The organism is Amycolatopsis sp. NPDC005003, assembly GCF_053600695.1.
Window position 1 is genome coordinate 1 of the sequence record NZ_JBSGAI010000021.1, and the last position, 114877, is coordinate 114877.

General features: G+C 71.4%; 96 protein-coding genes and 2 pseudogenes (1 of these 98 cut by a window edge). 51 read left to right on the top strand and 47 right to left on the bottom strand.

Going from position 1 to position 114877, the window contains the following annotated elements; genetic code table 11:
• Positions 1-60: 60 nt before the first annotated feature.
• The 3 genes from ACWED2_RS23865 to ACWED2_RS23875 all read right to left on the bottom strand — a co-directional run bounded on the left by ACWED2_RS23865 (position 61) and on the right by ACWED2_RS23875 (position 2812).
• Positions 61-1398, bottom strand: a complete 1338-nt coding sequence (locus ACWED2_RS23865) for an MFS transporter (RefSeq protein WP_449692706.1) — start codon at positions 1396-1398, stop codon at positions 61-63.
• A gap of 156 nt (positions 1399-1554) precedes the next feature.
• Entirely contained in the window at positions 1555-1911 is a 357-nt protein-coding gene (locus tag ACWED2_RS23870; RefSeq protein WP_449692707.1) for a darcynin family protein, read from the bottom strand.
• Positions 1901-2812, bottom strand: a complete 912-nt coding sequence (locus ACWED2_RS23875; protein WP_449692708.1) for an NAD(P)H-binding protein — start codon at positions 2810-2812, stop codon at positions 1901-1903. Before ACWED2_RS23875 ends, ACWED2_RS23870 begins: the two co-directional genes overlap by 11 nt.
• 115 nt (positions 2813-2927) lie before the next feature.
• On the opposite strand from ACWED2_RS23875, the gene ACWED2_RS23880 reads away from it, so the two are divergent.
• From ACWED2_RS23880 to ACWED2_RS23910, 7 genes are all read left to right on the top strand, one after another.
• Positions 2928-3872 carry a LysR substrate-binding domain-containing protein gene (locus ACWED2_RS23880; protein ID WP_449692709.1) on the top strand — a complete coding sequence of 315 codons (945 nt, stop codon included), beginning with the start codon at positions 2928-2930 and terminating at the stop codon, positions 3870-3872.
• 40 nt (positions 3873-3912) lie between these two features.
• The gene (locus ACWED2_RS23885) at positions 3913-4536 is read left to right on the top strand and encodes an acyl-CoA-like ligand-binding transcription factor (RefSeq protein WP_449692710.1); all 624 of its coding nucleotides are present in this window, start codon (positions 3913-3915) and stop codon (positions 4534-4536) included.
• A gap of 69 nt (positions 4537-4605) precedes the next feature.
• Positions 4606-6129 (top strand): FAD-dependent monooxygenase, encoded by a 1524-nt coding sequence (locus tag ACWED2_RS23890; RefSeq protein WP_449692711.1) that lies wholly within the window; start codon positions 4606-4608, stop codon positions 6127-6129.
• Between the two features lie 26 nt (positions 6130-6155).
• Complete coding sequence (locus ACWED2_RS23895; RefSeq protein ID WP_449692712.1) at positions 6156-6542, top strand: VOC family protein; 387 nt, start codon at positions 6156-6158, stop codon at positions 6540-6542.
• Positions 6542-6862, top strand: coding sequence for an ArsR/SmtB family transcription factor (locus ACWED2_RS23900; protein ID WP_449692713.1), 321 nt, complete (start codon positions 6542-6544; stop codon positions 6860-6862). Before ACWED2_RS23895 ends, ACWED2_RS23900 begins: the two co-directional genes overlap by 1 nt.
• The gene (locus ACWED2_RS23905) at positions 6859-7335 is read left to right on the top strand and encodes an SRPBCC family protein (protein WP_449692714.1); all 477 of its coding nucleotides are present in this window, start codon (positions 6859-6861) and stop codon (positions 7333-7335) included. Before ACWED2_RS23900 ends, ACWED2_RS23905 begins: the two co-directional genes overlap by 4 nt.
• Positions 7313-7924, top strand: coding sequence for a TetR/AcrR family transcriptional regulator (locus ACWED2_RS23910; protein ID WP_449692715.1), 612 nt, complete (start codon positions 7313-7315; stop codon positions 7922-7924). Before ACWED2_RS23905 ends, ACWED2_RS23910 begins: the two co-directional genes overlap by 23 nt.
• Here the strand turns inward: ACWED2_RS23910 and ACWED2_RS23915 are convergent.
• Positions 7904-8680 carry an SGNH/GDSL hydrolase family protein gene (locus ACWED2_RS23915; protein WP_449692716.1) on the bottom strand — a complete coding sequence of 259 codons (777 nt, stop codon included), beginning with the start codon at positions 8678-8680 and terminating at the stop codon, positions 7904-7906. The genes ACWED2_RS23910 and ACWED2_RS23915 overlap by 21 nt on opposite strands.
• A 109-nt stretch (positions 8681-8789) precedes the next feature.
• Between ACWED2_RS23915 and ACWED2_RS23920 the strand changes: the two genes are divergently transcribed.
• The 3 genes from ACWED2_RS23920 to ACWED2_RS23930 all read left to right on the top strand — a co-directional run bounded on the left by ACWED2_RS23920 (position 8790) and on the right by ACWED2_RS23930 (position 12138).
• Positions 8790-9365 carry a dihydrofolate reductase family protein gene (locus ACWED2_RS23920; protein WP_449692717.1) on the top strand — a complete coding sequence of 192 codons (576 nt, stop codon included), beginning with the start codon at positions 8790-8792 and terminating at the stop codon, positions 9363-9365.
• A gap of 61 nt (positions 9366-9426) precedes the next feature.
• Positions 9427-10101 carry a class I SAM-dependent DNA methyltransferase gene (locus ACWED2_RS23925; protein WP_449692718.1) on the top strand — a complete coding sequence of 225 codons (675 nt, stop codon included), beginning with the start codon at positions 9427-9429 and terminating at the stop codon, positions 10099-10101.
• 30 nt (positions 10102-10131) lie between these two features.
• Positions 10132-12138: a DUF1707 domain-containing protein gene (locus ACWED2_RS23930; RefSeq protein ID WP_449692719.1), complete on the top strand. Its 2007-nt coding sequence runs from the start codon at positions 10132-10134 to the stop codon at positions 12136-12138.
• Here ACWED2_RS23930 and ACWED2_RS23935 read toward each other — a convergent pair.
• On the bottom strand, positions 12135-12644 hold the full coding sequence (locus ACWED2_RS23935) for a CGNR zinc finger domain-containing protein (protein WP_449692720.1): 510 nt from the start codon (positions 12642-12644) through the stop codon (positions 12135-12137). The genes ACWED2_RS23930 and ACWED2_RS23935 overlap by 4 nt on opposite strands.
• Positions 12645-12669: 25 nt before the next feature.
• On the opposite strand from ACWED2_RS23935, the gene ACWED2_RS23940 reads away from it, so the two are divergent.
• Positions 12670-12834 carry a hypothetical protein gene (locus ACWED2_RS23940; RefSeq protein ID WP_206794992.1) on the top strand — a complete coding sequence of 55 codons (165 nt, stop codon included), beginning with the start codon at positions 12670-12672 and terminating at the stop codon, positions 12832-12834.
• A 4-nt stretch (positions 12835-12838) separates the two neighbouring features.
• On the opposite strand, the gene ACWED2_RS23945 is transcribed toward ACWED2_RS23940, so the two are convergent.
• Positions 12839-13873 (bottom strand): site-specific integrase, encoded by a 1035-nt coding sequence (locus ACWED2_RS23945; protein ID WP_449692721.1) that lies wholly within the window; start codon positions 13871-13873, stop codon positions 12839-12841.
• A 95-nt stretch (positions 13874-13968) separates the two neighbouring features.
• Here ACWED2_RS23945 and ACWED2_RS23950 point away from each other — a divergent pair, with 95 nt between their 5' ends.
• The 5 genes from ACWED2_RS23950 to ACWED2_RS23970 all read left to right on the top strand — a co-directional run bounded on the left by ACWED2_RS23950 (position 13969) and on the right by ACWED2_RS23970 (position 17550).
• Entirely contained in the window at positions 13969-14313 is a 345-nt protein-coding gene (locus ACWED2_RS23950) for a YciI family protein (RefSeq protein ID WP_449692722.1), read from the top strand.
• Positions 14310-15512 carry an RNA polymerase sigma factor gene (locus tag ACWED2_RS23955; RefSeq protein WP_449692723.1) on the top strand — a complete coding sequence of 401 codons (1203 nt, stop codon included), beginning with the start codon at positions 14310-14312 and terminating at the stop codon, positions 15510-15512. The genes ACWED2_RS23950 and ACWED2_RS23955 overlap by 4 nt, the downstream gene beginning before the upstream one ends.
• A 179-nt stretch (positions 15513-15691) precedes the next feature.
• Positions 15692-16765, top strand: coding sequence for a hypothetical protein (locus ACWED2_RS23960; RefSeq protein ID WP_449692724.1), 1074 nt, complete (start codon positions 15692-15694; stop codon positions 16763-16765).
• 9 nt (positions 16766-16774) lie between these two features.
• Positions 16775-17122, top strand: coding sequence for an ArsR/SmtB family transcription factor (locus ACWED2_RS23965; RefSeq protein ID WP_449692725.1), 348 nt, complete (start codon positions 16775-16777; stop codon positions 17120-17122).
• Complete coding sequence (locus tag ACWED2_RS23970) at positions 17119-17550, top strand: SRPBCC family protein (RefSeq protein ID WP_449692726.1); 432 nt, start codon at positions 17119-17121, stop codon at positions 17548-17550. The genes ACWED2_RS23965 and ACWED2_RS23970 overlap by 4 nt, the downstream gene beginning before the upstream one ends.
• Positions 17551-17557: 7 nt before the next feature.
• On the opposite strand, the gene ACWED2_RS23975 is transcribed toward ACWED2_RS23970, so the two are convergent.
• Both ACWED2_RS23975 and ACWED2_RS23980 read right to left on the bottom strand, forming a co-directional pair.
• Positions 17558-18754 (bottom strand): hypothetical protein, encoded by a 1197-nt coding sequence (locus ACWED2_RS23975; protein WP_449692727.1) that lies wholly within the window; start codon positions 18752-18754, stop codon positions 17558-17560.
• Between the two features lie 106 nt (positions 18755-18860).
• Positions 18861-19799 carry an AraC family transcriptional regulator gene (locus tag ACWED2_RS23980; protein WP_449692728.1) on the bottom strand — a complete coding sequence of 313 codons (939 nt, stop codon included), beginning with the start codon at positions 19797-19799 and terminating at the stop codon, positions 18861-18863.
• Positions 19800-19880: 81 nt separating this feature from the next.
• On the opposite strand from ACWED2_RS23980, the gene ACWED2_RS23985 reads away from it, so the two are divergent.
• The gene (locus ACWED2_RS23985; RefSeq protein ID WP_449692729.1) at positions 19881-20324 is read left to right on the top strand and encodes a hypothetical protein; all 444 of its coding nucleotides are present in this window, start codon (positions 19881-19883) and stop codon (positions 20322-20324) included.
• Between the two features lie 17 nt (positions 20325-20341).
• A complete protein-coding gene (locus tag ACWED2_RS23990; RefSeq protein WP_449692730.1) occupies positions 20342-20800 on the top strand; it encodes an anthrone oxygenase family protein in 459 nt (152 codons plus the stop codon).
• Here the strand turns inward: ACWED2_RS23990 and ACWED2_RS23995 are convergent.
• From ACWED2_RS23995 to ACWED2_RS24015, 5 genes are read right to left on the bottom strand one after another with little or no spacing between them, the layout of a single operon-like run.
• Positions 20797-21282 carry a GyrI-like domain-containing protein gene (locus ACWED2_RS23995; protein ID WP_449692731.1) on the bottom strand — a complete coding sequence of 162 codons (486 nt, stop codon included), beginning with the start codon at positions 21280-21282 and terminating at the stop codon, positions 20797-20799. The two genes, ACWED2_RS23990 and ACWED2_RS23995, sit on opposite strands and share 4 nt — an antisense overlap.
• Complete coding sequence (locus tag ACWED2_RS24000; protein ID WP_449692732.1) at positions 21282-21617, bottom strand: YciI family protein; 336 nt, start codon at positions 21615-21617, stop codon at positions 21282-21284. The genes ACWED2_RS23995 and ACWED2_RS24000 overlap by 1 nt, the downstream gene beginning before the upstream one ends.
• A 1-nt stretch (position 21618) precedes the next feature.
• On the bottom strand, positions 21619-22377 hold the full coding sequence (locus ACWED2_RS24005; protein ID WP_449692733.1) for an alpha/beta fold hydrolase: 759 nt from the start codon (positions 22375-22377) through the stop codon (positions 21619-21621).
• Positions 22374-23648 (bottom strand): RNA polymerase sigma factor, encoded by a 1275-nt coding sequence (locus ACWED2_RS24010; RefSeq protein ID WP_449692734.1) that lies wholly within the window; start codon positions 23646-23648, stop codon positions 22374-22376. Before ACWED2_RS24010 ends, ACWED2_RS24005 begins: the two co-directional genes overlap by 4 nt.
• A gap of 22 nt (positions 23649-23670) precedes the next feature.
• Entirely contained in the window at positions 23671-24741 is a 1071-nt protein-coding gene (locus tag ACWED2_RS24015) for a TetR/AcrR family transcriptional regulator (protein WP_449692735.1), read from the bottom strand.
• Positions 24742-24827: 86 nt separating this feature from the next.
• Here ACWED2_RS24015 and ACWED2_RS24020 point away from each other — a divergent pair, with 86 nt between their 5' ends.
• Positions 24828-26003 (top strand): cytochrome P450 family protein, encoded by a 1176-nt coding sequence (locus ACWED2_RS24020; RefSeq protein ID WP_449692736.1) that lies wholly within the window; start codon positions 24828-24830, stop codon positions 26001-26003.
• On the opposite strand, the gene ACWED2_RS24025 is transcribed toward ACWED2_RS24020, so the two are convergent.
• Positions 25986-26762, bottom strand: coding sequence for a TetR/AcrR family transcriptional regulator (locus tag ACWED2_RS24025; RefSeq protein WP_449692737.1), 777 nt, complete (start codon positions 26760-26762; stop codon positions 25986-25988). The two genes, ACWED2_RS24020 and ACWED2_RS24025, sit on opposite strands and share 18 nt — an antisense overlap.
• Before the next feature lie 80 nt (positions 26763-26842).
• Between ACWED2_RS24025 and ACWED2_RS24030 the strand changes: the two genes are divergently transcribed.
• From ACWED2_RS24030 to ACWED2_RS24045, 4 genes are read left to right on the top strand one after another with little or no spacing between them, the layout of a single operon-like run.
• Positions 26843-27769, top strand: coding sequence for an ATP-binding cassette domain-containing protein (locus ACWED2_RS24030; protein ID WP_449692738.1), 927 nt, complete (start codon positions 26843-26845; stop codon positions 27767-27769).
• Entirely contained in the window at positions 27766-28548 is a 783-nt protein-coding gene (locus tag ACWED2_RS24035; protein WP_449692739.1) for an ABC transporter permease, read from the top strand. Before ACWED2_RS24030 ends, ACWED2_RS24035 begins: the two co-directional genes overlap by 4 nt.
• 44 nt (positions 28549-28592) lie before the next feature.
• Positions 28593-31094: a DEAD/DEAH box helicase gene (locus tag ACWED2_RS24040; RefSeq protein ID WP_449692813.1), complete on the top strand. Its 2502-nt coding sequence runs from the start codon at positions 28593-28595 to the stop codon at positions 31092-31094.
• Positions 31091-32164: an SWIM zinc finger family protein gene (locus tag ACWED2_RS24045; RefSeq protein ID WP_449692740.1), complete on the top strand. Its 1074-nt coding sequence runs from the start codon at positions 31091-31093 to the stop codon at positions 32162-32164. The genes ACWED2_RS24040 and ACWED2_RS24045 overlap by 4 nt, the downstream gene beginning before the upstream one ends.
• A gap of 230 nt (positions 32165-32394) precedes the next feature.
• On the opposite strand, the gene ACWED2_RS24050 is transcribed toward ACWED2_RS24045, so the two are convergent.
• The gene (locus ACWED2_RS24050) at positions 32395-33606 is read right to left on the bottom strand and encodes an FAD-dependent monooxygenase (RefSeq protein ID WP_449692741.1); all 1212 of its coding nucleotides are present in this window, start codon (positions 33604-33606) and stop codon (positions 32395-32397) included.
• A 77-nt stretch (positions 33607-33683) separates the two neighbouring features.
• On the opposite strand from ACWED2_RS24050, the gene ACWED2_RS24055 reads away from it, so the two are divergent.
• Complete coding sequence (locus ACWED2_RS24055) at positions 33684-34217, top strand: TetR/AcrR family transcriptional regulator (protein ID WP_449692742.1); 534 nt, start codon at positions 33684-33686, stop codon at positions 34215-34217.
• Between the two features lie 97 nt (positions 34218-34314).
• Positions 34315-34809: a pyridoxamine 5'-phosphate oxidase family protein gene (locus ACWED2_RS24060; protein ID WP_449692743.1), complete on the top strand. Its 495-nt coding sequence runs from the start codon at positions 34315-34317 to the stop codon at positions 34807-34809.
• Here the strand turns inward: ACWED2_RS24060 and ACWED2_RS24065 are convergent.
• The 3 genes from ACWED2_RS24065 to ACWED2_RS24075 all read right to left on the bottom strand — a co-directional run bounded on the left by ACWED2_RS24065 (position 34806) and on the right by ACWED2_RS24075 (position 37861).
• On the bottom strand, positions 34806-36428 hold the full coding sequence (locus tag ACWED2_RS24065) for an isovaleryl-CoA dehydrogenase (RefSeq protein ID WP_449692744.1): 1623 nt from the start codon (positions 36426-36428) through the stop codon (positions 34806-34808). The two genes, ACWED2_RS24060 and ACWED2_RS24065, sit on opposite strands and share 4 nt — an antisense overlap.
• A complete protein-coding gene (locus tag ACWED2_RS24070) occupies positions 36412-37017 on the bottom strand; it encodes a TetR/AcrR family transcriptional regulator (RefSeq protein ID WP_449692745.1) in 606 nt (201 codons plus the stop codon). Before ACWED2_RS24070 ends, ACWED2_RS24065 begins: the two co-directional genes overlap by 17 nt.
• Positions 37018-37297: 280 nt before the next feature.
• Positions 37298-37861, bottom strand: a complete 564-nt coding sequence (locus ACWED2_RS24075) for a helix-turn-helix domain-containing protein (protein WP_449692746.1) — start codon at positions 37859-37861, stop codon at positions 37298-37300.
• Between the two features lie 43 nt (positions 37862-37904).
• Here ACWED2_RS24075 and ACWED2_RS24080 point away from each other — a divergent pair, with 43 nt between their 5' ends.
• From ACWED2_RS24080 to ACWED2_RS24100, 5 genes are all read left to right on the top strand, one after another.
• Entirely contained in the window at positions 37905-38420 is a 516-nt protein-coding gene (locus tag ACWED2_RS24080) for an N-acetyltransferase family protein (RefSeq protein ID WP_449692747.1), read from the top strand.
• 32 nt (positions 38421-38452) lie between these two features.
• Positions 38453-38899, top strand: a complete 447-nt coding sequence (locus ACWED2_RS24085; protein ID WP_449692748.1) for an SRPBCC domain-containing protein — start codon at positions 38453-38455, stop codon at positions 38897-38899.
• Positions 38896-39240 (top strand): ArsR/SmtB family transcription factor, encoded by a 345-nt coding sequence (locus ACWED2_RS24090; protein WP_449692749.1) that lies wholly within the window; start codon positions 38896-38898, stop codon positions 39238-39240. The genes ACWED2_RS24085 and ACWED2_RS24090 overlap by 4 nt, the downstream gene beginning before the upstream one ends.
• A 3-nt stretch (positions 39241-39243) precedes the next feature.
• Positions 39244-39684 carry an SRPBCC family protein gene (locus ACWED2_RS24095; protein WP_449692750.1) on the top strand — a complete coding sequence of 147 codons (441 nt, stop codon included), beginning with the start codon at positions 39244-39246 and terminating at the stop codon, positions 39682-39684.
• Positions 39685-40231: 547 nt separating this feature from the next.
• Complete coding sequence (locus ACWED2_RS24100; RefSeq protein WP_449692751.1) at positions 40232-41212, top strand: tyrosine-type recombinase/integrase; 981 nt, start codon at positions 40232-40234, stop codon at positions 41210-41212.
• A gap of 22 nt (positions 41213-41234) precedes the next feature.
• Here the strand turns inward: ACWED2_RS24100 and ACWED2_RS24105 are convergent, their stop codons facing one another.
• Positions 41235-41615 carry a hypothetical protein gene (locus ACWED2_RS24105; protein ID WP_449692752.1) on the bottom strand — a complete coding sequence of 127 codons (381 nt, stop codon included), beginning with the start codon at positions 41613-41615 and terminating at the stop codon, positions 41235-41237.
• 66 nt (positions 41616-41681) lie between these two features.
• Here ACWED2_RS24105 and ACWED2_RS24110 point away from each other — a divergent pair, with 66 nt between their 5' ends.
• Positions 41682-42473: a glycerophosphodiester phosphodiesterase gene (locus ACWED2_RS24110; protein ID WP_449692753.1), complete on the top strand. Its 792-nt coding sequence runs from the start codon at positions 41682-41684 to the stop codon at positions 42471-42473.
• A 3-nt stretch (positions 42474-42476) separates the two neighbouring features.
• On the opposite strand, the gene ACWED2_RS24115 is transcribed toward ACWED2_RS24110, so the two are convergent.
• Entirely contained in the window at positions 42477-43145 is a 669-nt protein-coding gene (locus tag ACWED2_RS24115) for a transglycosylase family protein (protein ID WP_449692754.1), read from the bottom strand.
• A gap of 244 nt (positions 43146-43389) precedes the next feature.
• Here ACWED2_RS24115 and ACWED2_RS24120 point away from each other — a divergent pair, with 244 nt between their 5' ends.
• From ACWED2_RS24120 to ACWED2_RS24130, 3 genes are all read left to right on the top strand, one after another.
• Complete coding sequence (locus ACWED2_RS24120; protein WP_449692755.1) at positions 43390-44790, top strand: MFS transporter; 1401 nt, start codon at positions 43390-43392, stop codon at positions 44788-44790.
• 27 nt (positions 44791-44817) lie between these two features.
• Complete coding sequence (locus ACWED2_RS24125; protein WP_449692814.1) at positions 44818-45573, top strand: thymidine kinase; 756 nt, start codon at positions 44818-44820, stop codon at positions 45571-45573.
• Between the two features lie 227 nt (positions 45574-45800).
• Positions 45801-46148, top strand: a complete 348-nt coding sequence (locus tag ACWED2_RS24130) for an RNA polymerase-binding protein RbpA (protein ID WP_003081521.1) — start codon at positions 45801-45803, stop codon at positions 46146-46148.
• A 275-nt stretch (positions 46149-46423) separates the two neighbouring features.
• Here ACWED2_RS24130 and ACWED2_RS24135 read toward each other — a convergent pair whose 3' ends face one another.
• A complete protein-coding gene (locus ACWED2_RS24135; RefSeq protein WP_449692756.1) occupies positions 46424-47032 on the bottom strand; it encodes an NUDIX domain-containing protein in 609 nt (202 codons plus the stop codon).
• 48 nt (positions 47033-47080) lie between these two features.
• Between ACWED2_RS24135 and ACWED2_RS24140 the strand changes: the two genes are divergently transcribed.
• Positions 47081-47830, top strand: a complete 750-nt coding sequence (locus ACWED2_RS24140; RefSeq protein WP_449692757.1) for a DeoR/GlpR family DNA-binding transcription regulator — start codon at positions 47081-47083, stop codon at positions 47828-47830.
• Here the strand turns inward: ACWED2_RS24140 and ACWED2_RS24145 are convergent.
• Genes ACWED2_RS24145 through ACWED2_RS24160 form a run of 4 tightly spaced genes read right to left on the bottom strand, consistent with a single transcriptional unit; the run spans position 47763 to position 52607 of the window.
• Positions 47763-48566 (bottom strand): PIG-L deacetylase family protein, encoded by an 804-nt coding sequence (locus ACWED2_RS24145; RefSeq protein WP_449692815.1) that lies wholly within the window; start codon positions 48564-48566, stop codon positions 47763-47765. The genes ACWED2_RS24140 and ACWED2_RS24145 overlap by 68 nt on opposite strands.
• A 26-nt stretch (positions 48567-48592) precedes the next feature.
• Positions 48593-49360, bottom strand: a complete 768-nt coding sequence (locus ACWED2_RS24150) for a polyprenol monophosphomannose synthase (RefSeq protein WP_449692758.1) — start codon at positions 49358-49360, stop codon at positions 48593-48595.
• 26 nt (positions 49361-49386) lie between these two features.
• Complete coding sequence (gene lnt, locus ACWED2_RS24155; RefSeq protein ID WP_449692759.1) at positions 49387-51000, bottom strand: apolipoprotein N-acyltransferase; 1614 nt, start codon at positions 50998-51000, stop codon at positions 49387-49389.
• An 11-nt stretch (positions 51001-51011) separates the two neighbouring features.
• Entirely contained in the window at positions 51012-52607 is a 1596-nt protein-coding gene (locus ACWED2_RS24160; RefSeq protein WP_449692760.1) for an amidohydrolase, read from the bottom strand.
• 120 nt (positions 52608-52727) lie between these two features.
• Here ACWED2_RS24160 and ACWED2_RS24165 point away from each other — a divergent pair, with 120 nt between their 5' ends.
• Positions 52728-54128 (top strand): KamA family radical SAM protein, encoded by a 1401-nt coding sequence (locus ACWED2_RS24165; protein ID WP_449692761.1) that lies wholly within the window; start codon positions 52728-52730, stop codon positions 54126-54128.
• 230 nt (positions 54129-54358) lie between these two features.
• On the opposite strand, the pseudogene ACWED2_RS24170 reads toward ACWED2_RS24165, so the two are convergent.
• Positions 54359-54937: pseudogene (locus ACWED2_RS24170) on the bottom strand (non-reducing end alpha-L-arabinofuranosidase family hydrolase); the annotation flags it as partial.
• Positions 54938-55042: 105 nt separating this feature from the next.
• Between ACWED2_RS24170 and ACWED2_RS24175 the strand changes: the two are divergent.
• Positions 55043-55267 (top strand): LacI family DNA-binding transcriptional regulator, encoded by a 225-nt coding sequence (locus ACWED2_RS24175; RefSeq protein ID WP_449692762.1) that lies wholly within the window; start codon positions 55043-55045, stop codon positions 55265-55267.
• Here the strand turns inward: ACWED2_RS24175 and ACWED2_RS24180 are convergent.
• From ACWED2_RS24180 to ACWED2_RS24190, 3 genes and pseudogenes are all read right to left on the bottom strand, one after another.
• A complete protein-coding gene (locus tag ACWED2_RS24180) occupies positions 55243-58953 on the bottom strand; it encodes an NACHT domain-containing protein (RefSeq protein ID WP_449692763.1) in 3711 nt (1236 codons plus the stop codon). The genes ACWED2_RS24175 and ACWED2_RS24180 overlap by 25 nt on opposite strands.
• A gap of 338 nt (positions 58954-59291) precedes the next feature.
• A pseudogene (locus tag ACWED2_RS24185) lies at positions 59292-59857 on the bottom strand (MFS transporter); the annotation flags it as partial.
• A gap of 343 nt (positions 59858-60200) precedes the next feature.
• Positions 60201-60773, bottom strand: coding sequence for a TetR/AcrR family transcriptional regulator (locus ACWED2_RS24190; protein ID WP_449692764.1), 573 nt, complete (start codon positions 60771-60773; stop codon positions 60201-60203).
• Between the two features lie 94 nt (positions 60774-60867).
• Here ACWED2_RS24190 and ACWED2_RS24195 point away from each other — a divergent pair, with 94 nt between their 5' ends.
• Positions 60868-61470: a class I SAM-dependent methyltransferase gene (locus tag ACWED2_RS24195; protein ID WP_449692765.1), complete on the top strand. Its 603-nt coding sequence runs from the start codon at positions 60868-60870 to the stop codon at positions 61468-61470.
• A 6-nt stretch (positions 61471-61476) separates the two neighbouring features.
• Entirely contained in the window at positions 61477-62037 is a 561-nt protein-coding gene (locus ACWED2_RS24200) for a DUF2218 domain-containing protein (RefSeq protein ID WP_449692766.1), read from the top strand.
• A 35-nt stretch (positions 62038-62072) separates the two neighbouring features.
• Here ACWED2_RS24200 and ACWED2_RS24205 read toward each other — a convergent pair whose 3' ends face one another.
• From ACWED2_RS24205 to ACWED2_RS24245, 9 genes are all read right to left on the bottom strand, one after another.
• Positions 62073-62651 carry a 1,2-dihydroxy-3-keto-5-methylthiopentene dioxygenase gene (locus tag ACWED2_RS24205; protein ID WP_449692767.1) on the bottom strand — a complete coding sequence of 193 codons (579 nt, stop codon included), beginning with the start codon at positions 62649-62651 and terminating at the stop codon, positions 62073-62075.
• Entirely contained in the window at positions 62648-63268 is a 621-nt protein-coding gene (gene mtnB / locus ACWED2_RS24210; RefSeq protein ID WP_449692768.1) for a methylthioribulose 1-phosphate dehydratase, read from the bottom strand. Before mtnB ends, ACWED2_RS24205 begins: the two co-directional genes overlap by 4 nt.
• A complete protein-coding gene (gene mtnC / locus ACWED2_RS24215; RefSeq protein WP_449692769.1) occupies positions 63265-63981 on the bottom strand; it encodes an acireductone synthase in 717 nt (238 codons plus the stop codon). Before mtnC ends, mtnB begins: the two co-directional genes overlap by 4 nt.
• Entirely contained in the window at positions 63978-64988 is a 1011-nt protein-coding gene (locus ACWED2_RS24220; RefSeq protein ID WP_449692816.1) for a methylthioribose-1-phosphate isomerase, read from the bottom strand. Before ACWED2_RS24220 ends, mtnC begins: the two co-directional genes overlap by 4 nt.
• Before the next feature lie 21 nt (positions 64989-65009).
• Positions 65010-66122 (bottom strand): acyl-CoA dehydrogenase family protein, encoded by a 1113-nt coding sequence (locus ACWED2_RS24225; RefSeq protein WP_449692770.1) that lies wholly within the window; start codon positions 66120-66122, stop codon positions 65010-65012.
• Between the two features lie 329 nt (positions 66123-66451).
• Positions 66452-67663 (bottom strand): cytochrome P450, encoded by a 1212-nt coding sequence (locus ACWED2_RS24230; protein WP_449692771.1) that lies wholly within the window; start codon positions 67661-67663, stop codon positions 66452-66454.
• Between the two features lie 182 nt (positions 67664-67845).
• A complete protein-coding gene (locus tag ACWED2_RS24235; RefSeq protein ID WP_449692772.1) occupies positions 67846-69027 on the bottom strand; it encodes a cytochrome P450 in 1182 nt (393 codons plus the stop codon).
• Positions 69028-69046: 19 nt separating this feature from the next.
• The gene (locus tag ACWED2_RS24240; protein WP_449692817.1) at positions 69047-70234 is read right to left on the bottom strand and encodes a MalY/PatB family protein; all 1188 of its coding nucleotides are present in this window, start codon (positions 70232-70234) and stop codon (positions 69047-69049) included.
• A 24-nt stretch (positions 70235-70258) separates the two neighbouring features.
• On the bottom strand, positions 70259-70480 hold the full coding sequence (locus ACWED2_RS24245) for an MbtH family protein (RefSeq protein WP_449692773.1): 222 nt from the start codon (positions 70478-70480) through the stop codon (positions 70259-70261).
• Positions 70481-70648: 168 nt separating this feature from the next.
• On the opposite strand from ACWED2_RS24245, the gene ACWED2_RS24250 reads away from it, so the two are divergent.
• Together ACWED2_RS24250 and ACWED2_RS24255 are read left to right on the top strand one after the other, a co-directional pair.
• Positions 70649-71989: an acyltransferase domain-containing protein gene (locus ACWED2_RS24250; RefSeq protein WP_449692774.1), complete on the top strand. Its 1341-nt coding sequence runs from the start codon at positions 70649-70651 to the stop codon at positions 71987-71989.
• A complete protein-coding gene (locus tag ACWED2_RS24255; protein WP_449692775.1) occupies positions 71986-72249 on the top strand; it encodes a phosphopantetheine-binding protein in 264 nt (87 codons plus the stop codon). Before ACWED2_RS24250 ends, ACWED2_RS24255 begins: the two co-directional genes overlap by 4 nt.
• On the opposite strand, the gene ACWED2_RS24260 is transcribed toward ACWED2_RS24255, so the two are convergent.
• Positions 72239-73006, bottom strand: a complete 768-nt coding sequence (locus tag ACWED2_RS24260; RefSeq protein ID WP_449692776.1) for a thioesterase II family protein — start codon at positions 73004-73006, stop codon at positions 72239-72241. The genes ACWED2_RS24255 and ACWED2_RS24260 overlap by 11 nt on opposite strands.
• Before the next feature lie 202 nt (positions 73007-73208).
• Between ACWED2_RS24260 and ACWED2_RS24265 the strand changes: the two genes are divergently transcribed.
• Genes ACWED2_RS24265 through ACWED2_RS24295 form a run of 7 tightly spaced genes read left to right on the top strand, consistent with a single transcriptional unit; the run spans position 73209 to position 99355 of the window.
• On the top strand, positions 73209-73439 hold the full coding sequence (locus ACWED2_RS24265) for a hypothetical protein (RefSeq protein WP_449692777.1): 231 nt from the start codon (positions 73209-73211) through the stop codon (positions 73437-73439).
• Between the two features lie 26 nt (positions 73440-73465).
• On the top strand, positions 73466-77986 hold the full coding sequence (locus ACWED2_RS24270) for a beta-ketoacyl synthase N-terminal-like domain-containing protein (protein WP_449692778.1): 4521 nt from the start codon (positions 73466-73468) through the stop codon (positions 77984-77986).
• A complete protein-coding gene (locus ACWED2_RS24275) occupies positions 77983-80451 on the top strand; it encodes a methyltransferase domain-containing protein (protein ID WP_449692779.1) in 2469 nt (822 codons plus the stop codon). The genes ACWED2_RS24270 and ACWED2_RS24275 overlap by 4 nt, the downstream gene beginning before the upstream one ends.
• Positions 80448-88460: an amino acid adenylation domain-containing protein gene (locus ACWED2_RS24280; RefSeq protein ID WP_449692780.1), complete on the top strand. Its 8013-nt coding sequence runs from the start codon at positions 80448-80450 to the stop codon at positions 88458-88460. The genes ACWED2_RS24275 and ACWED2_RS24280 overlap by 4 nt, the downstream gene beginning before the upstream one ends.
• Before the next feature lie 55 nt (positions 88461-88515).
• A complete protein-coding gene (locus ACWED2_RS24285; RefSeq protein ID WP_449692781.1) occupies positions 88516-93321 on the top strand; it encodes an amino acid adenylation domain-containing protein in 4806 nt (1601 codons plus the stop codon).
• Positions 93318-98558, top strand: a complete 5241-nt coding sequence (locus ACWED2_RS24290) for a type I polyketide synthase (RefSeq protein ID WP_449692782.1) — start codon at positions 93318-93320, stop codon at positions 98556-98558. Before ACWED2_RS24285 ends, ACWED2_RS24290 begins: the two co-directional genes overlap by 4 nt.
• A gap of 11 nt (positions 98559-98569) precedes the next feature.
• Positions 98570-99355 (top strand): SDR family oxidoreductase, encoded by a 786-nt coding sequence (locus tag ACWED2_RS24295; protein ID WP_449692783.1) that lies wholly within the window; start codon positions 98570-98572, stop codon positions 99353-99355.
• A 12-nt stretch (positions 99356-99367) separates the two neighbouring features.
• On the opposite strand, the gene ACWED2_RS24300 is transcribed toward ACWED2_RS24295, so the two are convergent.
• The 8 genes from ACWED2_RS24300 to ACWED2_RS24335 all read right to left on the bottom strand — a co-directional run bounded on the left by ACWED2_RS24300 (position 99368) and on the right by ACWED2_RS24335 (position 107962).
• Positions 99368-100561 (bottom strand): ATP-grasp domain-containing protein, encoded by a 1194-nt coding sequence (locus ACWED2_RS24300; protein WP_449692784.1) that lies wholly within the window; start codon positions 100559-100561, stop codon positions 99368-99370.
• A gap of 64 nt (positions 100562-100625) precedes the next feature.
• The gene (locus ACWED2_RS24305; RefSeq protein WP_449692785.1) at positions 100626-102116 is read right to left on the bottom strand and encodes a formyltransferase family protein; all 1491 of its coding nucleotides are present in this window, start codon (positions 102114-102116) and stop codon (positions 100626-100628) included.
• Positions 102113-103147 carry an HAD-IIIC family phosphatase gene (locus ACWED2_RS24310; protein WP_449692786.1) on the bottom strand — a complete coding sequence of 345 codons (1035 nt, stop codon included), beginning with the start codon at positions 103145-103147 and terminating at the stop codon, positions 102113-102115. The genes ACWED2_RS24305 and ACWED2_RS24310 overlap by 4 nt, the downstream gene beginning before the upstream one ends.
• A complete protein-coding gene (locus tag ACWED2_RS24315; protein WP_449692787.1) occupies positions 103144-104313 on the bottom strand; it encodes an acyl-CoA dehydrogenase family protein in 1170 nt (389 codons plus the stop codon). The genes ACWED2_RS24310 and ACWED2_RS24315 overlap by 4 nt, the downstream gene beginning before the upstream one ends.
• Entirely contained in the window at positions 104310-104564 is a 255-nt protein-coding gene (locus ACWED2_RS24320; protein WP_449692788.1) for an acyl carrier protein, read from the bottom strand. Before ACWED2_RS24320 ends, ACWED2_RS24315 begins: the two co-directional genes overlap by 4 nt.
• On the bottom strand, positions 104554-105426 hold the full coding sequence (locus tag ACWED2_RS24325) for a 3-hydroxyacyl-CoA dehydrogenase family protein (RefSeq protein ID WP_449692789.1): 873 nt from the start codon (positions 105424-105426) through the stop codon (positions 104554-104556). The genes ACWED2_RS24320 and ACWED2_RS24325 overlap by 11 nt, the downstream gene beginning before the upstream one ends.
• Positions 105423-106661, bottom strand: coding sequence for a hypothetical protein (locus tag ACWED2_RS24330; RefSeq protein WP_449692790.1), 1239 nt, complete (start codon positions 106659-106661; stop codon positions 105423-105425). The genes ACWED2_RS24325 and ACWED2_RS24330 overlap by 4 nt, the downstream gene beginning before the upstream one ends.
• A 14-nt stretch (positions 106662-106675) precedes the next feature.
• Positions 106676-107962, bottom strand: a complete 1287-nt coding sequence (locus ACWED2_RS24335) for an acyl-CoA dehydrogenase family protein (RefSeq protein WP_449692791.1) — start codon at positions 107960-107962, stop codon at positions 106676-106678.
• 65 nt (positions 107963-108027) lie between these two features.
• On the opposite strand from ACWED2_RS24335, the gene ACWED2_RS24340 reads away from it, so the two are divergent.
• The 3 genes in view from ACWED2_RS24340 to ACWED2_RS24350 are tightly spaced (at most 35 nt apart) and all read left to right on the top strand, a layout consistent with a single transcriptional unit that may run on beyond the window.
• The gene (locus ACWED2_RS24340) at positions 108028-111510 is read left to right on the top strand and encodes a non-ribosomal peptide synthetase (RefSeq protein ID WP_449692818.1); all 3483 of its coding nucleotides are present in this window, start codon (positions 108028-108030) and stop codon (positions 111508-111510) included.
• Positions 111511-111545: 35 nt separating this feature from the next.
• Positions 111546-112850 carry an MFS transporter gene (locus ACWED2_RS24345; protein ID WP_449692792.1) on the top strand — a complete coding sequence of 435 codons (1305 nt, stop codon included), beginning with the start codon at positions 111546-111548 and terminating at the stop codon, positions 112848-112850.
• Positions 112847-114877, top strand: partial view of an amino acid adenylation domain-containing protein gene (locus tag ACWED2_RS24350; protein WP_449692793.1) — the 5' portion only. 1869 nt of this gene lie beyond the right edge of the window; 2031 of the gene's 3900 nt are visible here — the first part of the coding sequence; its start codon is at positions 112847-112849; its stop codon lies beyond the right edge, outside the window. Before ACWED2_RS24345 ends, ACWED2_RS24350 begins: the two co-directional genes overlap by 4 nt.

Consider the following 114877-nt stretch of genomic DNA (forward strand, 5'->3'; position numbering starts at 1 on the left):
AGTGGTAATTAGGGTTAGAACCCTAATTACCACTCACGACCGCCGCGGCAGACTCGGTGGTCAGGTGCGCTGGTAGACGGTGACGTCGTCGATGTCCGCCTTCGAGCGGTCCTTCAGGAAGATCACGCACAGGATCGTGACCACCGCCGCCAGGACGATGTAGCCGGAGATCGCGTACGGCGTCCCGGTCGTGTGCAGCAGCCACGTCGCCAGCAGCGGCGCCGGGCCGCCCGCGAACACCGACGCCAGCTGGTAGCCCAGCCCCGCGCCGCCGTACCGCAGGTGCGTCGGGAAGCTCTCCCCGATCAGGGCCGCCTGTGGTCCGTACTGGAGTGCGTGCGGGACGAACGACACCACGACCGCGACGAACACCAGCGCGTGGCTGCCGTGCGCCAGGATCGTGAAGTACGGGAAGGCGATCAGCCCGGTCAGCACCGCCCCGCACAGGTAGACCCGCTTGCGGCCGAAGGTGTCCGAGAGCGCCGAGAACAGCGGGATCAGCGCCAGCTCGCACGCCGCCCCGACCAGGACCGCGTTGAGCACGAACGTCTTGCTGAATTCGTGCCGCGACACGACGTAGATCAGCACGTAGCTGGTGAACAGGTAGAACGGCATCTGTTCGCTGAACCGGACACCCGCCGAGAGCAGGATCTCCCGCCAGTGGTGCCGGATCGCGTCGAGCACCGGGGTGCGGGCGGTCTGCCGGTTCTCGACGAGCTTGGCGAACATCGGCGTCTCGAGGATCTTCAACCGGATCACCAGGCCGACCCCGACGAGCACCAGGCTGAGCAGGAACGGGATCCGCCAGCCCCAGGAGTCGAACGCGTCGGGGGAGAGCGTCGCCGACAGCAGCGTCATCCCGCCGGTGCCCAGCACCAGCCCGACCGGGACGCCGATCTGCGCGAAACTGCCGAGCAGCCCGCGTTTGCGCTGGTTGCCCCACTCCATGGCGAGCAGCACCGAGCCGCTCCACTCGCCGCCGATGGCGATGCCCTGCACCAGCCGCAGCAGCACCAGGACCAGCGGCGCGGCGAACCCGATCGCCGACGTCCCGGGCAGCATCCCGACGATGCCGGAGGAAATGCCCATCAGCAGCAGCGTGACGATCAGCGTCGCCTTCCGCCCGATCCGGTCGCCCCAGTGCCCGAAGATGGCGGCCCCGACCGGCCGCGCGGCGAACCCGACCGCGTAGGTGGCGAACGACTGCATGGCGCCGGCGTAGGCGCTCGAGGCGGGGAAGAACAGGTGCGGGAAGACCAAGGCCGCCGCGGTGTTGTAGAGGAAGAAGTCGTACCACTCGATGGTCGTGCCGACGGCGCTCGCCAGCGCGGCCCGCCGTACCTGAATTCTGCTGTCCGCCGTCACCCGCTGAGTGACGCTGTTGTCTCCCAGAACCATCTCGCAACACCTCCGGTGACCGATGTCACACAACAGTGTGACGCCCGTCGACGCTTTCGGCGATCGATGACCGGTTTCTCGTCCAGTCGGTGACCGGGCACCGGCCGGCGCCACGCGGGCGGCGCCGGCCGGTCGGCACGCGGTCGGGTGCGACGATCAGGTGGCGATGGTGGCCACCGCCTCGACACCGTAGGTGCGTGCGTAGCCGTTCTCGGTGCCCACCAGCAGGTCCACGACCTCGAAGTAGCGGTCCCAGAACGGGGTTTCGCGCAGCGCGTCGATCAGCAGCCGGTAGGCGTCGTGGTCTTCGGCCTCCCAGACCCAGACGTCGGTGACCCGCGCCGAGTAGAACTCCGTGTCGTAGAAGCGCGAGCGGACGCCGTGGGTGCGCGCTTCGATCACCGGGACGATCTCGGTCTTGAAGGCGTGGATCCGCTCGGGCACGGGCAGCGCCAGCCACTCGGGCGTGGTCTTGACCAGCATGAACGCGGTGACGGTGGACTCAGCGGACATCGGCGGCCTCCGGGGCGGCGAGAACGGCGGGCTTGAGGGTCTCCGCGCACCACTGCGCGAACTCGGTACCGACCGGCGCCGAGCGAGCGAGTCCGGCGTCCAAGCCCTCGTCCTTGGCGCGCTTCATGGCGACCATGGCCTCGACGAATGCCGCGTCGAGGCCGTAGCCGAGCAGTTCTGCCCGCAGCTCGGCGAGCGGCTGGCGCCGGTAGCGGACCGGCCGGCCCAGCTCCTCGGTCATGATGCGGGCCAGGTCGTCCGGTGACAGGTCCTGCGGGCCGAGCACCGGAACGCTGTCGACGCCGGTCCAGGACCGGTCCAGCAGCAGTCCGGCCGCGGCCGCGGCGATGTCGGCGACGGCCACCAGCGGCGCCCGGCGGTCCGCGGCGACGGTGTCGGTGAAGACGCCGTCGCGCCGGATCGAGCCGGCCTCTTCCAGGAGATTCTCGAAGAACGACGGGCAGGCCAGCGCGCGGTAGGCGACGCCGGATCCGGCGATCAGGTCGTCGACGGCCAGCGTGGCGGTCACCAGCCCGGCCCGGCCGGCGTGCGGGGTACCGCGGCCGAGGGCCGAGACACCGACGACGTGGCCGACGCCGTGTTCGGCGAACGCCCGCGCGGCCGGGCGGGTGAATCCGAGGTAGGCCTGTTCGGGTGGGACCGAGCCGTCCGGCGGCACCAGCCAGAACACGGCGTCGGCCCCGGCGAAGGCGCGCTCGACGGTCGCGGCGTCGCCGTGGGAGCCGACGACCACCTCGACCCGGTCGCGCACGGGCCCGGGGAGCCGGTCCGGGTCGCGGACCACGACCCGGAGCTCTTCGCCGCGGGCGGGCGCCGCTTCGAGCAGCAAGGAGAGCAGGCGCCCGCCGATCTGGCCGGTGGGCGCGGTGATGACGATCATGGAACCTCGCGGTCTGTGTCGGATGCGGAATGACCCCTCGATCGTGCGGACCAGCACCGCATTGCCACAATGGGAACTTCAGCAAGCAATCATTGCCGGAAACGGAACAACGCTGGTGAGCGACCCACTGCCGAACCTCGACGCCAATCTCGCCGTCGCCCTCGACGCCCTGCTCACCGAGCAAAGCGTCACCCGGGCCGCCGAACGGCTGCGCACGTCACCCGCCGCGATGAGCCGCACTCTGGCCCGGCTGCGCCGGGTGCTCCAGGACCCGCTGCTGGTGCGGGCGGGTCAGGCGATGGTGCCGACGCCCCGCGCCGAGGCGCTGCGGGACGAAGCAGCCGCGGTGGTGCGCGGGCTGGCCGCGCTGCTGACCCCGGGTGGCGGGATCGACCCCGCCGCCCTGCGGCGCACCTTCACCGTCCAGGCCGCCGATGTGGTCGGCGTCGCGGTGGTGCCGGGGCTGCTCGAGCTGGCCCGGCGCGAGGCTCCGGGCGTCTCGCTGCGGGTGCTGGCCGAGGAGTGGGAGGCCGGTCCCGCCCTGCGCGACGGCCGGATCGACCTGGAGCTCGGCAACATCGGCCACGCCGATCCGGAAACCCGGGTGGAAGACCTGGTCACCCTGCGGATGGCGGCCGGCGTCCGCGCCGGGCACCCGCTCACCGACGGCGCACTGACACCCGCCAGGCTGGCCGCGGCGGAGCACGTGGCGGTCAGCCGTCGCGGCCGCTTCGCCGGCCCGCTGGACACCGCCTTGGCCGAACACGGGCTCACCCGCCGGGTCGGCGCCGTGCTGCCCGGGCACCTGGCGGCGATGGCGCTGGCCGCCGCCGGGGACGTGGTCTGCCTGGTCCCGGCCGCCCTGCCTGGTGCGCCTCCGTCGCCCCTCGCCGACGTGGCGCACGCACTGGGACTGCGCCTGCTGGACATCCCGCTGCCGCTGCCACCCCTGAAGATCGGCATGGCCTGGCACCCGCGGCACGCCGCCGATGGCGGCCACCAGTGGCTGCGCGACGCCGTGCGCCGGGTCCTGCGACCCCCACACAAACTTGCCGACTGAGCAAGTTTGCAGATTCGGCAGTTTTCGGTACGGTGGCTTCATGGACACCGACCGCGCCGGCCTTCGTGATCGCAAGAAGCAGCAAACGCGCATCGCGCTGAGCTGGGCGGCGATCCGGCTGACGGTCGAACGCGGCTTCGACAACGTCCGGATCGAAGACATCGCCGCCGAGGCCGGGGTGTCCACCCGGACCTTCAGCAACTACTTCGGCAGCAAGGGCGAGGCGATCGTCGCCCGGCACCACGACCGGGCCCGTGCCATCGCCGCCGAGCTGCGGAAACGGCCGGCCGGCGAACCGATCTGGGACGCCATCACCGGCGCCGCGCTCGACGGGTTCGCGCTCGGGGAACCCGTGCCCGACGGCAAGCCCGCCGACCGGAGCTGGGTCGAAGGGCTGCGGCTGATGGTCGCCGAACCCACCCTGCAGGGCGAGTTCCAGAAGGCCGGCGCGGCCGCCGAAGCCGAGTTCGCGCTCGCCGTCGCCGAGCGCACCGGCACCGACGCCACCCGGGACGTCTACCCGCGGCTCGTCGCGGGGGTCGTCGGCGCCGCACTCAACGTCGTCACCCAGCAGTGGCTCGTCGCCGAGCCGCGGCCGTCCCTCGAAGACGTCCTGCGGGACGTCTTCGGCCGGCTCGCCGCCGGCCTGCCCGAACCCCGCTAGACCAACCCGTCCGAAGAGCGCCCGCACACCGGGCTGCTTCGCCCTGCCAAAAAAAAGGGGAATTCCGCCATGGAAGACGTCGTCATCGCCGGAGCCGGTCCGAACGGCCTCATGCTCGCCTGCGAACTCGCCCTCGCCGGCGTCCGCCCGGTGGTGCTGGAACGGCTGCCCGAGCCCACCACCGAAAACCGCGCGAACGGCCTCGTCGGCCAGGTCGTCCGCCTCCTCGACCGGCGCGGCCTGCACGAGCGCCTCGCCGGTCCGATCGGCCCGCCCACACCGGCGTTCGTCTTCGGCGCGATGCGCCTGGACCTCACCCTCGCCGAGCACAACCCGCTGAACATCCTCGGCGTTCCGCAGCGCCGCGTCGAAGCGATGTTGAACGAACGTGCCGCCGAACTCGGCGTCGAAGTCCGCCGCGGCCACGAACTCACCGGCCTCGCCCAGGACGCCGACGCGGTCACCCTCGAGGTCACCGGGCCCGACGGCCCGTACCGGCTGCGGACCCGGTACCACGTCGGCGCCGACGGCGGCCGCAGCGTCACCCGCAAGCTCGCCGGCATCGGCTTCCCCGGCGTCACCGAAGACCGCACGCTCTCCCACACCGTGCACGCCACCGTGCCCGCGGGGTTCGCCGACCCGGAATCGGGCGGCCTGCGCATCCCCGGCCACGGTGTCGTCCCGCCGTTCTTCCACTACCGCACCGAAACCGGGCTGTTCGTCTACGCGCCGTTCCCGACCGGCGCCCTGATCAGCACCATGGAGTGGACCGACGACGAAGAACCGGCCGACGAGCCGCCGATGACCCTCGGCGACCTGCGTGCGAGCGTCCGCCGCGTCCTCGGCTTCGACCTGCCCCTCGGCGAGCCCGAGGGCGACGGGCCGCACCTGCTGCGGCGGCTGCGCGGGCGCAACACCCGGCTGGCCGACAAGTTCCGCGAAGGACGGGTCCTGCTGGTCGGCGACGCCGCCCACGTCCACTCGGCGATCGGCGGCCCCGGGCTGAACCTCGGCCTGCAGGACGCCGCCGGCCTCGGCTGGAAGCTCGCCGCCACCGTGCGCGGCTGGGCGCCGCCGGGCCTGCTCGACAGCTACGAGAGCGAACGCCGCCCGGTCGCCGAGCGCGTCGTCATGCATACCCAGGCCCAGTCCGCGCTGATCAGCCCGGGCAGCGACGTCACCGCGCTGCGCGAGCTGTTCGGCGAACTCCTGCGGCTCCCGGCCACCGTGCAGCACCTCGCCGACCTGATGTCCGGCGCCGACGTCCGGTACGAGCCGGGCACCGACCACCCGCTCGACGGCCGCTGGGCGCCGGACCTCGTGCTCGCCGACGGCACCCGGCTCGCCGAGCTGACCACCACGGCCCGGCCCCTGCTGCTGGACTTCACCGGCTCGCTCGGAGACGAACTGCGCGGCTGGACCGACCGGGTGGACCTCGTCGCCGGTCACGCGGAAGGTGCCGCGACCGCGCTGCTCGTCCGGCCCGACGGGTACGTCGCCTGGGCGACCGGTTCGGCGGAGCCGGACGACACCGAGCGCAAGACCCTGCGCGCGGCCCTGGAGCGGTGGTTCGGTCACCCCCTTGACGCGTAGGAAATCTCCTACGTATTGTCGCCGGCATGACGATCACCCACGTGCAGTTCCTGACCCTGCCGGTCGCCGATCACGCCCGCGCGCGGGACTTCTACGTCGGCAAGCTCGGGTTCGAAGCGCTCGTCGACCGTCGCACGCCCGGAGGCGGCCGGTTCGTGATGGTCGCGCCGAAGGGCGCGAAGACCGGGGTGGTGCTCACCGACCAGCCGGTCACCGGGATCGAGCCGGGGCCGCGGCACTTCCAGCTGCAGACCACCGACGTCGACGCCGATGTCGCCGCACTGCGGGCGGCCGGGGTCGACGTCGCCGATCCGCAGCCACAGCCGTGGGGCCGGGCGACGTCGTTCAAGGACGTCGACGGCCACACCGTCGGCCTGCTCGAGCCGTCGGACTTCGGCGCCGTGCCGCGCTGATGCCGGTCAACGACGACGTCTTCGCCGCGCTCGCCAGCCCGGCGCGGCGCGAAGTGCTGCGGTTGCTGCTCGACGGCCCGATGGCCGCCGGCTCGATCGCGCAGCGGTTCGAGATGGCCCGGCCCAGCCTTTCGGAGCACCTGCGGGTGCTGCGCGAGGCGGGCCTGGTCACCGAGCAGCGCCAGGGCCGCCACCGCGTCTACCGCCTCGACCCGGCGCCGCTGGAACAGGTCGCGGACTGGCTGACCCCGTACGAGCGCTTCTGGCGCACCAAGCTCGCCAACCTGCGTGACCTGCTGGACGAAGAGGAAGACCTGTGACCGACGACGACCCGAGGGCGATCCACGTCGACCAGTTCCTCGCCCACCCGGCCCGCAAGGTGTGGCGCGCGCTGACCGAACCGGACCTGCTGGAACGCTGGCTCGACATGCCCAACGACATCAAACCCGTGGTGGGGCACCGGTTCGAGCTGCTGGCCGAGCCGGTGCCCGCGGCCGGGTTCGCCGGCGGCCCGGTGGCCTGCGAAGTCCTCGAAGTCGAGCCCGAGCGCAAGCTCAGCATCCGCTGGGGTCCGCAGTGGACGGTGACCTGGCGGCTCGAGCCGGAAGGCACCGGCACCCGGCTGTTCCTCAGCCACGAGGGATTCGACCCGGACGACGAGTTCCAGCGCGTCGCCCGCCGGATCATGGGCGGCGGCTGGCGCTCCCACGTGCCGCGGGCGCTGGCCCGGCTGCTGGACTCGCTGCCGGGCCAGCGCCCGTTACGATCGGATGGTGACCCCCGCCGCCGCTGATCCGCACCTGCCGAAACCGCTGCGCGCCGACGCCCGGCGCAACCGGGCGCGCGTGCTGGAGGCGGCCGAGAGCGTGTTCGCGGCCAAGGGCACCGGCGCGCCGACCGAGGAGGTCGCCCGGGCCGCCGGCGTCGGCATCGGCACGGTGTTCCGGCACTTCCCGACGAAGGAGGCATTGCTCGAAGCGGTGCTCTTCGCGCGGCTGAGCCGGTTCGTCGAAGAGGCCGAGACGGCCGTGGCCGCGGAGTCCGCCGACCCGGGCCACGCGTTCTTCACCTTCCTGGGCAGCTGGGTGGAGATGTCCAGCGCGAAGAACGCCTACTTCGAGGCGCTCACCGCGGCCGGGGTCACGGTGCCGGTGGCGAAGTCCGAAACCGGCGCGCGGCTGCTGGGGGCCCTCGGCGTGCTGCTTTCGCGCGCGCAGCAGGCCGGCGCGGTCCGGGACGACCTCGCCGTCGGCGAGCTGATCCCGGTGATCATCGGGGTCGCGCGGGCCGCCGAGTACGCCGGCCCGGACGCGAGCCTGCGCGACCGGGCGGTGGAAATCCTCTTCGACGGCCTGCGCCCGTCAGCGGGGGACCGGCGCTGAGTCCACCGGCGCGAGCGCCGGGCGCTTAGCGGTGAGCGTGTCGCCGGAGGACTCGCCCTTGAGCCGGCGCCGCACCCACGGCAGCGCGTGCTCCTGAGCCCACTTGAGGTTCTGGCTGCGGCGCGCGGCCGGGCTCAGCACCGCGCGCGGCGCCGGCTCCGGCCTGACCAGCGGGTGCGCCACGTCGAGCACCCGCAGCACCTCGATGGCGACCTCGGTGTGCCCGAGCTCGTTGAGGTGCAGGCGGTCCGGCGCCCAGAAGCGGCGGTCGCACAGCTGCCGCATCGACCACAGGTCCACCAGCAGCGTGTCGTGGCGGGCCGCGATACCGCGCACGAGCTCGTTGTAGATGGCCACCCGGCCGCGGATCGTGCGGAACAGCGGGTCCTCGACGCCGTCGACCCCGGTGAACAGGATGAGGCGGGCGCCGGTCGCCCGGATCCGGGCGACGGCCGTTTCGTAGTCGGCGAGCAGCGCGTCGATGTCGACCTTGGGCCGCATGAGGTCGTTGCCGCCGGCGTAGAGGGTGACGAGGTCGGGTTCCATGGCCAGCGCCGGCTCGAGCTGTTCACCGAGGACCTGCGGCAGCAGCTTGCCGCGGATGGCGAGGTTGGCGTACCGGAAGTCCGGTTCCCGCGCGGCGAGCTGTTCGGCAACGCGATCGGCCCAGCCCCGCACGCCGTTGGGGGCGGCGGGATCGTCGTCGCCGACGCCTTCGGTGAACGAGTCCCCCAGTGTCACTAAGCGCTTGCTCATGTGTCCAGTGTAGGCAGGCCCCGGAGGAAAATTCCGGAGGCCTGTCGGATCGGGGCGGGGGTGTTCGTAGCAGGGGTGAACCGCCACCGATTCCCGGCAAGGAGACACCATGACCGCCACCTACACCTTCGACGTCTTCGCCACGCTCGACGGCTTCGCCAACCACGACGGCGACTGGGGTGGCTACTGGGGCAAGCAGGGCCCGGAGCTGCTCGCCCACCGCGCCGCCGCCTACCGCGACCCGCTGCGCATGGTGCTGGGCGCCAAGACCTACACCTCGAACGCGCCCTTCCTGCGCGCCGGCTTCGACCGCAGCGGCTTCGACGAGTGGATCACGCGCATGTTCGCCGCCCCGGTGACCGTGCTTTCGAGCCGGCTGACCGAGCCGCTCGACTGGCCGGGCACGACCATCGAGCCCGGCGACCCCGTCGAGGTGGTCCGCCGGCTCAAGGCCGGCTCCGACGTGCCGCTGCGCTCGCACGGAAGCCTGACCCTCAACCGCGCGCTGCTCGACGCCGGCCTGGTCGACACCATCGAGGTGACGGTCTTCCCGGTGCTCTCCGGCAGCACCGGCGTCGACCGGGTCTTCGACGGCGTACCCGACTTCGACCTCGAACTGCTCGAGGCCCGGACCTTCGACGGCCACACGCAGGTGCTGACCTACCGGCCCACCCGGCACGGTTGAGCCGATTCCGCCGGCCGCAAAATCGGTGGCCCACCGCACCCCGGGCCGGTACCACGGGGAGGTGACCTCCTACGACGCCATCGCCGACTGGTACGAAACGACGCTCGTCCCCGGCTGGCGGGAGGATCCGCTGGAGTTCGGGCCGCTGCTGCGGGACCTCCTCGGGCCGGGCACGGGACCGTGCCTCGAACTGGGCTGCGGCACCGGCGCCCACGCCGGGCGGATCCGGCAGCTCGGCCGCATCCCGCTCGGTGTCGACGTCTCCGCCGGGATGCTGCGGCACGCGGCGGCGCGCTTGCCGGTCGTGCGCGGTGATGCCACCGCGCTGCCGATCGCCACCGGCGCGCTGCCCGCCGTCGTCGCGATCATGGTCCACACCGACATGCCCGCCTACCCGGCCGTGCTGCGTGAAGCGGCCCGGGTGCTCGCGCCCGGCGGCGTGTTCGTGCACGTCGGCGTGCACCCGTGTTTCTGCGGCGGGTTCGCCGACCGCACCGACGGCCGCGCCGTCGTCATCCGGCCCGGCTACCGCGAGCCCGGCTGGACCATGGAGTCGTGGACCGATCAGGGGCTGCGGGACAAGGTCGGCGCGACGCACCGGCCGCTGCCCGCGCTGCTGGGCGCGGTCCTCGAGGCGGGTCTGGTGTTCGAGCGGTTCGCCGAAGGCGGCGCGCCCACGCCGACGGTGTTCGCTTGGCGGGCGCGAAAGCCGTCGGCCGAAAGCACTAACCGCTGACCGGTTTGCCGGGCTCGCTATTCTCCCGCGATGACTGGGGAAGTCCGAATCGGTGATCAAGTCCGCGCGGCGGCCGTCCGCACGCTGGAGATGGCGTTGCGCGAGGGCCGGCTCGATCTGGCCGAGTACGAACGGCGGCTGGTGGTCGTCCAGGCCGCCAAGGTCCGGAAGGATCTCAGGCCGGCCGTGGCCGATCTGCCCGACGGTTCCGGCCGGACCGGACCGGGCCTGCGGATCACCGCCGCGGACCGGGAACGAGCGCTGGCCCAGCTGGCCGGCGCCCTGACCGACGGTCGCCTGGAGACACGCGCCTACGCCGATGCCGAGCAGCTGCTGAACCGCGCTGTCACGTACTCGGACCTCGACGCGGTCGTCGGCAACCTGGACGCCAAGGCGAGTCACACCGAGCGCGACCAGGCCATCGCCCGCATCGAGGCCGCGGTCGCCGGCGGACTGCTGGACCCGGCCGAGCAACACGACCGCGTGGCCGCGGTCCGGCGGGCGACCACCGACGCGCAGCTGGCCGCGCTGGTGGCCGACCTGCCCGCCGGTGCGGGTTCGGCCCGGTCACCGCGAGCCTCGAACGCCGACCGGGAAGCCGTGGTCGCGCACCTGCACGACGCCGTCGAGGCGGGGGTACTGGACCTGCCGGAGTTCGACGAGCGGGTGCGCGCGGTGTACGCGGCGCGGTTGCGTGACGAGCTGACGAGGCTGGTGGCGGACTTGCCCGGACCGGCCCCGGAACCGCCTCCGCTGACCGCGCTGCCGCCGGCGCCGCCGGTCGACCTGCCCGCACGGAAGCCGCCGTCGTTCGAGACTGCGATGGCCACGGCCAAGATCGCGGCCTTCGGCTGGTTCGTCATGATCGGCTTGGTGATCGTCTTCGGGATAGCGGGGCTGACCGCGCTCGCCATCGTGTTCGGAGCGGTGTCGGCGATCGCGTTCGTCGGAATCCTGGTGTGGGCCAAGCGCACCACCACGGCGGCCATCGCCGCGGAAAGCGCGGCCAATGCCGACATCCGGTTCCCGCCGCTGCCCGCCGAACCGCAGTGGGTCGACGTGGACCCGGCCGAATGGCGGCCGCGGGAGCGGGCTCTCGGCGAGCACAAGGGCGGCCTGGCGTCGATCGCGACCCTGGTCCTGCCCGACGGCACCCCGGTGGCGATCACCGGCGGCCGGGACAACACGGCCCGGGCGTGGAACCTGACCGACGACTCGCTGCGGCACACCCTTGCCGGCCACACCCACGACGTGGTCGGCATCGCGGCGATGGTGCTGCCCGACGGTGTCCCGGTCGCGGTGACCGTCAGCACGGACCGCACCGCGCGCGTGTGGGATCTCCGCGACGGGTCGCAGCGCGGCGCACCGGTGAAGCTGCGGTACGAGCCGACGGGGGTGGCGTGCCTGTCGCTGCCCGACGGCACCCCGGTCGCGGTCGTCCACAACCCGTACAAAGCGATCCAGCTCTGCGACCTGCGGGACAACCGGATCCTCCGGAAGATCGACCCCGACGAGATCGACCCCGACGCCCATGACGGCCTCGTCAACGGGGTCTTCCCCGCGGTGCTGCCCGACGGCACCCCGGCCGTGCTGGCCACCGACTGGGAAGGTCCGATCACGGCGTTGGACCTGACGAACGGGAAGATCCGGTTCCGGCTGCGCGGCCACACCGATTCCGTGCAGTCGATGCACACCGTGGTGCTGCCCGACGGCACTCCGGTCGCCGTGTCCGCGAGCGGGGACAAGACGATCCGCATCTGGGACCTGAAGCGGCGCACCCTGCTTCGCACCATCTCCGGCTTGCTCAGCCCGCCGGACACGATGACGTGCACGTCGCTGCCGGACGGCACGCCGGTCGCGATCACCTGCGACTGGGCCCTGGAGAGCGCGAAGGTGTGGGACCTGTGCGACGGCTCCGAACTGCCGTACCGGCTGGGGCTGTGCGGCGAAGTGCTCGGCGCACTGGCGCTGCCGGGCCGCACTCTGGTCCTGGGGCGGGGCGAGGACGGCAACACGGCCGTCCGCGAGCTGTCCTAGGCGCTGACCTGCCGGGCCCGGTGCTCGGCCACGTGCACCCGAGTCGCGCACCGGGTCGAGCAGAACCGCCGGCGGCCGTTGCGCGAGGTGTCGACGTACGCCGTTTCGCAGCCTTCGCGGCTGCAGATGCCCAGGCGGTCCGGGGCCTCGCACACCAGGTGGGCCAGCCCGCCCGCGGTGTACGCGCGGACCCGGCCGACCGGGCCCGCGTCCTCGGCCGAATAGTGCAGGTGGGGTGGCTTGCCGTCGTGGGTGGTGATGTACGGCCGGCACGCCGCTTCGGCCAGCAGCTCGTTGACCAGGTCCGGGCGTTCGGCGGCGCCGGCGGCGAACACCGGCCGCAACCGGCCGGCCCACGCGCCGATCAGGGCCGCTTCGCCGTCGGTGAGGGCGTCGATGGCCATGCCGTTGCGGACCATCCCGCCGAGCAGCTCGCTCGCGGAACCGGCGTTGACCAGGTCGGCGGCCACCAGCGCGGCCGGGCCGCCGTAAGGGTTGAAGTGCACTGAGCCATTACAGCACGATCGGGGCATGGACCGGAACCGTTGCCCCCGCTGCGGCTGGCCGCTCGCCGAACTTCCGGCGGCCGCGGCGCAGCCCGTCACCCACCGCCTCGACTACGTGCGCTGCGTCTGCGGCAGCTGGCTCGCCCGGTTGGACGGCGAAGTCGTCGGCGCCACCCGATCGGCGCCCTGACGCATCAGAGGTCGAGTGCGCCCGCCGCGTTGTCGTTCCACTGGTCGACGCGGCGGATGTACTCGTACAGCGCCCGGCTGCCGCGCACCCAGCGGCCCTGATCGGCGATCGCGAGGTCGTCGGCTCCCGCCCGCCGCGCCTCGGTGGCGAAGCCGGACCGCAGCGAGTGCCCGGTCACCGGGTATGGCAGGCCCGCGCGGACGCCCGCCCGGGTGAGGATCTGGTTGACGCCGGTCGTGCTCAACGCGGGCTCGCCGACGTTGCCGTGCCGGTCGACGCGGCGGAACGCCGGCCCTTCGGTGATCCCCGCGCCGGACCGCCACGCGTGCCACGCCCGAACCGGATCGGTGTCGGCGTTCTCGCGCCGCGGGACGACCATGTCGCCGGTGCTCTTGCCGTGCCGGACGGTCACCGACAGCCCCCGGTCGTCGACCGGCTGCACGTCGGTGACCAGCAGGTTCGCCAGGTCGGAGCAGCGCGCGGCGATCGGGAAGCCGATCAGCAGCATCGCCCGGTCCCGCGCGCCGGCCAGGGTGTCCGGGCACGCGCGCGACATCGCCCGCAGGTCGGCGAGGGTGACCATGGTGGCCTTGCCGCGGCCGCGCTGGATCCCCTCCCGGGCCAGCCGCTGCCGGTACCCCTTCAGCGCGCGCCAGGCGGCGCGGCTGGCTTCGGGATCGACGGGGACCTTGTGGTGGCGCAGCCCGGCGAGCGCGCCGGTGAGCCGCCGCTCGATCGTCGAGGGCGCCGCCGGGGCGGCCCGTTCGGGGACCTCGGGCACGGCCCGTTCGTCCGGCCGCAGCGTGCGGCCGCGTTCCAGCCACACGACGAACCCGGTGAGGGCACCGATCGTCGCCGACAGCGGCGGGATCCCGGCTTCGGCGGTGTAGTCCTGCCAGACCTGCCAGTCCTGGGCGTAGGCCTTGAGCGTGTTGGGCGGCCGCTGCTCGTCGACGTGCCGGGCGGCGGCCTCGTCCAGCAACGCGAGCCGTTCGTGGGCGCTCAGCGCGGTGTCGGTCACCGGTTCCAGGTCGGGCACGCGCCGAGGTTACGGGATCTCGGTAGGTTCACCTGTCGATCCACGCGGGTGCCGTTCGTATCAGCGGTGAAGGCACCCGATCCGAGGAGGGCGAAGTGAAGAACTACCTGCTCAGCGTCTACCAGCCCGACGGCCCGACCCCGCCGCCGGAGGTCCTGGACGGCATCGTCCGCAAGCTCGACGCGGTGAACGCCGACCTGAAGGCGGCCGGCGCCTGGGTGTTCGCCGGTGGGTTGCACCCGCCGTCCACGGCCACCGTGCTGCGGGCCGGCGACGGCGACACCCTCGTCACCGACGGCCCCTACAGCGAAGGCAAGGAGCACCTCGGCGGGTTCACGATCATCACCGCGCCGGACCTGGACGCCGCGCTCGCCTGGGGTGGCCGGCTCGCGGACGCCGTCGCCCCGCTGCCGGTCGAGGTGCGGCCGTTCCGCGAATGACCGTCGAGGAGGTTTTCGCCGCGGAGTACGGCCGGGCGGTGTCGGTCCTCGTGCGGGTCTTCGGCGACATCGACGTCGCCGAGGAGGCCGTGCAGGACGCGTTCACCGAGGCGGTCCGGCGCTGGCCGGCCGCCGGGCTCCCACCGAGCCCGGCGGGCTGGATCATCACCACCGCCCGCAACCGCGCCGTCGACCGGCTGCGCCGCGAGGCCGCCCGGGCGGACAAGCACGCCCAGGCGGCCTTGCAGCACGCCAGTCGTGATGACACAGCCGCGTTCGTGGAGGAGGGCGCCGTGCCCGACGAGCGGCTCCGGCTGATCTTCACCTGCTGTCACCCGGCACTGGCCCGGCCGGCGCAGGTCGCGTTGACGCTGCGGCTGCTCGGTGGCCTGACCACCGCGCAGATCGCGGCGGCGTTCCTGGTCGCCGAGCCGACCATGGCCCAGCGGATCGTCCGGGCGAAGAACAAGATCCGCGCCGCGGGCATCCCGTACCGCGTCCCGCGGGACGCCGACCTGCCGGCCAGGCTCGCCGCCGTGCTCGCCGTGCTGTACCTGATCTTCAACGAGGGGTATACGGCCAGCGGCGGTGAGGAGCTGATCCGCGGCGCGCTGTGCCGCGAGGCGATCCGGCTGACCCGCGTCCTGACGGGGCTGATGCCCGACGAGCCGGAAGTCTGGGGCTTGCTCGCGTTGATGCTGCTGATCGACGCCCGCCGAGAGACGCGCACGACCGCGTCCGGGGAGATCGTGCTGCTGGCCGAGCAGGACCGGGCACGCTGGGATGCGGACCTGATCGCCGAGGGCCAGGAGATCGTCCGCCGCTGCCTGCGCCGAAACCAGCCGGGCCCGTACCAGATCCAGGCGGCGATCCAGGCCGTCCACAGCGACGCGCCCACGGACTGGGTGCAGGTCAAGGCGTTGTACGACCAGCTGCTGGCGCACACGCCGACGCCGGTCGTGGCGCTGAACCGGGCCGTGGCGGTCGCCGAGGTCGACGGCCCGGTCGCGGCGCTGGCGCTGGTCGACGCGCTCGAGCTGCCGCGGTTCCCGCTGTTCCACGCCATCCGGGCGGATCTGCTGGCGCGTGCGGGCCGGCCGGGGGAGGCGGCTGCGGCCTACGCGGTGGCCATCGGTCTCACGCGCAACGCCGCCGAGCGGGCCCTGCTGGAACACAAGCGGGCGTCAACCCTGAGTTGACGGATCGAGGGTCCCAGTTTTTGACCCCCTGGAATCCGGCCCGCGCCGCCCGTCGTCTCTCCGCCTGGTTCTGGGTTGGGATATGTGACCTTATCCGAACTTAGAGTGCCCCGCTTTAATCTGTAGATTTTGAACAGATACTTCTAGTTCTGATCAGAAGCTTTGATAGGGTCGCCCGTATGACGGAAGACGCTGGTCAAGTGCGGGTGTGCGAGTACCGGAGGTGCGGGGCGCCGCTGCCGCCGGCGGTGGGCCGCGGGAGCCGGGCGCGGTTCTGCCAGGACGGGAAAACCTGGGGCCGCCGCAACCTGAGCTGCCGCGACGCCGAGGCGGTGCTCTCGGACGCGGAGTCGCTGCGGGAGAGCGACACCGAGCTGGACGACACCGCCGTCACCGCGCTCGCCGGCCAGGTCGACCGGGTGCTCGAACCGGCACGCGGGCTCGTCGAGACCCTCGCGACGCTGCGCCACCAGCTCGAAGCCACCACCGCCGCCGCGTTGGCCGAACGGGACGCGGCCCTGGCGGAGACGGACGAGCACCGCCTGCAGCGTGGCCGGGCGGAGGCCGAAGCCGCCCAGGCCCGGGACATCGCCGAGACTGCCGTCGCCGAGGCTGCCGCGGCGCAGAGGGAGAAGGTGGCCGCGCTCGCGGAGCGGGATGAGGAGCGAGCGGCCCGGCAGGCCGCCGTCCAGGAGCGGCAGCGAGCCGAAGGGCAGCTGGCCGCGGTCCGCGACGAGCTCGCCCGGGTCGCCGATCGGGCCGATGCCTCCGCCGCGCTCGCCGGCGAGCGCGCCGCGGTGATCGCCACGCTGACCGCCGAGCTGGCGGCCGCCCGGACCGGGCTCGAGGAGGAACGCGGCCGCGGTCAGGCCGCCGCCGCGCGAGCCGACGCCCTCCAGGAGCGGCTCGACGCGGCCCGCGACGACTACGCCAGGGCCGCAGCGGCGCACGAGGCGGCCCTCGCCGCCGCCCGGGATGAGCACGCCAAGGCGGCTGCGGCACAGGAAGCGGCGCTCGAGCGGGCCCGCGCCGGATTCGACCAGCGGCTCGCCGAACTGCAGGCGGAGCACGAACAGACCGTCCGGTCGATGCACGAGACCACGACGAACCTCGGGGCCGAACTGCGCACCGCGGCCGGCCGGGCCGACACGGCCGAGCGCGGCCTGGCGGGCGTGTTCACCGTCCTGCGCGACACCCCGGAGCTCCCCGAAACACTTAAGCAGTTACTTGACCGTTGGCCGTCGCGGGGTTAACTTAAGTATATGCTTAACCATGAGGAGCCGCTGGACCTGGTGTTCCGCGCGCTGGGCGACCGGACGCGGCGGGCGCTGGTGGAGCGGCTCGTGCGCGGTCCGGCGTCGGTCAGCGAGCTGGCCGAGCCGCTGACCATGTCGCTCGCCGCGGTGGTGCAGCACCTGCAGGTGCTGGAGACCGCCGGGATCGTGCGGTCGGAGAAGACCGGCCGGGTCCGCACCTGCCGGATCGAACCGGCGATGCTGCGCGCGGGCGAGCAGTGGCTGGGGCGTCAGCGCACCACGTGGGAGAGCAAGCTCGACCGGCTCGGCGACTTCCTCGCCGAGCCGGGGACCTCGGAAGGGAGCACGTCATGACCGTCCTGCACAGCACGTTCACCCTCGAGCGCAGCTACCCGGTGCCGCCGGAGCGAGTGTTCGCCGCCTGGGCCGACCCGGCGGCCAAGCAGCGCTGGTTCGCTTCGGAAGGGCCGCACGAGCTGGACTTCCGCGTCGGCGGCCGGGAAACCGTCGAAGGCCGCACGCCCGGCGGCGGGCCGTTGGCGTTCGTCGCGACCTATCACGACATCGTCCCCGAGCAGCGGATCGTCTACTCCGGAACGCTCAGCGGCGACGGGGCACTCGCGACCGTCTCGACCACGACGGTGGAGCTGTTCGCCGACGGCGACGGCACCCGCCTGGTGTTGACCGAGCAGGACACGTTCCTCGACGGCGCCGAGAAGCCGGAGTGGCGCGAGCAGGGGACGGGCGACTGGCTCGACCGGCTGGGCGAGGCGCTGAAGTGACCGGCTTTCATTCGCCGGCCTCCGCCTTGCCTGCGCCTGCCTTGCCGGGACGCATTTTCTCGTAGTGCTTGAGCGCCTTCATCGAGGGCGAGTCTTTGGTAGGATCGAAGACCACCTCGACCGCCTCCCCGTGGTCTCTCCACAGGTCGCACAGTTGCCGGTAGATGTCCGGGTCGTCGACGGTGAACATATCCGAGAATCTCGGCATGTTTTCGCCGTGGTCTTTGATCCATTTTCTCATCCAGCCGACACCGCCGGCCATTTCTCCGACAATTTCGCCTACATCGTTTATTCCGCGTTTGTCCGAGGCCATCTTGATTCCGGACGCCTTGGGAACTTCTCCGTCGAACCCCATTTTCGGCCACATATTGTAGCCGATCGCTCCGCCGCCTTTGATGGCATTGGATACGTATGCAACACCTTTGTCCAGTTCCGCTAGTTCCACAACACCCCTGACCTGCTGCTTGACTATTTCGAGCCAGGCATGGCCGGGCACGTTCGAGCCTTCGTTTTTCATGGAACGATGCCGGAGGACCTCTGTGATTTTGTACCTCTGCACCGAATCGGACCACGCGAAGGTCAGTGTCGTGTCCTGCATTCCGTAAGGAAAACCGGTGTGCACCACCAACTTGTCCGAGCCGTGCAAGTACATGTCGACCTCGATGTCAACGGAGAAGTCCGTCTTCCTCTTCATCGTGTCCCAACCTATGATGTTCAGGAACACGCCAGGACTGGGAAAAAGAATATTGATCACCGGGTCTGATTTGAGCTGATTTTCAAGAAGTATGTCGCGGTCGCCGCCTGACTCGGCTTCGACATTTGAATCAGGGACTGGAGTCTGGTAATGGACCCGGTTCCCGGCGGCGTAGTTCTGGAAGTGCTCCGGGAGTAGTTTCTTCGTGCCGGTTCCGGCGGACTCGGACTGAGCCGGCCCGGCATGGGCGGACGAGGACGAGGAGGACGAGGACGAATCGGTGGGCGCACGTTGCACCACGTCCTCGCCGCGCCACTGGTGCTGGTTGAGGGACACGACGGCCGCGTTTCCCGCGTCGCGCTGCAGTGCCAGAGCCATGGCCGGAGTCAGGATGGCCGGAGTCAGTGGTGCCCCGAGAGGTGTGGGCCGGTCCTGGGCCCGGTGCCCGCGATGCGCCGATGAGGCGTGCTGCTCGGGTCTACCCACCGGTTCGCGATCGTGCTGGCTCACACCGAAGTCCTCTCGCCGCCGCGCCGGGAGAGGACGCGTTGGCTGCACTCCTATCAAGATCGGCCCGCGCAGGGAAGAGGCGGCCGCGGGGACCGTGCCCGCTTCCTCACGAGGCGGGTGTCTTTGCCCGATATTGCTGTGGACTGACGCCGAACTCGCGCTTGAACGCCGCGCTGAGGGCGAAGGCGCTGCCGTAGCCGACCTGGCGGGCGATCGAGGCGATCGTCGTGTCCGGGTGCCGGTGCAGGAGGTCCGCGGCCAGCGCGAGCCGCCATCCCGTCAGGTACGCCATCGGGGGCTCGCCCACCGCGGCCGTGAACCGGCGGGCCAGGGCCGCGCGGGACACGCCCGCCTCGGCGGCGAGCTTGGCGACGGTCCACGGCTCGGCCGGCTGGTGCTGCAGCAACCGCAGCGCCTGGCCGGCGACGGGGTCTTCGTGGGCCCGGTACCAGGCGGGGGCGCTGGTGCCGGGCCGGTCGAACCACGCCCGCAGCGCGGCGATGAGCAGTAGGTCCAGCAGCCGGTCGAGGACAGCTTCCTGGCCCGGGACGTCACGGCCGATCTCGACGGCGAGCAGCCCGGCGACCGGGTTGGGCCAGTCGGCCGCGCGCAGGACGAGCACCGTCGGCAGTGCGGCGATGAGCTTCCGGCTGATTTCGCCTTCCATGCCGTAGGTGCCGGTGAGCAGCACGACCGGGCCGCCGGTGCCCCAGGTGCGCACGCCGAGGTCGGCGTAGGCGGTCAGGCGCCCGCCGTCGGGGGTGCGGCACTCCTGGCCGGGCAGGATGAGCGCCTGCGGCGGGGTCGCCGGGTGGTCGGCGACCAGGTACGGCTCCGGGCCGCGGACGATCGCGACGTCGCTTTCGCCCAGCAGGACGCCTTCGCCGCCGTCGGGCACGATCCACGCTTCGCCGCGCACCACCGACACCACCGTCAGCGGCGCCCGGTCTTCGATGCGCAGCGACCACGGCGGGGTCAGTAGCGAGCGCAGGAGGAACGCACCGTGGGCGCGGGGGCCGTCGAGCAGCGCGGCAAGCGGGTCCATGGAGCAACTGTAGACGCTGGCACATGGAATTGAGCCTCTCAGCTATGGAGAGTCTCACCTGAGCCCGTTTGACTGTGCGGCATGACAATGAACTTCCTGGTGGTGGGCAGCACCGGCAAGACCGGGCGGCGGGTGGCGGACCGGCCGCGTGAGCGCGGCGAACACGTGCGGATCACGTCGCGGCGCCGTTCACCTGGAGCGCCCGCGGGACCTGGACGAAGGCGCTCACCGGCGTCGACGTCCGTCGACGTCCGCGACATCGCCGACGCGGACGCGGAGATTGCCGCCGCCTTCGGGCGGGATGTCCGCTATGTTCCGGTTCCGGCCGGGAGGTTCGCGGCCGCGGCGGCGAGCCAGAGTGTGCCCGAGGAGGAGGTCGACGCGCCGGCCGAGCTGTTCGTCCGCGTGCTCGACGAGCGCAACGAATCGGTGACCCGCGACGTGGCGCGGGTGCTGGGCCGTCCGGCGACGGATTTCGCCGAGTTCGCGCGGGAGGCCGCCGCGACCGGGGTCCGGACGCGGTGAAGGGGAAGGGGAGACCGATGTCGACGGTGGTGCTGGTGGCCGCGCTGGTCGCGGCGGGCCTGATCGCGGGGTTGTTCTACGCCTACGCCTGCTCGGTCATGCCGGGGCTGGCGCGCGGGGACGACAAGACGTTCGTGGAGGGCATGCGCGGGATCAACGTCGCGATCGTCAACCCGGTGTTCATGCTGACGTTCCTGGGTGCGCCGCTGCTGGCGGGCGTGGCGGTGTTCCTGCACCTGGGTTCGCCGTCGCTGCCGTGGGTGATCGCGGGGTTCGTGTTCCTGGCGGGGATGGTGCTGCTGACCGGGGCGGTGCACATCCCGCTGAACAACGCCCTCGACCGCGGTGGCGACGACTACGCGGCGGTGCGGGCGGCGTTCGAGACGACGTGGGTGCGCTGGAACGTCGCGCGCGCCCTGGTGAGCACGGCGGGCTTCGGCTGCCTGGTCGCGGCCGTGCTCACCCGGCGCGGTTAGTCCTCGAGGCGGAAGAGCAGGTCGGTGACCCACTGCGCGGGGTCGGGGACCTCGAGCGGGTTGGTGCGCAGCACTTCCAGGCGGCAGCCCCACTCCTCGCCGTCCGGCCCGTCGGTGCGGTCCCAGGTCAGGCCCTGAGCCGCACCCCAGGCGAGGACGGCCCCGGTCGCGGCGGCCAGGCCGTCCGGGGCGCCGATGTAGGTGTCGAGGACGTACCGGCCCGCGGGGAGTTCGCCGAGGAAGGCGGGCTCGTCCGGGGTGTGCTCGCCGTCGACCGGGACACCGGCTTCGACGGTGAACCGCATTCCCGGATGCAGCACGCGGTAGCGGAAGAACGGGGCTCCCGCCGGGGCGACGCCGTGGGCGGTAAGGGTGCCGATGAGGGGTGGCAGCCGGTCGGCGATCCGCGGGAAGTCGGGGATGGCGAGGGTGGCGCGTTCGGCGACGTAGCGCTGGGCGGGCCGCTCCACGACGGCAGGCATCAGGTGAAGTCCTCCGGTCCGAGCATCGGGCGGACTTCGATGCTGCCGTAGGTCGCGGCGGGGTGGCGGGCGGCGAGTTCGAGGGCTTCGTCGAGGTCGGCGCAGTCGAGGATGACGAAGCCGCCGATCTGTTCCTTGGCTTCGGTGAACGGTCCGTCGGTGAGCAGCACTTCGCCGTCGCGCACCCGGATCGTGGTGGCTTCCGTCGGCGGGCGCAGGCCGCCACCGCCGCGGACGATGCCGCGGCGTTCCATGTCCTCGCTCCAGCCGCCGCAGCCGTCGTTCGCGTGTTCTTCGGCGGTTTCGTCGCCGCAGATCATCAGCAGGTACTGCATGTCAGCATCCTTTCAGGACTTCGCGCAGGCGCGCGGCGAAAGCTTCGGCGTGGGTGTCGAACCCGCCGTGGCCGCCGGGGAACACCTCGGCCTCGACGTCGAGAGCCGCGGCCAGCCCGAGTGCGGCTTGGTGGACCGGCAGCCGGGCGGACTCTTCGCCGATGGCGACCACCAGCCGGGCCGGGGTCGCCCGGAGTGCGTCGAGGTCGGGTTCGTAGGCGCCGGTCGCGGGCATGAGGTGGCCGAAGAAGTAGGCGAAGTTGCCTTCCGCGCGCGGGTCGAGGGGCGGGGCGGGGTCGACGCCGACGATCTTCATGAACGCGGCGAAGGCGGCTCCGAGGCCCTCTTCGCGGAACAGGGCGGGGATGTCGGGTCCGTCGAGCGCGGGCAGGTACCGGGTGACCGGTGGTTCGTGCAGGACGACGGTGCGGACGTCGGTGGCGTGGTGGCGGAGGTGTTCGAGCAGGGTGATCGCGCCGCCGCTGCTGGCGAAGACGTCGGCGGGGCCGGTTTCGGCGAGCAGCCGGTGGACGTCGTCGGCGTGGTCGCGGAGGACGTCCGGGCCCGGTGCGCCGTCGAGGGGGCTGCGGGACAGGCCGCGCGGGTCGTAGGTGACGACGGTGTGGTCTTCGGCCAGCAGCGGCCGCAGGTGGGTGAACACCCGGGCGTCGGCGGGGCCGCCGGGGACCAGCAGCAGCACCGGGCCGGTGCCGTGGACGTCGTAGGTGAGGGTGGCGCCGGGAACGGCGAGGGTGGTCATGGGGTTTCCTCCGGTGGTCGGGCGTCACCCGCCCGACGAACGGCGTCGCCCGGGACCGACACCACTTCCGAAATTCTCCGGGTGAGGTAGGTGCGTTCGGCTTCGGTGCCGGCGAGGTCGCGGGCGCGGGCGTACCAGTGGGCGGCTTCGGCGTGGTGGCCGAGGCGGCGGAGGAAGTCGGCGCGGGTGGCGGCCAGCAGGTGGTAGTCCGCCAGTGGCAGGTTGTCGAGGAGGGCGAGGCCGGCGGCGGGTCCGTCGGCCATGCCGATCGCGATGGCGCGGTTGAGTTCGACGACCGCGCTGGGGACGTGCTTGCGGAGCTGGTCGTAGAGGCCGGCGATCTGGGGCCAGTCGGTGTCGGCCGGGTGGGCGGCGGTGGCGTGGCAGGCGGCGATGGCGGCCTGGATCTGGTACGGCCCGGGGCGCCGCCGGCGCAGGGCGGTTTCCAGGATCGTGGTGCCTTCGGTGATCGCGGCGGTGTCCCAGCGGGTGCGGTCCTGCTCTTCGAGGGGGACCAGGACGCCGTCGGTGTCGACGCGGGTGGCGCGGCGGGCGTGCTGCAGCAGCATCAGGGCGAGCAGGCCGAGGGCTTCGGGTTCGTCGGGCATCAGCCCGGCGAGGAGCCGGGCGAGCCGGATCGCTTCGGTGGCGAGCTCCGGGCGGAGCAGGTCGGGTCCGGCGCCGGCGGAGTAGCCCTCGTTGAACGTCAGGTAGAGCACGCCGAGCACGGCAGCGGTGCGTTCGGGCAGCTGGTGCGCGGGCGGGACGCGGTAGGGGATGCGGGCGTGGCGGATCTTGCGCTTCGCCCGCACGAGCCGCTGGGACATGGTCGCTTCGGGGACGAGGAAGGCGCGGGCGATCTCGGCGGTCGACAGCCCGGCGAGGGTGCGCAGGGCGAGCGCGACCTGCGCTTCGGTGGCCAGGGCGGGGTGGCAGCAGGTGAAGATGAGCCGCAGCCGGTCGTCGGTGACGCCGCTTTCGTCGGGTTCGGGGTCGTCGGGGACGGACATGCGGGCGGCCTCCCGGAGCTTGGCGGCGCCGACGGCGTCGCGGCGGAGCCGGTCGGTGGCGCGGTGGCGGGCGGCGGTGGTCAGCCAGGCCCCGGGGGAGGCTGGGACGCCGTCGCGCGGCCAGGTGCGCAGGGCCAGCGCGAAGGCTTCCTGGGCGCATTCCTCGGCGAGGTCCCAGTCGCCGGTGACCCGGATGAGCGTGGCCACGACCTGGCCCCACTCTGCGCGGAACGCTTCGGCGACCGCGGTCTCGACGTCCACCACCCGCTCCTTCCCGCCGGTGTCACCCTCCCGACGAACGGCCGGGCCCGGGACCGACAGCCGCGGCGTGACAGGCACCGAATCCTTCCGCGCGGGCGACGATCCGGCCGGTTTCGACGCGGACGGCCGTCTCGGTGGCGTCGCTGACCGCGGTGACGCCGGCGGCCGCCGCGAGCGCGCCGGTGGCGTCGCAGACGAGCCGCAGCCGGGGCCGGTCCGGGGGTGCGATCGCCTGGTCGAGGCAGCCGCGCAGGTCGGCGACGGCGAGCCGGGCCAGCGGGGCGAGCTCGCCGGGGTCGCTGGTGACGAGCACGGCGGTGACGTCGGCGCCGGCGCGTACGGCTTCTTCGAACGCGGCGGCGCGGTGCAGGCCGAGGACGGCAACGACGCCGTCGCCGGGCCGGAAGGTTTCGCCGGTCAGCAGGTCGGTCGCGGCGGGCGGGTCCCACGGCTGTCCGTCGGGGCGGGCTCGGGTGGTGATGGGCGGCTCGGCGGGCCAGTCATCGGTCAGGTCCAGGTCGAGCAGGGCGGCGCAGGCGGTGACGAGGTGGAACGGCTCGCCGAAGCCGGGCGCGGCGGCGGCGAGCTGGCTCGCGCCGTGCAGCGTGGTCAGCGCGGCTTCGGCGACCCGCACGAGCCGGCGTCCCGGGCGGGTGCGCTCGAGGGCGAGCCCGAGCAGGATCGCGTCGACGCGCATGAGCTGCGCGAACGGCCGCCGGGTGCGCTCGTCGGCGAGGACCTCCGGCAGCAGGTCGCGGGCGAGCCGGGCGTCCTCGCCGTCGCTGTCGGTGGCCAGCGGGAGCCGAGCGATCCAGGCGCGGGCGAAGGCGGCCAGGACATCGGCGGCGGAGGGGTTCGCCGGCGGGGTGGCGGGCCGGGGCGCGCGTTCGGCGAGGTCGGCCAGGACGGCGAAGTACAGGGCGCGTTTGCCGGGGAAGTTGGAGTAGACCGCGCCACGGGTGAGTTCGGCGCGTTCGGCGATGACGTCGATCTTCGCCTCGCGGAAGCCGCGGCGGGCGAATTCGTCGCGGGCGGCGGTGAGCACCTTGGCGCGGTTGCGTTCCTGGGTCTCCGCCCTGCTGAGCCTGACCATCGTCCTCCTTGCCGCGGGGTCGGGAGCGAAGATACCGTGACCACTGAGATGATTAGAACATCTGATTTCAACATCTGGAGTGGTGGATGACCCCCGAGATCGACCTGACCGACCCGAACGTGCTCACCGACCCGTTCACCGCCTACGACCACGCGCGGGAAGTGAGCGCGGTGGCCAAGCTGGTCATCCCCGGGTTCGGCCCGTTCTGGGCCCTGACCCGGTACGCCGAGGCGCGCGCGATGCTGTCCGACCCGCGGTTCGAGGTGAACTCCGGCAGCTTCCTGCGCCCGCCGGGCATTCCCGAGCACTGCCTGAAGTACACGGAGACGATGTCGGAGAAGGACGGGCCGGAGCACCTGCGGCTGCGGCGGCTGGTGGCGCCGGCGTTCACGCCGAAGCGGGCCGCGCAGCTGCGGCCGCGGCTGGCGGCGATCACCGGGCGACTGCTCGACGAGCTGCCCGGCCACGCCGAGGACGGTGTCGTCGACCTGCTGCCGCACTTCGCGCGGCCACTGCCGATCGACGTGATCTGCGAGCTGGTCGGTATTCCCGAGGCCGATCGGCCTCGCTGGCGGGAGTACGGTGCCGCGGTCGCGAGCGGGATGGGGCCGGACTTCGCCGCGGCGATCCCGGCGATCGTCGAGGGCGCCAAGGAAGCCGTGGCCCGCAGCCGGACCGAGCCGGGCGACGACCTGATCGGCGATCTGGTGCGGGTGCAGGCCGAGGACGGTGACCGGCTCACCGACACCGAGCTGGTCACCCTGGTCTGGCACCTGGTCCTGGGCGGGCAGACGCCGGTGAACCTCATCGCGAACTCCGTCGAGACGCTGCTGCGGTACCCGGACCAGCTGGCCCTCCTGCGGGCGGACGCCGGGTTGTGGCCGGGGGCGGTCGAGGAGCTGATGCGCTTCTGCAGCCCGCAGCTGCTGACCACGCCGCGGTTCGCCCGCGAGGACGTCGAGATCGACGGGCAGCTGATCGGCAAGGGCGAGCGGGTGACGGCGGCGATGGTGGCCGCCGACCGCGACCCGCGCGTCTTCGACGAGCCGGACCGCTTCGACGTCACCCGGGCGGGGCCGGCGCAGCTGGGCTTCTCGCACGGGCCGCACTTCTGCCTGGGCGCCTCGATTTCGCGGGTCCAGACCGAGGTGGCGTTGTCGGCGCTGTTCGCGCGCTTCCCGGACCTCGCGCTCACCGAGGACGTGCCGCGGGCGCCCGACGGCGGCACCTGGCGCCCGGCGCGGCTACTGCTGGCGCTGTAGGACGAGCGCCTCGATGCCGTCGAGGACGCGGGCGAGGCCGAAGCGGAAGGTGTAGGCCGGGTTCTCGGCGGCGTTGTGGGCCTCGCCGGCGGCTTGGCCGACGCGGGAGGAGATCGGGTAGTGCGCCGCGTCGGCGGCCGGGATGCCGGCCAGCACCGGCCAGGCGCGTTCCCACCACTGGGCGTCGGTCAGCCCGGTGGCCCGGACCAGGCGGGCGTTGTCGAGGGAGCTGCGCGCGGTGGCGCGGACCAGGCCGGTGACGAGGCTGACCACGGCGTCCATCTCGACGTCGCCGAGGCCGATGCCGTCGATCGCGCGCAGCTCCTGTTCGTACTTGGCGAAGCTGTGCGGGCCCAGCGCCGAGCGGCTGGTGGTGACCTGCAGCAGCCACGGGTGGCGGTGCAGCAGCGCCCACTGGTCTTCGGCGATGGCGGTCAGCGCGGCCCGCCAGCCGAGGCCGTCTTCGAGGGTGGCGAGTTCGCCGTGGGCGTGGTCGATCATCAGGTCCAGCAGCTCGGCCCGGCCCGGGACGTAGGTGTAGAGCGACATGGGGGAGACGCCGAGCTGCTCGGCGACCCGGCGGATGGTGACGGCTTCGATGCCGTCGGCGTCGGCGAGCGCTGTCGCCGCGCGCACGACGTCGGCGGTGGCCAGCTTGGGTTTCGGGCCGCGGCGCGGGGGGCCCGGGACGCCCCAGAGCAGCTCGATCGCCCGCCGCGGGTCGCCGTCACCGTTCTCCTGCGTGCTCACCCCGGCCATTCTGCCCACCTGATTTCCGTACACTGTACAGAGTTGTGCTAACCTCTTCTTCGTACACTGTACAGAGTTGAAGGGGCCCGATGACTCCTCAGATCCACGCCGAGGGACTGCGCAAGCGCTACGGCGACGCGTACGCCCTCGAGGGGTTCGATCTCTCCGTCCCGGCCGGCACCCTGTGCGGCCTGCTGGGACCCAACGGCGCGGGCAAGACCACCGCGGTCCGGGTGCTCTCGACGCTGCTGCGCCACGACGGCGGCGTCGCCCGGGTGGCCGGCTTCGACGTGGCCACCGAACCGGCGAAGGTGCGCTCGGCGATCGGGCTGGTCGGTCAGCAGGCCGCCGTCGACGAAATCCTGTCGGGGCGGCAGAACCTGATCCTCTTCGGGCGGCTGCACCACCTGGGCCGCCGCGAGGCCACCCGCCGGGCCGACGACCTGCTGGAGCGGTTCGGCCTGGCCGAGACCGGGCCGAAGCCGGTGTCGGCCTACTCGGGCGGGATGCGGCGGCGGCTCGACCTGGCCGCTTCCCTGCTGGCGGCGCCGCGGGTGCTGTTCCTCGACGAGCCGACGACCGGGCTGGACCCGCGCAGCCGCACCGAGGTCTGGCGGGCGGTGCGGTCGCTGGTCGCGGACGGCACGACGGTGCTGCTCACGACGCAGTACCTGGAGGAAGCCGACCAGCTGGCCGACCGGATCTCGCTGGTCGACCACGGCCGGGTGATCGCCGAAGGCAGCCCGGCCGAGCTGAAGGGCTCGCTCGGGGCGACCCGGATCGAACTGGTGCTCACCGACCCCGACGCCCTGGGCGCGGCGGCCGGGCTGCTGGCCAGGGTCACCGGGGCCGAACCGGTCACCGAGGAGCTGCGGGTGAGCGCCTCCGCCGAGCCATCGATGCTGACCGACGTCGTCCGGGAGCTGGCGGCGACCGAGCTGGCCTTCGCCGACGTGGCGCTGCGGCAGCCGACGCTGGACGAGGTGTTCCTGGAGCTGACGGGGGTGGCGCGATGAGGTGGGCGATCGAAGACGGCTGGACGCTGACCCAGCGCTATCTGGCGCAGCTGGCGCGGCGCCCGGCCCGGCTGGCCGGGGTGGTGGCCTTCCCGATCCTGATGGTGCTGATCTTCGCCTACCTGCTCGGTGGCGGGATGAGCGTGCCCGGCGGGGGCTCCTACCAGGAGTTCCTGATGCCGGGAATGTTCGCGATGACCATGGTCTTCGGGCTCTCGGGGACGATGGTCGCGGTGCTGGACGACACCGGTAAGGGCGTCACCGACCGGTTCCGGTCGCTGCCGATGGCGCCGTCGGCGGTGTTCACCGGGCGGGTGGCGGCGGATCTGGTGAACGCCGTGCTCGCGCTGGCGGTGCTGGTCGGCTGCGGGCTCGCCGTCGGCTGGCGCCCGCACGGCAGCGTCGGCGAAACCCTCGCCGCGCTGGGCCTGCTGCTCCTGCTGCGGACGGCACTGGTGTGGGCCGGGAGCTACCTGGGCCTGCTGACGTCGGATCCGTCGATGGTGACGCTGGCGCAGACATGTGAGTTCCCGTTCGGGTTCCTCTCCGGGGCGTTCGTGGCGACTTCGACGATGCCGGCGTGGCTGGGAACCGTGGCCGAGTGGAACCCGTTGTCTTCGACGGTCACCGCGGCGCGGGTGCTGTTCGGCAACCCGGGCGCGGCCGGCACGTCCTGGGTGAGTGCGCACGCGGTGCCGATGGCGGTGGCCTGGCCGCTGGTGCTGCTGGCGGTGTTCGTGCCGTTGTCGGTGCGCCGGTACGGGAGGCTGGGGAACTGAACGTCTGCTTCGAACCGGGCGAACCACCGCGGGCGGGCCGCCTGCTGGTCGACGGCCGCGAGCTGTCCATTGCGGACGGTCTGCCGGAACTCCTGGGCGGCGCCGATGCCTTCTGGGCGACGGCGGCGCAGGCGGCGTTGCGGCTGGTGGCGGCGGGACGGCTGCTGCCGGGCGTCACCGCCGCCGGGCACGACGCCTGGCGCGTCGGCCCGCTGGAACCGGGGGAGGCCGCGTGGCTGCGGGAGCTGGCGGCCGCGATGCCACCGGACGAGCGCGCGCCGGGGCCGCTGCTGCGTGCGTTCCTTGACGCCGTCGCCGACACCCTGCCCCGCACGCCCGCCGCGGCCAAGGCCACCGGGACGCGGTTGTTCGCCGCCGCCGCGCCGCAGCGCGCGGATGCCCTGCGCGACTGGGCGGACGAGCTGGCCGCGGGCCTGGACTCGGGGATCCGGGTGTCGCTGCGGATCGAGGCACCCGGTGGGTTCGACACCGGCCGCTTCCACGCCGTGGTCCAGGTGCACAGCCTGGCCGATCCGGGGCAGGTCGCCGACGCGGTGCAGTTGTGGGAGACCGGGCGGTTCGGGCCGCGGGCCCGCATCGACGTGCTGCTGGCGCTGCGCCGGGGCGCGCAGGTGTGGCCGGCGCTGAGCCCGCTGCTGACCTCGGCCGTGCCGGCCGAGGTGGAGCTGGGCGAGGACGACGTCACCGAGCTGGTCGCGGCCGCGGGCCCGCGGCTGGCGGCGGCCGGGATCGACGTGCACTGGCCGGCCGAGCTGGCGGGCTCGTTGACCGCGCGGGCCGTCGTCCGCGCCGGCGACGAACCCGGTGACTTGCCGTCGTTCTTCGGCGGCGGGCACGCCCTGGCGTTCGACTGGCAGCTCGCCTTGGGCGGCGAGGTGCTGACCGAGGCGGAGCTGGACGCGCTCGCCGAGGCACGCCGTCCGGTGGTGCGGCTGCGCGAGAGGTGGGTGCTGGTCGACCCGGCGCTGGCGGCGAAGGCCCGGGAGCGGGCGCTCAAGCCGCTGACGCCGGTCGACGCGCTGGGTGCGGTGCTGTCGGGGACCACCGAGGTCGACGGCGAAGGGGTCGAGGTCGTCACCGACGGCTGGCTGGCGCGGCTGCGGGAACGGCTGTCCGCACCGCCGGAACCGCAGGCCCCGCCGTTCGGGCTGGCCGCGACCCTGCGGGACTACCAGCTGCGCGGGCTGCAGTGGCTGGCCACCGTCACCGGCCTCGGCCTGGGCGGGTGCCTCGCCGACGACATGGGCCTGGGCAAGACGGTCACGCTGATCGCGCTGCACCTGCACCGGGCTTCGGGGCCGACGCTGGTGGTGTGCCCGGCGTCGCTGCTGGGCAACTGGGAACGCGAGATCCGCCGGTTCGCCCCCGGCGTGCCGGTGCGGCGCTTCCACGGCGGCGCCCGGTCCCTGGACGACCTCGACGGGTTCGTCCTGACCACCTACGGCACGCTGCGCACCGATCCCGCGCCGCTGGCCGGCGTGCGGTGGGGGCTGCTGGTGGCCGACGAGGCCCAGCACGTCAAGAACCACCGTGCGGGCACGGCGAAGGCGCTGCGGCTGGCGCCGGCGGCGGCGCGGGTGGCGTTGACCGGGACGCCGGTGGAGAACACGCTGTCGGAGCTGTGGGCGATCCTCGACTGGACCGCGCCCGGCCTGCTCGGGTCGCTGAGCGAGTTCCGGACGCGGTGGGCGAAACCGATCGAGGCCGGGGACGCCGCGGCGGCCGAGCGGCTTTCGCGGTTGCTGCGGCCGTTCCTGCTCCGGCGGCGCAAGTCCGACCCGGGGATCGCGCCCGAGCTGCCGCCGAAGACCGAGACCGACCGGCCGGTGGCGCTCAGCGCGGACCAGGTGGTGCTGTACGAGGCGGTCGTGCGGGAGATGATGGCCGATATCGCCGCTGGCGACGGGATGGCCCGGCGCGGCCGGATCGTCAAGCTGCTGACCGCGCTCAAGCAGATCTGCAACCACCCGGCGCAGTACCTCAAGCAGCCGGGCGGGCGGTCGGGGAAGGTGGAGCTGCTCGACGAGCTGCTGGACACGATCCTCGCCGAGGGCGGGGCGGTGCTGGTGTTCACCCAGTACGTCGCCATGGCGCGGTTGCTGGAGAAGCACCTGGCCGGGCGCGGGATCGCGACGCAGCTGCTGCACGGCGGGACGCCGGTGCCCCGGCGCGAAGAGCTGGTGGCGCGGTTCCAGAACGGTGACGTGCCGGTGTTCCTGCTGTCGCTGAAGGCCGCGGGCACCGGGCTGAACCTCACGCGCGCCGACCACGTCGTGCACTTCGACCGGTGGTGGAACCCGGCGGTGGAGGACCAGGCGACCGACCGGGCGTACCGGATCGGCCAGACCCGGCCGGTCCAGGTGCACCGGCTCGTCGCCGAAGGCACGGTCGAGGACCGGATCGCGGCGATGTTGCGGGAAAAGCGGGCCTTGGCCGAGGCGGTGCTGGCCGGTGGCGAGGCGGCGTTGACGGAACTGTCGGACACCGAGCTGGCCGAGCTCGTCGAACTGAGGAGCCGCGGATGAGCGACGACCGGGTACGCGGCTTCCCCGCGTTCGGCGCCGGCGGGCACCTGGCCCGCTCCTGGTGGGGCCGGGCGTGGGTGCGCGCGATGGAGGACACCGCGCTGGACCTGCGTCAGCTGAAGAAGGGCCGCAAGTACGCCGCGGCCGGTCTGGTCGGCCCGATCACGGTCAGCCCGGGCCGCATCGCGGCGGTGGTCGAGGACGCCGACGGCGGGCCGTTCCGGACGCAGCTGCGCCTGGCGGAGCTGTCGGAGGCGGATTGGACGCGGTTCCTCGACCGCATCGCCTCGCGGGCCGGGCACCTGGCGGCCCTGCTGGATCGCGACCTGCCACCCGACCTGGCCGGGGCCGATCTGCTGCCGGGGATCGGCGACCTGGATCCGGAGTGCGACTGCCCCGGGTGGGAGCTGCCGTGCCGGCACGCGGCGGCGTTGTCGTTCCAGGCGTCGTGGCTGCTCGACGCGGACCCGTTCCTGTTGCTGCTGATGCGCGGCAAGGGTGAGCGGGAGATCCGGGACGAACTGGAGAGCCGCACGGCACCGGTGCCGGTCGCGGAGCCGGCGGCGCACCGAGTGCCGGGGGAGCTGCCCTCGCTGGAGGAGTTCCGGCCGTCGGGAGCCCCGTCGATCCCGGCGGCGCCGGGGGTGCCGGCCGAGGCGTTCACGCTGCTGGTGGCGAACGCGGCCGGGCAGGCCCGGGCGTTGCTGCGGGTCGGCCGCCGACGGGACGGCGGCACGACGCGGTGCGCTTGGCGGCGGAGTTCCCGGCGGCGCCCGGACGGCTGGGTGCGGGGCCGGGCTTCGCGCGGGCGGTGGCGGCGTGGCGCTTCGGCGGCCCGGACGGGCTGGCGGTGCTGGAAGCGGCGTGGACCCCGCCGAAAGCCGTGGTGGCGGCCGCGCGGGCGGCGCTGGCGGGGGAGCCGGTGTTCGAGCGGAACCGCTGCACGGTGGGTGAGGTGCAGCTGCGGCTGGATCGCCGGGGCCGGTGGCACCCGTACCGGCGCGAAGGCGACGAGTGGTGTCCGGCGGGGGCGCCGGAGAAGGATCCGGGGTTGCTGGTGGGCTGAGTGACTCGGCCCGGCCTGCGCCGCCCATGCGCCGGTGCCGGGGCGGAAATCCGCCAACTTTCCCGGTATCCAGCGCGGTACTCGTTGTCTCCTGTCCCTCGACGGCGGGTTCCGCCGGGCCACTGGGGGTGCGGGCGCGCGGGTTCTCCCGCGCGCCCGCCCGGTTTCCGCCGGTGACCTCCCACCCGCTGTCGAAGCTGGAGGGGGCTGCCACGACCGGGGTCCCCTCCAGCGTCAGGCCGTCGCCTTCACCGCGTAGTCCTTGACCCGCATCGAGTCGTGCATGCGCACGCCGCCGGTGTTGAGCTTGGCGATCGCCCGGGTCAGCCCGGACGGCAGTGCCGAGACCAGCTGCCCACCGCGGGCCAGCGCCCACACTCCGGCGCGCGAGGCCGGGATCAGGCTGCGCGCGGCGCCGATGGCGAAGGCGCGGCTGCGGCGGACCAGCTCGCCCATCTCCCGCTCGTAGGCGGCGAAGGCCTGCTCGTGGTCCCCGTTCGCCTCGGCCAGCTCGCCGGCCAGGACGTACGCGCCGAGCACCGCGAGGCTCGTGCTGCCCCCGACGGCCGGGCCGGGGCAGTAGCCGGCGTCGCCGACGAGCGTCACCCTCCCGCGGGACCAGGTGTCCAGCCGGAGCTGGGTGACCGAGTCGAAGTAGAACGGCCCGGGGCCGTCGAGCCCGGCCAGCCAGCCGTCCACCTGCGGGTGCATGCCGGAAAACGCTGCACGGAGCAGCTGCTGCTGGCGGCGGACGTCCCGGTGGTGGTAGTCGAGCGGCTCGTCGCGGCGGAACAGGAACACCGCTCGCGCGTCGTCCAGGTGCTCGGCGCTGTAGATCGAGGCGGTGCGTCCGGGGCCGAGGTGGGTGACGGCTTCGCCGTCGAGGCCGGCGGTTTTCGGCAGGGACCCCACGGCCAGGTACGCCCCGATGAACGTCGTCAGCCCGGCCTCCTCCCCGAACACCAGGCGCCGGACGTTCGAGTGCAGCCCGTCGGCGCCGATCACGATGTCGAAGCGGCGTGCCGGCGCGTGCTCGAAGGTGACGTCGCCGTCGGGGGAGATGCCCGTGACGGAGTCGCCGAAGAGGTACTCGACGTCGTCGCGGCCGGCGGCGTGGTAGATCTCGGACAGGTCGTCGCGCATCACCTCGACGTGCCGGTCGGAGGTGGCCCGGAAGACCTTCGCCAAGTCCACGTGCAGGGGCTTGGGGCTGCCTTCGCGGTGCAGCGTCATCCGGGTCGTGCCGGTGGCGACGGCTTCCACGCGCGGCAGGACGCCCATCTTCTCGGTGATGTCCATGGCCGGCCGGAAGAGGTCGACGGCGTGGCCGCCGGTCTTGCGCAGCGCCGGCGCGCGCTCGACGACGGTGACGTCGAAGCCGTGCCGGGTGAGCCAGTACGCCAGTACCGGGCCGGCGATGCTGGCGCCCGAGACGAGAATCCGCATGAGTACCTCCCTGACTTAACGGTAGGTAAGTTGTACCACAGTTCCTTACCTATCGTTAAGTCAGTTATGCTGGGCCGGTGCCGAAGCCTTCCGACACCAAGCAACGCATCCTCGACGTCGCGCGCGAGCTGTTCACCAGCCAAGGCGTCCAGCGCACCAGCCTGCAGGACATCGCCGATCGGCTCGGCATCACCAAACCGGCGCTCTACTACCACTTCCCGTCCCGCGAAGACCTGGTCCGCAGCATCGTCCAGCCGCTGCTCGACGACGGCGAAAAGTTCCTCCTCGACCAGGAAGCCCGCGGCGACGCGCCGGTGCGCGAGCTGATCGAAGGCTTCTTCGACTTCAACTACCGCCACCGCGCCGACGTCGTCATGCTGCTGGCCGAGATGCCCACCCTGGCCGACCTCGGGCTCATCGACCGCGTCCTGAGCTGGCGCACCCGGCTCACCCAGCTGATCTGCGGCCCGGCACCCACCCTCGAACAGCAGGCCAGGGCCATCCTCGCCCTCGGCGGCCTGCAGGACGTCTGCATGCAGTTCCCCGACGTCCCGGTCGCCGACCTCAGGGCCGCCGCGGTCGCCGGCGCGCTCGACGCCCTCGGCCACTGAAAATCTCCGCCGAAAAATCTCCGCGGCGCATGTCGAGAACGTCCGGACGGCTCCGTCCCCGGGGCAGCAGAGACCCCGCCCGGAGAAGGAGACGACCATGCTGCAGCACGAGATCACCGAGGTGCTGAACCGCCCGCTCAGCCGCGAACTGCTGGCCCGCGACCTGACCCGGCTGGCCTACGTCGCCAAGGACGGCACCCCGCGCAGCATCCCGATCGCCTTCACCTGGAACGGCACGGAGATCGTCCTGTGCACGACGAAGAACTCCCCGAAGCTGCCGTCCCTGCGCGCCAACCCGGCGGTCGCCCTGACCATCGACACCGAGTCGCACCCGCCCAAGATCCTCCTCGTGCGCGGCCGCGTGGACCTGGACGTCGTCGACGGCATCCCGGACGAGTACCTGCAGATGAACGGCACCTACGAAATGACCCCCGAGCAGCGGGTCGAGTGGGAACGCGAGGTCCGCTCGCTCTACGACGGCATGGTGCGGATCGTCGTCACCCCGACCTGGGCCAAGCTGATCGACTTCGAGACCACCCTGCCCAGCGCCGTCGAGGAACTGGCCCGGCAGCGGGCCGAGCGCGTCGGCTAACCGGCCGCGGCGCGCTCGATGATCGCTCCCGTGTCGACGCCGGCCGGGAGCGTGCCGAACGCGATGCCCCAGTCGCCGCCGAAGCGGGACGCGCAGAACGCGTCGGCGACCGCCGGGTGGCCGTGGCGGACCAGCAGCGAGCCCTGCAGCACCAGCGCCATCGCCTCGACCACCCGCCGCGCCCGGTACTCGATGCCGTCCAGATCCGTCAGCTCCTTGCGGACGCGGTCCACGGCGTCGTCCAGCCGCGTGTCGCCGCCGGCGGCCCGCTCGACCTCGGCGAAGAACGCCGCCACCGACTCCGGCTGACGGCCCATCGCCCGCAACGCATCCAGCGCCGCCACGTTGCCCGAGCCCTCCCAGATCGACGACAGCGGCGCCTCCCGGTACAGCCGCGGCATCCCCGACTCCTCGACGTACCCGTTGCCGCCGAAGCACTCCAGCGCCTCGGCCGCGTGCGCCGGCGCCCGCTTGCACACCCAGTACTTCGACACCGCCAGCCCCAGCCGCCGGAACGCCTGCTCCTGCGCGTCCTCGCGCCGGTCGCCCGCCGCGGCCAGCCGCATGGCCACCGTTGTCGCCGCCTCGGCCTCGAGCACGAGGTCGGCCAGGACGTTCGCCATCAGCGGCTGGTCCACCAGCGCCCTGCCGAACGCGCGCCGGTGCGTGGCGTGGTGCACCGCGCGGACCGCACCCAGCCGCATGCCGGCCGCGCTGCCCAGCGTGCAGTCGAGCCGGGTGTTGTTGACCATCTCGATGATCGTGCGGACCCCGCGGCCCTCCTCGCCGACCAGCCAGCCGGCCGCGTGGTCGTACTCGATCTCCGACGACGCGTTCGACCGGTTGCCCAGCTTGTCCTTCAGCCGCTGCAGCCGGATCGCGTTGCGCGAGCCGTCCGGCAGGACCCGGGGGAGCAGGAAGCACGACAGCCCACCCGGCGCCTGCGCCAGCGTCAGGAACATGTCGCACATCGGCGCCGAGGTGAACCACTTGTGCCCGACGAGGGTGTAGCTGCCGTCGGCGCTCGGCGTGGCGGTCGTCGTGTTCGCCCGGACGTCCGAGCCACCCTGCTTCTCGGTCATCGACATGCCCGCCAGCAGGCCACGCTTGGTGCTGGGCTCACGCAGCCCGAAGTCGTACTCGGTGGCCGCCAGCAACGGCTCGTAGCGCGCCGCCAGCTCCGGGTTCGCCCGCAACGCCGGGATCGCCGCGTACGTCATGGAAACCGGGCAGGTGTGCCCGGCCTCGACCTGGCTCCAGACGTAGAACTTCGCCGCCCGGGCCGCGTGGGCGCCCTCGCGTGGGTCCTGCCACGGCGTGCCGTGCAGGCCGTGCGCCGTCGCGACCTGCATCAGGTCGTGCCAGTGCGGGTGGAACTCGACCTCGTCGATCCGGTGGCCGTACCGGTCGTGGGTGCGCAGCACCGGCTCGTTTTCGTTGACCAGCCGGCCCCACTCCTGGGCCTGCTCGCTCCCGGCCAGCCGGCCCAGTGCGTGCAGCTCGTCGGACGCCCAGCCCGCCCCGGCGCGCTCGAGCCCGGCCAGCAGCGCCGGGTCGGCGGCGACGTCGTGCCCGGCCAGCGGCGGGACCTGGTTGGTGACCTCATGCGTCGCGGGCATCGGAACCTCCTAGAGCGCGAAGGATGAACGTGCGGAGCTCGGCGATATCACCGGCGTTTCCGCTGGTCAACGGCCCGATCAGGACTTCGGCGGCGGCACCGACCAGCGCAGCGGCGGTGAGCCGGCCGTCCTGGGGCGGCAGCACGCCGTCCCGGACCCCGGCGGCGATGTGCTCGGCGATGACCTCGGTGTAGGCCCGCCGGAACTCCAGCCGCTCGGCGTCGATGAGCGCGTCGACCGGCTCGATCAGCAGGGCGTACGCCTGCTTCGGTGCCTTGAGAGCGCGCTGGGCGAAGGTGTCGACCACGGCCAGCACCCGCTCGGCCGGATCGCCCGCCTCCGCCGACGCCGCCCGGACCGCCTCGACCTCCCGCGTGACGACCTGCCGGAAGACGTGCACGACCAGCTCGGCCTTGGTGGGGAAGTGCTGGTAGACGCTGCCGACGGCCACACCGGCGCGCTCGGCGACCGCGGCGACGGAGCAGCCGCTGTAGCCGTGCTCGGCCAGCTGCCGCGTCGCGGCAGCGATGATCGTCTCCCGCTGGGCGTCGAGGCGTTCCTGCACCTTCGGGGTGCGGCGGTAGGGCACGTCAAGAAGTGAAGCACCGATTCACTGCTTCAGTCAACGCGTGCGAACCCGGGGGAGAGCCGGTGACTTCACCCCCGACCGCGATCCCCAGGATCGCCATGTTGTACACGAACGACACCACGCTATGCGTCAGCACCGTGTACCGGATCGGCCGCGCCCGGACCTCCACATGCCCAGCAGCACCAGCAGGAACTCCGCGCACTGGTACCAGATCCGTCGCACACGCCGCATCGCGCGAAGCTACTGCCGACCCGCCGCGACGGCACCCCGGATCACCTGGTCAGATACCCCGCTTCACCAGCGCCACCAGATACCGGCACGGCACCGGACCCGGGTTGGCGAACACGCAGTCCGCCGCCGGCCCCAGCTGCAGGCAGTCGCCGGCGGCCAGCTCGTGCACCTGCGGACCCTCGTGGAACCGCAGGTGCCCGGCCAGCACCCAGATCTGCTGGTGCAGGAACGCATACGTCCCCGACGCCAACGGCACCTCCACTCCCGGCGGCAGCTCCACCTCCACCAGCTCCAGCGGCCGCCCGGCCGCGGGGGAGACCGACCGCCGCCGGTACCCGGTGTCCGGATCCACCCACACCGGCTGCTCCGCCGCCCGCACCAACCGGCGCTCGTCACCCTCGGCCCGCGCGATCAGCTCCGACAGCGTCAAGCCCAGCGCGGCCGACAGCTTCGCCAGCAACGCCGCCGTCGGCTGCACGTCACCCCGCTCGATCTTGCCGATCATCGCCCGCGACACCCCCGACCGGTCCGCGAGCGCCGCGACCGAGAGACCCTGCGACGCCCGGGCGGCGTACACGGTGGCGGCCAAGCGGGCAGTCAGGGGATCGCTCATAACACTGGATACTATACGAGCCAATCTGGCTACCATATGAGCCATGATCCGACCTGCCACCACCCACGACGCCGCCGCCTGCGCCGCCCTCTACGCCCCCTACGTCACCGACACCGCCGTCTCCTTCGAGACCGAACCACCCGACACCACCGAAATGGCCCACCGCATCGCCGGCGCCCACGCCTGGTACGTCCTCGACGACCACGGACACGTCGCCGGGTACGCCTACGCCACCCGCTTCGCCGAACGCGCCGCCTACCGCTGGTCCTGCGAAACGAGCATCTACCTCGAACAAGGCCGCCGCCGCACCGGCGCCGGCCGCGCCCTCTACGAAGCGCTGTTCGAGCGGCTGCGCGACCGCGGGTTCTGCCGCGCCTTCGCCGGCATGACCCTGCCGAACGACGCCAGCGCCGGCCTCCACCGCGCCCTCGGCTTCGAACCGGCCGGCATCTACCGCCGGGTCGGCTGGAAACACGGCGCGTGGCGCGACGTCGCCTGGGTCCAGAAGGACCTCCGCGCAACCGAAGGTTGCACATCAGCGCCCGCCGAGCTAACGTGACACGCAACCAAACGTTGCACAAGGAGCCCGGCATGGAACACGGCACCATCGAACGCGAAATCCACATCGACGCCCGCCCCGACGTCGTCTTCGACGTCGTCAGCAGCCCTGAACACCTCCGCGAATGGTGGCCCGACGAAGCCGAATACCCCGTCGAACCCGGGGGAGAAGGCCGCATCGGCTTCGGCGGCTCCTGGGTGCGGTTCACCGTCGTCGACGCCATCCCGCCCAAGCACTTCTCCTTCCGCTGGACCCACGCCGAAGGTGAAACCGCCGCCCCCGGCAACTCCTTCCTCGTCGTCTTCGAACTCGAACCCGACGGAGCAGGCACCCGCCTCCGGATGACCGAAACCGGCTTCCGCGAACGCGGGTGGGACGAAGCCAAGATCGCCGCCGAACACGCCGACCACGTCAGCGGCTGGGACCACTTCCTGCCTCGCCTGCGCGCCTACGCCGCCAAGGTCGGAGCCACCCGGTGAGCACCGCCGTGGACGACGACCTCTGGTCCGCCGTCGGCGACCCCACCCGCCGCCGCATGCTCGACCTCCTGCTGAACCAGGGGAGCGGCACCGCGACCAGCCTCAGCGAACACCTCCCGGTCACCCGCCAGGCCGTGGCCAAGCACCTCGCCGTCCTCGACCGCGCCGGCCTCGTCCACGCCCACAGCACCGGCCGCGAAAAGCAGTTCCACGTCGACGAGACCCAGCTGGCCCGCGCCGTCGCCCAGCTCACCGACGTCGGCAACGCCTGGGACGCCCGGCTCCGCCGCATCAAGCACCTCGCCGAAACCATCGAAAAGACCATCGAAAGGAAACCGTAGAAAATGGACATCCTGCACCGCATCGGCATCAAAGACGGCACACCCGAGAAGGTCTACGACGCCCTCGCCACGCTCGACGGCCTGTCCGGCTGGTGGACCGAGAAAACCGCAGGGGACACCGAACCCGGCGGCGTCATCGCCTTCCGCTTCATCCCGGGCGGCTTCGACATGAAGGTCCTCGAACTCGACCCCGGCCGGCGCGTCCGCTGGGAAGTCGTCGACGGGCCACCGGAGTGGATCGGCACGACGATCCACTGGAAACTCGAGCAGCGCGGCGAGCACACGATCGTCCTGTTCAAGCACGAAGGCTGGCGCGAGGCCGGCGAGTTCATGCACCACTGCAGCACGAAGTGGGCGAGCTACCTCTTGAGCCTGAAGCAGCTCGTGGAGACCGGGGAAGGTGCTCCGTCGCCGCGGGACGTCCAGATCAGCGACTGGCACTGACGTTACTTGACATAATGTACATTATCGGCACTTGGGGACGTGCTGAGCGGGCGGCCCGGGAGGGGTCCTGAACCCGGGGCTGGGCCTTGCTTGGTCCCGCGAGAGTGTTCGCTTCGCCAGGACGGCTTCTGTGAGGGTTTTGACGAGGGCCCGGTGGGGTCGCCGGCCAAACCAGATCCTCCGAAGGCCTGAGAGGATCCCCTGGGAGACGTGAGCCCGAGGTCTGGCCACCCGACCTCAAAACGTCACGGTGACGAAATCAACTGGGGTTAGCCGACGCTGGATGGCGTTGCGCGGCGCGGTCGGCAACGTCCCATCCGTCGCCATGGGCCCCGAGGCCGAACCTGGGCTCACTGGACCAGTGTCGAACATATGTGCGCATGCCCCGCGCTAGAGGGACGAGGAGCGTCCGAGGCTTCAGGGCCGGCTTCCGGAGAGTTCCATGTCCCCCAAGGGGAAGACCCTGGGACACACCGGCGTTTCATGCATAATTGCCGTTATGCATGAAACGCCGGGTCCAGGCCCGGGCGCGGAAACTGTCGGTGGTGTGCGGTACAAGATCCACATGAAGGTTTCCGAGGCCCAGCAAGCCTTCTTCGCCGCCCGCCGTCCCCGCAAGGACTCCCCGCACACCACCGACGCCTACCGCCGGGATCTCGCCGGCATCACCACTCTCCTGGTTTCGGAGCTCGGCCGCCCGGCCGAAGACCTGGAGGTCGCCGACCTCACCGGCCCGGCGCTGCGGGCGGCGTTCGGTGCGTTCGCGGACGGGCACGCGAAGAGCTCGGTGCTGCGGGCCTGGTCGACGTGGAACCAGTTCCTGACGTTCTGCGTGGCGGACGGGCTCTTGGCGGGCAATCCGATGGGTGCGGTGGCGCGGCCGCGGACGCCGGCGTTGACGCCGAAGCCGTTGCGGGGTGAGGAAACGCCGGAGCAGCTGCTGTCGGCGGCGGCCGCGGGGTCGCGGCGCGCGCGGGATCCGTGGCCGGAGCGGGACGTGCTGGTGATCGCGCTGGGTTTGGTGGCGGGGTTGCGGGCGGCGGAGATGCGGGCGTTGACGTCGCGGTCGCTGGTGGGGCGCGCGGGTGAGCTGCGGTTGCACGTGAAGGGGAAGGGCAGCCGGGACCGGTCGATCCCGGTGCAGCCGGTGCTGGCGGAGCTGATCGAGCGGTACCGGGAGTCGTGCCGGGTGCGGTTCCCGAACGCGCGGTTCTCCCCTGGTTCGCCGTTGTTGCTGGACCGGGCGGGTGAGCCGATCGGGCGGGGTGCGCTGGAGTACCTGGTGAAGTCGTGTTACCGGGGTGCGGGGTTGCACGACCGGGTGCCGGTGGGGGCGAATCTGCACGCGTTGCGGCACACGTTCGCGACGCGGCTGGCAGAGGACGGGGCGACGGCGTCGGAGATCATGGCGTTGCTGGGGCACGCGAGTTTGGCGACGAGCCAGAACTACATCGAGGCGACGGGCCGGGAGCAGCGTGCGGCGGCGGCGAGCAACCGGACGTACCGGGCCCTCGACGGCCTGGGCTGAGTACGCGTGTCGTCCGGTGGGGTCAGCGGAGTTGTTCGAGGTCCTTGGCCGCGCGGGCGATCTCTTCGGCGAGGCCGCGGAGTTCTCGTGGGTCGGCGCCGTCGTCGGCGGCGGTGACGATGTCTTCGGCTGCGCACCGGAGCTGGAAGAGGCGGTCCTGGAGGGCGGCGATTTCGGTGTCGGAGAGGACGACGGCGTCTTCGGGGAGCCCGCTGCGTTGCAGGGCCGTGCGGCGTTCGTAGGCGCGCTGGCGGCAGGACTGGCCGCAGTAGCGGCGGCGGCGGCCGACGTTGCCGCCTTCGGGGAGGCGTCGACCGCACCAGCCGCAGTGCTTGGGGGCGCCTCGGCGGGCCGGGGCGATGTCGATCGTGGTCGGCTGGGTCAGTTCGGCGGCTTCCCTCACCCGGGAGACCCTAGCTGGCCACCGTTTGCTCATGCCGGGGTCATGGCGGAAGTGCACACTTGAGGGATGCAGGCGTCGTTCCCGTACCTGGCCGATCCGGTCCCCCGTGCCTTCGCGCACCGGGGGTGGCACCTCGGTGACCTCGAGGGGTTGGAGAACTCGCTGCCGGCGTTCAAGCAGGCGTGCGCGGAGGGGTACCGGTACCTGGAGACGGATGTGCACGCGACGGCGGACGGTGTGGTGGTGGTGCACCACGATCCGCACCTGGACCGGACGACGGACGGGACGGGCCCGATCGCGGCGCAGACGTGGGCGCAGCTGAAGAACGTCAAGGTGGGTGGGAAGGCGCCGCTGTCCCGGTTGGAGGACGTCCTGGAGGAGCTGCCGGACGCGCGGTTCAACGTGGACGTGAAGGCGGATCGGGCGGTGGAGCCGTTCGTGCGGGTGCTGGAGCGGACGGGGGCGTTCGACCGGGTGGCGGGGGCGGCGTTTTCGGATGCGCGGCTGGTGCGGTTGCGGAAGCTGGCGGGGCCGCGGCTGGTGACGGCGATGGGGCCGCGGTCGGCGTTCGCGTTGTGGGTGCGGGGCCGGTTGCCGTTGTTGCCGCTGGGGCGGCTGGTGCTGGGGGCGATGGCGCAGGTGCCGGTGCGGCAGGGGGCGTTGCGGGTGGTGGACAAGGCGTTCCTGTCGATCGCCGGGCGGTCCGGGATCGAGGTGCACACGTGGACGATCGACGATCCGGCGGAGATGCGGATGCTGCTGGATCTGGGGGTGCACGGGATCGTGACGGATCGGCCGGATCTGCTGCGTGAGGTGCTGATCGAGCGGGGGAAGTGGCAGCAGTCGCAGGAGCTGTGAGGGTCAGCGGGGTGGTTTGCCGGTCCAGGCGGCTTCCCAGGTCTTGGGGCCGAGCAGGCCGCTGTCCTTGATGCCGTTGGCGCGTTGGAGCTCGAGGACGGCGGTGCGGGTCTTGTCGAGGTAGCAGCCGGTGCCGGTGAAGCCGTAGCCGAAGGCGTTCATGCGGAGCTGGAAGGTTTTGAGGGCGTCGGCGCAGTCGCCGTATTGGTAGACGACGCCGGGCCAGGCGGGGCGGGGGCCGCCGGGGCCGGGTGGCGGGGTGGGCAGGCCTCCCCCGCCGATGTAGGCGGATTCGGTGTAGGTGGGGACGCGTTTGCTGCGGGCGTCGGCGTCGGCGGCGAGGTTGAGCATGCCGGCGCACTGCCAGGGTTGCCAGCCGCGCATGCGGTAGAGGTAGAGGGCTCGGTAGTCCTGTTCGGCGGGGGCGGCCTGGTCGGGGCGGCCTTGTCCGCCGACGCTGCGCCAGGTGGGCAGGTCGAACTGGTAGGCGCCGTAGTAGCCGTTGCCGGTGTTGGTGGCGTAGCGGCCGCTGGATTCGCACATGCGGAGCTTGGCCCAGGCGCTCGACGCGGGGTCCGCGGCGGCGGTGGCGGGGGTGATCAGCGGCAGACCCATGGCGGCGAGGGCGAGGAGCAGGAGGCTCGTCACGGTGCGTCGGCGGTTCTGGATCATGGGTGCACAGTAGGAGCGTGTCCCATTGACCACAACAGACACGATCGGCGCTTCAGTCTCACATGAAACAGTGTTCACTTTTGCCGTCGACACGCCGTGAGTGGCGAACCGGGTGAGCCGGCGGGGCGGTGGATGATCACGAAGCGACAAACCGGACACGGTTTCGGTGGCGTGATCGCCGGGTGGGCGCCTCCCCCGTAGTCTCCGCGCTGACCTGGAAGTTCTTGAGCTGAAGGAGCCGTGGATGACGCTGGCCGGGACGCGCTCGACCAAGCGCGAGCGCTGGGGCTGGTATTTCTACGACTGGGCGAATTCGCCGTTCTATTCGTCGACGACGACGGTGTTCGGGGCGCTGTCGATGAGTCCGATCGCGGCGGCGGACGCGCGGGCGAACATCACCCTTAACGGGGATCGTGCGTGCCTGGACGCGGCGGGTGAGACGGACACGCTGCACCACTGCGACGTGACGTTGTTCGGGCTGCACTTCCCGGCCGGTTCGGTGTGGGGGTACCTGCTGTCGGTGGCGACGGTGGTGCAGGTGCTGGTGCTGCCGATCGCCGGTGCGGTGGCCGACCGGAGCCACCACAAGCGGCGGATCCTGGGCGGGTTCGCGTTCCTGGGGGCGGCGGCCGCGGCGGGGATGTTCTTCCTGACCGGTTCGGACTGGCAGCTGGGTGCGGCGCTGTTCATCGTGGCGAACATCGGTTACGGGGGTTCGCTGGTCGTCTATTACTCGTTCCTGGCCGACATCGGCGGGCCGGACGAGCGGGACGGGATCTCGGCGAAGGGCTGGGCGTTCGGGTACCTGGGTGGCGGGCTGGCGCTGGCGTTGCAGCTGGGGTTCTTCTTGAAGCACGACCTGTTCGGCGTGGACCAGGACCTGGCGGTGCAGATCTGCTTCCTGACGTCGGGGTTGTGGTGGGCGGCGTTCACGATCCCGGCGGTGCGGCGGCTCCCCCGCCGGCACGTGCCGGTGGACGTCGCGCCGGGGCGTTCGGTGTTGCGGGCGGGGTTCACGGAGCTGCGGCAGACGCTGGTGGCGGCGAAGGCGTATCCGTTGACGCTGGCGTTCCTGGGCAGCTACCTGGTGTTCACCGACGGGATCAACACGGTGGTGACGGTGTCGGCGCAGTACGGCAAGGACGAGCTGGGTTTCGGCAACAGCGTGCTGATCGTGACGATCCTGGTGATCCAGTTCGTGGCGTACCTGGGTGGGACGGTGCACGGGCTGGTGGCGCGGCGGGCCGGGGCGAAGAGGACGATCCTGGGCAGCCTGGTGGTGCGGATCGCGGTGCTGGGCGGGGCGTACTTCGTGCAGCCGAAGCAGATGCTGCAGTTCCTGGCGGTGGCGGTGGGGATCGGGCTGGTGCTGGGTGGGACGAACGCGTTGTCGCGGTCGTTGTTCAGCCAGATGATCCCGGCGGGCAAGGACGCGCAGTACTACTCGCTCTACGTCGTGGGTGAGCGCGGGACGTCGTGGCTGGGGCCGCTGGTGTTCGCCGGGGTGGGGCAGGCGACAGGGTCGTTCCGGCTGGCCATCGTCGCGTTGGTGGTGTTCTTCGCGGCGGGGCTGGTGCTGGTGTGGCTGGTGCCGGTGCGGCGGGCGATCGAGGCGGCGGGCAACCGTCCGCCGGCGGTGTTGTAGCCACCGATAGGGTCGGGCGTCGTGACCTTGATCGACGACGCCGCCGGCCCTGATCCCACCGATGCCCTGTCGTCGGTTCCCGCGGCCGGTTCGCGCCGCGGGACGCCGCCGGTGGGCAGGCTGAAGTTCTGCTACGGGCCGATGGACTGCGGGAAGTCGACCCTGGCGCTGCAGATCGACCACAACCACGCGCGGCAGGGCCGCCGGGGGCTGGTGCTGGTGCGCCACGACCGCTCGGGGGCGCCGCAGATCTCCAGCCGGATCGGGCTGACCCGGCAGGCGGTGGAGGTCGGTGAGGACACCGACGTGCGTGACCTGGTGCGGCAGGAGTGGGCGCAGGGCCGGCACGTGGACTACGTGGTGGTGGACGAGGCGCAGTTCCTCTCCCCCGGGCAGGTCGACCAGCTGGCGGAGCTGGCCGACGAGGTGGAGATCGACGTGTACTGCTTCGGGATCGCGACGGACTTCCGGAGCCGGTTGTTCCCGGGTGCCGCTCGTCTGTTCGAACTGGCGGACGAGTTGCAGCCGGTTCAGGTGGAGGTGTTGTGCTGGTGCGGGCTGCCGGGGCGGTTCAACGCGCGGGTGGTCGACGGCGAGGTGGTGCGCGAGGGCGACACTGTTGTGGTGGCAGATACCGAACAATCCGTAGTTGAAACTTCAGCTTCAGCACGTTTTGAGGCCGAATTCGCTACCGTGCGTTATCAGGTATTGTGCCGCCGCCACTTTCGATCGGGTGACTTGGGCTCGGTTACCGCTCATCACGGTCAGTTACGGTTGACCTGAGCGAGACGCGAGTAGCCCATCCGGGGGATATCAGCACTAAGAAGGCCGTATTGACGTCACGCCGGAGCGCGAAATGCCTCCTACTAGTGGAAGCTGTTGCAGGCGGGTGACGCAGCTCATCGTGAGCAACGACATGGTGTCCCGGGAATCCTCCGGGGCCCCGGGTCGTTGCATAGGGTGAGCAACACCCTGGCTCCACCCCGGAGCTGACTGAAAGGACCCCCATCATGGCCGACCGTGTTCTTCGTGGAAGCCGGCTGGGAGCGGTCAGCTACGAGACCGACCGCAACCACGACCTCGCCCCACGCCGCACCGTGCGCTACGCCTGCCCGAAGAACCACGAGTTCGAGGTGCCGTTCTCCGACGACGCCGAGATCCCGACGGTCTGGGAGTGCCGCCTGCACGGGAGCGAATCGGAGATCGTCGATGGCGGGCAGCCCGAGCAGAAGAAGGTCAAGCCGCCGCGCACCCACTGGGACATGCTGCTCGAGCGGCGCACGATCCCGGAGCTCGAGGATCTGCTGAACGAACGTCTCGCCGAGCTGAAGGGCCGCCGCACCTCCCGGTCGGCGTGACCCTCCAGGGCTCGGCCTTGTAGCCAAGCTCCCACCACAACGGAAAGGCCCCCGCGACCTCCCCCCGCGGGGGCCTTTCGCATGCCCGCACCCGTACCCGGACGGTCGGACGGCGTCCCCCGGCGGTCGGACCACGTACCCGGAGGGTCGGACCACGTACCGGGAGGGTCGGATGGCGTACCTGGACGGTCGGGTCCGTCATGCCTGCGAGCCGACTCCCCCGGTACGCGAACCGACCGTCCAGGTACGCAAGGCGACCCTCCCGGTACGTGGGGTCAGCGGGGGCGGAAGGGTCCGTGGAGGACGGCCCACTGCAGGAGCAGGATCGTCTTGGCGTCCGCGATCTCGCCCGTTCCGATCATCTCCAGGGCCTTGGTGAACGGGAGCTCGAGGACCTCGATGTCTTCGCCCTCCTCCGCCAGGCCGCCGCCGGTGCCGCGGGCGGCCGGGTCGTAGGGCGCGGCGTAACAGTGCAGGCGCTCGGTCACCGAGCCCGGGCTCGTGTAGACGTCGAACACGTGCTCCAGCGCGCCGATCCGGACGCCGGTTTCCTCCTCGGCTTCGCGGCGGATCGCCGTCTCCGGGTCGTCGGTGTCGAGCAGGCCGGCCGCCGTCTCGATGAACATGCCGTCCGGGTGGTCGTTGACGTAGACCGGGTAGCGGAACTGGCGGGTCAGCAGCACCGTGCCACCCTGGAGGTCGTAGAGCAGCACGGTTGCCCCGTTGCCGCGGTCGTAGGTCTCGCGCTGCTCGGTCGTCCAGCGTCCGTCGCCGTGCTGGTAGTCGAACGTCGTGCGGCGGAGCACGTACCAGGCCGACGACAGCAGTTCCACGTTGGTGACGCGGACGCGCGGGTTGCGGGCCGGGCTTGTCGAAGTGGTCATGCCGCGACCATAATGTGCATGACTCGGAAACAACAAGGAGGATTGTGCATGTTGGTCGGGGAACGCCGTGAACTGCTGCTGGCCCGGCTCGCCGTCGACGGCAAGGTCCTGGCCAAGGACGTCGCGGCCGAACTCGGCGTCTCGGAGGACAGCATCCGCCGCGACCTGCGCGACCTCGCCGCGGCCGGGCTCTGCCAACGCGTCTACGGCGGCGCGTTGCCCGTCTCCCCCGCCGTCGTCGATTACGCCGGCCGGACAGCCATCGCCAAAGAGGGCAAGGACCGGATCGCCGTGGCCGCCGCCGAGCTGGTCCGCCCCGGCTCGACCGTCATCCTCGACGGCGGCACCACCACGCTGGCCGTCGCGAAAGCCCTCCCGCCCGATCTCGAGGCCACCGTCGTCACCCACAGCCCCACCGTCGCCGTCGCCCTGCTCGGCCACCACGGCATCGAGGTGTTCCTGCTGGGCGGGCGGCTGTTCCGGCACTCCGCGGTGACCTGCGGCGCGGCCGCGGCCGAGGCCGCCCAGTCGATCAGCGCCGACGTCTTCCTGCTCGGCGTCACCGGCGTGCACCCCGAAGCCGGCCTGACCACCGGCGACGCCGACGAAGCCGCGATGAAACGCACCCTGGCCCGCCGCGCGGCCGACACCTACGTGCTGGCCAGCGCCGAAAAGCTCGGTGCGGCGTCCCGGTTCACCGTGCTGCCTTTCGGCGACGTCGCCGGGATCGTCACCGACGCCGACGACCAGAACGTGCAGGAACTTGCAGCGCGCGGCGTGCCGATCGTGCGGGCGTGACCTCGGCGTACCACTCGCGCCCGGCCACCAGCCCGAACACCGGTGCCGGTAGCCACACCAGCACCCGCAGTACTCCCGAGAGCCGCCCGCTGCCGCGCACGTCCGACACGTGCGCGGCGAGCGCGGCCTGCTTGCGCGCGGCGAACCGCCGCACGTCGAACCGGTGGGTGATGGCCGAGGCCGGGCTGTAGGCGCGGCCGAGGGCATCGACGTCGTAGGGGAACGGGATCCGCAGCGCGCGGATCAGCCGGGCGAACCGCACGACGACGTCACGCGGGATGGTGGCCTCCAGCAGCCGCGTCCCGGTCAGCCGGGCCGCCCGGCGGGCGACTTCGTGCACCTTGACGTGATCCGGGTGGCCGTAGCCGCCGTTGGCGTCGTAACCCAGCAGCAGATCGGCGCGCTCCTGCTGCAGGAGCGTGGCCAGCCGGTGGGCGGCCTCCTCGGTGTCCGCGCGGACGAACCGCTGCCGCCCCGGCGGATCGGGGTACACGACGGGCCCGTGCCCGCTCTCGGCGTAGCCCAGGTGCACCACCCGGTGCACGCCGAGGATGGCGGCCGCGGCCTCTAGCTCGGCCCAGCGTGGTGTCGGGTGCGCGGCGGCCATGCCGTCGGTGGCCACGACGACCACCACCCGGTGCCCGTCGGCCGCGGCGCGGGCCAGCGTGCCGCCACTGAGCAGGACGGGGTCGTCGGCGTGGGCGTGGAAGGCCACGATGGTCGTCACCGGCCCCATCATGGCCCAGATCGGGCGAAAACGGCTCAGGCGCGCTTGACGAGCCGCCGCAGCTGGTGCCAGCGGCGCTCGAGGCCCCACTTCGCCACCCGCAGGAACGCCTCCTGGATGATCGAGCCGTTCATCTTCGACTCGCCGATCTCGCGCTCGGTGAAGGTGATCGGGACCTCGACGATCTCGAAGCCGGCCTCGTCGGTGCGGATGGTCAGGTCGATCTGGAAGCAGTAGCCGTGCGAGTTGACCTCGTCCAGGGCCAGTTTCTCCAGCACCGGACGGCGGTAGGCGCGGAAGCCCGCGGTGATGTCACGCACCTTCATGCCGAGCGCGATCTGCGAGTAGAGGTTCGCGCCGCGGGAGAGGACCTGGCGCTTGACCGGCCAGTTGACGACGCTGCCGCCCGGCACGTACCGCGAGCCGATCGCCAGGTCGGCGTCGCCGACCGCGTCCAGCAGGCGGGGCAGGTCTTCGGGGGCGTGCGAGCCGTCGGCGTCCATCTCGACGATCGTGTTGTACCCGCGCGCCAGGCCCCAGCGGAACCCGGCGATGTAGGCGGCGCCGAGGCCGGCCTTCTCGGTGCGGTGCAGCACGTGGACGTGGTCGTTGGCCGCCGCGCGCTCGTCGGCGAGCTCGCCGGTGCCGTCGGGGCTGCCGTCGTCCACCACGAGCACGTGCACGTCCGGGAGTGCCTTGTGCAGGCGATCCAGGATGGGGCCGAGGTTCTCCCGCTCGTTGTAGGTCGGGATCACCACCAGCACCGGCTCGATTTCCCGGGCCCCCCGCGGCGCCTGCGACATCCGTGCTCCTCCGATATCCGCGGCGGTCAGTCCGCCGCTTCCCCTGCTGCCGTGCCGGCGCTGCCGCGCCGGGTGCGAAAACGGAGTACGAGCCCGCCGGCCACCCCGGCGATCGCCAGAGCCAGCAGCCCGTACTCCGTCCACGCACCTAGTTGATCCGACAGCGTAGTCTGCGTCCGCAGCGGGACGCGCCCGACCAGGGAATCCGCCGTGAAAAGGCCGGTTGAGCTGGTCACCGTCCCGTCGGGCGCGACGATCGCGCTGACCCCGGAGACGGCGGACACCACGACGGCCCGGCCGTGCTCCACCGCCCGCAGCCGGGACATGGCCAGCTGCTGCACGCTCATCTCGCTCTCGCCGTACCAGGCGTTGTTGGTCGGCACCACCAGCAGCTCGGCGCCGTCGCGGACGGCGTCACGCGCGGGGTAGTCGAACGCCGCTTCGTAGCAGACGAACACGCCGACCTTGGTGCCCGCGGCGGCCATCGCCTGGTTGGCGCCGTCGCCGGGGACCATGTCCACGGTTTCGGCGTCGAGGAACGGGGTGACCAGCTCGGCGACCTTGCGGGCCGGCACGTACTCGCCGAAGGGCACCAGCTGCTGCTTGGCGTAGCGCGCGCCGGGCCCGGTGCGCGGGTCCCAGGCGATGACGGAGTTCTGCAGGTGCCCGTCCGGCAGCCGGTAGATCGCCCCGATCAGCGCGGGGACGCCGAAGTTCGCGACGAGCTGGTCGACCTGCAGGTCCGGGCCGGTGACGGTGGTGGCGCTCTCCGGCCACACGAGCAGGTCCGGCTTGGGCACTTTCCCGGCCCGGATGTCCGCGAGCAGGCGCTCGCTTTCGGCGATGGTGTTGTCGCGCAGCACGGTCCGCTCCCCCTGCAGCGCGAGCCCGATGTCCGGGGCGTTGCCCTGGACGGTCGCGACGGTGCGCTCGCCGTCCTGGGCGCCGGTGCCGATCGACGGCCACAGCGCCAGGCCCGCGACGACGGGCAGCAGCGTGCCGAGGGCGGCGAAGGCGGCCGGACGGGTGAGCTTGCGCCCCTCCCACAGCCGGGCGGCAAGGGTGGCCAGGCAGAACCCGGTGAGCACGACGGCCAGGCCGACCAGGGGGGCGCCGCCGATCGAGGCGAGCGGCAGGAACGCGCCTTCGGGCTGGCTGAAGGCGACCCGGCCCCAGGGGAAGCCGCCGAAGGGGAACCACGCGCGTGGCGTCTCCAGGGCGATGAACACCAGCGCGCCCCACAGCGGTGCGGCTGGGAGCCGGGACACCAGCGTGATCAGGCCGCCCGCGAGGCCGTGGTAGAGCGCCAGCGCGAGCGACAGTCCCAGCCACGGCCACGGGCCGAAGTCGGGGCCCAGGAAGTCCAGCAGCCAGGTCAGCAGGGGCAGGAAGAACACGAACCCGAACGCGAAGCCGTAGCCGAAGCCGGCCCGGAAGCGGCGGCCGCGCAGGACGAGGGCCAGCCCGGCGAAGGCCAGCGGCGCGAGCCACCACAGCGGGCGCGGTGCGAAGCTCAGGTAATAGGCGAATCCGGACACCAGCGCCGCGGCGGTGCGCAGCAGCCAGGCCGGGGGGAACCGCCGCGTGCGGGCGGGCTGGTGCTGGGCGCCCGGTTCGGGATCGGCCACGGTGACTGCCACAGGTGCCAACTCTAGGAGATCGTGTCGTGGAGGACGTCACCCGCGCGGACCGTGCGCAGGCACCGCGGGAGGGCGGCGTCCGGCTCGAGCCTCGGCAGCGGCGGCACGCCGGCCCGCGGGTCGGTGGACCAGCGCTGCACGCGGCTGTCCGGGGTGGCCACGACGAGGTCGGTGGCGTCCCAGATCGCGTAGTGCGCCGGCGCGCCGGGGACGAGGCTGCCGGTGACGCCGTCGTTGACGCCCGCGGCGCGGTGCCCGGCCCGGGTGTGGGCGGTGAACGCCGCCCGCGGGGACAGCCCGGCGCCCGGCGTCCGGTGGTAGGCCGCGGCGCGGACGCTCGCCCACGGGTCGAGCGGTGTCACCGGCGCGTCGGAGCCGAAGGCGAGCAGGACGCCTTCGGCGGCCAAGGCCGAGAAGGGGTTGAGCCCGGCCGCGCGGTCCGCGCCGAGCCGTTCGGCGTACATGCCTTCCGGGCCGCCCCAGAGCGCGTCGAACAGCGGCTGCATCGAGGCGACGACGCCCCAGCCGGCCAGCTGCTTGGCCTGGTCGGCGGTGACCATCTCCAGGTGTTCGAGCCGGTGGTGGCGGGCGGCCAGTGCGCGCTGCCCGACCTCCTTCTCGGCGAGCCGGAAGCCTTCGACGACTTCGGCGACCGCGGCGTCGCCGATGACGTGGAAGCCGGCCTGCAGCCCGGCTTCGGTGCAGGCGGCCAGGTGCCCGGCGATGCCGTGGGCATCGAGGTAAAGCGTCCCCTCGCCCGGGTGGTCGGCGTAGGGGGCGCTCAGTGCGGCGGTGTGGGAACCGAGGGCGCCGTCGACGAACAGGTCGCCGGCCAGGCCGCGGGCGCCGAGCTCGCGGGCGGTTGCGACGGCGCCGAGCTCGCCCCAGTAGCCGACGACCTCGGGTGTGCCGGGTCCGGCGAGGGCGAGCAGGGCGGCGAGGTCGTCGCGGCCGGAGATGTCGGGCCCTGCGCATTCGTGGACGCTCACGATGCCCTGCTTCGCGGCCTCGGCGAGGAACGCACGCTGGGCGCGTTCGCGCTGCTCGGGCGTGATAGCGGCGCGCACGGCCACGCGGACGGCGTGGTGGGCGGCGCGGGTCAGCGGGCCGTCGGGTGACCAGCCGTCGGCGGTGCGGGCGGCGGGGGCCAGCTCGACCAGGGCGGTGGAGACGAGCGCGGAGTGGACGTCGACGCGGCTGAGGTAGACGGGGGCGCCGCCGGCGGCGGTGTCGAGCTCGGTGCGGCTGGGCGGGCGCGGGTCGGTCCAGGTGGTCTCGTCCCAGCCGTGGGCGAGCAGGACCTGGCCTGGCGCGGCGGTTTCACGCACGCGGGCGAGCAGGTCGGCGGCGCTGCGGACGCCGGTGAGGTCGAGGCCGGTCAGGTGCAGGCCGGTGGCGGTGGCGTGGACGTGGGCGTCGACGAACGCGGGGGCGACGAAGGCGCCGTCGAGGTCGATTTCTTCGGCGCCGGGGTGCAGGGCGCGGGCCGGGGCGTCCTGCCCGACCCAGACCACGGTGCCGCCGGTGACCGCCATCGCCGTGGCGTCCGGGCCGGTCGGGGTGTAGATGCGCCCGCCGAGCAGGAGCGTCGTGTGTTCGTCCGTCACGCCCCTGAGTCTGCCCCCTTCGTCCACGTGGGGGACGCCGCCCCGGCGGGCAGGAAGATTTACTCTGTGGCAGCGTTATGACAGGATATTTTAACGCGTTCCCGACGACTAGGAGTACAAGTGACTGCGATCCAGGAACCTGTGACGCCTGCCGCCGCCTTCGACCAGCCCTACGAGTACGCCCGCGCCGAGCTGGTGGAACCCGACTGGCGCCGCTTTCCTGGCTGGCACGACGTGACCGAGGCCGAGTGGCGCGACGCGCAGTGGCAGCGGGTGCACTGCGTCCGCAACGTCAAGCAGCTGCGCGCGCTGATGGGCGACCTGCTGGAGGAACGCTTCTACGACGACCTGCTCGCCGACCAGCGCGAGCTGGCGACGATGTCGATGCTGCTGCCCCCGCAGATGCTCAACACGATGGCCCCGACGGCCGGCACCGATCCGGCGAAGGTCACCGAGGCGTTCTACGCCGACCCGATCCGCCGCTACATGCTCCCGGTCCGCAGCGATCGCGACCCGGTCTGGACGAGCCACCCGCACGCCGAGCGCGACTCCCTGCACGAGGCGGAGATGTGGGTGGTGGAGGGCCTGACCCACCGCTACCCGACGAAGGTGCTGGCCGAGATGATCTCGACCTGCCCCCAGTACTGCGGCCACTGCACCCGCATGGACCTGGTCGGCAATTCGACGGAGACGGTCGAGAAGCACAAGCTGACGCTGAAGCCGGTCGACCGCCAGGACGCGATGATCGCGTACCTGAAGAAGACCCCGGGCGTCCGCGACGTGGTCGTTTCGGGCGGTGACGTGGCCAACGTGCCGTGGCCGCAGCTGGAGTCGTTCCTGATGCGCCTGATGGACATCGAGACGGTCCGCGACATCCGCCTGGCGACGAAGGCACTGGCGGCGCTCCCCCAGCACTGGATCCAGCCGAAGGTGGTCGAGGGACTGGAGCGCGTCGCGGTGACGGCTCAGCGCCGCGGGGTCAACCTGGCGATCCACACCCACGTCAACCACGCCCAGTCGGTGACCCCGCTGGTGGCGGAGGCAGCCCAGACGGCGTTGAACGTCGGGGTGCGGGACGTGCGGAACCAGGGCGTGCTGATGCGCGGGGTCAACGCGACGCCCGCGGCCCTGCTGGACCTTTGCTTCGCGCTGCAAGGGGAAGCGAACATCCTGCCGTACTACTTCTACATGTGCGACATGATCCCGAACGCCGAGCACTGGCGGGTCGCGGTGTGGGAGGCGCAGGAGCTGCAGCACGCGATCATGGGGTACCTGCCCGGGTATGCGACGCCGCGGATCGTGTGTGACGTGCCTTATGTGGGGAAGCGGTGGGTGCACCAGCTGGCCGAGTACGACCGGGAGCTGGGGATCTCGTACTGGACCAAGAACTACCTGACCAGCGTGGACAAGGCCGACGCCGAGGATCGCGGCGAGGCTCTGCAGAGGCGCTACCCCTACTACGACCCGATCACCACCCTGCCCGAAGCCGGCCAGCGGTGGTGGGCGAACCAGCCTCGCTGACGCCGACACGTCACCGTCCGAGAGGTGCGCCGAGGGGTGTTGCGGGGCCCGATCTGGGCCGTTCGGCACCCCTTCGGTCACCTCGGGCGTTTGAGCTGGTCAGGGCCGACGCGTGAGCTCACCGTGGCCGCGGGCTTCATCATCGGTTCCGACGACACAGTCATCGGAACCGTCCCGCTTGCCTTTCCGGCTTTCCCGAGTCGGTGGCTCGAGCCGAGGCCGGCCGGCCAGCGCTGGAGGGTGAGCACGGCCAGCCGCCAGGGCAGCAGGTGGTAGCTGGTGCCGTCGGAGCGGGGATGGCGTCCTTGGTAGAGCAGTTGCAGGTTGCCAGGGTCGATGGTTTTCGTCTGATCGGGATTGGTGCGGACGAGGTCGCCGTGGCTGATGTCGTTGGTCCAGGTGGCCCCGCTGTTGGCCTTGCCGGCAAAGGGGTTGCTCTCGGTCGCGGCCTGTGGGGTCCGGGTACCGCCAAGGCTGGTCGCGGTGAAGGACCGGAAGTCGCGGCCGTTCGCGCCCATCGCTTCGACCAGCATGAGGTATTGGTTCTGACCTTGGATCTTGTAGACCTCGACGGCTTCGAACAGGTTGGCCGTGGTGTCGCTCATGACCACCGTCGAGGATGCGCCGAAGCTGCCGGGGAAGTTCCCGATCGGCATGCCGGCCCGGTAGATCTTGCCGTTGTCGCCGGCGAAGGACAGGAACATGGTCGTGTCGTCGCCGATGAGGGTCTGATCGAGCGGCGAGGAGCCGGCGATGCTTCCGGAGAAGAGCGGCTGATTGGCGGGGTCGCTCGACGTCTTGTAGAAGAATGGTAACGATTCCGGCATTGTTCCGTCGGCTGCCGCATGAGACCGCCGGCCGGTCGGCTGGTGTGCGGGTGAAGCTGCCCACCCCGGTGATGTTGGGAGAGCCACATGACGGTGACCATCAGAGGCGTGGCCCGGCTGGCCGACGGGTCCGCGTCATCGGTGTGCCGGGCGCTCGCCACACCGGACAAGGTGCGTGTGGCGACCAGGGACCGGGTGCATCAGGCCGCAGCGCAGCTGGCGACGCATGCGGCCGCGGTCCCGCGAACCACCGATCAAGACATCGGTCGATCAAAGTATGCGGGAAATCAGGCGAGCCGGCCGAGCACGTAGGTCCGGGTACCGGCGTCCGTCGTCCGTTCGGCGATCCGGCGGAACTCGGAACTCTGCTCGCCGCGATCGACGCGGATGGCTCGTGCCAGCCCCGCTTGAGCCCGGCCGGGCAGATCGGGCAGACCCTCGAGCAGTTCGTCGAGGACCGCGGGCGAGCCCCTCCGCAGGAATGACCCGGCTCGCCTCACGACCCGCTCCACCAGTTCCGCGGCCTCGTCGAGGTCGGCGAGGGCAGGAGCTCGCACCGCGCGGTGGACCAGAGGCCGCAGCACGGTTTCGTCGCAACCGGCGGCCAGCTGCAAGAGGAGGAGGGAGTGTGCCGAGCGGATCAGCTCGCGTGCCAGGGCCGTCGGACAAGCGGGGTCCTCGCTGCGGGCAACGAGTTTTTCGGTGAGGGTCGCCGCTCGCGCGGCCAGCGGCCCGTTTCGCCGGATGTCGTCGGCGACGGCGGCGGTCAGTGCCGCGACGACCGGGCTCGCCGTAGCGCGGTCGAGTGCCTCGGTCAGGTCGGCGGCAAGGTCCTCCGGGAGGGGCTCGCGGACGGTTTCGGTGATCCAGCGGCCGACGTTCTGCACCGCACCGGGGTGGCGCGAGGTGAGGAGCCGACCGGCGAGCGCCGCGTCGAACCAGCGGAGCTCGACCGCCGTGGTCACCAGGCGGTGGACGGCGGCCTTCGCCGGCGTGGCCGCCGCCCCGAGCGCCAGCTCCGCACAGCGATCCCGCGCCCGAGCGTCGATCGGCGCGAAGGCCCCGGCAACGCGCGCGGCCAGCCCGTCGGCTCCCTCGGCGAGCAGCCGGAGGCCCGAGAGCAGCGTGGCCAGTTCCGGCACCGGGCAGACGTCCAGGACCGCGCTGACGATCCGGGAAAAGTCCTGGTAAAGCAGGTGTTTCGTGCGTGCGGTGACGTCCGCGAGCAAATCCGCGTGCGTCGAAGCCGCGTGGATCATCGCCTGCCCGATCAGCCGGGGATCCACCGGGAGAGCCGGTTCGAGCCATGCGATGACCCGGGCGGCGAGCGCGCGGTCGAGCGGTGGTGCCTTGATCAGCATCGTCCGCACCAGGGCCAGCTCCCGCCGATCGGCGGGTGCCGGGTCCGCCGTCAGCAGCCCGAAGGTCGGCGCCGGTTCGCGGGCGGCAACCTTCTCGAGCACGTACACCGCCCGCTGCGCCACTGCCGTGTCCGAGCTCAGGGCCGCGCCGAAGAGATCGCGCAGCGATACCGCGTGCACGCCGGAGAGCAGGTCCGCGACGAGCCGGCACTGCACGTCGTGCCACCCGGCGGGGTAATCCTTCGCCAGCATCGCCTGCCAGGAGTCCCAGGTCAGGGTCTTGCGCGCGGGGGCGTCGGCGAACACCGTCCGGACGAGCGCCTGGGCTTCGGACGTCGAAGCCGCGGGCAACCGATGCTGCAGAGCCACTTCGAGGAGGCTCGCGGCTTCGCCGGCCGTCACGCCGTTGTGGAGGCGGAGGATCGCCGCCCGGGCCCAGGGTCCCAGCCTGCCGTAGTACTGCCGGAGCACCGCACGGTCGGCGTCGGTGTACGTGGTGTCGTCGAGGGCTTCCAGAAACCGCTCCGGCAGCTGGCCGCGTCGGTCGGCATCGGTCATGGCCGGCCGACGCTCGGCGATCGCCTCCAGCGCCGCGGGCAGGAGCCGCCCGCGATCCGCCGAGCGGGCGACCAGGTCGCCCAGAACCCGCGCGGCGAGGGACAGCACCGGCGCCGCGACCCGGGCGAATCCGGCGAGCAGGAGGTCCGCTACCGCCGTCGCGTCGCCCTCGGCGGTGGCGCCCAGGGCTTCCAGCACGTGCCATTCGTGCTCGGGGGAAGTCCGTCGCTCGAGCAGCTCGGCGATCAGGGTGAGGTCGCCGCGGGTGACCGCCGAGAGCGCCACCGCCCGCAAAGACAGGAGGTCGTCGAGGTCCAGCCGGCCGACGATCTGCTGGTATTCCGCCGGCTCTTCGAGCGTGTACAGGAGCTGGACGAGGATGGGCCCGAGGTGGCCGCGCTGGCCCGGGTCGGCGAGCCGGGCCAGGAAATCCGTCCGGTCGGCGTCAGCCTCCGCCAAGTACCGCGCGATCACCCATTCGGCGAACGTCTGGTGGAAGAAGCGGAACCGGGTGGGGTCGGCCGCGGGCACGAGGATCCCCGCCGAGCACAGGTCGTCGAGCGCGTGGTCGTCCGGAGCCGGGTCGATCCCGGCCGCCCGGAAGTTCTCCGCGAACGTCGTGGTGGAGCGGGCGAGGATCGCCCGGCCGCCGGCCAGGCAGATCCGGCCCCGCTCCTCGGCCTCGGTGTAGGTGAGGCTTCGCCGAGGACTGCCGACGACCTGGTGGTTCCAGTGGGTCTGGAACAAACGCGCGACAGTGAGGTCCTCGGGGATCTCCCCGCTGGGTGCGTACAAGCTGCAAGCCAGGGCGAGCAGCAGCGGGTTCCCGCACACCTCGACCACCGCACGCCGTCGCCCGCGCAGGTGGAGCAGCCGGTCCAAGAACGCGTCACGCCGGTCCGGTGTCACTTCGGCGAGCGTCTGCACGTAGCACCGCGCGAAGTGCTTGGTCTCCGACTCGCTGAGCCGGTACACCTCCCGGCGGTCGATCCGGGCCGCGAGCAGGGACATCCGCTCGCCGATCGGCTCCAGCTGCGTCCGGAACTCGAAGCTGCGGCAGGTGAAGACCACGGGAACGCCGCGTTCGACCAGCTGGTGGAGCCATTGCGTCAGCACGGGGCGGAGTTCCCGGTCCAGGATCAGGTCGAGGGTGTCCAGGAGCACCACGGGACGCAGTCCCCACGACTGCTGGAGCCCGACGACGTCGGTCAACGTCCCCGGGCGGCCGATCGCGGCGCCGAGCTGGGCGTCGAGTTCGGCCGGGGTGCGGGGCCGGTCGGTCACCTTTTCGCTCAGGGACACCAGGACGACGCCGACATCCGGTCGCTTCGCGAGCTCGTCGTGGAGCTGCGCCAGCAGCACACTCTTGCCCATGCCGGCCTCGGCGTAGATCGCGACCACCGCCGGGACCGTCAAGGCCTGCTCCACCGCGGGCACGAACACCGACTCCAGGCTGGCCCGGCGCAGCAGCGGCAGGATCAGCCGGGCGGGATCGGTGAGGGAGTCCCTGGTCGGGGAGACAACGCGGTCGCGCTGGGGAATCCCGTCCCCGGCTTCCTCCGGCGGCGGCGTCCACAGCGCCCCGAGGGGCGGCTCGGGATGGGCGGCCTGGCCGGTGAGGGTGCGCAGCAGGTCATCCGCGCCGCCCGGAGCGAACGAGAACCGGTAGTGCGTGCTCGTGTGCCCCTGGAGGAAGGGCGGCAGTTCGTCGACGTCGTGCCCGGGAAGGAGGACCGGGAGGATCCGGGCGCGCCACCGGGACCGGTCGGCCGTGAGCAGCTCCCGGAGCATCCCCGCCTCGTACTGCAAGCCCCAGGTGCGGCTTTCGGAAGCCTGCTCCATCGACCGGCGGTGGAACTCGCGTGACGCGATCACCAGCACGTAGTCCGCGGCCGGCATGGTCCGGTCGACCCACAGCGCCCAGTCGATCCGCTCCCGGTCGGCCCACTGGTCGAGACGGACGTCGATGCCCGACTCCCGCAGCAGGGTCGCCAAGCGGAGCACCACCCGCACATGGTCTTCGTCGTCGTGGGCGTAGGACACGAAGACGACCGGCGCGGTCGCTCGTGCCTCGGTCATGGCGAACCACTTTACGGCCTCCGCGAAGCCGGACGGTGACGTCGGCGCCGGGGAAGTCGGCCGGGCCGCCGAGCGACGTGGAGCCCGCCGACCAGTTCGGTGGCCGCCGCTGCAGCCAGCCAGCCGCCCTTTGGCCGGGGTCAGCGGCCGAGGCCACCGCCGAACTGCGCGAAAACCGTTGCCCCAGCCCGCCGAACTGCCCGGTTCCGACTGACCCGGCGCCGGACCCCGAGCCGCCCGAAGGACCGCAGACGCCATGGGAGCATCGAGCATCCGGGATCGTGGACGACGAGGATTGGGACGAGCAGGTCGATGCGGAGTTCTTCGAGGCGGTCAAAGACGTCGGCCTGACCGCGGCCGAGTTCGTCCCGGACGTAGTTGACGGTGTTGACCATGACGACCGACCCGACGGCGGCGACCACGAGGTTGAACCCCAGGACACCTCGCAGCCGCGGTGTCGCTGCGTAGCCAGTGGAAGCTGACGACGCTGAGCGCCGCCGCGACGAGCACCGGGCTCAGCAGGCTCTCCATCGTCGAGGCGAGCTGCGAGGCCGACAGCGCCCGGGTGTAGTCGCGCTCGTCGGCCAGGATGTCCGGCAGCACGGCCTGGAAGGTCGGGGTGAAGGCCGCGGAAGCCGACTGGAGCACCACGACCAGGGCGTAGACCTGCCAGATCTCGCTGACGAACGGCAGCGCGAGAACGACGAGCGCCCGCACGAGGTCCAGGCCGACCAGCATCATCCGGCGCGGCACTCGGTTGGCGTAGGCGCCGGGCGACCGTCACGTAGGTGACCGTCTTGATCGCCAGCGCGGTTCCCAGCACGGCCCCGGCGTCGGCACCCGCGAGGTCGTAGGCCGGCAGCCCCAGCGCGACGGTGGTCAGCCCGGTCCCGAGCAGCGCCACGAGTACGACGTCGCCTCGCTGGCCGCGGCAGTCGGGATCGCGCGCCCGGCGGTGTCCCAGCACCTGGCGAAGCTGCGGCTCGCCGGCCTGGTGAGCCTGCGCCGCGACGGCCGCCACACCCACTACGAGCCCGCGGCGGTCACGTCCGCTGCCTGCTCGCCGAGGTCATGAACGCCGCGGACCACCACATCCACGGCATGCCCGACCACGACTGACCCAGCGCTTGAATTACCCCGACGAACGCCGCCGAGCAGCGCCAACACCCGAGTCAAGGCCGTGGACAGCGAGCGCCCGCCATGGCGTCGCCCTGGTCATGGCATCAGATTCGCCGTGCCCTTACTCCTCAGCGTGAACGCAGGCCGTCGAGGATGACCTTCACCAGGCGTCGGCGAGCTGCCGGCGAGGGCTGCTCGGCCGCCGCGGCGACGGCGTGCAGGCAGTACCCCGCCAGCTCGGCGGGGTCGACGTCACCGCGGACGTCGCCGGCGGCGGCAGCTTCAGCCAGCAAGCCGCGGAAAAGGTCGACGAGCTGCTGCTCCGCTTCCGCGACGTGCTCGTCCCGGTGAACCACGGCCGCGAGATCCGCACTGTGGCGACCGCGGTGGAAGGTGATCTCGGCGTAGGCCTGCAGCGCCTTCACCAGCCGTGTTCCCGCATCCGCGGGGCCGGCCACGATCGCGGTCAGCTCGGCCAGGTGAGCTGCGACGTGACGACCGTGCCACGCGACGAGGATCGCGTCGACGTCGGCGAAGTACTTGTACAACGTCGCCCGGCCGATCCCGGCTTCGGCGGCGATCTGCGACATGGTCACCGACGCGGGCCCACGCTGGGCGACCAGCTCGGCGGCCGCGTTCAGGATCGCGTCCCGCACCGCGAGGCGGTGCGCCGCGACGGTATCGGTCCACAGCTTCGGCACCGGACGAGCATACAAAACGACCTACTAGAGACACCTTGTATTGACAGAGACACATTGTCTTGATAATTCTGGGCTGCACCGTGAGGAGACGCCCATGTCGATGTCGCATTCCCCCATCCACCACCCCGACGACCTGTACGCCAGCCCGCCCCCGTGGGACATCGGCCGTCCGCAGCCCACATTCCTGGCACTGGCCGACGCAGGCGAACTCCGCGGACACGTCCTGGACGTCGGGTGCGGCACCGGTGAACACGCTTTGCTGGCCGCCGGGCTCGGTCTCGACGCGACCGGCGTCGACCTGGCCGCGACCGCCCTCCGAATCGCCGAAGACAAGGCCCGAGAGCGTGGCCGCGTCGCCCGGTTCGCGCAGCTCGACGCCCGGAACCTCGGCGAGCTCGGCGACGTCTTCGACACCGTGCTGGACTGCGGGCTGTTCCATCTCTTCACGGGTGAAGACCAAGTCGCCTACCTGGCCGGCCTGCGCGCGGTCCTCCACCCGGGCGGCCGCTACTTCATGCTCGGGATCAGCGATCGCGAACCTGGCGATTGGGGCCGGGTGCACAAGCTGACCCGGGACGACGTCGTGACCGCATTCGTCGAGGGCTGGCGACTGGATTCCTTGTCCCGGAGCAGGATCGACATCACGCCCGAGCCGGGCGGCGTGCACGCCTGGTTCGCCGCGGCCACGAAGGTCTGAGGCCGGATGCTCACCGCCGAAGCTCGCATCGACACCGCTCGAGCCAGCCGCTATCTCGTGCAACTGTGCCGCCACGCCGGCGAAATGGGCCGGGGCGCCGGCCACCGGCTCCGAGCGCACGCCGGGCACCGGCCGCCGGAGCTCCAAAGCGTCGACTGGAGCGAAACCGAGGGCACCATCGCGACCGCCGACGCTCGCTGCACCGTGCAGGCCACCGAGAGCGCCTTGACTCTGCGGGCCGAAGCCGCCGACGAACAACAGCTGGCGCGCGTGCAGGAGCTCGTGGGCAAGCGCCTGGAGACGATTGGTCGCCGCGACCAGCTCAGGGTGATCTGGCGGCCGCCACAGGGAAATCCGGATCCCGCAACGGTGCCGGGGAAGCACCGGGGGAACCTGATCAGCATCGCCGCAGTAGTTGTACTGGTCATCGCCGTCCACATCGGACTGGGCACCGCGGTGCTAAGCGATGCGCGCTGGACCTGGGCAGCCGACGCGGTCGCGGCGATCGTCGTGGTCAAGGTCGTCGTAGTGACCGTGATCGCCCGGCGCCGCCGCAACCGGGCATGATGGCCGCGCAGGCACCGTCCCCGGCCGGCGCTCGGTCAACGGAGCCCGGCCGCCAGGGTGTCGAAGTCCGGGAACGCCGACGCGATCGGTGAGCCGGTGAACGTACCGACCCAGCCACCGTCGTCGTGGAAGAACCGGACCGACACGTAGTCCGGGCGGGTGCCCATGTCGAACCAGTGGGTCATCTTCGCCGGCACGCTCAGCAGGTCGCCCGCTTCGCACAGGACGCCGTAGACGTTGGCACCGATGTGCAGGTAGAAGACGCCGCTGCCGCGGGCGAAGAACCGGTCCTCGTCATCGTCGTGGATGTGCTCGGCGAGGAACTTCTGCCGAGCCTGAGAGGCTTCGTCCGCCCACGACGGATCGGCGGACGGGGTCATCCGCACGGCGTCAACGAGCTGGTAGCCCTCTTGTGCCATGACCTTGTCGATCTGCGGCCGGTAGGCCTCGACGACCTCCTCGGCGGTGACCTCCCGGGGGAGGTTCTCGACGACGTCCCAGCGCTCGAAGCGGACCCCGAGCCCGCCGAGCTCGCGGGCGATGACCTCGGCGTCGGTGGTGCGCAGCCGCACCTGCTCGGGGCGGTCGTCGGGCCAGACGGTCAGCAGCGTCATCGTGTTCCCCTTTCCTGGGCGTCGATCGTGAACCGCAGCAACCATTCCAGGCATTCGAGGCGGTGGCGTGCCTGGTGCAGATCGTCGCCCCAGACATAGATACCGTGGCGGGCGACGATCAACGCGGGGGTGTCGGGCCGGAAGCCGGCGGCGAAGGCATCGCCGAGGACCTTCATGTCCTGGCTGTTGGGGACGACGGGGATCGTCACGACATCGTCGTGCGCGGCCCGCCCGAACCCCTTGAGCATCTCCAGGTCGCGCAGCACGACCCCGGTGGGTGAGCGTTCGGCGGCCAGCACCGGGGCGAGCGCGTGGACGTGCACCACAGCCCCGGCTCCCGAGACCGCGGCGATGCGCCCGTGCAGCCCGGCTTCGGCCGAGGGGGCCCGCTCAGGGTGCGGCTGATCCGGAACAGCGATCCCTTCCTCGTCGACGAGGACGACGTCCTGCTCGGACAGTTCGCCCTTGTCCCGGCCGCTGACCGTGACGATCAACCGCAGCGGATCGCGCCCGGCGACGACGGAGAGGTTGCCCGACGTGCCGCGCATCCAGCCCATCGCGGTGTAGCGCGCCGCTTCGGCGGCCAGGACGCGCCCGGCGAGGTCGAGGGCGGTCATCTCGGGATCACCTTGACGTCGTCGAACGAGGTGATCTTGAGGTGGGCGCCGAAGTCGGCTCGCTCGTACGGCTCGCCGGCGCGGGCGACGCCGACGGTCTGCCAGCCATAGGCGGCCGCGGCGTCGAGTTCGGCCGGGACGTCGGAGAAGAACACGATGTCGGCGGGCTCGGCGCCGAGCGCGGTCGCGATCGCCCGATACGACGTCGCTTCGCGTTTCGGGCCGGCGTTGACGGTGTCGAAGTGACTGTCGAACAGGCCGGTGAGGTCCCCGGCGGTGGTGCGGGAGAAGGAGGCGACCTGGCCGGCGACCGAGCCTGAGGAGAACACCGCCAGCCGCAGCCCGCAGTCGTGCCAGGCCCGCAGGGTGGGGACGACGTCGGGGAAGTACTCGGTGGTCAGGTCGCCCTCGGCGTACCCGCGTTGCCAGATCAACCCCTGCAGCGTCTTGAGCGGGGCGGCCTTGCGGTCCTCGTCCATCCACCCGTGCAGGGCAGCGACGACCTCGGCGGTGCTCGCGCTCTCGGGTAGACCGGCCAGGTGCTTGGCGTCGGACACCGCCGCTGTCACGACCGGGTCGTCCGGGTGGTCATCGATCCACGGGCCCAGCCGTGGGCGGGCGTAGTCGTAGAGCACGACGTGCACCTGGCTGGTGGCGGTGAGCGTGCCCTCGATGTCGAGCACCGCCCATCGGGCGGACAGCGTCGTTGTCACTGGTTGGGTTCCCCTTCCGCGTAGTACTCCCCCAGCCGGTCCGGGGCGAACGGCCCGCGGTCGGTCACCACCGTGGTGACGAACCGGGGCGGTGTGACGTCGAAAGCCGGATAGCGGCCGCGGACCCGGCCGCTGGTGGTCGGCTGCCCGAGCACAGTGAGCACCTCGGCGCCGTCGCGGTACTCGATCGGCACGTCGGCACCGGTCGCGGTGGCCTGGTCCGGCGCTTGCACGAGGGCGTGGAACGGGACGCCGAAGGCCGCGGCGGCAACCGCGAGGCCGAGCGTGCCGATCTTGTTGACGACGTGACCGTCCATGGTGACGCGGTCGGCCGCGGTGACCAGGACATCGATCCGGCCCGAGGCCAGCTCGGCGGCGCCCATGCCGTCGGTGATCACCGTGGTGTCGACGTCCATCTCGGCCAGCGTCGCCGCCGTGAGCCGAGCGCCCTGCAGGTAGGGCCGGGTCTCGGTGCAGACGAACGCCGGCTCCTTGCCGGCGCGGCGGGCCGCGAGCACCACCTCCACGAGGTACAGGTCAGCCCAGCAATGAGTGAGCACGACACCGTCGTCGGGCAGCAGCTTGGCCGCGTGGCTGCCGAGGGCGCGGCTACGGGCCCGGTATAGCTCGTCGCCGCGGCGGGCGCCGTCCTCAGCCGCGTTGACCACGTCGTCGCTCGCGGCGACGGCGTCGAGCACGCAGCCCACGGCCTTGCGCAGGTGGTTGTTGGTGCTGCGCGTCGCGACCAGCTGGGCGGCGGCAACCTCGAGCCGGGCACGAGCTTCAGCGACCGGCAGAGCGGCCGCGGCGCGGGCGGCGAGGACCATCCCGCCGAGCGCGGCGAAGTACGGGCCGGAGGACTGAGTGACCATGCCGGAGATCGCGTCGGCCACCTCGTCGACGGTCTTGCACAGCACCCAGTCGCGGCGGAACGGAAACCGGCGGCGGTCGAGGATGTGCACGCCGTCCTCGTCGAGACGGACGCTGTCGGCGAGGACGGGCAGCATGTCGGTCACCGGCTCGCCTTTCTAGCTGTATCCGGAGGGGACGGGCGGCCTGCCCGTCAGGAAGTAGGCGCCCACCTCGCGGGCCTTATAGCTGATCGGGTCGTGCAGGGTCAGCGTGCGGGCGTTGCGCCAGAACCGGTCGAAGCAGTACTTGCCGCCGGTCGAGCGGGCACCGGTGAACTCGAAGACCTTCGACGTGGTCTCGACCGCGGCGCGGCTGGCCGCGATCTTCGCCGCCGACACGGCAATGGCCGCCTCCGCGCGCTCATCGGCGGTCAGGTCGATGCCACGTTCATCGGCAGCGCCGAGGGCCGCGACGGCGGCGTCGACCGCATGGCCGGCGGCGCGGGCCATGGCGAGCAGCTCGCCGTAGCCGGCCAGGATGTAGGGATCGTCAGCCGCGGCGGCCACGTCGGAGAGCGTCCATGCCCGGGCGTGGTCGCGGGTGTAGACCGCAGCGGCGTCGAGCGATCCGAGCGCCAGGCCGACGTACACCTGCGCGAGCATCAGCTGGAATCCGAGCGCAGCCAGCGAAAGCCGCGGCGGCACCGGATCCGGCTGGACGCCGAGCACGTCGCCGTGTTCGACGCGGACGCCCTCGAACCGGACGCCGCCGCTGGCGGTGAGGCGCTGCCCGATGTTGTCCCAGCCGCCAGGATGGCTGATGCCGCGAGCACGGGCATCGACGCCGAAAGTGGTCTTCTCGCCGGTGTCGGTCCGGGTCGCGCTGACGACCAGCCGGTCGGCGACAGCAGCGCCCGTGGCGAAGGTCTTGAAGCCGTCGACCACGAACGCGTCACCGGCCGGGGTCATCGTCAGATCCGCGTCGAGCGGATTGCCGACCCCCGCCCAGAACCAGCCCGGTTCCGAGGGCGATCGCGTGCCGAACAGCCCGGTCCGCCACTGCTGCAGGTAGTGGTAGCCGAGCAGGTGCCCGACCGAGGCGTCGGCGGCCGCGACGGTCCGAGCCGCTTCGTTCGCGGCCGTCCACCCGTCGGTGGTCAGCAGCTCGAGCAATCCGGACTGCCGCAGCAGCTCCACCTCGGCGACCGGGAGGGCACCGGCCCGATCACGCTCGGCCGCGTCGGCGCGCAGGGCCGCGGCGACCTTCTCACTGGATTCCCGCCAGTTCATCCCCAGACCTCCCAAGGCCAACCCAACACGCTCAGGCCTCCACAGCCAAGAGCTCGGTGAGCAGTTCCCACACTCTGCGATCGATCTCATCCCGGATCGGCCGAACATCCTCGACCCCCTTGCCGAGCGCGTAGGAGCCGGCCCACATCAGTCCGAAGGAGACCAACAGCGGAACCGTGATGCACGCGACAGCGAACGGGTTGCCGCGACCCGGCTTGGTCGCGGTCGACTCGACCGCAAGCCCCGCGCCGGCGTAGTGCGCGGCGCCGAGCCGCTCGGCGTCCCCGTCGCCGGCCGGTAGGCCGGTCCCTGCCGCGGCATCCGAGGCTTCACCAGCTCACCGTCACGGCTTTGGGGACCAGCAGACCGTTGCAGTCGACGTCCACCGCATCAACAGGCGGCAACGTCGGCGTGAGCTCGTCGGCTACCAAATTGGTCAATGCCACCAGCTGACGAAACCCCAAACTCGCGCCCGGACAGACTCGCGGCCCGGCGCCGAACGGCAGGTAGGCGTGCGGCAGATGCGGGGTGCGTGGCCCCAGCCACCTGGATGGCCGGAAATCTTCGGGTTCCTGCCAGTACCGACCGTCGCGATGCAGCAGGTAGGGGGACACGAGCACCTGGCTGACCGCCCGCCGCCAGTAGCCGGAAACGGTGGTGGCACGCCGTACGGTACGGACGAGCAACCACTGCGGCGGGTGCAACCGCAGCGTCTCCTTGACGAACGCCTCCGGTCGTTCGGCTGAGGAAGGGTCTTCGGCGAGACGCAGCAACACCCAAGACAACGCCGCCCCAGGTACCCCGTGCGAAGCGAAGAGGACGGTACGGAGAGCGCGGACCGCCGCACGATCGGCCGTTCCCCGGGCCAGGAGGGCGTCGACGAGATCGCGTGGCTCCCGGTTCCGCCGCCGGCGCCGCACGAGTTCGAGGAGCACCGCGTTGAGTTCCGCGTTCCCCGCCCTCACCGCACGGGCGCCGGGCCGAGGAGCCCAGCGAACCCTGGCTTCTCCGGTGGCAAGTACCGAGAGGGCGCTGGTGAACAACGCGTCGGCGTGCCGGATGAGCTCGGGCACGAGCGTGGGGTCCGTGTCGTCCCCGCCGACGCAGAAGTCGACCAAGGCCCGGCCACAGACACGCCGGCACACGTCCAGCAGGTCGTGTTTCTCTCCCGCACCCGCGGCGAACTCCGCGCGAGCCACGTCGACGAGGCGACGCAGGTGGTCGCGGGCGATGCGGTCCGCGAAGCCGTGCCACACATCGCGGCGGGTGGCCTGCCACGCGTCCAGCCCGGCGTGTGCCCTTCGACGGTGACGACGGCCGGCGAGCAAGCTGGTGTCGAGCAGGAAGGCGGCATCGGTCGAGGCCAGCACGCCGTGTGCGGTGCCCCGGTCGTGCACGACGACTGTGTCGGGTGCCAGCCGGACGACGTCGCCGTATTCCTCGCGCGTGCGCCGTAGCCAACCCATCCGGTCCGCTTCGTAGCGGCGTACGTCGCCGATCAGCCACTGACCGCGTGGGCCGGGTGGTTGTGTTCTCACCATGCGCCTCCCGGAGCAGAACGGGAGGGCGACCCGGGACGCCGGGCCGCCCTCATCCGCTCAGTGACAATCGATGTACAGGTACGCACCGGTGTATCGGCCGTGCCGCAGCCGTCGTCGCAGCGCGCGGAAGTAACCACGCATCGTCGCTCACCTCCTCTCACACGGGTCGTCCGGTAATGGATTCAGGGGCGGAGCACGACGGGAAAGCGGTGCAGGCCACGCATCGTGGCGGTCGGGTTCCAGACGAGGGGGCCGGCGACGGCCATCGACGGCGCTCTGCGAAGGAGCTCGCGAATGACGACGCGTCCTTCCAGGCGCGCCAAGTGGGAGCCGAGGCAGAAGTGGATGCCGTTGCTGAACGCCAGATGCCGCCCGGCTTCCCGCGCCGGGTCGAACGCGTCGGGTTCGGCGAATACGACGGGGTCGCGGTTCGCGGCGGCGAGCAACACGATCACCGTAGCGCCCCTGGGTACCTCGACATCGCCGATCGAGGTGTCCCGCAACGCCGTCCGCTCGGTCAGCTGGATCGGTGGGTCGTATCGCAGGCACTCCTCGACCACCTGCTCGACGAACTCCCCGTTCCGGCCGAGCAGCGCCAGCCCGCGCGGGTGCCGGAGCAGTGCGAGCGCTCCGTTGCCGATCAGGTTGGTCGCCGTCTCACATCCCGCGATCAGAAGCAGGGTGAGTGTCGCGAGCAGCTCGGCTTCGCTGAGGACGTCGTCGGCTTCGGACACGGTGAGGAGGGACGACAGCAGGTCGTCGCCGCGATCTCGCCGCCGCTGGTCCGCAAGGTCACCGAAATAGTCCACGAACGCGAGGCGAGCCCGCTCGGCCTCTCCGGCTGTCTCCGGTGTGTGCAGGAACGCCGGGTCATGTTGCCTGGCCGTGGCGTGCGACCACGCCGCCAGCAGCGGGCGGTCGACTCGCGGCACACCCAGCATCTCGCCGATCACCTCGACGGGCAGCGGCGCGGCCAGCGCCGCCATCAGGTCGGCCTCGCCGTCGGCGAGCGCCGTGGTCAGCAGGTCGGTGGTAATGGTTTCGACCACCGGCTCGAGCTTCCCGATCATGCGGGGGGTGAAGGCTTTCGAAACCAGACCGCGCAGCCGCGTGTGATCCGGCGGGTTCAGTTCCAGGAAGGACGGGACGACGCCCTTGGCCGGCTTCGGCTCGGGGTGACCGAAGCCGGGGTCGCGCAGTACCTTTGCCGCCTCAGCGTGCCCGCTCGCCACCAGGACTCCCCACGGCAGCACAGCCAGCGGTGCGTGCTCCCGCCAGCGCCGGTAGGCCGGATACGGGTTTGGGCGGTTCCGGGTCCCGAACAGCGCAAAGAACTCCGCGGGGTCGGCTTCGGCTACGGGCACGTTTCCTCCGTTGCGGCGCTCAGTGGACCACCCGGGCCATGCGTGCGATGGCCTGCCGCAGGATCGACCGCGACGTGGCGAAGTTCAGGCGGACGAATCCCGGCTGCCCGTACTCGCGCCCGTCGCTGACGGCGACCCTCGCGTGGTGCAGGAAGTACTCCCCCAGATCGTCGACGCCGAGGTGGTCCGCGGTCCGCCGCAGATCCACCCAAGCGAGGTAGGTGCCCTCGGGCACGAAGTACGCGGACTCGAACCCTGTCAGTGAGGACAGCAGGGACGAAACGAGCGCCCGGTTCCCGTCGAGGTAGTCGACCACCTGCCGCAGCCACCGCCGGCCCGACGCGAACGCCGCGACGCTGGCCGAGATCCCCAGGATGCCCACACCGTCGCGCTCTCTGGGGCGCAGCGAAGTGAGACCGTCGAAGTCGGCCACCGAGCCGGGAACGGCGATCGCGCACTTGAGCCCCGCGAAGTTCCACCCCTTGCTGGCCGACATTGCGGTCACCAGCGGCACCCCGCGGGACTCCGGCAGCGAGCCGATCGGGACATGGTGACTCCCCGGGTACACGACCGGGGCGTGCACCTCGTCGGCGAGCACCGCCACCTCGTACTTCTTGGCGAGGTGGACGATCCGCCTCAGCTCGACTCCTGTGAGCACGAGTCCGGTCGGGTTGTGCGGGTTGCACAGCACGTACGCCGACGCGCCGGCCCGGAAGGCACGTTCCAGGCCCGCCAGGTCGAACCGCCATCCCGCCGGCGTGCGCAGGACCGGGTTGCGGACGACGCGTCGTCCCGCGGCCGTGACCGCCTCGAAGAACGGCGGGTAGCCGGGGGTGTCGACGACGATCCCGTCACCGCGTCCGGTGTAGACCTCGATGCCGGCTTCGACGACCGCCATGACGTCGGGGTAGAGCAGGAGCTGGTCGGCCGGGACCTTCCACCCGAACTCGTCCGCCGCCCAGTCCGCGAACACCGGGAACAGCGGGGAGTCGGCCGTGTACGCGAAGGCGTAGCCGAGATCACCGCCGCCGTGCAGGTGCGCGAGGATGGCACTCCTGACGCTCTCCGCGATGGGGAAGTCCATCTCGGCGAGCTGCAGCGGAAGCACATCCGGCGGAAACCGGCGCCACTTCTCGCTCCACCGGAGCCGAAGGTCGCGAAGCGTGACGTCGTCGAAGGCGTGGTCGCGCCCGGCCGATGCCTCCATCACCACGCCGAACCGGCGAGGCCGTCAGGAAGCCGCCTTCCCCTCGGCCTCGTGGAACTCTCGCACGCTGCGTGGGCGCATGTCCGTCCACACGCGTTCGATTTCCGCGAGACAGTCCTTCCTGCTGCCCTCGTAGCCGACCACGGCCCAGCCTGGGGGGAGCTCTCGATCCGCGAACCAGATCGAGTACTGCTCTTCGTCGTTGATGACCACGGTGTAGCGGCGATCGTCTTCATCGGACTCCACGGATCCTCCACTCGCACGGTTTTCCAAAAGTTAGCAACGGCTTTCCCCGTCGAGAAGTGCTTGCGACCGCCGACGTGACGCATCCATGGCGGTGCCATAGCAGATCGATGAACGCCGCAGTCGACGATCGGGGCACGAGACCAGCAAGACGGCGACGAAAGGACTTCGATGGCCGGTTCCGACGAACCGTCCTATTACCTGCTGCCGCTCGGCGCGGCCACGGCGGACGAACTCGAGAAGCGTACCGCCGCGGTGCTGGCCTGGCCCGAGGACACCGATCTCCGTGCGGCCGCAGACGCGCTGTGGGCGCGGGCCGGCGGGCCGGACCGCTTCCGGCGCGCCGTGCTGACGACGAGCGTGGCGCACGCCAAGCAGGTGCTCGCGCGCCAAGACGCCCGGTGGGTACGGAACTCTCCCGGTGAGTGCCAGCCGTCGACCGTGGGGTTCTGCTGCTCCGGTCTCGGAGCGCCGATCGTGGTCGCCGGGCGCGCGCTCTACCGCACGAACACCGGGTTCCGAACCCGGCTCGACCGGCTCGACCGGCTGGCCAGAAGGTTGTCCGGCCGGCCGCTGCGCCTCGACGTGGTGACCACGCCGACGGTGGCCGCTCCGGGCAACCCGCTGCGAGCCGCCCGGCTCGAGCCGGAGCCACCCATGCTGTCCACGCTGGACGATCAGCCGCTGCGGTGGGCGATCGGCTACGCACTGGCCCGCACGTGGATCGCCGCCGGCCTCTCCCCCGATCTGGTGGTGGGACACAGCCTCGGCGAGTACGTCGCTGCCTGCCTCGCCGGGGTGTTCACCGAGGAGGACGCGCTCCGGTTGGTCATCCGGCGCGCCGAGCTCGTCTCCCGCCTACCGGCCGGCGGGATGCTCACTGTTTCCCTGCCCCACAACGAGGTTCGACGGTACCTCCCCGACGGCGCGGTGATCGCCGCCATCAACGCACCGCGGTTGACCGTGGCCGCCGGCGACCCGCTGACGCTCAAGCGACTGTCGGAGGACCTGCGCTCGGCGAACGTGGCCCATCGCCTCCTGCCTGTGGACCGCCCTTTCCACTCGCCTCTGCTGGCATCGGTCGCACCGGTGATCGCCGGCGAAGTGGCCGCCGTGCGGCGCGACCCGCCGGTAATGCCCTGGGTTTCGACGGTCACCGGCCGATGGATGCGACCGCACGAGGCGACCGATCCCGGCTACTGGGCCCGCCAGCTGTGCTCCCCGGTCCGCTTCCTGGACGCCGTCCGTGTCGCACGTCGCACCGCGCCGGCCGTGCTGCTGGAGATCGGCCTCGGACGGGAGCTGTCGACGTTCATGTCCCAGACACTCCTGGAGCCCGGCGAGCACAGACCACGAGTGCTGGCGTCCCTTCCGCACTCTCCGTCCTGGCACTGCAACACCGCGAGCTGGCTGGACGCGGTGAGCCAGTTGTGGACGTACGGCGTCGAAGTCGACTGGACGGTCCTACGCGCGATGACCGCCGACAATGCGATTGGAGAGATCCCGTCATGACATCGAACCACGAAGTAGCCGAACGAACGGCGCTGGACTTTCTCAACAGGTACTTCGGCACGGATGATCTCGCGGCGGACGACGACATATTCGCGCTCGGGCTTGCGAACTCGCTGTTCGCTTTGGAGCTGATCTTGTTCGTCGAGAAGGCCTTCGGTATCCACGTCGACGATGAAGACCTGGAATTGGCCAACTTCCGCTCCGCGCGGGCAATGGCCGGGCTCGCGACCCGCAAGCGGGCCGCGCCCGTCAGCGACTGAGCTCCAGCTGCAAAGCCAGGTCCTCGGCTACCGCGGCCAGGACGGCGGCCGAGTTCTCGCGGAGGAAGAAGTGGCCGCCGGGCAGGAATCGCACCGTGCACCGGTCGGTTGTCGCCTCCTGCCACGCAAGGACGTCCTCCCGTGCGACGTACTCGTCTTCGTCGCCCGCGAACACGCTCACCGGGCAGGACAGGCCGCCGGGCTCGGCGAGTCCGAACGACTCGACGACGGCGAAATCGGCACGCACCGTCGGCAAGAGGAACCGCAGGAAGTCCCGGTTGGTCGCGAAGTCCGAAGGCAGTCCACCGTAACTGACGAGATTGGCGACGAGCTGGTCCTCAGGAAGATCGGACAGCACCGGGTTTCGGTTCGGCAGTGTCGGGGCGTAGAAAGCCGATGCGACAACGCACAGCGGTGAACGCACGCGGGCACGTTCGGCCCGCGACGCGATCTCGTACGCCAACCTGCCGCCCATGCTGTGCCCGAAAAGGACATACGGGCGGTCGGCATGGGCGGTGATCTGTGCCGTCAGGACGTCCGCCAGCTCGCCCGCGTCCGAGACGGCGGGCTCGTCGAGCCGCCACTCCCGTCCGGGCAACTGGACGAGGCAGACCTCGACGAAATCGGCGATTTCCGCTCCCCACGAGTGATATGCGCTCGCGCCGCCACCGGCGTGTGGCAGGCAGTACATGCGAACCTGGGCTGCCGGACGCTCGACCGGAGTGGCAAACCAACGCAAACCTCGGAGTGGCCGCACGGCGCCTCCTTTCCTGTGCTGACAACGTCACCATCGCTGGAACCCCGCTGTCGAATCTAGCTCGACTCCGGCGCACTTCCACCCTGGTGCGGCACTCCCGTGATCGAACGATGGCAGTCCCATGGCGTGCGGGTGACCGAGGCCGACATGCTCGCAACCAGACCCAGGACACGAACACCCGGCACGAAGGGAGCGTCGGCCAGTGCGCTCTTACCATCGCGCGTACTCCCTCGGCGAGTTGCGTGCTTTTCCCGGCTGGCAGGAAATGGCCGCGGATCCGCACGGACCGGACGAGAGCGTCTGCTACATCGCGGAGGACCTCAGCGTGGTCGCCGACCCGTTCGGTGACGAACCACCGATCCTCGCCACGGAGAACCAAGACTGGGCCGACTTCTGCCGGTCAAAACTCGGTTTCGCCGTACCGGTGGCGTGACGCATGGCGGAGACGGAGGTAGCGGCATGAACAACACCAGCATCGGTGTCGCCATCGTGGGGATGCACTGCCGGGTGCCCGGCGCCGACACCGTCGAGGATTTCTGGGACAACCTCGTCCGCGGCCGCGAGAGCATCTCCACCCTGCAATCCGACCGGCCCGTCTCCCCCAACCACGTTCCCCGCACCGGACACCTCGACCACACTGACCTGTTCGACGCCCGCTACTTCGGCTACTCCCCGCGTGAGGCGGAACTCCTCGACCCGCAACAACGCCTGCTCCTCGAGACAGCCACCCAAGCACTCCAGCGAGCAGGACACGACCCGACCCGGTTCTCCGGCACCATCGGCATCTACGCCGGAGTCGGCTTCTCCTCGTACCTGGTCAACAACGTGCTGAGCCACCAGGACCTGATCGCCGATCTGCCCGCCCTGCAGCTGCTCATGTCCGGGAGCACGGACTTCGCGGCCACCCGGGTGGCCTACAAACTCGACCTCCGCGGCCCCGCCCTCACCGTCCAAACCGCCTGCTCCACCTCACTCGTCGCCGTCCACCTCGCCGTACAAGCCCTCCTCAACGGCGAATGTGACATCGCACTCGCCGGCGGGGCGTCGCTCACCCTGAGCCGCGGTTACGACGTCACCGACGGCGGCATCCTCTCCCCGGACGGGCACTGCCGCCCCTTCGACGCCAACGCCGCAGGCACCGTCCCCGGCAGCGGAGCAGGCATCGTCGTCCTCCGCCGACTCACCGACGCACACCACGACAACAACCACATCCACGCCATCATCACCGGCACCGCCACCAACAACGACGGCGCCGCCAAAGTCGGCTACACCGCACCCAGCAAGGGCGCGCAGGCCGCCGTGATCGCCGAGGCGCAGGCCGTGGCGGGGGCGCCTCCGGACACCGTCGGCTATGTGGAAGCCCACGGCGCGGCGACCCCGCTCGGCGACCCCATCGAGATCGCCGCGCTGGCCGACGCGTTCGCCCCGCACACCGAACCGGGCACCGTCGCACTGGGTTCGGTCAAGAGCAACGTCGGCCACCTCGACGCGGCTTCCGGAGTGGTGTCCCTGATCAAGGCGGCACTTGCCGTAGAGCACGGCATCATCCCACCCACTCTGCATTACCAGTCGCCCAATCCCGCCGCCCCGTTGGACGCCACACCGTTCCACGTCCCCACCGAGGCGTTGCCGTGGCCTTCGGCCGGGACCCCGCGCCGGGCCGGCGTCAGCAGCTTCGGCATCGGCGGCACCAACGTCCACGTCATCGTCGAGGCACCACCGAGGCGACCGCCGGCCGACGCACCGGACGAAAACCGGCCACAGGTCGTCACCCTGGCCGCGCACACGCCGGAAGCGCTGGACACGGCCACCGCGGACCTCGCCGCCCATCTCGCCCAGCGGCCCGATCTGCCGCTGCGGGATGTCGCACGCACTCTGCACGCCGGCCGCCCGCAACTGCCGTGGCGCCGGACGGTCACGGCCGGCACCACGGCGCAGGCTGCGAAGCTCCTCGAATCCCGCGATCCCATGAGGGTCTTCACGGGAAAGGCACCGGCCACACGTTTCCCGCTGGTCTTCCTCATCTCCGGCGTCGGAGATCAATACCAGGGGATGGCTCGCGACCTGTACCGGCAGGAAGCCGTGTTCCGCACGGAGTTCGACCGGTGTGCCAGGGGCCTGGCGGAGCCGCTCGACGTGGACCTGTCCTCGACCATGGCCGAGGAGGGCATCCCGGAAACCGACCTGCGGCGCACCAGCGTGGCCCAGCCGCTGGCGTTCGCGGTCAACTACGCCTTGTCCCAGTTGTACATCCACTACGGCGCAGTGCCATCCGCGGTCGGCGGCTACAGCGTCGGTGAGCTCGTCGCCGCATGCCTGGCGGGTGTCCTGCCCCTCGACCAGGCACTCACCCTGGTGGCACGCCGGGCGAAGCTGATCGAGGAGATGCCGGCGGGCGCGATGCTGGCCGTTCTGTCCGGCCCCGACGAGCTGGCCGGTCACCTGGCGGCCGAGCCGGACCTCGTCATCGGCGCATTCGACGGACCACTGCTCTCCGTCGTGTCCGGACCGGCTGAGGCGGTCGACAGGCTCACCGAAAAACTCACCGACGACGGCGTCGCCAGCAGGCGGCTGCCGACGACCCACGCGTTCCACTCGCGGATGCTTTCGCCGGTCACCGAGCCACTCCGCGCCTTCCTGTCGACGGTGGACCTCCGGCCACCGACGATGCCGATTCTGTCGAACGTCACCGGCGGGTGGCTCACCGAGGAGGAGGCGACCGATCCCGAGTACTTCGCACGGCACACCAGCACGCCGGTTCGCTTCGCCGACAACCTCGCCGAGCTGTGGCGCCTGGCGGACGGGCCGACGATCCTCGAGATCGGACCGGGCACCGCCCTGGGCAGCCTCGCCATGCAGCACCCCGCACGGCAGGACGCGCCGAACGGTCTCGTCCTCCCGAGCCTGCCCGGCAGGACCGACGCCTCCGGCGACCTGGAGACCGTGCGCACCACGCTCGGCCGGCTTTGGCTGCGGGGCGTACCCATCGACTGGGCGGCCCTCCCGGAAGCGACCACCGCCAACCGGGTGGTCCTGCCCACCTACCCGTTCCAGCGCGAACGGTACTGGCTCGACGCCGCCACCCCGGGGACGGCGACCGGGACCGGTATGCGGCCCGATCCCGCGGACTGGTTCTACCTCCCGTCATGGCGACGGTCGCTACCCCACCGCGACACGGGCGAGGCGCCGTGGCTGGTCCTGACCGGCGACGGCGACCTCGGTGAGTCAACCGTCGCCGCGCTTCGTGCCACCGGGTCCCAGGTCGTCGTCGCGACCGCACGGCCGGGTCGCTCGTTCGGCACGGTCGCCGAACAGCGCCACGTGTACGACCCGGCCGCCCCGGAGACCATCGCTGCGCTGCTGGACGTGCTCGACCGGACGACGGCGGGCGTCCCGTCGCGGATCGCCGACCTCACGTGTGTCACCGGTTCTCCACTCGACGCGGAGACAGCCCTGCTCGGGTTGCTGCACCTCGCGCAAGCGCTCGGGGCCCGGGACAAGGCGAGCAGGACGGAACTGGTCGTGGTGACCTCCGGCGCCCAGCAGGTCGCCGGTGAACAAAGCCTCGTCCCGGCGCACGGTGTGGTCGCCGGCGCCTGCAGGGTCGTCGGTCAGGAACTGCCGCACGTGACGGCCAGGACCATCGACCTGGCGCCCGCGGAGCTGTCGCGCGCGCAGCTCGGCCGGCGGCTTGCGGACGAACTCCGCTCCGGATCGCACACCGCAACCGTGGCACTGCGAGGCGCGCACCGCTGGGAGCAGGTCTTCGAACCCGTCCGGTTGGCGGATGGCGAGCCGGCACACGTCCGTCCCGGTGGGGTGTACCTGCTCGTCGGGGGTCTCGGTCGGGTCGGCCAGGCGGTGGCCCGCCACCTGGCGACCGTGCCGGGCGTGAAGCTCGCCTTCGTGCAGCGCACCGAGCTGCCGCCACCGCAGCAGTGGCCGGTGTGGCAGCCGGGTGACGACGAACGGATCGACCGCGCGATCGCCGACCTCCTCGCTCTGGAAAGTCGGGGCGCGGCAGTCATGGCCGTCACCGCCGACCTCACCTCCCACGAGCGGATGGCCACCGCCATCGCCGCCGTGGAGAGCAGGTTCGGTCCGCTGACCGGAGTGATCCACTCCGCCGGCATGGTCACCGAGGGCCCCAGCATCCCGTTGCCACTGGTCGACCGCCCCACGTGCCGACGACATCTCGCGTCGAAGGTCGGCGGGGTGGCGGTGCTGGCCGACCTGCTCGAGGGCAAGCAGCTCGATTTCGTGCTGCTGAACTCCTCGATCGCCTCCGTGCTCGGCGGCATCGGGTACCTGCCCTACACCGCGGCGAACTGCCACCTCGACGCCTTCGCGCAAGCCGAGCGGGAGCGCACCGGCGTTCCGTGGACGGCCATCAACTGGGAAGGCTGGACGTTCGCCGATCCGGCCGAAGCCGCGCGGTCCGCGGTCACCATCAGCGAGTACCTGATCGACGACGACCAGGCGGCCACGGTCATCGGCCGGATCCTCGCCAACGACCTGCCGCCACAGGTGGTCGTGTCAACCGGTCCCCTGCACCACCGGATCGAGCAGTGGGTCGCCGGTGTACCGCGGGAAGACGAGACCTCATCGATCGAACCCGCGAGCCGGCACACCCGGCCGGCACTGCAGACTGAGTATGTCGCGCCGCGCGATGATACCGAGCACACGCTGGTCGAGATCTGGGAACGGTTGCTTGGGATCGACCCGATCGGCGTGTACGACACCTTCTTCAGCTTGGGCGGGCACTCCCTCACCGCGACGCGTGTGCTCACGCGCATCACCGAGTCCTTCGGGGTGCAGGTGCCGATGCACGAGCTGCTGACGCGGCCGACGGTAGCGGAGGTCGCGGTTCTGGTGCGCGCGGCGATCGACCGAACCGCGCACCGCACGGACTCCACCGCGATCCCGGCGGTGCCGAGGGAGCGGTACCGAGCGGCCGTCGACGAGCGGGACGAGCGGTGACCACTGGAATCAACGGTGAGAAGCGGCTGACGTACCCCTCACCGGTCAAGGAACCCGGCGGGCGGGCCGGCCCTGTGCGGGCCGGGGCCCCGTTCGTCGAGCGGGTCCGGTACGCGGCCGGCGACGCGGTGATCTCCGTGGCCGTGAGCCAGGACGGCCGGCGGATCAGCGCCGCGTCCATCGATGGCCGCCTGCACGTCCTGACCGCAGACGGCACCCCGGTGTGGCGGTCAGGCCCGCTGACGGGCGAGGCGTGGTGCACGAGTCTGTCCGCCGACGGCACACGGGTCGCCGTCGGCACCGCGTCGCCGACCGCGGCCTCGGGCGCAGTCACCGTGTTCGACGCCACCGGTCGGGAGCTGTTCCACCGGCCGCTGCCCGCGCCGGTCCGGGGGGTCGATCTCAGCGCGGACGGGAGGACGCTGGCCGTCGCGACCTGGCGCAGCGAAGTGCGGCTTTTTCGTGCGACGACCTCCGGATACCAGCGAGTGCACGAGCCCGTCCGCGTCGACGGCAACGGCTGCTACGGCATCCGGCTCCTCCCCGAAGGCGACCGCGTCTGCGTGAGCGCCTCCGACCACGGGTTGTCCGTGGTCGACTTCGCACGTGGTTCAGTCAGCCGCTTTCCCATCGTCACCGGGCTCTACAACGTCGCGTTCACCGAAGGCGCCCGCCGCGTGGCGGTTGCGTGCGGCGACGGCAAGGTACGAATCGTCGACCTGCGCGACGGCCGGGAAACCGTGGAGATAGCGGTGTCCACCCGGCCGGTCTGCGGGGTCTCCGCGACGAGCGCTCCCGGCCCGGTGCTCACCGGCTGTCTGGACGGGCGGGTCCAGCTCATGGGGCCGGACGGCGAGGTGTACTGGCGGTACGCGACGGAGGGCGAGGTGTGGTCGACCGCGCTCAGCGCGGACGCCTCGGTGGCGGTCATCGGCTCCGGCGACGGCTCCGTGTCGGTCCTCGAGAACCGGCTCACGACGAGCGCGTTCGCGAAGCTGCGACTGTGCGAGCAGGCCTGTGCCCAGGGGAACACGGCCGACCTCGCACCGATGCTCGGTGTCTACAGCGAGCTCGGGCTGCTGGAATACGGGCAAGATCGCTTCGCCCGGCTCACCGAGGACGGCCCGGCCGGAGCGCGCCATGCGGTCCGGGACAAATTCGTCGAAGCGCTGCGGTCCTACCTGGTCCGGTGCCCCACCCAGAGCTCAGCGGAGCTCCTGCTCGCCGATCTCCTGCGCGATGCGGGGCGGTTCGACGAGGCGATCGCGCACTACCAGCACGCCTCGACCGACTCCGGCGTCACGGCCGAGGCGCTGATCAGTGCGAGCGCCTGCTTCGAACGGCTCGGTATGCCGGAAGCGGCCAGGGTCAGCGCCCGCCGTGTCCACAGCCGCCCACTCGGCCGTGGCGGGCTCATGCCCTTGTACAACCTCGGCCGCGAATACCAGGACCGTGGTGATATCGGCGCGGCGCGTTCGGTCTTCGAAACCGTCGTGGCGTGGAACGTCGCCCATCGCGACGCGATGCGGCGGGCAGCGGAGCTCACCGGCCCCGAGGCAGGAAACCGCGGGCCGGACGTCCCGTCCCCAGCAGCGGCGGACAGCGCCGCCGACCGGGTGTTCTCCGCCAATGCCCGGCAGTCCCAGGGCACCGCCGAGCACCGCGCCCGGCTCCAGCGCGGCCGGAAACTCGTGAACGCGGCCATGAACACCGTGCCGAACGGCGAGGCGCGCTGGCGGTCACTGGCGACCTACCTGACCTACGACTTCGCACCACCACGCGACCAGGCCAAGAAGTGGCTGGACGTCGTGCACAGCCTGGCCCGTATCGAAGAGGCCGGCATCCACGGCGTATCGCTCGACATCGGTACGGCGACCGCCCGCTATCCCGGGGTGCTCCGGCAGCTCGGTTTCCAGAGCTTCGGTGTCGACCTCGAGCTCGAGGCCATCCGCTACGCCCGCTCGTCCAGCCGGGATCCGCTGCCGCTCGCCGTGGGCGACGCGACCCGGCTGCCTTTTCGCGACGGGGTCTTCGACCTCGTGACCTGCATGATGGGCACGTTGTCGCACCTGAGGCCCGACCAGTTGCCCCTGGCCTTCGCCGAGGTCGTCCGCGTGCTGCGCCCCTCGGGACACCTCATCTGTTCCACTTGGGATCCCACCGCACGCAACCTCGACTTCCTGGCCATGTACACCCAGCAACAGAAAGAGATGCTGCGGCGCAACCTGTGCACCCGCGAGCGGCTCGCCGAGGAGGTGGCCCGCGCCGGGCTCACGGTCGCCAGGATCGAACCCTTTTGCGTCTTCCCCGACTTCCTCGGCCACGAGGTCGCCACGCCCGCGGATCACCGGGTGGACCTGCAACAGCTGATCGATCTCGACCTCGCGTACCGCGCGACGGTCCCGGACGCGCCGGGCCAGATGTTCATGCTCGCCGCACGCAAGCCAGCAGGAGGTGCCCCATGAGCGGCGACCGCTACGTCATGCCGAGCTCGGACGCGCAGCGACGACTCTGGCTGGCACAGCAACTCGCACCGGCGAGCGCGTTCTACATGGTTCCGATGTGTCTACGGCTACGGGGGCCGCTCGACGTCGCAAGCCTGGATCGGGCCCTGGACACGCTGGTGGCCAGGCACGAGACGCTGCGCACCTCGTTCGGCGAGCAGGACGGCGAGGTCGTCCAGGTCATCGCCGATCTGACCGTGCCGCTGCGGGTGGTGGACCTGCGCGGCCTCGACGCGGACGCGCGGGAACGGGCACGGGTAACGCTCACCACCGAGGAGTCGCGCCGGCCGTTCGACCTCAGCCACGGACCGCTGCAGCGGCAGGCGCTGCTACAGCTGGCCGACGACGAGTACCAGCTCTTGATCGTCACCCATCACATCGTCACCGACGCGTGGTCACAGGACACCTACTTCCGCGAGCTGCGCCTCCTCTACGAGGCGTACACGGCCGGCCGCAACCCCGCCCTCCCGGAGGCGCCGCTCCAGTACGCCGACTACGCGGTGTGGCAACAGGAACAGCTGACCGGCGGCAGGTTCGCTGCCCACCTCGACTACTGGCAGGAGCGGCTCGACGACGCGACTCCGACCGAGCTGCCCGCCGACCGGCCGCGACCGGATGTCGCCGACCACCGAGGCGACCGGCACTCGTTCACCTTCCCCCCGTCGTTGGTGGCGCGGCTGCGCCGGCTTGCCGAACAGGAGCACGCCACCCTCTACATGGTGCTGCTCGCGGTCATCAAGACCGTGCTCGCCAAGACGACCGGCGCTACGGATCTCAGCGTCGGCATCCCGATCGCCGGACGAACCCGTTCCGAGCTGGAGACCATCATCGGGTTCTTCGTCAACACCCTGGTGATCCGGACCGATCTCGCCGGCGACCCCACGTTCCGCGAGTACCTGAGCCAGGTCCGCGCCGCCTGCCTCGCCGCCTATGAACACCAGGACGTGCCGTTCGAGAACGTCGTCGAGGCTGTCGCCCCGGCCCGTGCCGCCGGCCGCAACCCGCTGTTCCAGATCATGGTGGTGCTGCAGAACACGCCCGCCGAGAACATCCGGCTCGGCGAACTGGAGCTCGACTACGAGATGGTCGCCAACGACACGGCGAAGTTCGATCTCAACGTCGTGCTGCTCGAAGACCCGCACGGTGAGGTGAAGTGCGTTTTCGAATACGCCACCGCGCTCTTCGACGCGGCGACGATGGTCCGCTTCGGCGACCGGGTGCTGACGACGGCGTGGGCCGTCGCCGACGCCCCGGAAACGCCGCTGAGCCGCCACCCGGCGGTGAGCGCCGACGAGGCGGACCTGATCCTTCGGACGTGGAACGCAACCGCGAGGCCATCGGACGATCTCGCCCCGACGCTGCACGGTTGCCTCGAGCAGGCGGTCGACCGTTACCCGGACCGGGTCGCCGTGCACGACGGGAGCACCAGCCTCACCTACGCCGAGCTGGACGAGCGCGCCAACCGGCTCGCCAACCACCTGCTCTCCCTGGGCGTCACCCCCGAGTCCACGGTCGGTGTGTGCGTCCGGAGGGATGTCGACCTGCTCGTCGCGCTGTACGGGGTGATGAAGGCCGGTGCCGCATACCTGCCGCTGGACCCGGAGTACCCGCTGGAACGCCTGCGGCTGATGGTGCGCGACAGCAGGACCACGGTGGTCGTGACCCACGCCGAGTTCCACGACCGGTTGCCCGGCAAGGTGTCCACCGTCGATCTCGACGGTGCCGCGGTGTCCCGGTCGCCGAGCCATCGCCCCGCTGTGCCCATGCACGGCGCCCAGTTGTGCTACGTGATGTACACCTCGGGCTCGACCGGCACGCCGAAAGCGGCCGCGAACGAACACCGGGGACTCGTCAACCTGGTGGCTTGGGGCCGGCGGGTGTTCTCCGACGAAGACCTGGCCGGGTTCTCCGCCACCACCTCGATCGGCTTCGACTTCTCGGTGATGGAACTGTTCATCCCGCTCTCGTTCGGCGGGAGCCTGCTGGTGGCGCCCAGCGCGCTCGTGCTGGCGGACAACGCGCGGCAGCCCCGGGTGCTGCACACGGTGCCGTCGATCGCGACGGAGCTGCTGCGAACCGGGCAGTTCCCGTCCGGCGTCGCGGTGGTGGTCCTTGCCGGCGAGCCACTGCCCGCCGAGCTGGCACGCGCACTGCACGCACTACCGCCGGTGACCCGGGTGATCAACATCTACGGGGTCACCGAGGCCTCGTGCACATCGGTGTCCGCGTTCCCCACCGCGGACCAGCAGGCACCGACCCCGATCGGGCGCCCCATCGGCAACAACCGCGCCTACGTGCTCGACGCACACCTACAACCGGTGCCGATCGGCGCCACGGGCGACCTGTACGTCGCCGGCGCGGCACTCTCCCGCGGCTACGCCGGGCTGCCCGCGCGCACCGCCGGCCGGTTCCTGCCGGATCCGTACGCCGAGGTACCGGGTGCGCGGATGTACCGAACCGGGGATCTCGCGCGGTGGTCGCCGGACGGTCAGCTGGTGTGCCTGGGGCGGGCCGACGCCCAGGTGAAGGTGCGCGGAGTACGCATCGAGCTCGGCGAGGTCGAAGCTTCGGCCCGCACGTGCACCGGTGTCGCGGAGGCGGTCGCCGTCGTGCGACGCGACGCGTCCGGGGATCCGAACCTGATCTGCTACGTGACGGCGGCGACGGGTGCCGACCTCGCCGCCGCGGCGGTACGCGTTCACCTGGCGGGGTTGCTTCCCCGAGCCATGGTCCCGGCGCAGGTCGTCGTGCTCGACCGTTTCCCGCTCAATCCGCACGGGAAGGTGGATCGGCCGCGACTGCCGGACCCGGTTGCCGACGCACAGCCACCGGCCGGCCCGGTGCGGGAGGATGCGGTCGAGACGACCATCGCCGAGGTGTGGGGGGCGGTGCTCGGCCTGGACCGCGTCGGCCGGACCGACAACTTCTTCGAACTCGGCGGTCACTCGCTGCAGCTCGTCCGCGTGCGCGCCATGTTGCAGTCCACGCTCGGCCGCGCCGTTCCCGTAGTCGACCTCTTCCGGTTCCCGACCGTCCGGCTGCTCGCCGAACACCTGCGCGGTGGTCCTGCTCCCGCACGGACGGAACCGGTCACCGAGCCGGCCGCCCGGATGGACCGCCGAGTCGCGATCGTGGGGATGCAGTGCCGGGTGCCCGGGGCCAACACCGTCGAAGACTTCTGGGACAACCTCGTTCACGGCCGCGAAACGATCTCCACCCTGGAACCCCGCCGTCCCACCCCACCCGGTTACGTCCCCCGCACCGGGCGGCTCGAGGACGTCGACCTGTTCGACGCCCAGTACTTCGGTTACTCCCCACGGGAGGCGGAACTCCTCGACCCGCAACAGCGCCTGCTCCTCGAAGTCGCCACCCAGGCGCTCCAGCGAGCCGGACTCGACCCCGGCCAGTTCCCCGGCACCATCGGTGTCTTCGCCGGGATCGGGTTCGGTGACTACCTCTGGAACAACATCCTGCCCAGCGCGAACGCCGGGCGGCTGGACGGGATGAGCGGGTTCCAAGCCGTGCTGTCGGTGGACAAGGACTTCGCCGCGACCCGGGTGGCCTACAAACTCGACCTCCGCGGCCCCGCCGTCACCGTCCAAACCGCCTGCTCCACCTCACTCGTCGCCGTCCACCTCGCCGTACAAGCCCTCCTCAACGGCGAATGCGACGTCGCACTCGCCGGCGGCGCGACCGTGATGGTGCCGGCCCGGGGCTACGTCCACCACGAAGGCGGCATCGCCTCGCCGGACGGGCACTGCCGCCCCTTCGACGCCAACGCCGCAGGCACCGTCCCCGGCAGCGGAGCAGGCATCGTCGTCCTCCGCCGACTCACCGACGCACACCACGACAACAACCACATCCACGCCATCATCACCGGCACCGCCACCAACAACGACGGCGCCGCCAAAGTCGGCTACACCGCACCCAGTGTGCACGGCCAGCGGGACGTCATCCGGGCGGCATTGCGCGCCGCCGGAGCCGCCCCGGAGACCATCGGGTACGTCGAAGCGCACGGAACCGCGACACCGCTGGGCGATCCCATCGAGCTCGCCGCGCTCACCGAGGCCTACGGCACCGGTGGCCGCATCGCGCTCGGGTCGGTCAAGAGCAACGTCGGCCACCTCGACGCCGCCGCGGGCGTGACCGCGCTCATCAAGTCGGTCCTCGCCGTCGAGCACGGGACCATCCCACCCACCCTGCACTTCACGGCACCGAACCCCGACACGACGCTCGCCGACGGGTCCTTCCACGTGCCCACCGAGACCACGCCCTGGGACGGCACGCCCCGCCGTGCCGGCACGAGCAGTTTCGGCATGGGCGGCACCAATGCGCATGTCATCATCGAGCAGGCGCCGGAGCTGCCCGCAGCGCCCGCCGCGGAGACGCGGCACGTCGTCACGCTGTCCGCGCACACGCCGGAAGCGCTCGACGTGGCAACGGCAGAGCTCGCCGCGCACCTCGCCCGGCACCCGGACACGCCGCTGCGCGACGTCGCCCACACCCTCCACACCGGACGGCCGCACCGGGCCAACCGGCGCACGGTCGTCGCGCACACGACCGAGCAGGCTGCGAAGCTGCTGCTCCGGGACGCCGAGACCGCTGTGGTGGACGACGACGCGCAGGCCGGCGTCGTGCTCCGGTTCGGCCCGGCCGCCCCGGCGGTGGCGATGCGGATGGTCGCCATCGGCGAAGGGCTCCCTGGGTTCGCCCGGGAAATCGAGGCCAGCGCCGCGTACTTGCTCGCCACCGAGGCGGCTGCCCTGCGCGACTCCCTCGCCGGCGCGGTGCTGTCCTCCCCGGTCACGTCGCTGGCCCTGCAGTTCGCGGCCGCCCGTGCCTTCGCGGAGGTCGGCGCCGCACCGGTCGCCGTCCTCGGCACCGGCGCCGGTTGCCTGGTCGCGGCGGCGTTCGCCGGTGTACTCCCGGTGCCGGCTGCGTTCGAGGCGATCCGCTCCGGCGCGGTCGCGGAGGTCCTCGCCGGCGTCGAGCTCACCGCGCCGGCGATCCCGGTCATGAGCGACCGGGACGGTGCCTGGCTGACCGACGACGACGCCCGTGACCCGGAATTCTGGGCGCGGGAGTGCCGGGACAGCGCGACGTCCGTGCCGCTCTCGGACGAGGAGCTCGGCTCTGTTGTGCTGGACCTCTCGGCACCACCTCCCGACGCGACCGGACTCGACGTGCTGGCCGGCCTGTGGCGCGCGGGGGTGCCGGTGGACTGGCAGGCCACCTATGACCACGGGGCCGGTCGCCGGATCGTCCTTCCGACCGTCCCGTTCCGGCGGACAAGGCACTGGATCGACCCGCCGGACGCCGAACCCGAGGTCACGAAGGACATCCGGCGCACCGACATCGGCAACTGGTTCTACACGGTGGGTTGGACCCGCACCCCCGTGCCGGCCGGCGTCGCCGGAGATCCGTTGTCGTGGCTGATCGTCACCGACGCCGATGCCGACGCCCTCGGCGCGCGACTCGCCGCTCGGCTGACGGCGGCGGGACACCTCGTGGTGACAGTGACGCCTGCGGCGGGGTTCAACCAGCTGAGCTCCCAGCACTTCACGATCGACCCGGCCTCCCACACCGACGCGGAGAAGCTGGTCGCGGTGCTGCGCGACCAGTTCGGCTCGGTCCCACCGCACTGGGTGCACAGCCTCTGTGCCACAGCGGACACGCCGGCGGATCGCCGGGCGAGAGCCGCCCACAGCCCGTTGTTCCTCGCCAGGGGACTCGCCAACGGCCAGGTCACCACCCCCGTCACGCTCACCGTCCTCACCCACGCCGCGCAGGCGCTGTCCGGCGAGCCGGAACTCGTCCCCGAGCACGCGATGGCCATCGCGGCCTGCCGGGTGATCCCACAGGAGGTTCCGCAAGTGCGGTGCCACGCGGTCGACGTCGTGCTGCCCACCGGCGCCCCGGACCGGCTGGTGGAACAGCTGGTCACGGAGGTCACCGCCGCCAACCGCACGCACGCCGACGTGGCTTACCGGGACGGAGACCGCTGGGAGTGCCGGTACCACCGAACCCACCTTCACGACACCGGGCCGTCGTTGCTCCGGGAGCGCGGGGTTTACCTGCTGTTCGGTGGTTTCGGCACGGTCGGCGCGGCGCTCGCCCGGCACCTCGCGCGCACGGTGTCCGCCCGGCTCGTGCTCGCCGGCCGCACGGCCCTGCCCCCGCGACGGGACTGGGACGGCCCGCTCGCGGTGCACCCGGACGCCGAGTCCACCGCGCACCGCATCCGTGTCGTGCGTGAGCTGGAGGCACTGGGCGCGGAGGTGCTGACGGTCGACGCCGATCTCTGCGATCCCGCGGCCGTCCACCGGACGGTCGCCGCGGCGGAGCACGCATTCGGTCGCGTCGACGGCGTCTTCCACAGCGCCGGCACCGTGTCCCAGGGGCCGATGGTGCCACTTGACCTGCTGGACCAGGACGCCGTGAACACTCAGCTGGCCGCCAAAGTGGACGGCGTCCGCGCACTGGCCGCCGCGCTGGCGGGCAGGCCGCTGGACTTCGTCGTGCTGAACTCATCGCTGACGCCGATCCTCGGCGGTGTCGGCTTCGGCCCGTACGCGGCGGCCAACGCGCACCTGGACCTGTTCGCCCATGACCAGCGCAGGCGAACGGGCGTGCCGTGGTCGGCCGTCAACTGGGAAGGCTGGCTGCCCCCGGCAGCCGGCGACGCATCGGCCCAGCTCGGCGAATCCCTCGCCGAGCTGGCGCTCACCACCGAGGACGGCGCCGAGGTGCTCTCGCGCCTGTTGCGCGGCCGGCCCGCTGCGCAGACCATCGTGTCCACCGGCGACCTCGACCAGCGTCGGGCCCGGTGGGTCGAGGCGACCTGGCAGGCAGACCCCGAGCCGCGCGACCTCGAACGGCACCCCCGGCCGGCGCTCTCGACCCCTTACCTCGCCCCGCGGGACACGACCGAGGCCACGCTGGCCGGTCTCTGGCAACGCCTGCTGGGTGTCGAGCCCGTCGGTGTGTCGGACAGCTTCTTCGACCTCGGCGGCCATTCCCTGCTGGCCATCCATCTCGTGAGCGCCGTGCAGCGCGAGCTCGGGATCAACCTGGCCCTGCACGCGGTGCTGGAAGCGGCCACGGTGGAGCGGCAGGCGGAGCTGATCAACGGGACGCGGGGACAGCGCGCGGATTCCGTCGTCATCCCGTTGCGCGACAACGAGAACCCCGACGCCAGGTTCTTCTGGATCCACCCGCTCGGCGGCACCGTGCTGTGCTACCACGACCTGGCACGGCTGCTCGGCCCGGGCACCTCCTCCTACGGGCTGCAAGCGCCGATGCTGTTCGAGGGCATCGACTCCTACACCGACCTGGACGCACTGGCCGCCCGGTACGTCGCGGAGATCCGGTCCGTGCAACCGAGGGGCCCGTACCGGATCGGCGGCTGGTCCGCCGGTGGCATCCTCAGCGTGGCGGTAGCCCGGTTGCTGACGCTGGCCGGCGAGCGAGTCCAGTACGTCGGGGTGATCGAGGCCGACGCACCACCGGCGGGGGCAGGCGCCGATCCCCACTCGCGCACGCTGCTCGCTGCCCTGCTCGACCGGCCGGAGCTGACAGCGCGGGCCGATCTGGCGTCACCGCCCCCCGAGATGGTCACCGAGCCCTTCGCCGACCGGCACCCGATCGTCGCGAAGTGGCTGCGCGCACACGGCCTCGTGCCTGCCGACCAGGAGGACCGCATCGCCCGGCTGCTCATGGTGCAGCGGCGGATCTTCCGGCTGGCGACACCCGACCGGCTCGGCCACTACCCGGGCACGGTGCACGTCTACCGCACCGCCGGGCGTACGGCCGAGCCGGGACTCGGCTGGCAGCGCTGGGCGGACCGGGTCGTCGACCACGAGGTGCCGGGAACCCACGAGACCGTCCTGCACCAACCGAACGTCGGACAGCTGGCCGAGCTGATCCGACGGGCTGCCCGGGAGGTGACCGGTGACGCCGGCGAATCATGACCCCGCTCTGCGCGGCGCGACCAGGACACGGCCTGTCGAGCACGGTCTCCCCGGCTTGGTCCGGGAACGCACCCTGCTCGCTCCGGACGCGACGGCCTGCGTCGACGAACAACGTCGCCTGACCTATCGCGAGCTGGACCTGGCCAGCGACGCACTGGCGGAGACCATCGCCGTCGCGACGGGCGGACGACGGGGCGCCGTGGTCGTCCGGCTGCCCAGGAGCACCGATCTGCTCGTGGCGTTGCTCGGGGTGCTCAAGGCGGGGTGCTGGTACCTTCCGATCAGCCTCGACGAGCCTGCGGCCAGGGTCCGGGCGATGCTCGACGACGCCGAGCCACTCGCCGCGGTGACCGGACCGGCAAACGCCGTCGACGGCCTCCAGCCGCTCCCGGTACCCGCGCCACCGGAGCAGGCCGATCTCCGTCCGTTGAGGACGGTCGGACCGCTCGACCCGGTGTACGTGCTGTTCACCTCCGGCTCGACGGGACGACCGAAAGGCGTGCTGCTCGGCAGTGCCGCGTTGTGCAACCGGATCCTGTGGATGCACGAACGGTACGAGCTGGCCGAGCACGAGGCAGTCCTGCAGAAGACACCGTGCACGTTCGACGTGTCGGGCTGGGAGCTGTTCTGGCCGCTCGTGGCCGGTGCCCGCTGCGTGTTGCTGCCCGAGGGCGCCCAGCGCGATCCCGGGCGCATCGCCGCGACCGTCGCGGCACACCGGGTGACCACGTGCCACTTCGTGCCGAGCATGCTCGCGGAGTTCCTGCGCGCCGGCCACGCCTGCCCCTCGCTGCGCCGGGTGTTCTGCAGTGGTGAGGCCTTGCCCGCCGCCGTAGCGGCCCGATTCCACGAGGTGTTCGACGCGGAACTGCACAACCTGTACGGCCCCACCGAGGCCGCGATCGACGTCACCCACTGGCCGGTGCCCAAGTCGCTCCGGCCGGACGACCCGGTGCCGATCGGCGCTCCCATCGACAACACGACCCTCCACGTGCTCGACGAGGCCGGCCGGCCGGTCCCGGCCGGGGAGCGTGGTGAGCTGTGGATCGGCGGTGTCCCGGTCGCACTGGGCTATGTCAACCGGCCGGATCTCACCGAACAGGCCTTCCGGGAGCTGTCCGGACAGCGCTGCTACCGGACTGGTGACCTGGTGCGCGTGCGGGACGGCCAGGTCGAGTACCTCGGCAGGCTGGACGACCAGATCAAGGTGCGCGGAGTGCGGATGGAGCCGGGTGAGATCGAGCACGCGCTGGCCGCGCACCCGGCCGTCGCGCAGGCGGTCGCCGTGGTCGTGGACGGTACGCTCCTCGCCGCAACCACCCCGGCCGGGCCCGACGCGGTCCTGCCGTCCGGACCGGAGCTGCGTGCCTTCGTGGCGGCACGGCTGCCTTCCGCGTACGTGCCGTCCGCCATCCGCTGGTTGCCGGCCATTCCGGTCAACGGGCACGGGAAGGCCGACCGCGGGTCGCTCGGAACGGAGCTGGCGCAGTGGTGGGCACGAACACGTGAGGCCGCCGCGGCCGACGACTCGGACCTGGCCTCGATGTGGTGGCGGCTCGTCGCTCCCACCGCCGACCCCGCCGCCGGCTTCGTGAGTCTCGGTGGGCACTCCCTGCAGGCCGTGCGGCTCGTCGCTTGGTGCCGGGAACGGTTCGGCGTCGACGTTCCGCTGTCCTTCCTCTTGGACGACAACGCCTCCCTGGGCCGGCTGGAAGAACTGATCGCCGGCGCGGCACCGGTAGCGCGGACGGGCCGGACGGCGGTGCACGACCGGCCGTCCGGGCGTCTGGGCCCCGGCCAGCACCGGATCTGGCTGTGGAGCAGGCTCCACCCGGAGTCTGCCGCGTACAACGTCGTGACGGTGCTGAACCTGACCGGCGAAGTCTCGGTGACCGCCCTCCGTGAGGCGCTGACAGACGTCGTCGCGCGGCACGACGTCCTGCGCGCGCGCATCTCCGGCGACGAGCCGGTCGTCGAGTACCTGCCGGCGGCCACCCCGGAACTCGTGGTCCGGGAGACGCCCGAGCCGACCGACGTCGAACGCGACGCGTTCGTCCGGGAGATCGTCGGCACGCCGATTCCGATGGATCAGGCCCCGATGCTGCGGGCCGGCGTGCTGTGTGGCCCGTCCGGGCGTAGCTGCCTCGCCGTTTCCCTGCACCACGTCATCGCCGACCAGCGGACCGCCGAAATCGTCCTGACCGGTCTCGCGGCCGCCTACGCGGCACGGTCGCGAGGGGATCGGCCCGAACTCGGCCCGGCCCCCGGCTACGCCGGCCGCGCGGAGTCGGAAGCCGGGGAGGTCGGGTCTTCACGCTGGCAAGCCGATCTCGACCACTGGCGGGCGCTGTTGCTGGACGCGCCCCGCGACCTCCGCCTGCCGTTCCGCCTCGCTCCCGGCCACCCGGCCGGCCGGACCGGCGAGCCGCACGTCCGCCCGCTCGGCACCGCGCGCAGCGACCGGCTTCGTGAGCTCGCCGGTGCCGAAGCCGTCACTCCGGCAATGCTCCTGCTCTCAGCGGTCGCCGTCGTGCTCGGCGCGTGGACCGGCCGGCACGATCTCGTGCTCGGCGTACCCGCCTCCCGGCGACGCACCACCGAAGAGCACGACATGGCCGGCTTCCTGGTGGACACCCTGCCGGTGCGGATAGCGCTCGATGACCACGAGGACTTCCGGTCGCTGCTGGCGCACGTGCGGCGGCGGCAGGTGGACGCGCTCCAGCACAGCCTGCCCCCGTTCGACGCGATCGTGACACACCTCGGCGTGCCGACCCGCCCGGACCGCCATCCGCTGTTCCAGGTTTGGGTGAACGACCTCAGCCAGGCCGCACCCCCTCCGCGGATGCCCGGGTTGCTGGTCGAGCAGATCGATCCACCGGACGCCCCCGCGCTCTTCGACCTGAACTTCTACCTGCGTGTCAAGGACGGCGGCTACCGGCTCGACCTCGTCCGCGCGGTCGACCGGATACCGGCCGAGGTCGCGGACGAACTGGCCGACCAGTGCCTCGTCGTGCTCGACCAGGCGCTGGCCCGGCCCGCGGTCCGGCTCGCCGAGATCGCGCTCGGCCCGCCCCGCCCCGCCCCCGAACCGCGGTCCGAGAACGTGACGCCCCCCTTGACCGAGCAGGTGCTTGCCGTTGCGGCACGATCGCCGCGCGCCGTGGCCGTGCTGGGTCCCGACGGGACAACGCTGACCTACGGGCAGCTCGCCGACCGGGTCGAATCCATGGCGTCGCGGCTGCGCGACAGCGGTGTGGAACCCGGTGACGTCGTCGAGCTTCCGGCGACGCGCACCACCTCGCTCCCGGTCTTCCTGCTGGCGATCTGGCGAGCGGAAGCCGTCGCGGCACTTCTCGACAGCACGTTGCCGACCGGGCGGCTCGGCACTTGCCGGAACCAGGTGCGCCCCGGGTACGTGCTGTCCGGCGACGGCACCCCGCGTCCCGGCGTCGCGGCGCCCCGCACACTCCCCCACGCGAGCCACATCCTGTTCACCTCCGGCAGCGGCGGGCGGCCGGCCGGAGTGGTCGTCTCCCCCGAGGCCCTCGCCGCCACGATGTCCTGGTACGCCTCGAACTTCGCGATGTCACCGCGAGACCGGGTCGGCCTGCTGTCCGGCCTCGGGCACGACCCCGTCCTGCGCGATCTCCTCACGCCACTGCTCGGTGGCGGGACACTGGTCGTGCCACCGGCCGACGTGTTCGATCATCCGGCACTGCTGTTCGACTTCCTGCGCACCCGGCGGATCACCGTGCTGCACGCGACACCTGCGCTCCTCGAACTCGTGCTCGCCGGGGCGGACGGCCGCCTGCCGGCTCTCCGCCTGGTCGTCTGCGGCGGCGCGCCACTGACCGCTCAGCTCGCCGTCCGGATCCGAACCCTCGGCGACCCGACCGTCGTCAATGCCTACGGCACCACGGAGACCCCGCAGCTCGCCACGTACCACCAGGTCGGCGACGAACCTCTGTCCGGCGAGACGCCGGTGCCCGTGGGCACCGCAATCCCCGGGCGACAGGCCCAGGTGATCGACGAACACGGCGCTCCGTGCGGTGTCGGGCAGCTCGGCGAGGTCGTCGTGACCGGTTCACTGGCGACCGGCTATCTCGACGACGCCGTGCCGGGCCGGTTCGTGTCCCTCTCATCCGGAGAAGCCGCTTTCCGCACCGGTGATCTCGGCCGGGTCGACCCGTGGGGCCGGCTCCACATCGACGGGCGCACCGACCGGCAGGTGCTCGTCAACGGGCTTCGCGTGGCGCTGGAGGAGATCGAGGCGGCCGCGCTCCGGGGTGGCGGCGTCAGCCAGGCCACCGCCGCGCTCGTCACCACCGAAGCCGGCGAGACACTGACACTGCACGTGGTCGGTGCACCGAAAGGCTCTCCGGACGCGCCGGCGCTGCGGGCCCGCCTCGCCGCCGAGCTGCCGAGAGCGGCGGTACCTGCCACGATCCGGTTCGTCGACCGGCTTTCCAGGGACAACAACCACAAGGTGGATCGCGAGCAGACCGGCGCAGGTGCCGGCATGGTGGTGAACGGCGCGGATCCCGCCGTTGCCCGGCTCGGCGAGTACATCGGCGCGCTGCTCGACCGGCCGCTCGGCGCGGACGAGAACTTCTTCGACGCGGGGCTGAACTCCATGGCCGTGCTGCACCTGCACAGCCGGCTCGTGCGCGAGTTCGGTTCGCGGCTCGTGATCACGGACCTGTTCACCCACACCACACTGCGTTCCCTGGCCAGGTTCCTTGGCGGCGCCGCGCCCGTGCCGGCCGGGAACCGGGTCTTGGGGGCGGCTCCCGCGCGCTCCGCCGACCTCCGCCGCGCACTCCGCGCCGACCTCTACCGCCGCGACCAGGAGACCTCATGAACGACATCGCCGAACCCGTCGCGATCATCGGGCTGGCCGGGCGGTTCCCCGGCGCGCGCAACGTGCACGAGTACTGGGACAACCTGTGCGCCGGGCGGGAGTCCGTCGAGTTCCCCACCGACGCCGATCTGCTGGCGTTCGGGGTGCCGCGGGCCGCACTGCAAGACCCCAACTACGTCAAGGCGATCGCGCAGGCACCCGAAATCGACCTGTTCGACGCCGACTTCTTCGGCTTCACGCCCCGAGAGGCGCAACTTTCGGATCCGCAGATCCGGCTGCTCCTGGAGACCGCGCACTCGGCGCTGGACGACGCGGGGTACGCCAACGGGAGCGTGCTCGACATCGGAGTATTCGCGGCCGCCGGCGTCAACCGCTACGGCTCCATGGACGGCAAGACCGGCAGTGCCCTGCGTAGCGCCTCGGGGCTGTCGCTGGGCGTGCTCAACAACACCGACTACGTGGCGACCCTGATGTCCTACAAGTTCAACCTCAAGGGTCCCAGCATGACCGTGCAGACCGCCTGTTCGAGCTCGATGGTGGCCACCCACCTCGCCGTGCAGGCGCTGCGCAGCGGCGGGTGCCGGATCGCGCTCGCAGGCGGAGCCGCGGTGGAGTACCCCGTCGGGCACGGGCACTGGTGGGCGCCCGGCAGCCCGCTCACCAGGGACGGGCACGTCCGCCCCTTCGACAGGGCGGCCGGTGGGACGCTCTTCGGCACCGGCGCCGGTGTGGTCGCCCTCAAGCTGCTGCGCGACGCGGTGGCCGACGGTGACAACATCCGTGCGGTCATCCGCGGTATCGCGGTGAACAACGACGGCAACGACAAGATCGGGTTCAGCGCGCCGAGCGTCGCCGGTCAGTCCGCGGCGATCATCGAGGCCATGACGATGGCCGGCGTGCGGCCCGACCAGGTCTCCTACGTCGAGGCGCATGCCACCGGAACACCGCTCGGCGACCCCATCGAGATCGCCGCGTTCCGAGACGCCTACACCAGGCTCTCCGGCGAGGACCTCGAACCCCAGTTCTGCGCGATCGCCTCGGTGAAGGGCAACGTCGGCCACCTCGGGCACGCCGCGGGAACCGCCGGACTGGTCAAGGCCGTGCTGGCGCTGGAGAACGAGAAGATCCCGCCCAGCATCAACTTCCGCGAACCGAACCCGCAGGCGGAGCTGGGCCGGTCCCCCTTCCACGTCAACGACACCCTGCGCGACTGGCCCCGCGTCGCGGGACGGCCACGGATGGCCGCGGTCAACTCGCTCGGCATCGGCGGCACCAACGTGCACACCGTGCTGGAAGAGGCGCCGGTACGGGTCCCGGCCGAGACCGGTCACCGTCCCGCTGTGGTCGTCTGGTCGGCGCGGACGGCGGGGGCGGAGCAGGAGTACCGGCCCCGGCTCGCCGAGTGCCTCGCGGGACGCGACGTCGTGTTCGACGACGTCGTCACCACGCTCCAGCGCGGCCGCGCCGCGCACGACGTCCGGTCCGCGGTCGTGGTCTCGAACGCGCAGGAGGCGGCCGCCGCACTGACCGGGGTCGCGGGCGCCCCCGGCGTCATCGCGGGCACGGCCGCGACGCCCCGCCCGGTCGCGTTCCTGTTCCCCGGGCAGGGATCCCAGCACGCCGGCATGGCCGCGGGGCTGTACGGCGCCGAAGCCGGGTTCACCCGCGCGCTCGACGAGTGCCTCGCGTTGCTCGACGAGCACGGCGTCGGCGCCACGGCGACGTGGCGGTCGGCGACGGACGATGAGCGGCTGCGGGACACCGCACTCGCTCAACCCCTGCTGTTCGCCGTCGAGTACGCCTTGAGCCGGATGTGGCTCGGGTTCGGCGCCCGTCCCGCCCGGTTGCTCGGACACAGCGTCGGCGAGCTCGTCGCGGCGACCGTGGCCGGGGTCTTCCCCCTCGCCGACGCCGTTCGCCTGGTTGCCTCCAGAGCACGCGCGATGGCCGCGATGCCGCCGGGACAGATGCTCGCCATCTCCGCGCCGGTGAACGACGTGGTCTCGGCACTGCCTCCTGGTGTCGACGTCGCGGTTGTCAACGGACCACGCCAGACGGTCGTGTCCGGGCAAGCGCCTGCCCTGGACGCCTTCGCGCGGCAGCTGTCCGAACGGAAGATCTCGAGCAGGGTGGTGCGCACCTCCCACGCCTTCCACGGGGCGGACATGGCCCCCGCGGCCAAGGAGTTCCTGCGGGCGTTCGACGGGATCGCCGCCCGGACGCCTGCCATCCCGGTGTATTCGGGGGCGACCGGCCGGCTGCTGACCGAGACGGAGGCGGCGGATCCCGGTTTCTGGGCCGGGCAGCTGAACAACACGGTGTGGTTCGGTCGCGCGGTGGACGCTTTGCTCGCCGACGGCGACCACACCCTGCTCGAGGTAGGCCCCGGGCAGGCGCTGACCAGCCTCGTCAAGCCCCACCCCGCGGTCACCGGCGGTGGCAGCGTCGCCGTCCCGACGCTGCCGAGGCGGGGCGGCGCAGAGGACGACTGGGAGTGCGTGCTGACCGCGGTCGCGCGGCTGTGGACCAGTGGCGTCGGAATCGACTGGCCTGCTGTCACCCAACGCGCGCCGGGCCGGTTCACCTCGCTTCCCGCTTATCCTTACCAGCGGAAACGTCACTGGATCGACGTCGAGGACGATTCGAAGCCGGTGGCCGGGGAAACCGTTTCCCCGACGCCACCGGAGCCGGCCACGCCGTTCACGACGTTCTCCTGGACCCCGGCCCCGCGCACGGCTACCCCGGCCGCTCACGACGGCGAGCACGCGCTGGCCATCCTGCCCGAGGACCGGGGCGGCGCCGCACGGGTCATCGCGGCCCTGCACCAGGCCGGCCTCCGGGTCATTCCGGTGCGACCGGCACAGGACTACCAGGAGACGGGCAGCGGCTTCCGCGTCCGCGCCGGGTCCACGGCGGACGTCGAGGAGTTGTTCGCCGCGTTGGCCCGGCGGCAGATCGTTCCCCGTATCCTGGTGCACGCGGCGACGGTCGGGACCTGGGCGGCGCCCACCACCGCAACCGTGGCAGGACAGCTGGAACTGGCGTGCGACAGCTTGGTGCGGCTCGTGCAGCACGGCGCACGACGAGGTGCTCCAGGGCTGCTGGTGCTGACCGAGCGTTCAGCGAACATTTCCGGCGGAGAGCCGGTCGATCCGGTCAAGGCCACACTGCACGGGTTCGTGCGCACCCTGCCGCTCGAAGAGCCCGGTACCGTCGCGAAGCTCGTCGAGCTGGGCGGTGACGTCGGCGAGGACGAGCTCGCGGAGGAGATCCGTGACTGGCGGTCCGAAATCGTGGCGCTGCGCGGGGATCGCCGCTGGATCGAGGTGGAACGCCCGTACCGGCCACGGCCCGCCGCGATGCCCGCCCTCCGTGACGGCGGCGTCTACCTGCTGACCGGCGGACTCGGCGGGCTCGGAATCGAGGTGGCCAAGAGCCTTGCCCGCACCGGCCTGGGTCCCAGGCTGGTCCTACTGGGCCGCACCGGCTTGGACCCTCACGCGACGGACGAGCGCACCGAACGGGTCCGTGCGGGGCTCGACGAGATCGAGGACCTCGGCGCGTCCTACGAGGTGGTGACCGCCGACGTGGCCGACCCCAGCGCCCTGCGGGTGGCTCTCGACGACACCACCGCGACCCTCGGTCCGGTCAGCGGTGTCTTCCACCTCGCGGGAGTGGCCGGAGACGGCATGGTGCAGTTCCGCACGCGGGAACAGATCGACGCCGTACTCGCTCCCAAGGTCGCGGGCACGCTGGCACTCGCAGAGGCGTTCGGCGGCCGGCCGCCGCTCGACTTCTTCGTCACGTTCTCCAGCACGGCGGCCGTGCGGGGCCTGCGAGGCAGCGGTGACTACGCTGCGGCGAACGCCTTCCTCGACGCGTACGCGAACGCGGGACAGGCACCGAGCCGCCGGGTCCTGAGCATCAACTGGCCCGCGTGGAACACCGTCGGCATGGCGGTTCCCGGCCTGCTGCGGGAAGCAGAGCGGGCCTGGCGGTACACCCTGGTCCCCGGCGAGTACGCGGTACTCGACGAGCACCTGGTCAACTCCCGTCGGGTGCTGCCGGGCACCGGACACCTCGATCTCGTCGTCCGCGCGTTCCGGGAAGTGGTGCTCGACGGCGCCCCCGCAGCGGTGCGCCTGCGCGACGTCGTGTTCCAGGCACCCCTCGTCGTGGAAACCGTGCGACGAGTGGAAATCTCCTTCGAGCCGCGTGGTGACGCCTGGGGATTCACCGTCCGCTCGCAGGATGCGACGGGCGGAGACGACCAGGTTCACGTGGTGGGCGTCTCGGCGAGGGCGACGTCACCTGCCCGCAAGGTCGACCTGCCCGCCCTCGTGGCGAGGATGTCGGACCGGCGGCGGCCGCCCGCCCGGACCGGCGGACCGAAACTGGTGGGGTTCGGACCACGCTGGGACAACGTCGTCGAGATCGGGTTCGACCCGGCCAACCCGCATGAGAAGCTGATGGCGTTGCGGGAACCGGCCGCCTTCGAGACAGAGGTGGGAAGTCACGAAGTGCACCCGCCGCTGCTCGACAACGCGACGGGTTATGCGCGCGACTCCGAGCGCGACCCGGAGCACCTGCCGTTCATGTACCGCGAAATCGTGGTGCGTGAACGGCTGCCCGCGAGTCTTCACAGCCACATCCGCCGGCGCCAGGATGTGCCGGGGGTGATCACCGCCGACATCGATCTGATCACTCCCGACGGGCGGGTCGTCGTGGAGGTGGAGGGTTTCACCATGCGCCAGGTCGCGGCGGGGTTCGAACCGCGGGGCCAGGCGGAGCCGACGCCGACCGCACCGTCACCCCCGCAGACGGGAATCGACCCGGACACCGGGACACGGCTGCTGCTCGACCTGCTGAACGCCCGCACACCGCGGCAAGTGTGCGTCGCAGCCTTCCGCGACGGCGCGCCGATGCCCCTGCCTGATCGGCCGGCGAACACCGCCGGGGAACAGGCCCCGCCGGCGCAGCAGGAGCCGGCCGCCACCACGAACGGAGCGGGTGGAGTCGAAGGCGCCCTGCGCGCGCTGTGGACGGCTGCGCTCGGCATCGAGGACATCGGCGCCGACGACGACTTCTTCGAACTGGGTGGGAGTTCTCTCACGGCGGTCGACTTGATGTCGAACATCCGGGACCGCTTCGCCGTCGACCTGAGTATCGCCGCACTGTTCGAGTACCCCACGCTCGGCGCGCTGGCCAGGGAGCTCAGCGAGCAGGGTGCACGCTGAGGGAGGGAAGCATGTCGGGAGTGTTCGTCGACGGTCTGCTGTCCGGGCAGGTCGCCGTCGTCACCGGTGGGTCGAGCGGGATCGGTCTCGGCATCGCCACCGGGTTCGCCGGGCTCGGGTGCTCGGTGGTCATCGTCGGTCGCACGCGCGAGCGGCTCGACGAAGCCGCGGCGGCCGTCGTCGAGCGCACCGGCCGTACGGCACACACCTTCGTGTGCGACGTCCGTGACAGCGAACGGGTCGACGCCCTTCGGGAACACGTGCTCGACCAGCTCGGTGTCCCGGGGATCCTGGTGAACAACGCCGCCGCGAACTTCGCGATGGCCGCCGAACGCATGACCCGCCGCGCCTTCTCCACGGTCGTCGACATCGACCTCGGCGGCACCTTCAACGTCACGAGGACGTTCATCAACGACATGATCGGCAACGGCGGCGGCAACGTCGTCAACATCGTGGTCGCCGAGGCGGACCGCGGGTTTCCCGGCTACTCCCACGCCGGCGCGGCGAAGGCGGCGATCATCTCGCTCACGCGCAGCTGGGCGCGTGAATGGGGGCCGCACGGCGTCCGCGTGAACGCCATCGGGCCCGGCCCGGTGCCCACCACCGGGGTAGCGGCCAACATGCTCGGGCTCGCCGACACGACCGCGGCGTTCGACGACTCGGCCCACCGCATCCCGCTGGGCCGGCTCGGCACCGTACAGGATGTGGCGGATGCCGCGACCTTCCTCTGCAGCCCGGCGGCCGGCTGGATCACCGGGATCAGTCTCACCGTCGACGGCGGCGCCAACCTCCCGTGACAAGCTCCGCCGTCACACCGGTTCGAGGTCCGCACAGCCGGCCGCCGCCCCGTCCAGCTCGGCGACGACCGCCGCCAGCGCCTCGTGGTCCGGCGCCTCGGCCCGCACGGAAAACATCCGGTCGGCGAGCCCGTTGCGCCAGTCGAGGACCGTGCCCCGCTCCGCGAACGGCTCCACCTCCCACACCCCCGCGATCCGCCGGAAGGGTTCGTCCACGATCCGGCGCACCCGCACCCGATCCATCGGCGGCAACGCGAGGTACAGCAACGCGGCACGGTCGAATGCCGCTGGGCGGTCCGACACCGGCCGGCCGAGCGCGGCCCGGACGGCCAGGCGCACGGGACTGGTGTCCGAACACCGCGACATCAGGCGGGCGATCCCGCCTCCCAACCTGCCGTTGACCTCGATCACCCTCGGTCCGTCCGGCGTCAGTTTGATTTCGGTGTGGGTGATCCCGACGCGCACGTCCAGCGCACGCAACGCATCCCCGGCCAGCTCGACGACCTCGTCACGGAGCTCCCCGGACAGCGAGCTGGGGATGATCGTCCCCCGCTCCCGGAACGGTGCGGCGAGCGGAAGCTTGTCGCAAACCGTGAAGTGGTTGCCGGTCCCGGCCACGCTGACGGTCTCGACGGAGACGTAGTCCCCCAGCCACTCGCCGGCCGGGTGGCGGCCCGGCCGCAGCAGCTCCTCCACCTCCCAGCTCCGTTCGCCGGTACCGACGCGGAACGGCAGCACGGTGTCGATCGCCGCCACCAGTTCGCGCTCGTCCGCACAACGCACCGTGTACCGCCCCGAGTCGCCGTGCACCGGTTTCACCACGACGGGATAGCCGACCCGTCCGGCGGCAGCGCACAGCTCCGACGTGTCCGCGACCGCTTCGTGCCGCGTCACGGACACTCCCGCGGCGTTGAGCAGTGCGCGTTGCCGCGACTTGTCGGTGAGGGCCGCCGCGGTGTCCACGCTGTGCTGCGGCAGCCCCAGCTCCTGAGCCAGCGCGGCGGTGGTGCGCAGCTGCGCCTCGCTGAAGGTCACGATCCCGTCGACACCCGCCCCGCGCAGGTCGCCACCGGCTGCCAGGTCCACGACCGGCGCCAGCGCCTGGAGCAACGGCGCCACCGCCGCGCAGTGCGGGTCGCGGGTGTCGGTGACGAACAACACCCGTGCCTCCGGCTCGACCTCCCGCACGATCGTCGTGGGGCTCACCGAGCCGAACCCGTACACAACCGCGACAGTCCGCGGAACCGGCGAATCCATGCGATGTCCCTCCTCAGCCGACGAGTGCCCCGGCGAGCACGGACGCCACCGCGAACCCGGTCTCGGCGTCCGGGGCCAGAATGTGCAACCGCTCGGCGGACTCCTCGAGGCAAACGGTCACCGTCGGCAGGGGCCGCAGGCGCACAGGCCCCGCGTCGAGCACGAACGCGATCTCGGGCACCAGTTCCCGTGCGCCGTGCCGGCGCACGGCGACGTCACGGGCATAGGTACCGTGCGCCACCGCGACATCCACGGCCGCGCGGTCCGGCGCGCGAGTGTCGACGGTGACCGGCACGGCGGTGGCGAACACCGCGTCGAGCCCACCGGGTGCCCCACGAATCTCCGTCTCGCTCCACCAGAACGTCTGAGTCGGTTCGCCGAAGCCGGCCGAATAGGTCACCCACGCCCGCGCGAGCGCCGCGAGCATGGCTCGCCGGTCGGACGGGTTCGCCACGGCGCCACCCGGCCTCGGCAGCCGCACCGCCGACCAGTGCGCCCCCGTGGCGCGGACCCGGGCGAGCACCGGAGACGGCCGGACCGCCGCCAGTGCCGAGACCCAATGGTCCTCGAACAGGCACAGCTCGGCGTCGCGTGCACCGGCGCGGCGACACAGCTGTTCGGGCGGGAGGAGCAGATCGGCCGCGGGGTCGACACCGATCGCCTCGGCCCAGTCCCGGCCGGACAGTTCCGCTCCGGACAGAGTGCGCACGCGTTCGACACCCCACCGGCGGCCCTCGGTTGTCACCGGCACGGCGTCGGGCGGCAACTCGCCCCCGCTGCCGAGGGCGACTTTGTCCAGCACCACCAGCGAATCCCGCACCAGGAGCTTCGGCAAGCCGAATTCGTTGTCCAGGCGGCCGACGGTGGCGGCCCGTTTCCATCGCTGCGCCTCCTCGCCCGGCACCACGTCGCTCACCAGTCCCGCGCACGGCAGGCGTTGGCGGCGGGAGTGGTACCCGCGCCTGCTCAGGTCCTGGGGAACCGGGTTCAGCGCGCCCCGCTCTGCCTGGTTCAGCAACTCCTCGAACGTCGCGAGACCGTGGTCGTAGCACTTCACGTTCAGGGTCAGCGCAGTCTCGTCCTCCGCGAGCGGGAACAGGCGCTGCACCAGGATCTCGCCACTGTCCAGACGTTCACGCAGCACGTGCCAGGTGACGCCGTACTCACGTTCGCCGTTGGTGATCGCCCAGGACGTCTGGTGCACCCCGGCGTAACGCGGCAGCGGGGAGCTGTGGAAGTTCGCCGCGAGCTCGGTCGCCGCGGCGATCTCGTCCGCGGTGAGCACGTCCGGGTTGACGACGCTGAACAGCCAGTCCGGCTTGCGTCCCGGTAGTTCGCGGACACGATCGGCGTCGGGGACGCCGAGCCGCCGCCCCCAGTCCCGCGCCAGGCCTGGCGCGCTCGCGAGGCCCGTCAGCCGATGCCCTCGAGAAAGCAGCCGCTCACCGCACTCGACGAGCAGTGCGCCCTGTCCCACCAGCCAGCAGGTACGTGGGGTGATCACCGCTCCACCACCATCAGGTACGGAGGGATCGGGCGAGACATCGTGGTGTCGCACTCCAGCAGCGACGGCGGTCCCGGCCGGAAACCGGCCAGCCGAAACGCGACGTACATCGGGCGGTTGCGACCGGTGTCGGCGAAGTCGGCGAACAGCGCGACACCCGCCGCCGCGGCCCGGTTGGCGATGATGTTCAGCAGGATGCCGCCGATCCCGCGGTTCAGCACACGGCACGACGTGAGCAGCAGCCGGATGACCCACCGGTCCCCGTCTTGCTCGACCACCGCCAGGCCGATCTTGCCGTAGCCACCGAACCGGTCGGTGAGCTCGGCGACGAGCACATCGTGCCGGCCGGAGTCCAGCAACCCGCGAAGCTCGTCGATGTCGTAGGTCCGCCCGGTCGAGTTGAGCTGGTTGGTGCGAATCGTCAGCTCCCGCATCCTGGCCAGGTCGGCCGGCTCTGCGGGCGAGATGACGAGCCGCATCTCCAGCGACGCCAGGAACTCCGGTCGTGGCCCGCTGTACTCCTGTTCCGCGGCGGTCCTGGCCAGATCGCTGCGGTACATCTGCCGCCGGGTGGCCGACTCGGCGGTGGCCACCGCCCGGAGTGCCGGGTGGCTGGTCAGCGTGGACACTTCGTCCGGGGTGAAACAGCGGACCTCGGGATGGACGGCCGACACCTCGGCACGTTCGACGGGATCGTCGTCGACGAAAGCGATCGCGTCGAGCCCGATCCCGAAGTCGGCTGCGATGGCCGCGACGGAGTCCGATTTGGCTCCCCAGCCGATCCGCGGATGCAGGAAGAATTCGGCGAGACCGAGCTCCGCCAGCCGGGCGAGAGCGTCGGCCGGTTCGTTGCGGCTGGCGATCGAGTGCAGCACCCCGCGCCGGTCCAGCGAGGTGACCACTTCGGAGACCCCGGTGCGGAGCCGCGACGCGCCGCCCTCGAGCAGGATCCCGTCCCAGACGGTCTGGTCGAGGTCCCACACGACCACCTTGATCGGCCGATCGCCCGCATCCTCCTGTCGAGCGGTCATTCCGCGCCGCCTCGGCCGACAGCCGCGAACGGTCCCTTGGCGAACCGGCGTACGTGTCCGGCGATGGTCGTCTGGTGCACCTGTTCGGTGCCCTCCACGATCTCCAGCAGCTTCGCGTCCCGGAAGTAGCGCTCGACCGGCGAGTCCCGCGACGCGCCGAGCGCCCCGTGCAGCTGCACGGCGTCCCGGGACGCCTGTGCGGCCACCTGAGCCGCGAAGTACTTCGCCATCGAGGTGTGCACGGGCGCGTCCGGTGAACGCTCGTCCCGCAGGAGCGCGGCCTGCGCGCAAAGCGACCTGGCCGCATTGGTACGGACCATAGTGTCCGTCAGCGTGCGGCGCACGAGCTGGTGTTCCAGCAGCGGCACACCGAACTGACGCCGCTCGTGGACGTGGTCCGCACACGCCCGCAGTGACGCCTGGGCGACACCGACCGCACCCCACCCCAAGCAGAACCGGCCGTGGTCGAGTGCAGTGGCCGCGACATGGGTGAGCCCCCGACCGGGACCGGCCAGCACCTGGCCGGCGGCGACGGCGACGTCATCCATGTCAATCGTGCAGAGCATGGCGCCGCGGAAACCCAGCAGGGGATCCACGGGTGTCACGTGCAACCCTGGGGTGTGCCGGTCGACGAGCGCCGCCAGCGGTCCGTCATCGGATTGGGCCAGCACCAGGAAGACATCGGCCCGTTGTCCTCCGGACAGCCAGGTCTTGCAGCCGGTCAAGCGGAATCCGGTGCCGTCGGGCACTGCTTTCGTCGCGATCGCCGCCGTGTCACTGCCGGCACCCGGTTCGCTCAAGGCGAACGACAACAGCACTGCGCCCCGGGCCGCGGCGGCCAGTATCTCGGCGACGTGGTCACCCCGGCCCCACCGCAGGATCGCTCCGGCCGCCATCATGTGTGCGGTCAGGACGCTCAGCAGCGACATCCAGTGGCCGCCGAGCTCCTCGCACAATGCGCCGAGATCCTGCTGGGACAGACCGAGCCCGCCCCGGTCGACCGGGAAGGCCGGCAGCAGCAGCCGGTCGGCCGCCAGCGCGGCGAACAGGTCGTCCGGAACGGCCCCGGCCCGCTCGGCCGCCGCCACGTCCGTGTCCGGGGCGTCCAGGTGTGCGCGAAGACGAGCCAGCGCGCGCCGTCCCTCGGCACTGATCCGCACGGTCACGGCTGGGCGACCGCCGCGCGCCTGCTCGCCACGAACCGCGTGATGCGGTCGATCGATCGCAGGTGCGCCAGATCGAGGTCGGTACCCGTCATCGCGACGTCGAAGGTGCGCTCGATCCACATCACCAGCTGCACAGCGAACAGGGAGTTCACATAGCCGGACGCGAAGATGTCTTCGTCGTCCGTCACCTCCGCACCGCCGACGTGCCGTGTCACGAAGTCGCGGATGACCGCGCGATCTTCATCCGGCATTCCGCATCTCCTGCTCCTCGTAGGGGTAGAAGCCCTCGCCGCTCTTACGTCCGAGCCGCCCGGCGTCGACCAGCTGTTTCAACAGGACACAGGGCCGGTACTTGGGATCGCCGAAGTCGTCGAACAGGACCTCCAGCGAGAACAAGATCGTGTCGAGACCGATGAGGTCCGCCGTCTCGAGCGGCCCCATCTTGTGACCGAAACACTGCCGGAAAAGCCGGTCGACGTCCGCCGCCGTCGACACACCCTCGTGCACCAGGAAGATCGCCTCGTTGACAGTCAGCATGAGCACCCGGTTGGTCACGAACCCGGGAGAGTCGTTGACGACGACGCTGTCCTTGCCCGCCGCCGCGAGCAGTGCCCGCGTTGCCGCCACTGTTGCGTCGGTCGTGTGCACTCCGCGAATCACCTCGACCAGGGGTTTCATCTGGGCGGGGTTCATGAAATGGGTGCCGACCACCTGCGCGGGACGGCCCGTGAGTGCGGCCACCCGGGTGATCGGAATCGCCGACGTGTTCACCCCGAACAAACAGTCCGGCCGGCAAACCTGTTCCAGTAGCGGGTAGATCTCCCTCTTGACGGCCCACTTCTCGATCGCGTTCTCCACCACGAACACGGCATCCGCGAGCTGCTTGACGTCCGTCCCGAACGAGATCCGCTCGAGCACTTCCTTCCGCGGTGGGATCTTCCTGCCGAGCAGCGGCGCCATCCTCAGGTCGTGCGCGATCAGTGACGAAGCGCGGTCCAGAGCCCGCGCGTCGATGTCGACGACGGTGACGCTGTGACCCGCTTCGGCGAACACCTGGGCGACGCCGACCCCCATCGTGCCGGCGCCGACGACACCGATCCGGTCGTGGTTCATGTGTTTCCCGTTCTCTTCGTGGCCAGGGCACGCGGTACTTCCGGCACCGGGGCAGCGGCCTGCCTGGTCGTGAGGGACCTCGGCCAGCCGCCCGGGTCGAGTCCGTGCCGGCAGACGAACGCGTAGGCCAGCCTCTCAAGCCCGAAACCGACGCACCCGGAATACGCGATCTCTCCACCGGGCAACCGGATCCCGAACGCGTCACCGAAGAACCGGTCGTGCAGGTTGAACGAGCCGACCGCGACGTCACGGTCCGCCCCGACGTCCACCCGCAGCTCGCACTTGAGGCCGAGCAGCCGCTGCGACCAGATTCGGCTGCCCGTCTCCGGGCCGGCGAAGAACGGATCGTTGGCCACCACGAGCCGCGCGCACAACCCCCATTCCTCGACCAGCTCCTCGACCCGGTCCAGGAACGCCGCGCGGCAGCGCAGCACGTGGTCCCGGTCGCCGAGGAACACGACCTCGCGGATCGTGAAGTCCCACAGCCGTTCGAGGCTCGTGTGGTACCGCGATTCGTGGCGGAAGGACTTGCCCCGAGCCGTCACGACGGCGTCAGGCCGGACGAGCGTCCCGCCGTCGAGTTCGTGGAAGGTGTGGTAGCACATCGTCGGTGGCAGGCAGTAGTCGACGTTGCCGCACCGGGACAACACCTCGGGGCCGAGGATCTCGGACTCACGTGCGTGGCCGGCGAACTCCTGATATGTCGCCAGGTCCGTGTGGAGCCGGGTGACGAACATCGCGAACTGCGGGAACGACGTGTAGTAGCCGCACCGCTGCAGCGCCGAGGTCCGGAGCAGTGTGGGGTACCGCCGCTCGACACCGCCCAGGCCGGTCGCGATCGCCGCCAGCCGTCGGTCGAGCAGATCCATCAGTTCCAGCATTGGTGAACCGAGTGCGACCTGCCCCTCGCCGACCGGTGTCGCGGCGCCGCGAAGCACCATCTCCTCGAAGGTGCCGTCCCGCACCGGCGCATGGGTGCTCGACCGCCAGAGCACCTTCTCCGTCGGGGCGCGTTGGCTGAGGACATCGTTGACGACGATGTGGTCCAGCCCGGCCGACAGCTCGGCCTCCGATACCCCGCGCGCCAACTCCAACTCGACCGCCACGACCTCGTCGCCGTCGTCCACCAGCCGGAAACCGGTGATGGCGCTGGAAAGGAAGTAGATCCTGGAGGTCAGCTCGGCCTTCAGCTCGCACGGCACCGGGGTGCGGAGCCGGATCGTGCGGCCGCTCACGTGAGTCCCCACCATCACTGGTCTCCCGGCACGCCGAGCAGCGTCGCGATGATGTTGCGCTGGATTTCGGACGTGCCACCGTAGACAGTCGCGCCGACCGCGTCGCGCAGCTCCCGTTCGATCCCGGCGTCCTCGGTGTAGCCGGCCGCGCCGTGCAGGCGCAGGGTGTCAAGCGCGCCCTCGGTGAGCGCCTCGCTGACGAACAGCTTGAGCATCGAGCTCTCCAGCATCGCCATCCGGTTCTCCCGTTTGAGCCAGCCGATCTTGTAGAGCAGCAGTCTGGCGAGCTCGAGCCGGACACCCATGTCGGCGATCCGGTGGGACAACGCCTGGAAGCTGCCGATCGGCCGGCCGAACTGCCGGCGCTGAGTGGATCGGCGCACGCTCAGCTCGAGCAGCCTGGCGAGCACACCGACCTGACTCGCGAACATGAAGCCACGCTCCCACTCCATCGTGGACGTGAACATCCGGTACCCCGCACCTTCCACCCCCAACAGAGCATTGACGGGCAGACGACAGTTACGGAGGGTGATCTCGCCCATCGGGCACCCGCGCAGGCCCACCTTGCCGATGTGGCGGGTGACTTGGCAGCCGGGGGTGGACGCGGGCACGACGAACGCCGACAAGGCCGAATCGGCCGGTCCGTCCTCGCGCGTGCGCGCGAAGACCACGAACACGTCGGCACAAGGCGCATTGCTGATGTAGGTTTTGGTGCCGTCCAGCACCCAGCCGTCCTCTTCGCGCCGGGCGCTGGTGGTGATCCGGAGCATGTCCGAACCCGTCTCCGGCTCGGTCAAGGCGTGCGCACCGATGGCGGAGCCCGCGCACAGCCGGGGCAGCCAGTAGTTCCGCTGCTCGTAATCACCGTATTCGAGCAGGTACGTCAGACAGGCCCACACGTGGTTGTTCACCGCGAACACCAGGCCGTTGTCCCGGCAACCGTAGCCGAACGCCTCGAAGGCGACCGCAGTCATCAGCGGGTCGTACCCCGATCCGCCGTACTCCAGCGGCACCCCCCAGCCCAGCACACCGAACTCCGCGCACCGCCGCCAGCCCTCGCGGTCCAGCAGGCCGTCCTTGTCGTACTCGGCGGCCTGCCAGCCCAGCGTCCGCGCGAACTCGACGACCTTGTCGCGAAGGGCGCGCGTTTCGCTGCTCAGCGCGAAATCCATCGACGTGGAGCCTCCATATTCTCGCCGAACCGACCAGCAGCTCATCGCCTGCTGAACATCAATGCCGTGCCGCTCAATGCTGTGCCGCGGCCCCATCGGGCCGCCACACGACCGCCATTCCTCGACCATGCGGCTGATTCGGGTGACGGCTCACCTCTTGATCCCGGCATCCTCCACTGCTTCAGTTGGTCATCGTGGACGACACCGGTTCTCTTGACTTCCGGCGGATCGCCGAGATCTGGGCGAGCGTACTGGGAATCGAAATGGGCGAAATCGCCGACGACGACGATTTCTTCGAACTCGGCGGCAACTCGCTCCTCGCCGCGCGAATTCAACTGTTGATTGCCGAACGGTTCAGCGTGCGAGTCGCGTTGGACGCCATTCTGGCGGCGCCGACCGTGCGGGAAGTGGCGCAGCTGGTGGCCGGGCAGCCCCGGCAGTCGCGACCGAGTCCGGTCCCCGAGGTGGCCGAAGACGAGCCGGGAGTGCTCTCGCCGGGGCAGGAACGCCTGTGGTTCCTGCGCCAGCTCGACCCGGAAAGCCCCTTCTACCACGTCGTGCCGGCCATCGAGCTGCGTGGCGAGCTGTCGGTTCCCGCCCTCGAAGCCGCGCTCCTGCACGTCTTCACCCGGCACGAGGTGTTGCGAACCGTGTTCCCCGTGGCCAACGGGAGTCCGGTGGCCACTGTGCTGCCTCCGGGCGTCGTCCTTCAGCTCCTGGACCTGAGCGGACTGCCTCCGTCCCTGCGCGATGGGGAGGTCTCGCGGCTGCAGCACGACTTGGCTGTTCGGCCGTTCGACCTCGCGACCGGACCGATCACGCGAACCGCGCTCGTGCGCCTCGCGGACGACGAGCACCGCCTCGTCGTGGTGGTGCACCACATCGCCTTCGACGGCGCATCGCAGGGAATCCTCATGCGCGACCTGACCGACGCCTACCGGAGGTACCGCGCGGGCTCCACCGACATGCCGGAGCGGCCGCGGGTGCAGTACCAGGACTTCGCGCGCTGGCAACGCGCTCGCCTGTCCGGTTCCGGCGCCGACGAGGACATCGCCTTCTGGACGCGGCGGTTGGCCGGCGCACCTGCGGCCATCGAGCTCCCCAGCGACCGCCCGCGCCCGGCCCGGCAGTCCTTCGCGGGCGACCTCTACCAGTTCTCCCTGCCCGGCGAGGTCCGGTCCGGCCTGCCGGCGCTCTGCCGTGAACACCGGGTCACCCCGTTCATGGTGCTGCTCACGGCCTTCTCAGTGGTGCTGTCCGCCTACGGCGAGACGAAGGACGTCGTTGTCGGAGCGCCGGCGATGAGCCGAGGGGAACAGCGTTTCGGCGACCTCATCGGGTTCTTCATCAACACGATTCCGCTGCGGTGCGACCTCACGGGTGCTCCGACCTTCGCCGAGCTCCTCCGCCGGGTCCGGGAGACTTGCTTCGAGGCTTACGCACACCAGGAGATCCCTTTCGAGAAGCTCGTCGAAGCGCTGCGGCCACCACGGGACCCGAGCCGTGCCCCACTCGTCCAGGTGCTCATGTCCTGGGAGGACCGGCAGGCGACGCCGGCCTTCGACAACCTGCGCACCAAGGTTTACGGCGTCCCGACCGACACGTCCAAACTGGATTTGTCACTGTTCGTCCAGGCACGGCCGGATGTCATCACGGCCACGGTCGAGTACGCGACGGACCTGTTCGACGAAGCGACGATCCGCAACCTGACCAGCAGCTTCGTCTCGGTGCTCGGCGCCGCCGTCGCGACACCTGACCGCGCGGTGGCGGAGCTTCCCCTCCTGTCTTCGGCCGCACAAGAGCAGGTGCTGCACGGCCGGCACACGACCGTCGTGGCGAACGGTCCGGCGAACGTGGCCGAACTGGTGGTCCGGCAGGCGGCCGTGCACCCGGCCAGGGTCGCCGTCCGGGCTCCCGGCCTGGAGCTGACCTACGCGCAGCTCCTCGACGAAGCGCACGGCATGGCGGCGACGATCCAACGTCATGTCCCCCGTCCCGAGACACCCGTCGGTATCCTCGCACGTCGAAGCCCGCAGCTCGTCGTCGCCATGCTCGCGACGCTCCTTGCCGGGCACCCCTACCTGCCGCTCGACCCCGAGTACCCTTCGCGTCGCCTGCGCTACATGATCGCGGACTCCGGCACGACCGTCCTGCTGTCCGACGCCGACCACCCGGGTGTCACCACCGGTTTCGCGGGTGCCACGGTTCCGCTCGTCCTCGGTGGAGCCGACACCGGGTTCCGGCCACCCGGCACGCATCCCGGTGCGCTGGCTTACCTCATCTACACGAGCGGATCCACCGGCACCCCCAAGGGCACCGCGATGCCCCACGCGGCCTTGGTCAACCTGCTCCGGTGGCAGCTCGAACGTTCCGGCCTGGAGGACGGCGAGGCAACCCTGCAGTTCCCGCCCTTCAGTTTCGACATGTCCTTTCTGGACATCTTCTACACTCTCGCCGGCGGCCGGACGCTGGTTTTCGCGCCGGAAGAGGTTCGCCGAGACCCGGCGGGGCGCGCGGACTTCATGGCGGAAGAGAACGTCGGCTGCTTCGTGCTTTCTCCCGCGGCGCTGTACCAGCAGGCCGCCCACGCCGGCCCCGGGAACCGAGCACTCTCCGGCGTCCGCGAGTTCATCAGCGCGGGCGAGCAGCTCAACGTCACCGACGACGTGCGCAGCATGTTCGCCGAGCGCACCGACTGTGTCGTGGTCAACCAGTACGGTCCGACCGAGACGCACTGCATGACCGCGTACGAGCTCGTCGCCCCGTCCACGCACTGGCCGGCGGCGGTGCCGATCGGCAGGCCGATCCCGAACACCAGGGCCTACGTTCTCGACGCGTGGCTGAACCCGGTCCCACCGGGTGTGTCCGGCGAGCTGTACCTCGCCGGCGAGTGCCTCGCCCGGGGGTATGCCGGCCGGCCGGGGCTGACCGCGGAGCGGTTCGTGCCGGATCCGCACGCCTCCCTGCCCGGTGCCCGCATGTACCGCACCGGCGACCGGGCCAGGCTGCGTTCGGACGGCGACCTCGAGTTCCTCGGCCGGCTCGACAGCCAGCTGAAGGTCCGCGGCTTCCGGATCGAGCCCGCAGAGGTCGAGGCCGCGCTGACCGCGCACCCCGCCGTCGAGCAGGCGGTGGTCGCGGTGCACCAGCCGGCGGACCAGGATCCTCGGCTGGTCGCGTACGTCGTGGGTGGCCCCGTGTCCGGCAAGCAGCTGCGTGGATTTCTCCGCGATAGTCTGCCGAGCCCGCTCATCCCCGATGTCTTCGTGCCGCTCGACGTCCTGCCCATGACCCCGAGTGGCAAGGTCGACCGCCGCGGCCTGCCGGCACCGGAGATCCCGCCGCGTGTGTCCACGGACGACATCGGGCGTGGTGGCGCCGAGCAGGCGGTTTACGAGGCGTGGTCGGAGATCCTCGGCCACCGGGATATCGAAGCCGACGACAACTTCTTCGAAGTGGGCGGGAACTCGCTGCTCATCAGCAGGCTGCACAGTCTGCTGATGCGGCGGTACGACCGCAGGATCGACATCGTCGACCTGTTCCGGCACGCCACGGTCGCCGACCAGGCGGCGTTGCTCACCCACACCGAGGAAACCGGTGGAAGCCGGCCGGCTCGCACCGTCGATCGGCTGCGCCGGCAGCGCACCGCCCGCCAGACCACAGCCGATCAGTCCTGACCTTTCCGGCCGCCGTCCGGGAGAGGAGAGCCCAGGTGCGGATTCTTCGAGTTCTGACCCGCAACGCGCCATTCCGAAATCTCTGGGCCGGCCAGAGCATCTCACTGCTCGGCAGCGGCGTCACCGAGCTGGCGATGCCGCTCACCGCCGCCGTCCTCCTGCGCGCGTCCACCTTCCAGATGGGTCTGCTCGGTGCGTGCCTGTTCCTGCCGTGGTTGCTCGTCGGGCTCCCGGCCGGGGCCTGGGTCGACCGGCGTTCGCCCCGTCACATCCTGGTCACCGCCGACCTCGCCAGGTGCGTCCTGCTGGCAGCGGTCCCCGCCGCCGCCTGGCTCGGTGTGCTGGGCTACGAGCTCCTGCTGGGCATCGTGTTCCTCACCGGATTGTGCACGGTGTTCGCCGAGTCCGCTGCCGCCGCCGTACTTCCTCGGCTGCTCGACGAGGACCTGCTCGTCGAGGGCAACAGCCTCATGCGGCTCAGCCACTCCGTATCGTTCGTCGCCGGTCCGGGTCTGGCGGGCTGGCTCATCGGCGTGCTGACGGCGCCGGTCGCGCTCGTCGTGGACGCGGCGTCCTACCTCGCCTCAGCCTTGTTCGTCCGGCGACTGCCCGACTTCGACCGGACACCCGCACCGGCCCGCAGCCGGCTCACCGAGGAGCTGCTCGACGGGCTGAAGCTGCTGTGGCGAAGCCGCTACCTGCGCCCCGCGGTGGCCGCGACCACCGTGCTGGCGTTGGCCAACGGACTCTTCGCACCCGTCTACATCCTCTTCCTCGTCCGCACGCTCGAGCTGCCGCCCGCGCTGGTCGCCGTGCCCTTCATCGTCTTCGGTGCCGGAGCGATCGCCGGGTCTCTGCTGGCCGGTCCGATCAAACGCAGATTCGGCTTCGGACCGGCGCTCATCGTGTCCGGCGTGCTCAACGGCCTGGTGACCTTCGGCATCCCCTTGGCCGGTGACCCACCGATTCCGCTCGTCATCGTGGTGGCGCCGTGGCTGGTCTTCGGGCTCATCTCGCCCGTCTACGGCAGCCTGACGCAAACACTCGTGCAAAAGGCCGCGCCTGTCGACATGCTCGGCAGGATCAGCTCCTCGGCCAGTTTCTTGTCCTGGAGCTGTCTGTCGCTCGCCGCGATCGTCGGCGGCACGCTCGGCACCGTGCTCGGCCTGCGGTCGACGCTGCTGGTGTCCTGCTTCGTCTACCTCGCGTCACCGCTGTTCCTGATCTTCTCCCCGGCCAGGTCCCTGCGCACGACGCAGGATCTCTCGGCCGCGGCCGAGCCCGCGGGAGACGCCGCGCCGTCACCGGGCACCAGCCAGAAGGGACCGCATCGAGGATGACCACGACCAGCTTCCCCGCCCCTTTCGAGTTGGTCGGTCAAGAGGACCGGGCCCGGCTGCCACTGGATCTGGTCGACGCGTACCCGGTGAGCATGTTGCAGCAGGGCATGATCCTGCACTCCTCGATGCGGCCGGGATCCGCGACGTACCACGACATCTCGCTGTACGAAGTACAGGCGCCACTCGACGTCGGCGCACTCCGCCTCGCCGCGGCGGACATCGTGGCACGCCATCCCATCCTGCGTACCGGATTCGACATCGGGTCCTACGGCTGCCCCCTGCAGCTGGTGCACCGGCTCGCGGCGGCGCGGGTCTCCGAGTTCGACCACACTGGGCTCGATGCCGCCGAACACCGGTCCGCGCGGCTCGCCTGGCTGGCCGAGCAGCAGGCGACGCCGTTCGACCTCGAGGTACCGCCGCTGCTGCGGCTCGCCGCGTTCGATCGGGGCGATGGTTTCGTACTCGGGGTGAGCGTCCACCACGCGATCCTCGACGGCATGAGCCTGGTACGCGTGCTGCGTGACCTGCTCACCGCCTACCGACTGAGGATGTACGGTCACACCGTCGATTGGCCGGCTCCGGCCGGACCGCCGTACAGCGCGTTCGTCCGCCTGGAACGCCTCGCGATCGACTCCGAGGAGCAGCGCGCGTGGTGGCGTCGCCGGTTCAGCGGGTTCACCCCGGTCCGGTTTCCCCGCAGCGAAGCCTCGTCGGCCGGCGGTACCGGCGGCCTGCACCGGCGGCTCGACCCGGCGGTCACCGACAGGCTGCGGAACATCGGCCGCGTGGAGGGTATCGGCGTCAAGCACTTCGGGCTCGCGGTGCACCAGTGGGTGCTCGGCCAGGTCACCGGGCGCACAGAGGTGGCGAGCGGCCTCGTTGTCGGTGTGCGGCCGGAGCTGGCCGGCGCGGTGGAGCAGGCCGGGCTGTTCCTCAACACGGTGCCCTGCCGGATGTCACTGGCCCACGCCACGTGGCTGGACCTCGCCAGGCGGGCCGGAGCGGCGGAAGCGGAGCTGCTGCCGTACCGCCGTGTCCCGTACGCGGTCGTCCGCGGGCTGCTCGGCCGCGAGGACCCTTGCGACACCACGTTCATCTACACGCGCTTCCAGGACTACCGCCGGCTCGCCGAGGACACCGGCATCGTCCTGTCGGCACTGGAGTTCCACGAGGAGACCAACTTCCCGTTCAGCGTGTACCTCATGGACGATCCGGGGAGCGGGGCGCTGGAGCTACGGCTGCAGTACCGCCGGGACAGCGTCGACGACGAGACCGCCGCCGAGCTGGCCCAGCGGTACGTCGACGCGTTCGCCCGGTGCACGGCCAATCCGACGGCCCTCGCGCCGGCGCCCGCCGCCGTCCTCGGCGACCACTGGCGTGAGCCGGGCCGGCACGTCCGTCCGCTGGAGGTGTTCGGTTGGCACACCGGCTCGGCGGAGGTCCATGAGGAGCGCGCCACCATCGCCGCCGGTGACCTGGCCGAGCTGCGCGCCGCGTGCGGCGACGTCGGGCTCCCCGGCGTGCTGCTCGCCGCGTACGCGATCGCGGTCGGCGAGTGCTTCTCGGCGACCAGCGACTTCCTCCTGCACCAGGTGCTTCCCGGCCACGGGACCGGCAACCACATCGTCCCCGTCGTCGTGCCGTGGCGGGACCGCCACCAGCCGGAGTTCACCAGGAATCTCCCTGCTCGGCTGCGGAACCAGCACCAGGCATCCGGAGGGACGGCCGCTGTCCCGGTCGCGCGGCAGCTGCCCCCTGAACAGTGCCGGTTCGTCTACCACTGCTACCCGACCGGCCCGCGCACCGGCCCCGCCGGACCGGTACGCGGGCCGGTGGCCGAGTCCCACCCGGCCGACGAGGCGCGCCTGATCGTCGACGACCTCGGCGACGAGCTGATGGTGGTCCTCCGGCACCACCAGCTCCCGCCGCTGGACCTGCCCCGCCGCGTGCTCGCCATCGCCCGCCAGCTCGCGACAGCACCACCGCCACGGCACAAGGTCGACCTGCTCACCGAAGGCGAGCGGACC

What these genes read in the sequence shown, in the direction of transcription:
- ACWED2_RS24085 (WP_449692748.1), top strand. Translation starts at nt 38,453, where the DNA reads ATGGAACACGGCACCATCGAACGCGAAATCCACATCGACGCCCGCCCC.
- ACWED2_RS23955 (WP_449692723.1), top strand. Translation starts at nt 14,310, where the DNA reads ATGACCGTCGAGGAGGTTTTCGCCGCGGAGTACGGCCGGGCGGTGTCG.
- ACWED2_RS24005 (WP_449692733.1), bottom strand. Translation starts at nt 22,377, where the DNA reads ATGACCACCCTCGCCGTTCCCGGCGCCACCCTCACCTACGACGTCCAC.
- ACWED2_RS24195 (WP_449692765.1), top strand. Translation starts at nt 60,868, where the DNA reads ATGTCGATGTCGCATTCCCCCATCCACCACCCCGACGACCTGTACGCC.
- ACWED2_RS24095 (WP_449692750.1), top strand. Translation starts at nt 39,244, where the DNA reads ATGGACATCCTGCACCGCATCGGCATCAAAGACGGCACACCCGAGAAG.
- ACWED2_RS24020 (WP_449692736.1), top strand. Translation starts at nt 24,828, where the DNA reads ATGACCCCCGAGATCGACCTGACCGACCCGAACGTGCTCACCGACCCG.
- ACWED2_RS23980 (WP_449692728.1), bottom strand. Translation starts at nt 19,799, where the DNA reads ATGGACCCGCTTGCCGCGCTGCTCGACGGCCCCCGCGCCCACGGTGCG.
- ACWED2_RS24320 (WP_449692788.1), bottom strand. Translation starts at nt 104,564, where the DNA reads ATGCCGGATGAAGATCGCGCGGTCATCCGCGACTTCGTGACACGGCAC.
- ACWED2_RS24025 (WP_449692737.1), bottom strand. Translation starts at nt 26,762, where the DNA reads ATGGCCGGGGTGAGCACGCAGGAGAACGGTGACGGCGACCCGCGGCGG.
- ACWED2_RS24035 (WP_449692739.1), top strand. Translation starts at nt 27,766, where the DNA reads ATGAGGTGGGCGATCGAAGACGGCTGGACGCTGACCCAGCGCTATCTG.
- ACWED2_RS24135 (WP_449692756.1), bottom strand. Translation starts at nt 47,032, where the DNA reads ATGACCACTTCGACAAGCCCGGCCCGCAACCCGCGCGTCCGCGTCACC.
- ACWED2_RS24110 (WP_449692753.1), top strand. Translation starts at nt 41,682, where the DNA reads ATGCAGGCGTCGTTCCCGTACCTGGCCGATCCGGTCCCCCGTGCCTTC.
- ACWED2_RS24255 (WP_449692775.1), top strand. Translation starts at nt 71,986, where the DNA reads ATGACATCGAACCACGAAGTAGCCGAACGAACGGCGCTGGACTTTCTC.
- ACWED2_RS24060 (WP_449692743.1), top strand. Translation starts at nt 34,315, where the DNA reads ATGCTGCAGCACGAGATCACCGAGGTGCTGAACCGCCCGCTCAGCCGC.
- ACWED2_RS24295 (WP_449692783.1), top strand. Translation starts at nt 98,570, where the DNA reads ATGTCGGGAGTGTTCGTCGACGGTCTGCTGTCCGGGCAGGTCGCCGTC.
- ACWED2_RS23910 (WP_449692715.1), top strand. Translation starts at nt 7,313, where the DNA reads ATGGTGACCCCCGCCGCCGCTGATCCGCACCTGCCGAAACCGCTGCGC.
- ACWED2_RS24075 (WP_449692746.1), bottom strand. Translation starts at nt 37,861, where the DNA reads ATGAGCGATCCCCTGACTGCCCGCTTGGCCGCCACCGTGTACGCCGCC.
- ACWED2_RS24115 (WP_449692754.1), bottom strand. Translation starts at nt 43,145, where the DNA reads ATGATCCAGAACCGCCGACGCACCGTGACGAGCCTCCTGCTCCTCGCC.
- ACWED2_RS24145 (WP_449692815.1), bottom strand. Translation starts at nt 48,566, where the DNA reads ATGGGGCCGGTGACGACCATCGTGGCCTTCCACGCCCACGCCGACGAC.
- ACWED2_RS23920 (WP_449692717.1), top strand. Translation starts at nt 8,790, where the DNA reads ATGACCGCCACCTACACCTTCGACGTCTTCGCCACGCTCGACGGCTTC.
- ACWED2_RS24050 (WP_449692741.1), bottom strand. Translation starts at nt 33,606, where the DNA reads ATGCGGATTCTCGTCTCGGGCGCCAGCATCGCCGGCCCGGTACTGGCG.
- ACWED2_RS24065 (WP_449692744.1), bottom strand. Translation starts at nt 36,428, where the DNA reads ATGCCCGCGACGCATGAGGTCACCAACCAGGTCCCGCCGCTGGCCGGG.
- ACWED2_RS23890 (WP_449692711.1), top strand. Translation starts at nt 4,606, where the DNA reads ATGGAAGACGTCGTCATCGCCGGAGCCGGTCCGAACGGCCTCATGCTC.
- ACWED2_RS24200 (WP_449692766.1), top strand. Translation starts at nt 61,477, where the DNA reads ATGCTCACCGCCGAAGCTCGCATCGACACCGCTCGAGCCAGCCGCTAT.
- ACWED2_RS23965 (WP_449692725.1), top strand. Translation starts at nt 16,775, where the DNA reads ATGCTTAACCATGAGGAGCCGCTGGACCTGGTGTTCCGCGCGCTGGGC.
- ACWED2_RS23900 (WP_449692713.1), top strand. Translation starts at nt 6,542, where the DNA reads ATGCCGGTCAACGACGACGTCTTCGCCGCGCTCGCCAGCCCGGCGCGG.
- ACWED2_RS24270 (WP_449692778.1), top strand. Translation starts at nt 73,466, where the DNA reads ATGAACAACACCAGCATCGGTGTCGCCATCGTGGGGATGCACTGCCGG.
- ACWED2_RS23930 (WP_449692719.1), top strand. Translation starts at nt 10,132, where the DNA reads ATGACTGGGGAAGTCCGAATCGGTGATCAAGTCCGCGCGGCGGCCGTC.
- ACWED2_RS23990 (WP_449692730.1), top strand. Translation starts at nt 20,342, where the DNA reads ATGTCGACGGTGGTGCTGGTGGCCGCGCTGGTCGCGGCGGGCCTGATC.
- ACWED2_RS23895 (WP_449692712.1), top strand. Translation starts at nt 6,156, where the DNA reads ATGACGATCACCCACGTGCAGTTCCTGACCCTGCCGGTCGCCGATCAC.
- ACWED2_RS24120 (WP_449692755.1), top strand. Translation starts at nt 43,390, where the DNA reads ATGACGCTGGCCGGGACGCGCTCGACCAAGCGCGAGCGCTGGGGCTGG.
- ACWED2_RS24030 (WP_449692738.1), top strand. Translation starts at nt 26,843, where the DNA reads ATGACTCCTCAGATCCACGCCGAGGGACTGCGCAAGCGCTACGGCGAC.
- ACWED2_RS23885 (WP_449692710.1), top strand. Translation starts at nt 3,913, where the DNA reads ATGGACACCGACCGCGCCGGCCTTCGTGATCGCAAGAAGCAGCAAACG.
- ACWED2_RS24230 (WP_449692771.1), bottom strand. Translation starts at nt 67,663, where the DNA reads ATGGTGAGAACACAACCACCCGGCCCACGCGGTCAGTGGCTGATCGGC.
- ACWED2_RS24325 (WP_449692789.1), bottom strand. Translation starts at nt 105,426, where the DNA reads ATGAACCACGACCGGATCGGTGTCGTCGGCGCCGGCACGATGGGGGTC.
- ACWED2_RS23960 (WP_449692724.1), top strand. Translation starts at nt 15,692, where the DNA reads ATGACGGAAGACGCTGGTCAAGTGCGGGTGTGCGAGTACCGGAGGTGC.
- ACWED2_RS24080 (WP_449692747.1), top strand. Translation starts at nt 37,905, where the DNA reads ATGATCCGACCTGCCACCACCCACGACGCCGCCGCCTGCGCCGCCCTC.
- ACWED2_RS24250 (WP_449692774.1), top strand. Translation starts at nt 70,649, where the DNA reads ATGGCCGGTTCCGACGAACCGTCCTATTACCTGCTGCCGCTCGGCGCG.
- ACWED2_RS24205 (WP_449692767.1), bottom strand. Translation starts at nt 62,651, where the DNA reads ATGACGCTGCTGACCGTCTGGCCCGACGACCGCCCCGAGCAGGTGCGG.
- ACWED2_RS23995 (WP_449692731.1), bottom strand. Translation starts at nt 21,282, where the DNA reads ATGCCTGCCGTCGTGGAGCGGCCCGCCCAGCGCTACGTCGCCGAACGC.
- ACWED2_RS23970 (WP_449692726.1), top strand. Translation starts at nt 17,119, where the DNA reads ATGACCGTCCTGCACAGCACGTTCACCCTCGAGCGCAGCTACCCGGTG.
- ACWED2_RS24335 (WP_449692791.1), bottom strand. Translation starts at nt 107,962, where the DNA reads ATGGTCGAGGAATGGCGGTCGTGTGGCGGCCCGATGGGGCCGCGGCAC.
- mtnB (WP_449692768.1), bottom strand. Translation starts at nt 63,268, where the DNA reads ATGACCGCCCTCGACCTCGCCGGGCGCGTCCTGGCCGCCGAAGCGGCG.
- ACWED2_RS23915 (WP_449692716.1), bottom strand. Translation starts at nt 8,680, where the DNA reads ATGAGCAAGCGCTTAGTGACACTGGGGGACTCGTTCACCGAAGGCGTC.
- ACWED2_RS23865 (WP_449692706.1), bottom strand. Translation starts at nt 1,398, where the DNA reads ATGGTTCTGGGAGACAACAGCGTCACTCAGCGGGTGACGGCGGACAGC.
- ACWED2_RS24175 (WP_449692762.1), top strand. Translation starts at nt 55,043, where the DNA reads ATGACGGTGACCATCAGAGGCGTGGCCCGGCTGGCCGACGGGTCCGCG.
- ACWED2_RS24220 (WP_449692816.1), bottom strand. Translation starts at nt 64,988, where the DNA reads ATGCTGCCCGTCCTCGCCGACAGCGTCCGTCTCGACGAGGACGGCGTG.
- ACWED2_RS24130 (WP_003081521.1), top strand. Translation starts at nt 45,801, where the DNA reads ATGGCCGACCGTGTTCTTCGTGGAAGCCGGCTGGGAGCGGTCAGCTAC.
- ACWED2_RS23870 (WP_449692707.1), bottom strand. Translation starts at nt 1,911, where the DNA reads ATGTCCGCTGAGTCCACCGTCACCGCGTTCATGCTGGTCAAGACCACG.
- ACWED2_RS23875 (WP_449692708.1), bottom strand. Translation starts at nt 2,812, where the DNA reads ATGATCGTCATCACCGCGCCCACCGGCCAGATCGGCGGGCGCCTGCTC.
- ACWED2_RS24180 (WP_449692763.1), bottom strand. Translation starts at nt 58,953, where the DNA reads ATGACCGAGGCACGAGCGACCGCGCCGGTCGTCTTCGTGTCCTACGCC.
- ACWED2_RS24015 (WP_449692735.1), bottom strand. Translation starts at nt 24,741, where the DNA reads ATGGTCAGGCTCAGCAGGGCGGAGACCCAGGAACGCAACCGCGCCAAG.
- ACWED2_RS23940 (WP_206794992.1), top strand. Translation starts at nt 12,670, where the DNA reads ATGGACCGGAACCGTTGCCCCCGCTGCGGCTGGCCGCTCGCCGAACTT.
- ACWED2_RS24280 (WP_449692780.1), top strand. Translation starts at nt 80,448, where the DNA reads ATGAGCGGCGACCGCTACGTCATGCCGAGCTCGGACGCGCAGCGACGA.
- ACWED2_RS24000 (WP_449692732.1), bottom strand. Translation starts at nt 21,617, where the DNA reads ATGCAGTACCTGCTGATGATCTGCGGCGACGAAACCGCCGAAGAACAC.
- ACWED2_RS24225 (WP_449692770.1), bottom strand. Translation starts at nt 66,122, where the DNA reads ATGAACTGGCGGGAATCCAGTGAGAAGGTCGCCGCGGCCCTGCGCGCC.
- ACWED2_RS24310 (WP_449692786.1), bottom strand. Translation starts at nt 103,147, where the DNA reads ATGACCGCTCGACAGGAGGATGCGGGCGATCGGCCGATCAAGGTGGTC.
- ACWED2_RS24240 (WP_449692817.1), bottom strand. Translation starts at nt 70,234, where the DNA reads ATGGAGGCATCGGCCGGGCGCGACCACGCCTTCGACGACGTCACGCTT.
- ACWED2_RS24045 (WP_449692740.1), top strand. Translation starts at nt 31,091, where the DNA reads ATGAGCGACGACCGGGTACGCGGCTTCCCCGCGTTCGGCGCCGGCGGG.
- ACWED2_RS23985 (WP_449692729.1), top strand. Translation starts at nt 19,881, where the DNA reads ATGACAATGAACTTCCTGGTGGTGGGCAGCACCGGCAAGACCGGGCGG.
- ACWED2_RS24140 (WP_449692757.1), top strand. Translation starts at nt 47,081, where the DNA reads ATGTTGGTCGGGGAACGCCGTGAACTGCTGCTGGCCCGGCTCGCCGTC.
- ACWED2_RS24150 (WP_449692758.1), bottom strand. Translation starts at nt 49,360, where the DNA reads ATGTCGCAGGCGCCGCGGGGGGCCCGGGAAATCGAGCCGGTGCTGGTG.
- ACWED2_RS24290 (WP_449692782.1), top strand. Translation starts at nt 93,318, where the DNA reads ATGAACGACATCGCCGAACCCGTCGCGATCATCGGGCTGGCCGGGCGG.